125 protein-coding genes and 1 pseudogene (1 of these 126 running past the window's edge) are annotated in these 115343 nt (G+C 31.4%); 88 read left to right on the top strand and 38 right to left on the bottom strand.

Annotated features, from left to right (window positions below; all coding sequences use genetic code 11):
- Window positions 1-274: the 3' end of a glutamate dehydrogenase gene (locus tag Q0997_RS03390; RefSeq protein ID WP_299884490.1), read on the top strand. It extends 524 nt beyond the left edge of the window; the window shows 274 of its 798 coding nt (coding positions 525-798); its start codon lies off the left edge, out of view; it ends in the stop codon at window positions 272-274.
- Between the two features lie 27 nt (window positions 275-301).
- Here Q0997_RS03390 and Q0997_RS03385 read toward each other — a convergent pair whose 3' ends face one another.
- On the bottom strand, window positions 302-1468 hold the full coding sequence (locus Q0997_RS03385; protein ID WP_299885507.1) for a cystathionine gamma-synthase: 1167 nt from the start codon (window positions 1466-1468) through the stop codon (window positions 302-304).
- Window positions 1469-1647: 179 nt separating this feature from the next.
- On the opposite strand from Q0997_RS03385, the gene Q0997_RS03380 reads away from it, so the two are divergent.
- Window positions 1648-2334 carry a DUF4163 domain-containing protein gene (locus Q0997_RS03380; RefSeq protein ID WP_299884487.1) on the top strand — a complete coding sequence of 229 codons (687 nt, stop codon included), beginning with the start codon at window positions 1648-1650 and terminating at the stop codon, window positions 2332-2334.
- Here Q0997_RS03380 and Q0997_RS03375 read toward each other — a convergent pair.
- Window positions 2323-2787, bottom strand: a complete 465-nt coding sequence (locus tag Q0997_RS03375) for a DinB family protein (RefSeq protein ID WP_299884484.1) — start codon at window positions 2785-2787, stop codon at window positions 2323-2325. The two genes, Q0997_RS03380 and Q0997_RS03375, sit on opposite strands and share 12 nt — an antisense overlap.
- Before the next feature lie 105 nt (window positions 2788-2892).
- On the opposite strand from Q0997_RS03375, the gene Q0997_RS03370 reads away from it, so the two are divergent.
- Window positions 2893-3252, top strand: a complete 360-nt coding sequence (locus Q0997_RS03370; RefSeq protein ID WP_299884481.1) for an arsenate reductase family protein — start codon at window positions 2893-2895, stop codon at window positions 3250-3252.
- Window positions 3242-4144 carry a DMT family transporter gene (locus tag Q0997_RS03365; RefSeq protein WP_299884478.1) on the top strand — a complete coding sequence of 301 codons (903 nt, stop codon included), beginning with the start codon at window positions 3242-3244 and terminating at the stop codon, window positions 4142-4144. Before Q0997_RS03370 ends, Q0997_RS03365 begins: the two co-directional genes overlap by 11 nt.
- Here Q0997_RS03365 and Q0997_RS03360 read toward each other — a convergent pair.
- Complete coding sequence (locus tag Q0997_RS03360) at window positions 4141-4644, bottom strand: thioesterase family protein (protein ID WP_299884475.1); 504 nt, start codon at window positions 4642-4644, stop codon at window positions 4141-4143. The two genes, Q0997_RS03365 and Q0997_RS03360, sit on opposite strands and share 4 nt — an antisense overlap.
- A gap of 60 nt (window positions 4645-4704) precedes the next feature.
- Between Q0997_RS03360 and Q0997_RS03355 the strand changes: the two genes are divergently transcribed.
- The 4 genes from Q0997_RS03355 to Q0997_RS20480 all read left to right on the top strand — a co-directional run bounded on the left by Q0997_RS03355 (window position 4705) and on the right by Q0997_RS20480 (window position 7905).
- Window positions 4705-5565 (top strand): YicC/YloC family endoribonuclease, encoded by an 861-nt coding sequence (locus Q0997_RS03355; RefSeq protein WP_299884472.1) that lies wholly within the window; start codon window positions 4705-4707, stop codon window positions 5563-5565.
- A 74-nt stretch (window positions 5566-5639) separates the two neighbouring features.
- Complete coding sequence (gene gmk / locus Q0997_RS03350; protein ID WP_299884469.1) at window positions 5640-6227, top strand: guanylate kinase; 588 nt, start codon at window positions 5640-5642, stop codon at window positions 6225-6227.
- A 12-nt stretch (window positions 6228-6239) separates the two neighbouring features.
- Entirely contained in the window at window positions 6240-6818 is a 579-nt protein-coding gene (nadD, locus tag Q0997_RS03345; RefSeq protein WP_299884466.1) for a nicotinate (nicotinamide) nucleotide adenylyltransferase, read from the top strand.
- A gap of 868 nt (window positions 6819-7686) precedes the next feature.
- Entirely contained in the window at window positions 7687-7905 is a 219-nt protein-coding gene (locus tag Q0997_RS20480; protein ID WP_367180192.1) for a PLDc N-terminal domain-containing protein, read from the top strand.
- Window positions 7906-7999: 94 nt separating this feature from the next.
- Here Q0997_RS20480 and lysM read toward each other — a convergent pair whose 3' ends face one another.
- Together lysM and Q0997_RS03335 are read right to left on the bottom strand one after the other, a co-directional pair.
- Window positions 8000-8485: a peptidoglycan-binding protein LysM gene (gene lysM / locus Q0997_RS03340; protein WP_299884463.1), complete on the bottom strand. Its 486-nt coding sequence runs from the start codon at window positions 8483-8485 to the stop codon at window positions 8000-8002.
- A 183-nt stretch (window positions 8486-8668) separates the two neighbouring features.
- Window positions 8669-9616 (bottom strand): nicotinic acid mononucleotide adenyltransferase, encoded by a 948-nt coding sequence (locus Q0997_RS03335; RefSeq protein WP_299884461.1) that lies wholly within the window; start codon window positions 9614-9616, stop codon window positions 8669-8671.
- A 131-nt stretch (window positions 9617-9747) separates the two neighbouring features.
- Between Q0997_RS03335 and Q0997_RS03330 the strand changes: the two genes are divergently transcribed.
- Window positions 9748-10749, top strand: coding sequence for an NAD(P)H-dependent glycerol-3-phosphate dehydrogenase (locus Q0997_RS03330; RefSeq protein WP_299884458.1), 1002 nt, complete (start codon window positions 9748-9750; stop codon window positions 10747-10749).
- Between the two features lie 362 nt (window positions 10750-11111).
- On the opposite strand, the gene Q0997_RS03325 is transcribed toward Q0997_RS03330, so the two are convergent.
- Window positions 11112-11507 carry a hypothetical protein gene (locus Q0997_RS03325; RefSeq protein WP_299884455.1) on the bottom strand — a complete coding sequence of 132 codons (396 nt, stop codon included), beginning with the start codon at window positions 11505-11507 and terminating at the stop codon, window positions 11112-11114.
- Between the two features lie 135 nt (window positions 11508-11642).
- Here Q0997_RS03325 and Q0997_RS03320 point away from each other — a divergent pair, with 135 nt between their 5' ends.
- Together Q0997_RS03320 and Q0997_RS03315 are read left to right on the top strand one after the other, a co-directional pair.
- Window positions 11643-12425: a hypothetical protein gene (locus Q0997_RS03320; RefSeq protein WP_299884452.1), complete on the top strand. Its 783-nt coding sequence runs from the start codon at window positions 11643-11645 to the stop codon at window positions 12423-12425.
- Between the two features lie 21 nt (window positions 12426-12446).
- Window positions 12447-13580, top strand: a complete 1134-nt coding sequence (locus Q0997_RS03315; RefSeq protein WP_299884449.1) for a hypothetical protein — start codon at window positions 12447-12449, stop codon at window positions 13578-13580.
- 70 nt (window positions 13581-13650) lie between these two features.
- Here Q0997_RS03315 and pheS read toward each other — a convergent pair whose 3' ends face one another.
- Together pheS and Q0997_RS03305 are read right to left on the bottom strand one after the other, a co-directional pair.
- Window positions 13651-14670, bottom strand: a complete 1020-nt coding sequence (gene pheS, locus Q0997_RS03310; RefSeq protein WP_299884446.1) for a phenylalanine--tRNA ligase subunit alpha — start codon at window positions 14668-14670, stop codon at window positions 13651-13653.
- A 101-nt stretch (window positions 14671-14771) separates the two neighbouring features.
- Window positions 14772-15128 (bottom strand): hypothetical protein, encoded by a 357-nt coding sequence (locus tag Q0997_RS03305; protein ID WP_299884443.1) that lies wholly within the window; start codon window positions 15126-15128, stop codon window positions 14772-14774.
- A 176-nt stretch (window positions 15129-15304) separates the two neighbouring features.
- Here Q0997_RS03305 and Q0997_RS03300 point away from each other — a divergent pair, with 176 nt between their 5' ends.
- Window positions 15305-15823, top strand: a complete 519-nt coding sequence (locus tag Q0997_RS03300; protein WP_299884440.1) for a CvpA family protein — start codon at window positions 15305-15307, stop codon at window positions 15821-15823.
- Between the two features lie 236 nt (window positions 15824-16059).
- On the opposite strand, the gene Q0997_RS03295 is transcribed toward Q0997_RS03300, so the two are convergent.
- Genes Q0997_RS03295 through Q0997_RS03270 form a run of 6 tightly spaced genes read right to left on the bottom strand, consistent with a single transcriptional unit; the run spans window position 16060 to window position 22321 of the window.
- Window positions 16060-16572 carry a hypothetical protein gene (locus Q0997_RS03295; protein ID WP_299884437.1) on the bottom strand — a complete coding sequence of 171 codons (513 nt, stop codon included), beginning with the start codon at window positions 16570-16572 and terminating at the stop codon, window positions 16060-16062.
- The gene (locus Q0997_RS03290; protein ID WP_299884434.1) at window positions 16565-17773 is read right to left on the bottom strand and encodes a hypothetical protein; all 1209 of its coding nucleotides are present in this window, start codon (window positions 17771-17773) and stop codon (window positions 16565-16567) included. The genes Q0997_RS03295 and Q0997_RS03290 overlap by 8 nt, the downstream gene beginning before the upstream one ends.
- Window positions 17773-19983, bottom strand: a complete 2211-nt coding sequence (locus Q0997_RS03285; RefSeq protein WP_299884431.1) for a general secretion pathway protein GspD — start codon at window positions 19981-19983, stop codon at window positions 17773-17775. Before Q0997_RS03285 ends, Q0997_RS03290 begins: the two co-directional genes overlap by 1 nt.
- Window positions 19984-20021: 38 nt before the next feature.
- Window positions 20022-21434 carry a GspE/PulE family protein gene (locus Q0997_RS03280; RefSeq protein ID WP_299885504.1) on the bottom strand — a complete coding sequence of 471 codons (1413 nt, stop codon included), beginning with the start codon at window positions 21432-21434 and terminating at the stop codon, window positions 20022-20024.
- Window positions 21431-21916, bottom strand: a complete 486-nt coding sequence (locus Q0997_RS03275; RefSeq protein WP_299884429.1) for a hypothetical protein — start codon at window positions 21914-21916, stop codon at window positions 21431-21433. The genes Q0997_RS03280 and Q0997_RS03275 overlap by 4 nt, the downstream gene beginning before the upstream one ends.
- Window positions 21917-22321 carry a type IV pilin protein gene (locus Q0997_RS03270; protein ID WP_299884427.1) on the bottom strand — a complete coding sequence of 135 codons (405 nt, stop codon included), beginning with the start codon at window positions 22319-22321 and terminating at the stop codon, window positions 21917-21919.
- A 207-nt stretch (window positions 22322-22528) separates the two neighbouring features.
- On the opposite strand from Q0997_RS03270, the gene Q0997_RS03265 reads away from it, so the two are divergent.
- From Q0997_RS03265 to Q0997_RS03220, 10 genes are all read left to right on the top strand, one after another.
- A complete protein-coding gene (locus Q0997_RS03265; protein ID WP_299884424.1) occupies window positions 22529-23254 on the top strand; it encodes a hypothetical protein in 726 nt (241 codons plus the stop codon).
- A 2-nt stretch (window positions 23255-23256) separates the two neighbouring features.
- Window positions 23257-23919: a hypothetical protein gene (locus Q0997_RS03260; RefSeq protein WP_299884422.1), complete on the top strand. Its 663-nt coding sequence runs from the start codon at window positions 23257-23259 to the stop codon at window positions 23917-23919.
- Window positions 23909-24367, top strand: a complete 459-nt coding sequence (locus Q0997_RS03255; RefSeq protein ID WP_299884419.1) for a hypothetical protein — start codon at window positions 23909-23911, stop codon at window positions 24365-24367. Before Q0997_RS03260 ends, Q0997_RS03255 begins: the two co-directional genes overlap by 11 nt.
- Window positions 24367-25644 (top strand): hypothetical protein, encoded by a 1278-nt coding sequence (locus Q0997_RS03250; RefSeq protein WP_299884417.1) that lies wholly within the window; start codon window positions 24367-24369, stop codon window positions 25642-25644. The genes Q0997_RS03255 and Q0997_RS03250 overlap by 1 nt, the downstream gene beginning before the upstream one ends.
- Window positions 25645-25667: 23 nt before the next feature.
- Entirely contained in the window at window positions 25668-25970 is a 303-nt protein-coding gene (locus Q0997_RS03245; protein WP_299884414.1) for a hypothetical protein, read from the top strand.
- Window positions 25954-26418, top strand: coding sequence for a type II secretion system protein J (locus Q0997_RS03240; RefSeq protein ID WP_299884412.1), 465 nt, complete (start codon window positions 25954-25956; stop codon window positions 26416-26418). The genes Q0997_RS03245 and Q0997_RS03240 overlap by 17 nt, the downstream gene beginning before the upstream one ends.
- Window positions 26418-27551, top strand: a complete 1134-nt coding sequence (locus Q0997_RS03235) for a type II secretion system F family protein (RefSeq protein ID WP_299884409.1) — start codon at window positions 26418-26420, stop codon at window positions 27549-27551. The genes Q0997_RS03240 and Q0997_RS03235 overlap by 1 nt, the downstream gene beginning before the upstream one ends.
- A 512-nt stretch (window positions 27552-28063) precedes the next feature.
- A complete protein-coding gene (locus Q0997_RS03230) occupies window positions 28064-31558 on the top strand; it encodes a hypothetical protein (protein WP_299884406.1) in 3495 nt (1164 codons plus the stop codon).
- A 9-nt stretch (window positions 31559-31567) separates the two neighbouring features.
- Window positions 31568-36136 carry a DUF6443 domain-containing protein gene (locus tag Q0997_RS03225; protein WP_299884403.1) on the top strand — a complete coding sequence of 1523 codons (4569 nt, stop codon included), beginning with the start codon at window positions 31568-31570 and terminating at the stop codon, window positions 36134-36136.
- Window positions 36137-36138: 2 nt separating this feature from the next.
- Window positions 36139-36876 carry a hypothetical protein gene (locus Q0997_RS03220; RefSeq protein WP_299884400.1) on the top strand — a complete coding sequence of 246 codons (738 nt, stop codon included), beginning with the start codon at window positions 36139-36141 and terminating at the stop codon, window positions 36874-36876.
- A 907-nt stretch (window positions 36877-37783) separates the two neighbouring features.
- On the opposite strand, the gene Q0997_RS03215 is transcribed toward Q0997_RS03220, so the two are convergent.
- The 6 genes from Q0997_RS03215 to Q0997_RS03190 form a co-directional block, all read right to left on the bottom strand.
- The gene (locus tag Q0997_RS03215) at window positions 37784-38011 is read right to left on the bottom strand and encodes a hypothetical protein (RefSeq protein WP_299884398.1); all 228 of its coding nucleotides are present in this window, start codon (window positions 38009-38011) and stop codon (window positions 37784-37786) included.
- 196 nt (window positions 38012-38207) lie between these two features.
- A complete protein-coding gene (locus Q0997_RS03210) occupies window positions 38208-38555 on the bottom strand; it encodes a hypothetical protein (protein ID WP_299884396.1) in 348 nt (115 codons plus the stop codon).
- Between the two features lie 18 nt (window positions 38556-38573).
- Window positions 38574-38774 (bottom strand): hypothetical protein, encoded by a 201-nt coding sequence (locus Q0997_RS03205; RefSeq protein WP_299884395.1) that lies wholly within the window; start codon window positions 38772-38774, stop codon window positions 38574-38576.
- A gap of 19 nt (window positions 38775-38793) precedes the next feature.
- Window positions 38794-39393 carry a hypothetical protein gene (locus Q0997_RS03200; RefSeq protein WP_299884393.1) on the bottom strand — a complete coding sequence of 200 codons (600 nt, stop codon included), beginning with the start codon at window positions 39391-39393 and terminating at the stop codon, window positions 38794-38796.
- Between the two features lie 48 nt (window positions 39394-39441).
- Window positions 39442-40269, bottom strand: coding sequence for a DNA adenine methylase (locus Q0997_RS03195; protein WP_299884391.1), 828 nt, complete (start codon window positions 40267-40269; stop codon window positions 39442-39444).
- A 13-nt stretch (window positions 40270-40282) separates the two neighbouring features.
- Window positions 40283-40729 carry a RadC family protein gene (locus Q0997_RS03190; protein ID WP_299884389.1) on the bottom strand — a complete coding sequence of 149 codons (447 nt, stop codon included), beginning with the start codon at window positions 40727-40729 and terminating at the stop codon, window positions 40283-40285.
- A 136-nt stretch (window positions 40730-40865) separates the two neighbouring features.
- Here Q0997_RS03190 and Q0997_RS03185 point away from each other — a divergent pair, with 136 nt between their 5' ends.
- The 6 genes from Q0997_RS03185 (at window position 40866) to Q0997_RS03160 (ending at window position 45660) form a co-directional block, all read left to right on the top strand.
- Complete coding sequence (locus Q0997_RS03185; protein WP_299884387.1) at window positions 40866-42104, top strand: hypothetical protein; 1239 nt, start codon at window positions 40866-40868, stop codon at window positions 42102-42104.
- A 101-nt stretch (window positions 42105-42205) separates the two neighbouring features.
- Window positions 42206-42472 (top strand): hypothetical protein, encoded by a 267-nt coding sequence (locus tag Q0997_RS03180; protein WP_299884386.1) that lies wholly within the window; start codon window positions 42206-42208, stop codon window positions 42470-42472.
- Entirely contained in the window at window positions 42420-43988 is a 1569-nt protein-coding gene (locus tag Q0997_RS03175) for a recombinase family protein (RefSeq protein WP_299884383.1), read from the top strand. Before Q0997_RS03180 ends, Q0997_RS03175 begins: the two co-directional genes overlap by 53 nt.
- Window positions 43989-44156: 168 nt before the next feature.
- On the top strand, window positions 44157-44678 hold the full coding sequence (locus tag Q0997_RS03170; protein ID WP_299884381.1) for a hypothetical protein: 522 nt from the start codon (window positions 44157-44159) through the stop codon (window positions 44676-44678).
- A 147-nt stretch (window positions 44679-44825) separates the two neighbouring features.
- Window positions 44826-45176: a hypothetical protein gene (locus Q0997_RS03165; protein ID WP_299884379.1), complete on the top strand. Its 351-nt coding sequence runs from the start codon at window positions 44826-44828 to the stop codon at window positions 45174-45176.
- Window positions 45169-45660, top strand: coding sequence for a hypothetical protein (locus Q0997_RS03160; RefSeq protein WP_299884377.1), 492 nt, complete (start codon window positions 45169-45171; stop codon window positions 45658-45660). Before Q0997_RS03165 ends, Q0997_RS03160 begins: the two co-directional genes overlap by 8 nt.
- A 13-nt stretch (window positions 45661-45673) precedes the next feature.
- Here the strand turns inward: Q0997_RS03160 and Q0997_RS03155 are convergent, their stop codons facing one another.
- Both Q0997_RS03155 and Q0997_RS03150 read right to left on the bottom strand, forming a co-directional pair.
- Window positions 45674-47074 (bottom strand): hypothetical protein, encoded by a 1401-nt coding sequence (locus tag Q0997_RS03155; RefSeq protein WP_299884375.1) that lies wholly within the window; start codon window positions 47072-47074, stop codon window positions 45674-45676.
- Window positions 47075-47081: 7 nt separating this feature from the next.
- The gene (locus Q0997_RS03150) at window positions 47082-48371 is read right to left on the bottom strand and encodes a hypothetical protein (protein WP_299884373.1); all 1290 of its coding nucleotides are present in this window, start codon (window positions 48369-48371) and stop codon (window positions 47082-47084) included.
- A gap of 90 nt (window positions 48372-48461) precedes the next feature.
- Between Q0997_RS03150 and Q0997_RS03145 the strand changes: the two genes are divergently transcribed.
- Window positions 48462-48755 carry a hypothetical protein gene (locus Q0997_RS03145; RefSeq protein WP_299884371.1) on the top strand — a complete coding sequence of 98 codons (294 nt, stop codon included), beginning with the start codon at window positions 48462-48464 and terminating at the stop codon, window positions 48753-48755.
- Window positions 48756-48817: 62 nt separating this feature from the next.
- On the opposite strand, the gene Q0997_RS03140 is transcribed toward Q0997_RS03145, so the two are convergent.
- Window positions 48818-49972 carry a sigma 54-interacting transcriptional regulator gene (locus tag Q0997_RS03140; protein WP_299884369.1) on the bottom strand — a complete coding sequence of 385 codons (1155 nt, stop codon included), beginning with the start codon at window positions 49970-49972 and terminating at the stop codon, window positions 48818-48820.
- A gap of 752 nt (window positions 49973-50724) precedes the next feature.
- On the opposite strand from Q0997_RS03140, the gene Q0997_RS03135 reads away from it, so the two are divergent.
- From Q0997_RS03135 to Q0997_RS03060, 16 genes are all read left to right on the top strand, one after another.
- Window positions 50725-52665, top strand: coding sequence for a tetratricopeptide repeat-containing sensor histidine kinase (locus tag Q0997_RS03135; protein WP_299884367.1), 1941 nt, complete (start codon window positions 50725-50727; stop codon window positions 52663-52665).
- The gene (locus Q0997_RS03130) at window positions 52656-53327 is read left to right on the top strand and encodes a response regulator (RefSeq protein WP_299884365.1); all 672 of its coding nucleotides are present in this window, start codon (window positions 52656-52658) and stop codon (window positions 53325-53327) included. The genes Q0997_RS03135 and Q0997_RS03130 overlap by 10 nt, the downstream gene beginning before the upstream one ends.
- A 155-nt stretch (window positions 53328-53482) precedes the next feature.
- A complete protein-coding gene (locus tag Q0997_RS03125) occupies window positions 53483-54574 on the top strand; it encodes a hypothetical protein (RefSeq protein WP_299884364.1) in 1092 nt (363 codons plus the stop codon).
- Between the two features lie 4 nt (window positions 54575-54578).
- Window positions 54579-55298 (top strand): hypothetical protein, encoded by a 720-nt coding sequence (locus Q0997_RS03120; RefSeq protein WP_299884362.1) that lies wholly within the window; start codon window positions 54579-54581, stop codon window positions 55296-55298.
- 187 nt (window positions 55299-55485) lie between these two features.
- Window positions 55486-56937 carry a type IV secretory system conjugative DNA transfer family protein gene (locus tag Q0997_RS03115; RefSeq protein ID WP_299884360.1) on the top strand — a complete coding sequence of 484 codons (1452 nt, stop codon included), beginning with the start codon at window positions 55486-55488 and terminating at the stop codon, window positions 56935-56937.
- On the top strand, window positions 56924-57361 hold the full coding sequence (locus Q0997_RS03110; protein WP_299884358.1) for a hypothetical protein: 438 nt from the start codon (window positions 56924-56926) through the stop codon (window positions 57359-57361). The genes Q0997_RS03115 and Q0997_RS03110 overlap by 14 nt, the downstream gene beginning before the upstream one ends.
- A complete protein-coding gene (locus tag Q0997_RS03105) occupies window positions 57358-57882 on the top strand; it encodes a relaxase/mobilization nuclease domain-containing protein (protein ID WP_299884357.1) in 525 nt (174 codons plus the stop codon). The genes Q0997_RS03110 and Q0997_RS03105 overlap by 4 nt, the downstream gene beginning before the upstream one ends.
- Window positions 57883-57896: 14 nt before the next feature.
- The gene (locus Q0997_RS03100; RefSeq protein WP_299884355.1) at window positions 57897-58223 is read left to right on the top strand and encodes a hypothetical protein; all 327 of its coding nucleotides are present in this window, start codon (window positions 57897-57899) and stop codon (window positions 58221-58223) included.
- Between the two features lie 87 nt (window positions 58224-58310).
- Entirely contained in the window at window positions 58311-59399 is a 1089-nt protein-coding gene (locus tag Q0997_RS03095; protein ID WP_299884353.1) for a DUF695 domain-containing protein, read from the top strand.
- A 23-nt stretch (window positions 59400-59422) separates the two neighbouring features.
- Window positions 59423-59887: a hypothetical protein gene (locus Q0997_RS03090; protein WP_299884351.1), complete on the top strand. Its 465-nt coding sequence runs from the start codon at window positions 59423-59425 to the stop codon at window positions 59885-59887.
- Between the two features lie 250 nt (window positions 59888-60137).
- Window positions 60138-60839, top strand: coding sequence for a suppressor of fused domain protein (locus Q0997_RS03085; protein ID WP_299884349.1), 702 nt, complete (start codon window positions 60138-60140; stop codon window positions 60837-60839).
- A 127-nt stretch (window positions 60840-60966) separates the two neighbouring features.
- Window positions 60967-61338, top strand: a complete 372-nt coding sequence (locus Q0997_RS03080; protein WP_299884347.1) for a hypothetical protein — start codon at window positions 60967-60969, stop codon at window positions 61336-61338.
- Window positions 61339-61414: 76 nt separating this feature from the next.
- Window positions 61415-62155 (top strand): DUF4262 domain-containing protein, encoded by a 741-nt coding sequence (locus Q0997_RS03075; protein WP_299884345.1) that lies wholly within the window; start codon window positions 61415-61417, stop codon window positions 62153-62155.
- A gap of 5 nt (window positions 62156-62160) precedes the next feature.
- The gene (locus tag Q0997_RS03070) at window positions 62161-62616 is read left to right on the top strand and encodes a DUF2750 domain-containing protein (RefSeq protein ID WP_299884343.1); all 456 of its coding nucleotides are present in this window, start codon (window positions 62161-62163) and stop codon (window positions 62614-62616) included.
- 38 nt (window positions 62617-62654) lie between these two features.
- Window positions 62655-63161 carry a hypothetical protein gene (locus Q0997_RS03065; RefSeq protein ID WP_299884341.1) on the top strand — a complete coding sequence of 169 codons (507 nt, stop codon included), beginning with the start codon at window positions 62655-62657 and terminating at the stop codon, window positions 63159-63161.
- Window positions 63162-63206: 45 nt separating this feature from the next.
- Complete coding sequence (locus Q0997_RS03060) at window positions 63207-63752, top strand: YcxB family protein (RefSeq protein ID WP_299884339.1); 546 nt, start codon at window positions 63207-63209, stop codon at window positions 63750-63752.
- A 108-nt stretch (window positions 63753-63860) separates the two neighbouring features.
- Here Q0997_RS03060 and Q0997_RS03055 read toward each other — a convergent pair whose 3' ends face one another.
- Window positions 63861-64385, bottom strand: a complete 525-nt coding sequence (locus Q0997_RS03055) for a hypothetical protein (RefSeq protein WP_299884337.1) — start codon at window positions 64383-64385, stop codon at window positions 63861-63863.
- 121 nt (window positions 64386-64506) lie between these two features.
- On the opposite strand from Q0997_RS03055, the gene Q0997_RS03050 reads away from it, so the two are divergent.
- Both Q0997_RS03050 and Q0997_RS03045 read left to right on the top strand, forming a co-directional pair.
- Window positions 64507-64743 (top strand): helix-turn-helix transcriptional regulator, encoded by a 237-nt coding sequence (locus Q0997_RS03050; RefSeq protein ID WP_299884335.1) that lies wholly within the window; start codon window positions 64507-64509, stop codon window positions 64741-64743.
- 6 nt (window positions 64744-64749) lie between these two features.
- Window positions 64750-65637: a hypothetical protein gene (locus tag Q0997_RS03045; RefSeq protein WP_299884334.1), complete on the top strand. Its 888-nt coding sequence runs from the start codon at window positions 64750-64752 to the stop codon at window positions 65635-65637.
- Here Q0997_RS03045 and Q0997_RS03040 read toward each other — a convergent pair.
- Both Q0997_RS03040 and Q0997_RS03035 read right to left on the bottom strand, forming a co-directional pair.
- Window positions 65634-66122: a hypothetical protein gene (locus tag Q0997_RS03040; protein WP_299884332.1), complete on the bottom strand. Its 489-nt coding sequence runs from the start codon at window positions 66120-66122 to the stop codon at window positions 65634-65636. The two genes, Q0997_RS03045 and Q0997_RS03040, sit on opposite strands and share 4 nt — an antisense overlap.
- Window positions 66123-66126: 4 nt before the next feature.
- Window positions 66127-66516, bottom strand: a complete 390-nt coding sequence (locus tag Q0997_RS03035; protein ID WP_299884330.1) for a helix-turn-helix transcriptional regulator — start codon at window positions 66514-66516, stop codon at window positions 66127-66129.
- Window positions 66517-66657: 141 nt separating this feature from the next.
- On the opposite strand from Q0997_RS03035, the gene Q0997_RS03030 reads away from it, so the two are divergent.
- The 18 genes and pseudogenes from Q0997_RS03030 to Q0997_RS02945 all read left to right on the top strand — a co-directional run bounded on the left by Q0997_RS03030 (window position 66658) and on the right by Q0997_RS02945 (window position 84413).
- On the top strand, window positions 66658-68187 hold the full coding sequence (locus Q0997_RS03030; protein WP_299884328.1) for a hypothetical protein: 1530 nt from the start codon (window positions 66658-66660) through the stop codon (window positions 68185-68187).
- Between the two features lie 141 nt (window positions 68188-68328).
- Complete coding sequence (locus Q0997_RS03025; protein WP_299884326.1) at window positions 68329-69267, top strand: tyrosine-type recombinase/integrase; 939 nt, start codon at window positions 68329-68331, stop codon at window positions 69265-69267.
- A complete protein-coding gene (locus tag Q0997_RS03020) occupies window positions 69254-70159 on the top strand; it encodes a tyrosine-type recombinase/integrase (protein ID WP_299884325.1) in 906 nt (301 codons plus the stop codon). Before Q0997_RS03025 ends, Q0997_RS03020 begins: the two co-directional genes overlap by 14 nt.
- Window positions 70160-70257: 98 nt before the next feature.
- The gene (locus tag Q0997_RS03015; RefSeq protein WP_299884323.1) at window positions 70258-70782 is read left to right on the top strand and encodes a hypothetical protein; all 525 of its coding nucleotides are present in this window, start codon (window positions 70258-70260) and stop codon (window positions 70780-70782) included.
- Window positions 70783-70815: 33 nt separating this feature from the next.
- Complete coding sequence (locus tag Q0997_RS03010) at window positions 70816-72621, top strand: ATP-binding protein (protein ID WP_299884321.1); 1806 nt, start codon at window positions 70816-70818, stop codon at window positions 72619-72621.
- Entirely contained in the window at window positions 72618-73250 is a 633-nt protein-coding gene (locus Q0997_RS03005) for a response regulator transcription factor (protein WP_299884319.1), read from the top strand. The genes Q0997_RS03010 and Q0997_RS03005 overlap by 4 nt, the downstream gene beginning before the upstream one ends.
- Window positions 73251-73344: 94 nt before the next feature.
- Window positions 73345-74424, top strand: coding sequence for a serine protease (locus tag Q0997_RS03000; protein WP_299884317.1), 1080 nt, complete (start codon window positions 73345-73347; stop codon window positions 74422-74424).
- 10 nt (window positions 74425-74434) lie between these two features.
- Window positions 74435-75322, top strand: a complete 888-nt coding sequence (locus Q0997_RS02995) for a hypothetical protein (protein ID WP_299884315.1) — start codon at window positions 74435-74437, stop codon at window positions 75320-75322.
- Window positions 75323-75422: 100 nt separating this feature from the next.
- A complete protein-coding gene (locus Q0997_RS02990) occupies window positions 75423-76385 on the top strand; it encodes a nucleotidyltransferase (protein WP_299884313.1) in 963 nt (320 codons plus the stop codon).
- Window positions 76385-78052: a ThiF family adenylyltransferase gene (locus Q0997_RS02985; RefSeq protein ID WP_299884311.1), complete on the top strand. Its 1668-nt coding sequence runs from the start codon at window positions 76385-76387 to the stop codon at window positions 78050-78052. Before Q0997_RS02990 ends, Q0997_RS02985 begins: the two co-directional genes overlap by 1 nt.
- Complete coding sequence (locus Q0997_RS02980; protein WP_299884309.1) at window positions 78049-78525, top strand: Mov34/MPN/PAD-1 family protein; 477 nt, start codon at window positions 78049-78051, stop codon at window positions 78523-78525. The genes Q0997_RS02985 and Q0997_RS02980 overlap by 4 nt, the downstream gene beginning before the upstream one ends.
- Window positions 78525-79595 (top strand): hypothetical protein, encoded by a 1071-nt coding sequence (locus Q0997_RS02975; RefSeq protein WP_299884307.1) that lies wholly within the window; start codon window positions 78525-78527, stop codon window positions 79593-79595. The genes Q0997_RS02980 and Q0997_RS02975 overlap by 1 nt, the downstream gene beginning before the upstream one ends.
- 58 nt (window positions 79596-79653) lie before the next feature.
- Entirely contained in the window at window positions 79654-80028 is a 375-nt protein-coding gene (locus tag Q0997_RS02970; RefSeq protein ID WP_299884305.1) for a hypothetical protein, read from the top strand.
- A 137-nt stretch (window positions 80029-80165) separates the two neighbouring features.
- Window positions 80166-81056, top strand: a pseudogene (locus tag Q0997_RS02965) (RHS repeat domain-containing protein); the annotation flags it as partial.
- Window positions 81057-81086: 30 nt separating this feature from the next.
- Window positions 81087-81908 carry a hypothetical protein gene (locus tag Q0997_RS02960; protein ID WP_299884303.1) on the top strand — a complete coding sequence of 274 codons (822 nt, stop codon included), beginning with the start codon at window positions 81087-81089 and terminating at the stop codon, window positions 81906-81908.
- Window positions 81909-82098: 190 nt separating this feature from the next.
- Window positions 82099-83064 carry an RHS repeat-associated core domain-containing protein gene (locus tag Q0997_RS02955; RefSeq protein WP_299884301.1) on the top strand — a complete coding sequence of 322 codons (966 nt, stop codon included), beginning with the start codon at window positions 82099-82101 and terminating at the stop codon, window positions 83062-83064.
- Window positions 83065-83067: 3 nt separating this feature from the next.
- Window positions 83068-83790 (top strand): hypothetical protein, encoded by a 723-nt coding sequence (locus tag Q0997_RS02950; protein ID WP_299884300.1) that lies wholly within the window; start codon window positions 83068-83070, stop codon window positions 83788-83790.
- Entirely contained in the window at window positions 83775-84413 is a 639-nt protein-coding gene (locus Q0997_RS02945; protein ID WP_299884298.1) for a hypothetical protein, read from the top strand. The genes Q0997_RS02950 and Q0997_RS02945 overlap by 16 nt, the downstream gene beginning before the upstream one ends.
- 62 nt (window positions 84414-84475) lie before the next feature.
- Here the strand turns inward: Q0997_RS02945 and Q0997_RS02940 are convergent, their stop codons facing one another.
- The 6 genes from Q0997_RS02940 to Q0997_RS02915 all read right to left on the bottom strand — a co-directional run bounded on the left by Q0997_RS02940 (window position 84476) and on the right by Q0997_RS02915 (window position 88382).
- Window positions 84476-84886 carry a hypothetical protein gene (locus tag Q0997_RS02940; protein ID WP_299884296.1) on the bottom strand — a complete coding sequence of 137 codons (411 nt, stop codon included), beginning with the start codon at window positions 84884-84886 and terminating at the stop codon, window positions 84476-84478.
- Window positions 84867-85421, bottom strand: a complete 555-nt coding sequence (locus Q0997_RS02935; RefSeq protein ID WP_299884294.1) for a hypothetical protein — start codon at window positions 85419-85421, stop codon at window positions 84867-84869. The genes Q0997_RS02940 and Q0997_RS02935 overlap by 20 nt, the downstream gene beginning before the upstream one ends.
- 21 nt (window positions 85422-85442) lie before the next feature.
- Window positions 85443-85991 (bottom strand): hypothetical protein, encoded by a 549-nt coding sequence (locus Q0997_RS02930; RefSeq protein WP_299884292.1) that lies wholly within the window; start codon window positions 85989-85991, stop codon window positions 85443-85445.
- A gap of 37 nt (window positions 85992-86028) precedes the next feature.
- On the bottom strand, window positions 86029-86250 hold the full coding sequence (locus tag Q0997_RS02925) for a hypothetical protein (protein WP_299884290.1): 222 nt from the start codon (window positions 86248-86250) through the stop codon (window positions 86029-86031).
- 76 nt (window positions 86251-86326) lie between these two features.
- The gene (locus Q0997_RS02920) at window positions 86327-87136 is read right to left on the bottom strand and encodes a DNA adenine methylase (protein WP_299884288.1); all 810 of its coding nucleotides are present in this window, start codon (window positions 87134-87136) and stop codon (window positions 86327-86329) included.
- A 73-nt stretch (window positions 87137-87209) separates the two neighbouring features.
- Window positions 87210-88382, bottom strand: a complete 1173-nt coding sequence (locus tag Q0997_RS02915; protein ID WP_299884286.1) for a type IV secretion system DNA-binding domain-containing protein — start codon at window positions 88380-88382, stop codon at window positions 87210-87212.
- A 430-nt stretch (window positions 88383-88812) separates the two neighbouring features.
- Between Q0997_RS02915 and Q0997_RS02910 the strand changes: the two genes are divergently transcribed.
- The 5 genes from Q0997_RS02910 to Q0997_RS02890 all read left to right on the top strand — a co-directional run bounded on the left by Q0997_RS02910 (window position 88813) and on the right by Q0997_RS02890 (window position 91664).
- A complete protein-coding gene (locus Q0997_RS02910; RefSeq protein WP_299884284.1) occupies window positions 88813-89724 on the top strand; it encodes a tyrosine-type recombinase/integrase in 912 nt (303 codons plus the stop codon).
- 299 nt (window positions 89725-90023) lie between these two features.
- Window positions 90024-90233, top strand: a complete 210-nt coding sequence (locus tag Q0997_RS02905; protein ID WP_299884282.1) for a hypothetical protein — start codon at window positions 90024-90026, stop codon at window positions 90231-90233.
- Entirely contained in the window at window positions 90223-90735 is a 513-nt protein-coding gene (locus tag Q0997_RS02900; protein ID WP_299884280.1) for a hypothetical protein, read from the top strand. Before Q0997_RS02905 ends, Q0997_RS02900 begins: the two co-directional genes overlap by 11 nt.
- Before the next feature lie 101 nt (window positions 90736-90836).
- Complete coding sequence (locus Q0997_RS02895) at window positions 90837-91067, top strand: sigma factor-like helix-turn-helix DNA-binding protein (RefSeq protein ID WP_299884278.1); 231 nt, start codon at window positions 90837-90839, stop codon at window positions 91065-91067.
- A 111-nt stretch (window positions 91068-91178) separates the two neighbouring features.
- The gene (locus Q0997_RS02890) at window positions 91179-91664 is read left to right on the top strand and encodes a JAB domain-containing protein (protein WP_299884277.1); all 486 of its coding nucleotides are present in this window, start codon (window positions 91179-91181) and stop codon (window positions 91662-91664) included.
- A 31-nt stretch (window positions 91665-91695) separates the two neighbouring features.
- On the opposite strand, the gene Q0997_RS02885 is transcribed toward Q0997_RS02890, so the two are convergent.
- The 3 genes from Q0997_RS02885 to Q0997_RS02875 all read right to left on the bottom strand — a co-directional run bounded on the left by Q0997_RS02885 (window position 91696) and on the right by Q0997_RS02875 (window position 94853).
- Entirely contained in the window at window positions 91696-91932 is a 237-nt protein-coding gene (locus tag Q0997_RS02885) for a hypothetical protein (RefSeq protein ID WP_299884275.1), read from the bottom strand.
- 10 nt (window positions 91933-91942) lie between these two features.
- Window positions 91943-93817: a hypothetical protein gene (locus tag Q0997_RS02880; RefSeq protein WP_299884273.1), complete on the bottom strand. Its 1875-nt coding sequence runs from the start codon at window positions 93815-93817 to the stop codon at window positions 91943-91945.
- A 100-nt stretch (window positions 93818-93917) separates the two neighbouring features.
- Window positions 93918-94853 carry a hypothetical protein gene (locus Q0997_RS02875; protein ID WP_299884271.1) on the bottom strand — a complete coding sequence of 312 codons (936 nt, stop codon included), beginning with the start codon at window positions 94851-94853 and terminating at the stop codon, window positions 93918-93920.
- An 89-nt stretch (window positions 94854-94942) separates the two neighbouring features.
- Here Q0997_RS02875 and Q0997_RS02870 point away from each other — a divergent pair, with 89 nt between their 5' ends.
- Complete coding sequence (locus tag Q0997_RS02870; protein WP_299884269.1) at window positions 94943-95212, top strand: hypothetical protein; 270 nt, start codon at window positions 94943-94945, stop codon at window positions 95210-95212.
- Between the two features lie 53 nt (window positions 95213-95265).
- Here the strand turns inward: Q0997_RS02870 and Q0997_RS02865 are convergent, their stop codons facing one another.
- Entirely contained in the window at window positions 95266-96726 is a 1461-nt protein-coding gene (locus tag Q0997_RS02865; RefSeq protein ID WP_299884267.1) for a sigma 54-interacting transcriptional regulator, read from the bottom strand.
- Between the two features lie 134 nt (window positions 96727-96860).
- Here Q0997_RS02865 and Q0997_RS02860 point away from each other — a divergent pair, with 134 nt between their 5' ends.
- The 6 genes from Q0997_RS02860 to Q0997_RS02835 all read left to right on the top strand — a co-directional run bounded on the left by Q0997_RS02860 (window position 96861) and on the right by Q0997_RS02835 (window position 101608).
- The gene (locus Q0997_RS02860) at window positions 96861-97964 is read left to right on the top strand and encodes a hypothetical protein (RefSeq protein ID WP_299884266.1); all 1104 of its coding nucleotides are present in this window, start codon (window positions 96861-96863) and stop codon (window positions 97962-97964) included.
- Between the two features lie 2 nt (window positions 97965-97966).
- The gene (locus Q0997_RS02855; protein WP_299884263.1) at window positions 97967-98677 is read left to right on the top strand and encodes a hypothetical protein; all 711 of its coding nucleotides are present in this window, start codon (window positions 97967-97969) and stop codon (window positions 98675-98677) included.
- A gap of 138 nt (window positions 98678-98815) precedes the next feature.
- Window positions 98816-100279, top strand: a complete 1464-nt coding sequence (locus Q0997_RS02850) for a type IV secretory system conjugative DNA transfer family protein (RefSeq protein WP_299884262.1) — start codon at window positions 98816-98818, stop codon at window positions 100277-100279.
- A complete protein-coding gene (locus Q0997_RS02845; RefSeq protein ID WP_299884260.1) occupies window positions 100266-100697 on the top strand; it encodes a hypothetical protein in 432 nt (143 codons plus the stop codon). Before Q0997_RS02850 ends, Q0997_RS02845 begins: the two co-directional genes overlap by 14 nt.
- Window positions 100698-100700: 3 nt before the next feature.
- On the top strand, window positions 100701-101282 hold the full coding sequence (locus Q0997_RS02840) for a relaxase/mobilization nuclease domain-containing protein (RefSeq protein WP_299884258.1): 582 nt from the start codon (window positions 100701-100703) through the stop codon (window positions 101280-101282).
- A gap of 5 nt (window positions 101283-101287) precedes the next feature.
- Entirely contained in the window at window positions 101288-101608 is a 321-nt protein-coding gene (locus tag Q0997_RS02835; RefSeq protein ID WP_299884256.1) for a hypothetical protein, read from the top strand.
- Window positions 101609-101873: 265 nt separating this feature from the next.
- Here Q0997_RS02835 and Q0997_RS02830 read toward each other — a convergent pair whose 3' ends face one another.
- Window positions 101874-102389, bottom strand: a complete 516-nt coding sequence (locus tag Q0997_RS02830; RefSeq protein ID WP_299884254.1) for a hypothetical protein — start codon at window positions 102387-102389, stop codon at window positions 101874-101876.
- 126 nt (window positions 102390-102515) lie between these two features.
- Here Q0997_RS02830 and Q0997_RS02825 point away from each other — a divergent pair, with 126 nt between their 5' ends.
- Window positions 102516-102764 carry a helix-turn-helix transcriptional regulator gene (locus Q0997_RS02825; protein WP_299884252.1) on the top strand — a complete coding sequence of 83 codons (249 nt, stop codon included), beginning with the start codon at window positions 102516-102518 and terminating at the stop codon, window positions 102762-102764.
- 2 nt (window positions 102765-102766) lie between these two features.
- On the top strand, window positions 102767-104569 hold the full coding sequence (locus Q0997_RS02820; RefSeq protein WP_299884250.1) for a DUF262 domain-containing protein: 1803 nt from the start codon (window positions 102767-102769) through the stop codon (window positions 104567-104569).
- Here Q0997_RS02820 and Q0997_RS02815 read toward each other — a convergent pair.
- Window positions 104562-104957, bottom strand: coding sequence for a helix-turn-helix transcriptional regulator (locus Q0997_RS02815; protein ID WP_299884248.1), 396 nt, complete (start codon window positions 104955-104957; stop codon window positions 104562-104564). The genes Q0997_RS02820 and Q0997_RS02815 overlap by 8 nt on opposite strands.
- Before the next feature lie 146 nt (window positions 104958-105103).
- Here Q0997_RS02815 and Q0997_RS02810 point away from each other — a divergent pair, with 146 nt between their 5' ends.
- From Q0997_RS02810 to Q0997_RS02770, 9 genes are all read left to right on the top strand, one after another.
- Entirely contained in the window at window positions 105104-106630 is a 1527-nt protein-coding gene (locus Q0997_RS02810; protein ID WP_299884246.1) for a hypothetical protein, read from the top strand.
- Window positions 106631-106761: 131 nt separating this feature from the next.
- On the top strand, window positions 106762-107694 hold the full coding sequence (locus Q0997_RS02805) for a tyrosine-type recombinase/integrase (protein WP_299884244.1): 933 nt from the start codon (window positions 106762-106764) through the stop codon (window positions 107692-107694).
- Complete coding sequence (locus Q0997_RS02800) at window positions 107691-108587, top strand: phage integrase N-terminal SAM-like domain-containing protein (protein WP_299884242.1); 897 nt, start codon at window positions 107691-107693, stop codon at window positions 108585-108587. The genes Q0997_RS02805 and Q0997_RS02800 overlap by 4 nt, the downstream gene beginning before the upstream one ends.
- A gap of 379 nt (window positions 108588-108966) precedes the next feature.
- On the top strand, window positions 108967-110049 hold the full coding sequence (locus Q0997_RS02795) for a DNA cytosine methyltransferase (RefSeq protein ID WP_299884240.1): 1083 nt from the start codon (window positions 108967-108969) through the stop codon (window positions 110047-110049).
- Entirely contained in the window at window positions 110036-112183 is a 2148-nt protein-coding gene (locus tag Q0997_RS02790) for a sensor histidine kinase (RefSeq protein WP_299884238.1), read from the top strand. The genes Q0997_RS02795 and Q0997_RS02790 overlap by 14 nt, the downstream gene beginning before the upstream one ends.
- A gap of 67 nt (window positions 112184-112250) precedes the next feature.
- Entirely contained in the window at window positions 112251-112814 is a 564-nt protein-coding gene (locus Q0997_RS02785; protein ID WP_299884236.1) for a hypothetical protein, read from the top strand.
- Window positions 112807-113433 (top strand): hypothetical protein, encoded by a 627-nt coding sequence (locus Q0997_RS02780; RefSeq protein ID WP_299884234.1) that lies wholly within the window; start codon window positions 112807-112809, stop codon window positions 113431-113433. The genes Q0997_RS02785 and Q0997_RS02780 overlap by 8 nt, the downstream gene beginning before the upstream one ends.
- 8 nt (window positions 113434-113441) lie before the next feature.
- Window positions 113442-114557, top strand: a complete 1116-nt coding sequence (locus tag Q0997_RS02775; RefSeq protein ID WP_299884232.1) for an RHS repeat-associated core domain-containing protein — start codon at window positions 113442-113444, stop codon at window positions 114555-114557.
- Window positions 114558-114562: 5 nt separating this feature from the next.
- Complete coding sequence (locus Q0997_RS02770) at window positions 114563-115201, top strand: hypothetical protein (protein ID WP_299884231.1); 639 nt, start codon at window positions 114563-114565, stop codon at window positions 115199-115201.
- Window positions 115202-115343 lie beyond the last annotated feature (142 nt).

Here is a 115343-nt window from a genome sequence, read left to right as displayed (position 1 = left end):
TGGAGATAGCACAAATTTAAATAATTTTTATGCGCCATGGTCTGCAGGTAATCTACCAGAACCCATAGATGTTAATTCTGGTACAACTTGGTCTATTGTTAGTAGTATTGGTGTAAGGTATAAAATATCTCCAGTAGCAGATTTGATGTTAGATCTTCGTGGTCAATATTATTTTAGTGATTGGATAGATGGTTTAAATCATAAATTAGAAAGTAATAAACATAACGACTGGTTAGTATGGCTAAACTTTGGCTATATATACTACTTAGACTAGATTAAAAAGGTATCTAAAACTTTTGGTTTACCCTAAAGCTTGTTTTAAATCATTTATTAAATCTTCTATATCTTCTATACCAACACTTAATCTAATTAAAGAATCTACAACTCCTGTTTTCTCTCGTTCCTTTTTTGGTATACTTGCATGTGTCATACTTGCTGGATGCCCAGAAAGCGACTCAACACCACCAAGGGATTCAGCTAATGTAAAAAGCTTCATTCTCTCTACCACTTTTATTGCTTCTTCATAATTATTTCCTTTAGTAGTGAAAGAAATCATGCCTCCAAAATCTTTCATTTGCGATTTGGCAATATCATGATTTGGGTGGGCTTCAAAACCAGGCCAGTACACATTTTCTACTTTTGGGTGAGAAGCTAAGTATTTGGCTACCGCTTTTCCATTTTCACAATGACGCTGCATTCTTACATGTAATGTCTTTATTCCTCGAAGCGCTAAAAAAGAATCTTGTGGTCCACAAACTGCTCCACTTGCATTTTGAATAAAATACAACCTATCTGCTAAGTCTTTATCTTTTACAATTAAAGCTCCCATAACCAAATCGCTATGTCCTCCAATGTATTTAGTTGCAGAATGCATAACAATGTCTGCTCCTAAATCTAATGGCTGTTGTAAATATGGCGTTGCAAATGTATTATCTACTGCCAATATAATATCATGCTTTTTTGCAATTGTAGCTGTCTTTTTAATATCAATAATATTCATCATTGGGTTAGTTGGTGTTTCTACCCAAATTAATTTTGTATTATCATTTATATAACTTTCAACATTAGTAGCATTTTGCATACCTATAAAATGAAATTTAATACCAAAACCTTCAAAAATTCTAGTAAATAATCTATAAGTTCCACCATAAAGGTCACTAGTTGATATAACTTCATCTCCAGACTTTAAAAGTTTCATAATTGCATCGATAGCAGCTAAACCAGAACCAAAAGCTAAACCATAATTACCATTTTCTATGCTTGCAAATGCATTTTCTAAAGCTTGTCGAGTAGGATTATGTGTTCTAGAATATTCGAATCCTTTATGTCCACCGGGCGTACTTTGCGCATAAGTAGATGTCTGATATATAGGAGGCATAACTGCTCCATAAGCTAGATCATGCTTTTGCTTACCATGTATTGTTTTTGTATTAAATTTCATGTGTGTGTGTTTATAATTTACTACTATTAATAGTACTCATTATTAATTATAATTTAAACAAAATCTATTCCTCAATAATTTCTTATTTTGATTACAACAAAAATATCTTTTAATTCGTTGTATTCAAATTGTATTAATACCTTTAGCTTATGTTTAATAGCCCTACTTTCAAATTGTTTAAAATTTCTTGTTTTACTATTATTAGTATGCTCTGCTTTTCATGTAAAGATGAAGTTACTCTTAATTTTTCTGAAACAAGTATAATAAGTGAAGATGAAACAATAATAGAAATTAATATTCCTAAAGCTGAAGGTAAAACTGATGCTGCAAAACAAATTAATACAACGCTTACTAATTTTGTAAATACAGCCTTAAATGTAGATGCAATTAATGGAAATAAAATTAGCACAAGAGAAAGTATCACTAATTTTAAAAAATCTTATAGTAATTTCAAAAAACAAATTGGTAAAACATTATACACAGAGATACCAGCATGGGAAGTACTTATTGACGGTGAAGTTATATTTAAAAGTAAAACGATAACCTCAATTGCAATGAATTCAAGTATTAATACTGGTGGTGCTCATAGTAATTTAGTTTTCAAATTTTTTAATTTTGATATCCAAACTGGTAAACAACTGAAAACAAGCGATCTAATTAATGACGTCCCAGCATTTACAGCATTAGCAAAAAAATATTATAATAAGGAACTACTATCTGCCAATGAAGATCGTATTGCCGCTTTTAAAACGGATACTTTTAAATTACCAAAACATCTTGGGTTTAGTGATGATGGTGTCATTGTTTTTTATGATACTTTCAATACTGCAAGCAATAATATAATAGAATTTACTATTCCATATGTTAAAGCAAACGAATTTCTAAACTTTTAAAGCTCGTAATAAAGCTAAAATATAACCTGCGTGTAAACCTTCGTGAAATAATGCAAATTGTATTGCTTGTGAAACATTTGTAAGCGTATTACCTGTGGTTGATAAGGTATATTCTGAAAATGAACTAAAAGTTTTAGACCCAAAATCTGCTTTAGTATGTTCAATTGTAGAAAATGCTAATACCTTAAGCTCATCAACATCTTCTTGTGTTGCTTCACCATCTGGAACCGTTCCTTTTTTATATTTTTCTATTAACTCATCACTAACATTCGGTTTTAACCCTGATAGTTTATATACTAAAATCTGCTCTGTAACAATACTATGTCCAATGTTCCAGATAATATTATTATTAAATCCATTAGGTATCGCATTCAATTGGGCAAGAGATAACTCCTCTAAATAGGCTTTAAAAAAACCTCTCGTTTTAGCAAATACATCAAAAGTAAAATCCATAATCTAAAATTTTGATAAATATAGCAGAATCTATTCGAAATAAATTTACTTTGTATTTTAAAAAATTAAGTTTTTCAATCTCATTGAGAAACAAATCAAAATGCTATGGATAATAAAGTTTATTACTTAAAGTCATGCAGCACATGCATTAGAATTTTAAAAGATATTGAATGGCCTTCAGACTATATGCTTCAAAACATTAAAACAGAACCTATTACTGAAGCGCAAATAGACGCAATGAAAGATCTTGCTGGTAGTTATGAGTCTCTTTTTAGTAAAAGAGCGACATTATACAAACAAAGAGATTTAAAAAACAAAACGCTTACAGAAAACGATTATAGAAGCCTCATTTTAGAACATTATACTTTTTTAAGTCGCCCAGTTTTTATTTTAAATAATAACATCTTTATAGGTAATTCTAAAAATAATGTTGAAGCTGTAAAAATAGCTTTACATGAAAACTAGATATTGGGCTTTAATTGCTGCCTTTGCAGTACAACTTCTCTATGGTTTAAATTACACTTTTGTTAAAGATGTTTTAGCAGGTGGTTATATGCAATCTAATGCTTTTGTTCTTGTTAGAGTTGGAGGTGCTACTGCTTTATTTTGGTTATTTAGTTTTTTAGGACCTAAAGAAAAAATTGATAAAAAAGATTATTTTACTTTCTTTTTAGGCGCTGTATTTGGTGTTGCAATAAACATGTTACTATTTATTAAAGGTTTAGAATTTACAACTCCAATTCATGCTTCTGTAATAGTTACTATTACTCCTATTATCGTATTAATACTATCTGCTATTTATTTAAAAGAAAAGGTGACATCTTTAAAAATTCTTGGTGTTCTTCTCGCTTTTGCAGGAGCCATTGTGCTTACTATTTATGGTAAATCGCTTAGAGCTGCAGACAATGTTTTTTTAGGAAACGCTCTCATTTTAGTAAACGCTATTTCTTATAGTATTTATATTATAATAATTAAAAAATTAACCGAAAAATATCACCCTTTTACCTTTATAAGGTGGTTATTTTTATTTGGTTTAATTTTAGTTGCTCCTTTTGGTTATAACGAATTAGTGTCTACTAATTTAAATAACTTTACACCCTATATTTATTTCGCAGTCGCTTTTGTTGTTGTTGGAGCTACTTTTGGAACTTATATTCTAAACCCATTAGCCTTAAGACATTTAAAAGCATCTACAGTAACTATATTTATATATATACAACCTATAATCGCAGGTATTTTTGCTATTATAATGGGAAGTGATGGTATAACACCAGTAAAAATAATTGCTTCAACGCTAATTTTTATAGGTGTGTACTTAGTGACAAAAAAACCTAAAGTAGCAATTAAAGAAAACTAAAGGTTTATGTTTTTGGGTATGCGCCCATTCGCTCTAGTATCTTCTTTAGTAAGAGTTTTATAGTTTTCAGATTTTGGAAATTGATCTGCGATATCTAATAAAACCTTTGGCAAACTAGTCATTTTCCTAGCAGACAAGTCTATCCAAGCTCCAAGCATTTCACAAAAAGCTATATTTTCACCTTTATGATTATAAAAATTATGATCAAATTTAAAAAACGTACCATCATCACTTAAACCCGAAACTTCTAAAGACACTGTAATTGGTTGCCCCATAAAAGCTTCTTTAAAATAGTGCATATGTTCATAAAAAACTACTGGTCCAATATTATGAATTGCTAATTCTTTCATAGTAAAACCTTGTTCTATTAAAAACCCCATTCGCGTATGGCTCATAAAATTAGTATAGGCAGAATTAGCCAAATGTCTATTCGCATCTACATCACTCCAACGAATTTCGAACTGTTTTTTATACATTTTCCTTGTTTTTTTAGAATGCAAATTTAGTGTTTTCTATGGATTCTCTTTTGCTTACCTTTGTGCAACTTTATAATTTTTTTTATGATACATTCAATGACAGGTTATGGTAAATCTGTATTACAGTTACCAACAAAAAAAATCACAATTGAGCTTAAATCACTAAACAGTAAAAACTTAGATTTGAATGCTAGGATGCCATCTATATATAGAGAGAAAGAACTCTATTTACGAAAATTAATGGCTAAAGAATTGAATAGAGGCAAAGTAGATTTTTCAATTTATGTAGAAACTACAGCTGAAGATACCTCAACAAAGATTAATACTCCTGTTGTTAAACAATACATAGAGCAACTTAAAAATGTTATTAATACTGGTGAGGAAACAGAATACTTAAAAATGGCTGTTCGTTTTCCTGATGCTTTAAATACTGAACGAGAAGAGATTGATGAAAGTGAATGGAAACAAATTGAAGCTGAAATAAAACAAGCTATAAAACTAATTAATAATTATCGCTTAGATGAAGGGAAAGTTTTAGAACAAGATTTTAAAAAACGTGTAGCGACCATAAATGAATTATTAGAAAAAGTAATTATAATGGACCCAGAGCGTGTTGAAGGTGTTCGGGAACGTTTAAAGAAAGGTGTAGAAGAACTTCGTGAAAAATATGACGAGAATCGTTTTGAACAAGAATTAGTCTATTATATTGAGAAATTTGATATCACTGAAGAAAAAGTACGTCTAAAAAACCATTTAGAGTATTTTATTAGCGCTCTTGATTCTAAAGACTCTAACGGAAAAAAATTAGGCTTCATTGGTCAAGAAATGGGACGTGAAATAAATACTATTGGTTCTAAAAGTAATTATGCTCCTATGCAGCAATTAGTGGTTCAAATGAAAGATGAGCTAGAAAAAATTAAAGAACAATTATTAAATGTTTTATAGACTAATAATTAGCATTTAATAATATCTGGTCTAATACGCTTGAGACCTTTTTTATAACCTAAAGAATTATCGAATTGAATAAAGACATTACAAAAAAAGGAAAACTTATAGTATTCTCTGCGCCATCTGGTTCAGGAAAAACGACCTTAGTACGTCATCTTTTAAAACAAGAAGAATTAAATTTAGCCTTTTCTATTTCGGCAACATCTAGAGAAAAACGTGGACAAGAAGTACATGCTAAAGATTACTATTTTTTATCATTAAAAGATTTCAAACAGCATATTAAGGATGATGATTTTTTAGAATGGGAAGAAGTTTATAGAGATAATTTCTATGGCACATTAAAAGCAGAAGTAGAACGCTTATGGGCACTTGGAAAAAATGTTATTTTCGATATAGATGTCTCTGGCGGATTACGTATAAAACGAAAATTCCCTGAACAAACACTTGCTGTTTTTGTAAAACCTCCAGATTTAAACGAATTAATAAGAAGATTAAAAGATAGAGGAGAAGAAAGTGAGGATAAAATTAGCATGAGAGTAGCTAAAGCTCCTGCCGAATTAGCAACAGCTCCGCTTTTTGATGTTATTATTGAAAATGATAATTTAGAAAAAGCTTTAAAAGAAGCAGAAACTATTGTTGGTGGTTTTTTAAACGAATAAGTATTAAGCATAATGAATATTGGTCTTTATTTTGGTTCTTTTAACCCAATACATGTTGGGCATTTAATTATCGCCAATCAACTGGTTGAAAACAGCGACCTAGACCAAATCTGGTTTGTTGTAACACCTCATAATCCTTTTAAGAAAAAAAGTACTTTACTTGACAACTTTCAACGTTTAGAAATGGTCTATCGTGCCACTAAAGATTATACTAAGTTAAAAGAAAGTGATATTGAATTTAACTTACCACAACCTAATTATACAATTAATACATTAACCTATCTCCAAGAAAAACATCCAGACTATCAATTCTCTTTAATTATGGGAGAAGACAATCTAAAAAGTTTTCATAAGTGGAAGAATTATGAACTCATATTAGACAACCATAATATATATGTATACCCACGAATTTCTAAAGGCTCAATAGACACTCGATTTACTGATCACAATAAAATTCATAAGATAGAAGCTCCTATTATGGAAATTTCATCGACATTAATACGTAATGCGATTAAAAAAGGTAAAAATGTAAAGCCTTTATTACCTGAACATGTCTGGGACTATTTAGATGAAATGAATTTTTACAAATAGAAATAAGTTTTTTTATTTCGTTTTTGGTTCTGAAACGACTTTTTTTAGAACTAAAAAACCTTCTTCTCCTTCATTTACGGTTTTTACCGTAACATAAAACACTAAAAAACGGTACTTTTCGACGAACTGCACAAAAATGACAAAAATACTTTTGCCAGACATCCAACATTACTATAGCTTTGATATTATCCAGTAGATAATTGTAGGTTTTATTTACAGGGTTAGGTTAATAGCGGAAAAAAAGCCAACTCTCTCAAGTTGGCTTTTTTTATTATAAAAAATCTAATTTATCTACTATAATACATTAAACTCCTTTTATCATTAATATGAGATAATATGGAATGATTATTTATCTAAAATCACTAAAACTCTCATTTTTAACAAAGCGTTCCAACACCATTCATAGTTATTTACGGTTTTTCCCGTAACGTTAAATGTTAAAAAATACTACTTTTCGATAAACTACACGAAAATGGTAAAAATACTTTTGTGAGATAACTAGCATTACTATAGCTTTGGTAGTATCCAGTAGATAATTGTAGGTTTTATTTACGGGGTTAGGTTAATAGCGGAAAAAAAGCCAACTCTCTCAAGTTGGCTTTTTTTATTATAATAACATCACTTTATACTTCTAAAACTTAACCTGAAATAGTTTTAATATCACCCATTTAAATGTGGTAAGTATTTATCTAAAACGTTAGAAAACCTTATTTTTTCAAATTAACCAAACTTCTTTTTTATAATTTACGGTTTTTCCCGTAACCGAAAATGTTAAAAAATAGCACTTTTCGATGAACTACACGAAAACAGCAAAAATACTTTTGTAGGCAACAATTCATTATTATAGCTTTGATAAAAAACAGATGTAATGAACTCGGTAAGCCCTACAAATCTTTTTCTTATATCGCTAATACTTTTTGGATATATTTCTTTAAGTATTTGGTTAGTTAATAAGAATGAGATTAAAAATAAGAATAAGTTATTATGGACACTTTTAATTATTTGTGTTCCTTTTTTGGGTTCAACTATATATTTTGTAAAGAATTTAATGAGTGGAGACACACAACAAGTTCTCTACAGCAAATAAATTAAATTATTTTATATCCCTTGAATTATTTTAGTTAAACCAAAAACGCCAACCTCAAAAGGTTGGCGTTTTTCTTATGTATCTCTTTTATTAGTTAATCTAATGCTGGAATACGTAAAACTTGTCCAGGATAAATTTTATCTGGGTGTTCTAACATAGGCTTATTTGCTTCAAAAATCTCAGGATACTTCATCGCATTTCCATAAAACTTCTTAGCAATCTTACCTAAAGTATCTCCGCTAACTACAGTGTGAAATTGTGCTACAGGCTCAACATGCTCTACAGTCATTTGGTCATCTACAGTAGCGATTCCATCACTATTACCAACAACTAATATTACTTTTTCTCTAGTCGCTTGGTTATAAGCCATACCAGAAATTGTAGCTGCATCATCATCGATAAGTACATTTAAACCTTCTACTTGTAAGTCTAAATCTCTTATTGTTTCTTCTAGTTTTCTAGCAGCTAATGCTTCCATTTTAAGTTCTGCAGCAGCAGCTTCAGCAGCTTCTTCTGCATCTGTTTTTCCAATACCGAAAACTTTAGCTCCCGCGTTTTTAATAAATGAAAATAATCCCATAATTTGTTTTTTGTTTTAAGTGTTATTAATTACTATTTGTAAAGTTGAAGAAATTCTTCTTCAATTCCAATTAATATAAACAATTAATATGCCATAAATAAGTAAAAACAACTTTAAAATAAAGTAAAACCGATTAAAGAAAATTCTTTAATCGGTTTTAAAATTAACTAACTACATTTTATTCTATCCGCGTGTGTTTTCACGGTTATTTTCTTTCTTAGGTGTGCGTTGTTTACGTTTCTTTTGACCCGACGTTTTTGTTTTATCTACAGTTGTTCCTTCTTTTAAGTATTGAATATAACCTCTTCCTCTAAATTCATATACTGTTCCAGAATCTGCATGAAATAACTCTACAGTTTCATCATTAATAACACTCAATTCAAAAAATTCATTATCAAAAAAGTCATAATCTAAAGTCAATGTTTTTAAATACATATCTCCACTAACATTTCCTACACCATAGTCTCCTGTAAAATCCCATATTAAATTATCTGGATTAGTACCAGCTAAATCTTGAGAACTTCTAAATGTACTGTCATTCCCACCAGATAAAAACTGCAAAAAGTTTTCGTTATCAAATTCATTTAATGCACCAAAGTCACTAGTATAAGTTTTCTCCCACGCTTCATATTCTTGCATGAAATAATGAATGTTATCATAAAACACAAAATCGTAATCAAAGTTTGAACGTTGGTAACCATTAAGGAAATATGATGTATCATTAAATGGGTTATATAATTCTATAGTATTATTGTCTATTTGATATACGTCGAAACTTTCATAACCATCAATATCATGATCTACATCTAAAATCATATTATTTGTATTATAATAACCAACCGGAATTCCGTATCCATTACCTTGGCTACCAATACCAACTAAGTTGTTATTAGCATATAAAGTCCCATTTCTAAATGATACGGTAAAAGCAATTTGCAAAAATGGTGTTTCTCCTGTGCCCAAAGTTTCGTTAATATCTACATACCATAACTCGTAAGAGTTAAGTAGTTGATTTAAAGTTATTCCTGGTGTTGGACCATTATTGTAATCGTCAACAACTACTTCTGTAACACAAGAAGTAAATAATGTTGCTATTAAAGCAAATCCTGTAAGTAATTTTAATGTCTTCATAATCTGTCGTTTTAAGGATTGATATTATCATCATTTCAAAAGGCATGCCAAAATACTCAAAAGACTTATTATCAGCGTTTTAATAAGTATCATTAATTGTGTACTTTTGAATATAGAATTGAAAATGATTTATGAATAAAGAATTGAAATACGCAGTATTTGGATCTGGTAGTTGGGCTACAGCTATTGTAAAAATGTTATGTGAAAATCAAGAAAAAGTAGGTTGGTATATGCGAAGTATTTATACTAAAGAACACCTATTAAAAGAAAAACATAACCCAAGCTACTTAAGTTCTGTTGAGTTTCACTTAGAGCAATTAAAAATAACTAATGATATTAATGAAATGGCAGCATATGCAGATGTGCTTATTTTTGTTATTCCTTCTGCATTTATTCATGGAGAGTTAGAAAAGCTTAAAGTTAATATCACTAATAAAACCATTGTATCTGCTGTTAAAGGTATTATTCCTGAAACCGGGTTACTTCTAGGAGAACATTTTCATGACCATTATAATATTCCTTTCGAGAACATTGGTGTTATTGCTGGACCTTGTCACGCTGAAGAAGTTGCACTAGAACGTTTATCATACCTAACCATCTCTTGTGCAAATTCTAGTAAAGCTCAAGCCATAGCAGACGCTTTATCTAGCAGATATATTAAAACAAAAATTAGTGATGACGTCATTGGAACGGAATACGCAGTAATGCTTAAAAACATATATGCTATAGCTGCAGGAATTGCACATGGTTTAGGTTATGGTGACAATTTTCAAAGTGTTTTAATGAGTAATGCTATTAGAGAAATGAAACGTTTTATTAAAAAGATGCATAAAATGAAACGTAATATTAACAACTCTGCATACCTAGGTGATTTATTAGTTACTGGCTATTCTGTTTTTTCAAGAAATCGCATGTTTGGAAACATGATTGGTAAAGGCTACACAGTAAAAAGTGCCCAAATGGAAATGAGTATGGTCGCAGAAGGTTATTATGCTACAAAAAGTGCTTATTTACTTAATGAAACAAATAAAAAGAAAACACAATTGCCTATTATAAAAGCTGTTTACGCCATTTTGTATGAAGGCAAAGACGCAAAAAAAGTGTTTAAAAAACTAACAGATAAGTTGGATTAGCCTATTCCTCTACAAAAAGGAATCCAATTATTGTAACCACGATTTTTATGGCGTTACCACAAGGGTCGGGCTTTCACTACTCGCTCTCTGCGAGGAGCTCAAACAAACCGTTTAATCCCTAACGCAATAACCAGCTGTTTCAATATTTACACAAAATAATTACTGGCTATTAAGAGATTCCTGCCTTCGCAAAAATTGGTTATACCAGTTCTTAAATGAATTTACTGAAAAGGAAAACGATGGATTTTGAAATTATGCAAGAAAGAAAAATTAAACATAGCCTTAGTTACGTTTCTTTTTTATTTTGATGTAGAATTTCAAAAGGCGCGTTTTAATACGGTAAATTCATTTGGGAAATGGTATTATTTCACCAAAACACCTCTTGCTTCCATTAAAGGAATAGCCTGCAAGGCTTTTAAGTTAATAGTGTTTTTTCTAAAAGTATAGGTTTTATCAAACATTTGGTTGCCTTCAAAAAAGGTCACTTTAAATTGATTGTTTAATGCAAATAAATCCTCTTGCATTAATTCTATTTTAGCATAACTCTTCTTAGGCAAAAGATCTAGTTTTTTTCTAAAAATAGATGTCATTTTTTCTTCAGAATAACCACTAGTTACTATGAGTACCATTTCTAAATCTACTGCTTTTTCATTAATAATATAAGCGTTCCAATCGTGCGTTTTATAAATCTCGTTATACTCGTTTACAACAGCGATATAAATACCTTCTACTTCAGGAATTACAATGTCTTTTTTCATTGAAAATTTTTATTTTTCATTTCCATGAAAATGGAAATCTTTGCAAAAATAAGAAGAACTTTAGTTAAATTCAATGAATGATAATGTAACATTACGTATACTTTTATTACATATATTAGCATAAACAAATAACCAATGATATACCGTAAACCAATACTAGCACTTTCTTTTTTGTTTTTAACTGTGTTATCTTGCATAGATAATGGCTCTAAAACACATGCCATTGCTCAAGAAGAAGAAATTCCAGATTGTAAAATAATGATTATTCTAGGAGACGATAGAAGTGGCTCTTCTCAAAGTATTCAAAAATTAAATAAAGAAGATTATAAAGCTGTAATAGATATTATAAACGAAAACGGAAATGGTTATTTTGCTTCAACTATTTTAGGTAATCCTGCGCCAAATTCTAAAGAGATTTTTAGACTAAAAGTAAGTGCATTAAAACCTTATGAAAACATCTTAACTTCAGATAATCCTACGCTTACCGAACAAGCAAAACAAAAAAAACATAACGAAAAGATAAAAGCTAAAAACGCTAAGATTAAAAAGAAAAACGAATCTCGTTTAAATACTTTTTTGTCTAAAACATTAGAAACATCAATTTTAGGTTATAAACCTTATAAAAATAATGACATTACAAATATAGATTTAGCTTTTGAGCATATTAATAAATTACTAAAAGAACCAAACATTGAAGATTACGATAAAATTATTGTTGCCTTATTTACAGATGGAGTAAACGAACCAAAGCGTAATGGTAAGATTGAAAAAATATCTAATATGTTGGAACTTACAGACAATGCAGAATTGTATTTGGTAGGCTGGAAAGACACTTCTGTATTTTCGGGAATTGAGATTAATCAATTTGAAGGTAAAGAAGGCTTTTTTAGCTACCTTGAAGACTTTGAATGCTTTTAATAAAAAGAACAAACCAACCACATGATAATAAACTGGAACAAACCATCAACCGATAAATCTGAAAATTTATACTCTATTTCTGATGAAGTAGCTGCAAGAGCGAATTCGGCATCAAAACGAGCAAGAGATACTTTCGAAATTTTAAAACCAGACGAAGAAAAACTAAGTCAATGGGATAAAATAATGTCTAATGCTTATGTAGTACCATTTACAATAGCCTTCGTCGTTATTTGTATTTTAGAATACTATTTTAGTCGTGAAATTTACCGAGATATTTTACCTCAAGCACCATGGGTAATTGGTATAGGTATTATTTTTATTTCTATTGTTATTGCAGAACTTTTAGTTGGCATGCTAAGTTCTCACACAAGAAACAAACGTTTTTTTGAAGAGCAAAAAATCTCATCTAATGCTTCTCGTCCAGAATCCGACATTCGCGCAGGTGTTTTTAAACATGCTAGAGGTCAATTTGTTTTTGGAGTAATATTATTTATTGCTATTGGTGCTGCTATTTTTTACTTCTCTAAAGAAAGAGTTGATAGAGAAATTGCTGCTGGTATTCGTGAGTCACTTTTTGGAATTCAAGATATTTTACCTGTTTTATTTTATGTTTTAGAAGTCTTAGCAGGTTTATTTGTTTTCTATTTGTTTAAGCGTTCTGTACTAGCTTTAAAAAATCGCTCCAATAGAAAAGCCTATAGTAAAGAAGTAGAAGTCGCAAGAGCGCATACTAGCGAATCATGTAAATATTTTGATAATGCAGAAAAAGAAGGTTACAATACATTTTTAGATGATGTAAGTAATAATATTCATTTAGGCTTTTATAGAAATAAACACCAAAATACAAATCAGCAACATTTAAATTATGTTAATGAGCCAGAAAAAGAGTTACAACATTTTAAAGCCAAATTTATAACCGTAAATGGGCAAGCTGCACAAGTTACGGTTGATGCATTGACTGAGTATAAATTTAAAGAAAGTAAAACTAGTGATGCTAGTGGTGTTATAGAACTAAGTTTAAATTCGTATCCTGAAGACCAAATAAAGCAATTTAGAATCACCTATTTTAATGCTGATAATGAAAAAGTAATTGAAGATATTTCTGGAAATTACTCTTTAAATAATGAAACACCTTATGAGATTATTTTAAAATAATTTTTAATCTTAATACATAAAAAAAGCCCAATTGAAATTTTAATTGGGCTTTTAATTTATATGATTTTTTTTATAAAGCAGATTTAAATTGCTCTAAGAAACGTACATCGTTTTCACTTAATAATCTAATATCTCCTATTTGGTGCAATAACATTGCAATACGATCTATACCCATACCAAATGCAAAACCCGAATATTCTTTAGAATCTATACCACAGTTTTCTAAAACATTAGGATCTACCATACCACAACCCATAATTTCTAACCAACCGGTTCCTTTTGTGATTTTGTAGTCTACTTCTGTTTCTAATCCCCAATACACATCTACCTCAGCACTTGGTTCTGTAAATGGGAAATATGATGGACGTAATCTAATTTTAGACTTGCCAAATAACTCGGTAGTGAAATATTGTAAGGTTTGTTTTAAATCTGCAAAACTTACATCTTTATCAATATACAATCCTTCAACTTGATGAAAGAAACAATGTGATCTAGCAGAAATAGCTTCGTTTCTATACACACGCCCAGGAGAAATAGTACGAATTGGTGGTTTATTATTTTCCATATAACGTACTTGTACAGAACTGGTGTGCGTACGTAATAATATATCTGGATCTGTTTGAATAAAAAACGTATCCTGCATATCTCTAGCTGGATGGTATTCTGGTAAATTTAATGCTGTAAAATTATGCCAATCGTCTTCAACTTCAGGACCTTCACTTACGTTAAATCCTATTTGAGAAAAAATATCTATAATTTGATTTTTTACTAAAGAAATAGGATGTCTTGCTCCAATAGAAACTGGTTCTCCTGGTTTAGACAAATCACCATAAGCACTAACATCTACAGTATTGTTCTCTAACTCCTCTTTTAAAGTATTTACTTTTTCTTGAGCCGTATTTTTGAGTTGATTTATTACTTGACCAAATTCCTTTTTTTGATCGCTAGCTACATTTTTAAACTCAGCAAAATATTCTTTAACGATTCCTTTTTGACCTAAAAGCTTTATTCTAAAGGCTTCAACCTCTTCCTTAGATTGTGCTTTAAAAGCTTCTGCTTCTGCTATAAGTTCTTTTATCTTGTCTATCATAATCTGTAAATGATTGGCAAATTTATAAATTTTATCGGGATTTGCCTTAGCTAAGCAAGCATTTATTGGTGTTCAATTATATTAAAATATAGAGAAAAAGATTAATCTATATATTCTGTTTCAACAAAGTAATTAACTATTGCTTCTTTCATTAAAACACTCTGCTCTCCTGCTTTTAAGTTTGGTAATTGTTCTTTTACGGTATAGTGTGGCCAACCATCTTCGTCTACAAAATCGAATTCGTAGTAACCATAAGGTGTTAATAATTTACAAATGGCAATATGCATTAAATCTAGCTTATGGTCTTTTTTAAATTTTCGATCTAATTGTCCTAACTCCTGTACACCTATAAGGTAAATTATAGCGTCTAAGTCTAATGTATCTCCATCTGCAAATTGTTTAGATAATTTATCTACCACTAATTCCCAGCGTTGTTTTAATGCTTCGTCTCTTGACATATTATTTGTAACTGTTAATAAAGAGAATCTTATTTAATGTATAACAATTTTAATATGATTCCGTTATAAAAACAAAACCAATTAAACCAAAAATATAAATAGACTCTTTCTCCTAAAAGGACCATTATTTGGTTTCGCAGGCAAAGTTAATTTATATTTGTCTAAAATCTAATATTATGGCTGTTATTGATATTGTTTTAGGTGCTTTACTTCTTTTTGGTCTTGTTCGTGGTTTCATGAAAGGCCTTTTTGTTGAAGTAGCATCTCTTGTTGCTATGATTGCTGGTGTTTACGGCGCCATTCATTTTAGTTATTTTGTTGCCGAGTTTTTACAAAGTAGAACAGAATGGGCAGAAAAGACTATTAATGTCACTGCATTTGCTATAACCTTTGTAATTATTATTATTGTTGTTGCTTTAGCAGGAAAAGCATTAACTAAATTGGCAGATTTTGCATCTCTAGGTATTTTAAATAAATTATTAGGCGGTATTTTTGGAGCCCTTAAAATAGGTTTAATTCTAAGTGTATTATTAATTGTTTTTAACAAAATGAATAATACTATCACTTTTGTAAACGATGAACATATTGAAGACTCATTACTTTACGAACCTGTAAAATCTATTGCGCCTTTAATTTTCCCGAGTATTATTAAGGCAGCAGATGAAGATATTTCTACTGAGGAAACTACTTCTTAATATATAAAATTGATTGGTTTTTATTTACTGTTAGATTGAGTGATTTTTGATAAAAATTGTATCGAGAAGATCTTTTTCATTTATGACTATAATTACTAATACTCATATTTTACGCATTAATAAACTCTGCTACTATAGCTCTTCCTTCTTATAATACTATCGAATCAAAAGTATTAACTCTAAAAGAGTTAATTTCCTCACAAACTCTTTCTTTAACATCCAGTCATTCCAATATACTACCCAAAACTCCTCATTAGAACACTAGCCTGTAAATAATTCTTACCAGTTCTATAATTCTTTTTTCGTTCAAAATGAAGATTGGTTATTTCACCAAATTTAGTGCCTTGTTCTAATTTATATATAAGCTGTAAAATATCATTGTAGTTGCCTTGTAAGGTAAATAGATATGTATTATAAGTTAAATTATCTTTTTGAATTACATGTGGTTCCAAAAAGCTTATTAGTTGAATGCTATTAGTATTTGCAAATGTATTAATACTTTTAAGTAGACTGTTTTGAATCGAACTACCATTAATTTGATACTTAACAAGTAACGAATCGTAATACTTCTCTTTTTGTTTTAAAATTGATAATTGTTTAGGTGCATTTTTAAAAAGCAACTCTTGTTTCTTAAGACTATTAAACTCTTTTCGTAATGCTATAGTATTAGAAATAGCATATTGGTATCCTAAAATTAAAACAAATAAAAAACCTATTAATAATGCTATGTTTTTGTTTTTGCTAGTCATTATTAATATTGATTTTTAAACTAAAAGTTGATTTGGACCTTGTAAGATCACTATAGTCTATAATTTCTACATTTTTAACCCAGTCATTCGTTTCTATATCATTAATCCATTTAGAAAACACCTCACTAGAATTAGAGTCTCCAGATACTAATATAACATTGCTATTCAATTCAATATCTTTTTCAGCTTTGATTCTTTTTAATAAAGGCTGATAGTTTAGCTGTGATAAAAGAATGGAATTAGGTAAACTTTGTACAATAGCATTTGCGTAAAAAGAGCTTTTAGAGCTACTGCTTTTAAGCATATTATCTACCATTTCTTGAGTTTTATTTACAGACTTACTTAGGTCTAAAATCTTTTTCTTAGTTGTTAGGTTTATTTGTGAAGTTTGTTGTAGCTCATTTACTTTATTATAATAATGATTAAAAAACAAGAAATTTATAAACAGTAAACCTAAAATGAGAAGACCAGCATATTTTAAAAATTGATTAAAAAAGCGTTTGTTATTATATTCTCTTAATAAATTCTTCTTTTGTGTTTCAAAGTTGGTATTAGAATTATTCGATTTTAAAACAGATTGTAATGCTCCAGAAAAGGACAAAATCGTATGATTAGATATAGATAATCCATTAATATCATATGTTCGATTCTCTAAATCATTAATCTTTTTTATATCTACTAACTCCTCTTTTTCAATAGAAACATAGGCATTAGATGTTGCTATTTTTTCTTCAGAATTAATAAACCTTGTAACACTAGAAATGAGAGAATTTCCTAAACTAAAATTAATTACAGACACCCCTAATTGAGAATATTGCTCTATCAAATTATCAACATATTCCTTTCTGCAAATAGATATAAAACGATTACTTTTTTGTTTAACAAGCTCATAATAAAAATCATCTAAATTAATATTTGGAAATGCTTGATAGACTACTTTTAAATCATTATTTATATTGCCAATAACTCTTTTAGTAATAACATTATCATTATTTATGACTAATGTAATATGTTGCTTTTTGGGAAGTGAATTGAAAGCATCATCAATAGAAGAAACCTCAGAAGTATGCTCAATATCAACCTGGTTTTTTGCTTTTTTTAGAAGCGAGGTAATAATTACTCCCTTACCATTTTTTATAGTATGTTCTATACCACAAAAACGGTTTCCAAATAACAAATATGATTTTATTTTATTAAGCATTAATAAACTACTGTTGGTTTTATTAATACTGACAACTTTGATTTCTTAGCTGTTCTTGTACGCCTACTAAACAAATATTTTATTATTGGAATCCTTGCTAAAAAGGGTACTCCTGATCCAGAATCATTTTTTGCATTTTCCTCTAACCCTCCAAGAATAGCAATATCTTGATCTTGCATACGAATAATAGATGTAAATGTCCTAGAATTAATATCTGGCGGCGCATCTGCATCAATTCTATTCCCAAAACTTGATTGTATAACATTTATGTCTAATAAAACATGTCCATCTCCTGTAACCGATGGTTTTATGGTTAAACCTAATTCTGCTTCTATAGGAACGTAATTTACAATTTCATTTGTTAAAGGGTTATCTGCTCCAATAATACTTCTTTCGGTAACCGTATAATAAGATGTTTGTCCATTAGAAAATGTTGCTCTGTGACCATTTAAAGTTGCTAATTTAGGCGTTGATAAAATTTTAAAATTACCATTAGATTCCATTAACTTTATTTTAGAAAAAAAGTTTGGAACAACCTTGCCTAAATTAAAACCAGCAAAATCACCAAAGCCTCCAATAATTTTATTTATTGTTTTTGCGCCTAAGGTAATATCTGTTTCAGGATATATTCCTCCTTGGGTTGTTACTGGTTCATTTCCTATTCCCCATTCAATTCCAGTATCTGTAGTTGTGTTTCTGCTCACTTCAATAATCATGACTTCAATAAGTACTACAGGAACTGGCTTATCTATTTGATTAATAAATGCTTTAAAGCGTTCTATTTTTGTGCTTGGACCAGTAACGTAAAAGCTATTAAGTTCATAATCTGTATTAAAGTCTAAACCTTCTTTTACTTCTTCCGGAACAATAGTTAATAAGTCTTTAGATTCTGCACTTCTTGGACTTTGTGTTCCTCTTTGAGTATTATTATTTCTATTTGTTTGTTGAGAGTTGTTACCAAAATTATTACTTCTTGCTTGGTTATTAAAACCTATGCTATTTCCATAATTTCCGGTTCTGTAATTATTACTAAAATTATTCCTAGAAGAAGTTCCGCCTGCAGGATCTGATAATAGTTCTACAGAACGATATTGCAAGTATACAATTTCAACCTTGCGAACACTTAACTGTTTCTCTGTACCAAAGAAGTACACATTACCTTCCTTTTTAAAGGTAAAAACAGCATCGTCCGTTTTACTACTTACACTTTGTTGGTTATTTGGGTTTTGTCCAGACCTTGGTTGTTGCGAGTTTTGACTATTAATAGGCGTTGTTGAAGACGACGAATTCGCTTCAAAAATCTTGACTAATAAATCATCAAAACTTATGTTTTTTGTTTTAAAAGAAGCTGTTCCTGCATTATCTAAAGGAGATGCTGTAAAAACATCTATATCTAATTCATTTCCTATATCGTTAATAATATTTCCTATAGGTTCGTTTACAATATTAACTTCTAATAGTTTCTTTTCTTTATCTATAACTTTAAAAAAGAAATTAGATCTACGTCTTTTTACTGGTCTTTGAGCTGTTTGGTTTGAATTAGAACCATTAGCATTACTTACAACTGCATTATTTTCAAACACATAAAACCCTTCTTTTGTCTTTTCTACATATAAATTATTAGCAAGTGCTAAGTTTTCCATTGCCGTATCAAATGGCACTTGTTGTATATAAGCTGTTATTGCTTTATTCTCAAGACCTGGAGTGAACACAAGATTCTTTCCAGAATTATCCATTATTTTTTTAAAAACATCATACAGTTTGTCTCCTTTTGCATCTATAGAGATCGACTTATTTGCTGGAATATATGTAATAGGAATAATGCGTTCTTCTATTTCTTTCTGTGGCTCTTGGTATTTTTTTACTGCTAATATATTACCAGTAAAATCTATTGTTAGACTATGTTCTTTACATAAAAAGACTAATAAATTTGTGACTGTAACATCTGGAAAACTAGGTGAAATTATAATATTGTTTAAGTCGTTAGAAGAATTGATGTTTAACTTATGTACCTCTGCAACAGCCTTTAAAAAAGTAGACAACTGGATGTCTTTAACGGTTATTTCTGTTTTTAAATTTTCGGTTAAACCATTATTTGTAACAGACAAAGCTGTTAATTGATTTTTTATAGTTTCTATACGTTGTTCTTCTTTCTGGGCAAAAGAAAAACTAAAGTAGAATAGTAATATTATGTAGATTATTTTTTTCATCTCTATGCTAGCCGTTAACGAGTAACTTTTTAATTAGTTTAATCAGATAATAAAGCATAAACCTCTTCAACCGAAGTTATCCCTTTTTCTATTAATTCTATTGCATTACTTTTAAGTGTAGCAATATTATGTTCTTTAATATAACTATCTATTTCTAAATCGTTATGTTTTATATTCTCTATTAGCGTTTTTGTAATAGGTATAATTTCATAAATCGCTTTTCTATCTTTATACCCTGTATAATAGCAAGCATTGCAACCAACTGCTCTATAATGCGTTTTTAAACTGTTTGGGATTTCAAAATTAGAAGGAAATATAGCATCCGTAATAACGCTTTCTTCTTTACAAGTATTGCATAGTTTTCTAACCAATCTTTGTGCAACACTAACATTTAAAGTACTCGCTATTAAAAAAGCTGGAATTCCCATATCAATTAATCTTGAAATAGTAGCCCATGCAGAGTTTGTATGTATTGTTGACAAAACTAGATGTCCCGTCAAGGCTGCGCGAATAGCCATGTTAGCCGTCTTAGCATCTCTAATCTCACCAACCATTATTACATCTGGATCTTGACGTAAAAAGGTACGCAATGTACTGGCAAAATCTAATCCAATATTTTCTTTTAATTGTACTTGATTAATACCCTCAAGTGTGTATTCAATTGGATCTTCTATTGTAAGAATATTGGTTTGGTTATCATTTAATAGCTTAAGCGTTGCGTAAAGCGTTGTTGTTTTTCCAGATCCTGTTGGTCCTGATATTAAGATAATACCATTAGGTTTTTTAATTGTCTCTTTATAAACTCTAAGCTCTGAATTAGAGAAACCTAAATCTTCTAAATTAATATGATTAGCATCTTTACTTAAAATACGCAAAACCATTTTTTCACCATGTAGTGTTGGCAATGAGGATACACGAATATCAAATTCATCAGTATTTGTTTTTACTGTAATTCGACCATCTTGAGGCAAACGCTTTTCAGAAATATCTAAACCTGCTTTTATTTTAAGTTTATTTATAATAACAGGATACTCATCTAAAGGAATTAAAAATTGTTCTTTTAATTTACCATCTAACCTAAAACGGACTCTACATTTTAACTCGTAAGATTCAAAATGGATGTCACTACTACCAATATTTTTTGCAGAATACAATAACTTCTCTAAAAAATCACTACTATAATGAAAATCTTCTGTTTTATTAGAATTTTGTTGTCTAAAATTTGTTGCTAAATACTGTCTAATATTTTCTGAAGATTCAGATAATAATTCGATCTTTTGTCCTAAAACAATTTCTAACTCTTGTTTAAGCGCTTTTGAAACATTATCAGATTTAAAAATAACATATTCATTGTTAGCTTCAAATGGTACAATATTATAGTGATAGGCTTGTTCACTACTAATAGTTTGTAATAAAGACGTTTCTATGTTAAAGTCGTTTTTCAAATTTATATAGTATAGACTGTATTAATAAAACCTAACCAATGTGTAGTGTATATACATGCAAAAAACAAACTCATATATCCAGCCAAAGGCACTGTTTTGTATGTTGATTTTTTCTTTAAAAACAAATGAAGTATCAAAGAGAAAATAAGTGCAAAAACAAATAGAATAATAAAAGAAATACTTGAAAAAGAAAAAGCTATTGCAAAAAAGAAAAGTACATCTCCTAATCCAAACGTATTTTTAAAATCTGTTTTTAATTTAAACTTAGAATACATAGATACTATAATTAATAAAAAAACAACAAATAAAATATTTGTAGTTATAGTATATAACACAATTTCAGGCATTTGTTTTTTTACAAGTAATAGACCACAACAAAACCCTATAATAGGGAATAAAAACCAATAAACTTTACGTTCTTTAATATCTTGAAAAAACACGAATAAGAATGTTGCAAGTAAAAGCCATTTTACAATTATTAAAATCATTTAATCTTTTACAATTTGTTTAGGCACACCATTTTCATCAATTTCCCAAATATTAAATATCCCGTCTCCATCAAAATCTGTAATAGCAGTAGCTTTAGCCTTAAAAGTACTATTGGTAGCACTTAGAATTTCATAAGTATAATTTGCAGTTCCATTATTATTAACTGTTTTTGGTGCTTCAAAATCAATATCATTAAAATCAATAGCATATTTAGAATACATATAATAGTATGTGGTTTGCGAGTTATGTAAATGCTTTAATTGCGTTTGAGCTTCGACACTTTTTGTTTTAGCTATTAATGGCATTAACTTAGGATAAGCAATTAATAATAAAATACCAATAATAACTAATACAATTAATATTTCCTGAAGGTTATAGGCAGGTATTTTTTTATTTAATATCATGTGCAAAAGTAATTTGGAAGTAAATATAAATATTATTAGCAGTAATCATTATATATTGTCTTTAAAGTGCTTTTTTTATTGTCTATATTCATAAATTTAGACTAATGCACACCATACTAATTCTTTATTAAACTAGTTATTAATTATATTTACGACCTAAGTATAAAACATAACTAGCAGTTTTATATAGTTACAAAAATAAATTTAATGCTAAAAAACATAATTAGTCTTTGCGTACTTATACTTTTAGTAAGTTGCAAAACCGTATCAATAGATAACCAAATGCAATCAACAACTACTCAACAAATTATATTGGGTACTATTGGTATAGACAAAGAATTGCTTTTAAACAAAAGCTATACAAATACAGCTATTCCAGAATATAAAGAACCTGTTAAAGTATCGGTTTCTGTAAAGTCTTTTAATAAAAAAACATTTAAAGCGTTTAGTAATGCTAATACAGCTAATTTAATTACTGTAAATTATGTAGATTCTTTAGAGATTAAACCTAAGTTTGTTAGTTTATATATTCAAGATAAAATTACAGTCTTAAAAGCACTTAATAGTAAAACTAATAAAACGGTAAAAAGTTATTTAACCACAAAAAACGAAGCAAGTATTATTAGCTATTTGTCTATGGCATTAAACCAACAAGCGATTACTAATATTTCACAGGCAGATGAATGCTTTTTAGAAAAAGATGGCATTAAATCTTATACTTTACAATTATATAAAAATGGTGAAAAGACAAATATCATAAGATTTAATGACGGTGTTGTCTTTGCATACAAAACATTAAATTGTTGCTGGAAACAAAATGAAAAACAACAATTAGAGATTGTAGATTTGATAGATCCAATAAATAGATGTCCAAATAAAACAAGTATGAGAGCTTCTCGTGCAAAAAAAGAGATTAACTATTTTAAATTATAAAAATGAAGCCTATTTTTAAATCACTTTTAATCATACTGGTAGTTATATCTTGTGATGATATTGTAGAAGTAGAAGATATATCTAATAGTATAGTAACCATTTTAGCACCTACTGATGATGTTACATTAACTGCAGCAGATATTACTTTTTCTTGGCAAGCTGTAAGTGAAGCTGAAACTTATACCATACAAATTGCAACGCCTAATTTTGAGAATGCTACACAAATAATTTTAGATTCTACAATTATAACAACTAGCTTCACAAAACTATTAGTATCTGGAGATTACGAGTGGCGCATAAAAGCAGAAAACTCAGGGTATTCAACAGCTTACACTGCGCAAAATTTATCTATTTCACCTGCAGATGTTGTAAATATATCTAATGCTACTGTTTCTTTATTAGCACCAGCAGATGCTGTTATATTTAATACATCAGATACAATTAATTTTTCATGGGACTCTACTTTAGGCGCAGATAATTATACTATACAAATTGCAACACCTAATTTTGCTAATGCTACGCAAATTGTAGAGAATCAAACAGTAACAGCTACTAATTTTAGTATTTCGAATTTAATTGCTAATAGTTATGAATGGCGAGTAAAAGCTATAAATACAAATTACCAAACTAATTATACAGCTCAAGTATTTACTGTTGAGGAATAAAACAAAAACATACATACTTTTAGCAACAGTTATTTGCTTATGGAGCTTTATTGGTTTCAAAATAGTAAATACGATTAATCCAGAAACGCAAGAAGTAAGCGAACAAGAATTTACAGTAACGTTTAATCCTAGTAAAAAAGAAAAAAGAGATACATTTTCAATTGAAAAGACTAATAAAGATCCTTTTTTAGGCACATTAATCCCAACTAAAAGCGCCAAAAGAAATACTGCAAAAAATACTAAAAAAATAGAACCTGAAGTGATGCCAAATATTACCTATGGTGGTTTAGTAAAACAGTCTACACAGCAGGTCTTTATTGTAAATATAGACAATAATCAACACCTACTAAAAAAGGGACAAACAGTTCAAAATGTTAAGCTTATAAAAGGAAATACTAAAGAAATTGTAGTCTCTGTAAATAATAAAAGACTAACAATTCCTTTATAATGTTATTTTTTAAATTTAAAGCTGGAGCATTACAACTTACACTGTTTATAGTTGTTATTATTGCTTTATTATTGGCTGGATTTATACTTTTTACTCATATACACAATCGTTTTAAAGTACAAACAAGTTTTGTTATTGAAACTATTACAAATGCAAATAAAGGCATTGATTATTTTTTATTAAACAACATTAAAACTAATGACACTACTGCAGTTAAATTAAATGAAGAAGATTATAAAACGTTAAAATTAGTTCACTCTTCTTGGGGTGTTTTTGAGAAAGTGGTGTCAATCTCAAAAATTAAAACGAATAGCTTAAAAAAAGTAGCTTTAATTGGTGCTATTCAACCAGAGCTATATAGAACAGCATTATACATTCAAGATAACAACAAACCATTAGTATTAGTAGGAAACACTAAAATTGAAGGTCTAGCGTATTTACCAGAGCGAGGCGTTAAATCTGGAACTATTTCTGGCCAATCATATTATGGCACTCAACTTATTTATGGGCCAACAAAAATAGCGTCTAATTTACCATCATTAAATACTGAAATAGAGAAACAATGCGCTGCATTTAAAAATCTGATAAAAACAATTAATCCAAAACAACTTATAGCTATAGATCCAGGTAAAAGTTACACTAATTCCTTTTTAGAACCTTTACAAATGGTATATAGCAACTCTGCAATTAGATTAAATAACAATCGCTTTATAGGACATATTATTATCCAATCTAAAACCAAAATTATAGTAGATAATACTGCTATTTTAAAAGATGTAATTTTAATCGCTCCAGATATTGAAATACAAAGCAATGTAAATGGTAATTTTCAAGCTATAGCAACAAAAAATATCATTATTGGAAAAAATTCTAATTTAAAATATCCATCTAGCCTAGTTTTAATAGAAGAAGAAACTATTAATGTGGTAAACAAAGGCACAAACAAAAACGTTAATCATATTAAAATAGACGCTAATTCAAAAGTAAAAGGCATAGTGCTTTTTAAAGGTGAAACACAAAAAAGCAATTACAAAGCTAATATTGAAATAGAAAAAGGAGCTATAATCTATGGTGAAGTTTATTGTAATGAAAATACAGAATTAGAGGGTAAGATTTATGGTAGTATATTTACTAATAATTTTGTAGCCAATCAATTTGGTTCTATATACCAAAATCATATTTATAACGGGACTATTATAGTCGACAATCTACAACAAGAATATGTTGGTTTGCTGTTTAAGAATTCAAAAAAAGGAATCGTTAAATGGTTATACTAAAAAAAATAAAAGCCTCTACTCTAATGGAAACATTAGTTGCTACTGTACTTATTATTATTGTATTTATGTTAGCGAGTATGATATTAAATAACATCCTCTCTAATATAATTAAAACAAATACAAGAGCAATAGAAGCCCAATTAAATGAATTACAATATTTACAAAGAAATGACAAGTTGCAATTACCGCATAACGAATCTTTTAAACATTGGGGCATTTCTGCTGATCATTTTATAGAAAATAATAAAACCATTATAGAATTTGAAGCTATAAATACAGAAACAAATAAAACCATAACGAAACAGTATTTTGAAACAAGACCATAAAATAACAGCATTTACTTTAAGCGAAATGTTGATTGTACTTATCTTAACAGCTGTTGTTGTTGGATTGGCCTTTTCTGTATTGTCTTTAGTACAAAGACATATGACTAGTATTCAAAATAACTTTCAACAAGCGACAGCGTTAAATAAGTTAGAAACGTCTCTATGGATTGATTTTAATCGTTACAATACAATTAAATATAATGACATCGAGAATCAAATGGTATTTTCTTCAGAAATAGATTCTATACACTATACGTTTACAAAAGAGTATATTGTAAAAACATTAGATACATTTAGAATTCCCTTAGATAATAAAACGGTGTTTTTTAATGGTGATGTAATACAAAATGGTACTATTGATGCGTTTAAATTAGAAACATCAAAAGCGTTTCAAAATCAAAAATTATTTATTTATAAAGACAATGCTGCATCGGCATATATGAAATAATGGCATTTCAATTAGATAACATATCAAAACCAAAAACGGTAACAACTAAAAAAAGTGATACTACATCTTTTCTACAAAAAGAAATTACGCTTTTTGGCAATTCATTTTCTAATAAAATTAAAGAGGATTTATATTCAGAATTAAGTGTATTACTCAAAGCAGGTATAACACTTAAAGATGCTTTAGAGTTAATAGAAAGCTCTCATAAAAAACAACAACATAAAGACGTATTAAAAAACATATCTGAGAGCATTGTTTCTGGACAAACACTATCGCAAAGTGTAGCAGAACAAAAAGAATTTACAGATTACGAGTATTATTCTTTAAAAATAGGAGAAGAAACAGGAACCTTAGATCAAGTAGTACAACAACTAAGTGGATTTTATGCTCGTAAAAATGAACAGCGACGTAATATTGTTAGCGCCTTAACTTATCCTACAATTATACTATCTACTGCCATTCTTGTTTTGGTTTTTATGCTAACTTATGTAGTACCAATGTTTCAAGATATTTTTGAGCAACAAAAAGTAGAATTACCTGCTATTACTAAATTAATTGTTGCAGCATCAGAGTTTATTAAAAGCTATGGTTGGCTTATATTAGTAATTGTATTACTATTATTCTCTTCAAGAGCTATTTTTAATAAAAAACTATGGTTTAAGAAGATAAAAGATGAGTTTGCTATAAAATTACCCTTTATAGGCGATTTTGTAAAAACCGTGTATTTATCACAATTCACACAAGCGGTAAGTTTATTAACAGCATCCAAAGTACCTGTGGTTAACAGTATCCAATTGGTAAAACAAATGATAGACTTCTATCCTTTAAAAGATGCGTTAAACAAAGTTGAAGAGAGTATTTTAAAAGGAAATACTCTTAGCGATAGTTTAAAACAACATAAGCTGTTTGATGATAAAATGGTAGCTATGGTAAAAGTCGCTGAAGAAACTAATCAAAATGAATTTATTTTCGAACGATTAAACACGCAATACAATACACAAGTACAACAACGCTCTAAACTATTATCAACCCTGATGGAACCTTTTATTATTTTATTTGTAGGGGTTTTAGTAGGAGTTATTTTAATTGCAATGTATCTACCTATGTTTAAATTGAGTAGTGTTATGGGGTAGAAATTAATTTAGGTGTTGTAACGCTTACAAGGCTCTATCAGTAGTTATTAAAGTTTATTTTATATGTCTAAATTCATGAATCTAGACATATACTTCTTGTTTTTAAGTATTAAAAAGCCTTATGTTTGCCTTGTAAATAAATATTGTTTTTTATTTCAAGATATATATTGAAAATTGGTAACATTTTACAATAAATGCCACTAATAGATAATGATTTGTTTTAAACGAGTATTTAAGTTTTATATCCTAGATTGTAGATGTATTAAAAACTAATGTTCAATATTTATCTAAAATATATGATTCACTCATATATTAGTAGTGTTTACTCATTATGAGTTGTTAAATATAATTAAAGTGCCCATTTTTGAAATCAATACAGTTGTAAGAAAATAATTATTATTTTTTTTCGTTAACCTATTATACTCTGGTCTAGTTTAAGACTATGCTATTACTAATTTAAATTTCTATTCTACATGAAACACCGTTTTCTATTACTCTTTTTGTGCTTTACAATGAGTCTATTTGCACAAGATTTACCAACAGTTATCCCTCCGTCACCATCGGTGTCAAACCTTATGCATTTTGAAGAAGTTCCTGTGAGTCACTATACTGGTCAGCCAGAAATTTCTTTACCTTTATATACTAAGAAAGCAAGTGCTAATTTTAGTTTACCCGTTAATCTAATGTACAATACAATGGGTGTTAGAGTAGACGAGCGTTCTGGTTGGACTGGAACAGGTTGGTCTATCTCTGGAGAAGCTGTTATTTCAAGAACAGTAAGAGATATTGCTGATGAATTAGATCAAGTAAGTAATACTACAACAAGTACAAATAAAGTTGTGGGCGTATACCATAATGGCTATTATGACTTAAGCTGGTCTGCAACTGGTGATTACACAGAAGATGTCGCTAATTGTAATATTCAAGACTTTTTATGGAACGCCAGTGGTAAAGGTAGTGGTTCGTTTGATGGTGATTTTGATAATGAACCAGATTTATACCAACTAAGCTTATATGGCGCTACTGCAAGATTTGTTATCGTTAAAGAAGGCACAAGTTTGGTTGTAAAAATGATGGAGAATGATAGTAATTTACAAATTACTCTAAATCATAATGCTAATTATGAAATAAGTAACTTTACTGTTTTAGATACTAAAGGCATACAGTACATTTTCAATACCGCAGATACCGAGACTAGTAACTCATCAAGCTATAGTGTTAGTATAAAACAAAACGGAGATCCTGCCAATATTTCTATACCAAGCGACATGCAATATATCTCTGCATGGAAAATTAGTGAGGTTAATACTGTTAATGGTAATAATTTAGCAACTTACACTTACCAAAACATTACTGAAACATTTAAAACACCAATCTCTGAAAGTAATGTCGAGATTAAAAGTATGAGTTTTGCAAATTCAAGTGGTGTTATTGCAACTTGGGGAAATGTTGTTGGAGAACCTCATGAACAAGCGCTAAGTTGGGCTATTTATAATAACTCTATTTTAAAACCTAAGTATACAAAATCGGAAACGACCTTAACCATACAAACAAAAAAGGTTAGTTCTATAGATTTCCATGACCAATCGCGTATCGAGTTTATAACAAACAATACTTTAAATCATCCAGAATTTGATACTTCAACCGCTAAGGTTTTAGAAAAAGTTATCATAAAAAAACCAAACGGGAGTGTTTTTAAAACATTTAAATTAGCACACTCTGTGACACCTAATAATCGTTTGTTTCTAGATACAGTTGAAGAAATCTTTTCTACAAATAATAGTTATAGTTATCATTTAGCCTATACTAATAAAGACGAGTTACCAGAATTTGGCAATCCAAATAAAGATATTTGGGGCTATTATAAAGCGGCAGAAAGCCCAGGGTTGCCTGCTAATTGCAAACTAAAATTTAGTGCCGATAAAGACAAGGTTACTACTGGTGTTCTTGAGAAAATAACTTACCCAACTTCTGGTATTAAAAATTTTATTTTTGAATCTAATAGATTCTCACAAATAGGCGCTAGAGCATTTACTGAAGATGAATTTGCACAATATAACCCAGATAATTATACCTGTACCACTGCATGGGGAGACTTTAATAATAGTAATATCCAAAATGATGGATACTCTTCTTATGTCGTTCCTTTTACTAACCTGAGAACTCAAGAAGTTTCTGTAAGAACAGTAAGTTCAAGTGGTACACAAGCGGATAAAGATAATACCAGTATTAAAATAGTAAAAACAAATGATCCCCTTAATGTAGATCAAGTTATTGCTCAAGTAAAACTTGATGATGTAGAATTATTTACTCTGCCAGCAGGAAGTTATGAAATAAGATTATTTTCTTTATCTACCCCTAATAGCAATAACCCTGTTGTTAATGTTAATGCAACGGTGAATTATAAACTGTTTCAAGATCCATTAAAGCACTATCTATATGGTGGTGGTTTAAGAATAAAAGAAGTCTTTTTTAATGAAAACAGTGATTTAACGGCAAAAACAAAAACAATCTTTAGTTATGATGTTTTAGGAGGTAAAGGTGTTCCGCTTCCAGTAGACACACCATCATCTGGTGTAATAGATGGCTTATATTCAAATATTAAAGAATATACTCGATCTCAAAAACACACAGTAGCACTGTTTAATTTTGGTAGTGCTGGTAATAATACGGCTACAGCAGCAATGCCTCTTGATATCGATTATAAAATAGTAGAAAAACTAAGTAGTATTCAAGCCGCTTTTACTAAAGGTAATTATGTAGGCTACGCAAAAGTAAGTGTAAGACATATTAAAGGCGATACTAAAGGGAGTACACTCTATCATTTTACAACGCCTGTAGATTACCCAACCTATGGTGAACATTATTCTTATCCGTTTTTACCACTACCAGACAAATCTCATTTGCAAGGCGTTTTAACGAAACAAGAAGTATTTAATGCTACAGACCAAATACTTAAAGAAGTAACTTATGCGTATCATGATCCAATAGAATTAAGCGTCGCTAAATCATTATTTGTCTATGATGAAGAATGTTACTACTCTCAATTTTACAGCACTTTAGACCACTACATAGCTTCAGAACCTACTCCAGGAAGAGCCTTTATGGGGAATTCTGCACCCTATTTACATGGTAATTGTATTAATGGTAGTTCTACATGTGAAGCCCCCGTTTACTATAAGTTTTATGATGTTTTATTCTCTAAATATTTATTAAAAGATACAATTACTAAAGACTATTTTTATACAGATACGCAAGCTACAACTGGTGAAGAAGTGGCAACAAAGCAAACGCTTTTTTATAACCCAGTATATTATCAAGTAAGTGAAGATCGTACTTATTTAGATATAAATGATGAGAGTAAGTATTACAAAACAAAATACCACTATCCTTCACCAAGTACTTTTCCTGTTGGATATAACGATGAAAATGGTAAAGTATCAAGATTACAAGATTTAAATAAAATTAATGACGTTATAGCCACAGAAACCTTTAAAGATGGTGTTAAACTTACACAAACCAATACCATTTACGATGAGCAAGACACTAATTTAGTGTTACCAAGTAAAGTTCAAGTTGCAAAAGGGTCTAAAACTCCAGAAACAAGATTAGAATATACTAGATATGATACTTATGGAAACATATTAGAAGTCAAAAAAACTTCTGGAGCATCTATAAGTTATATTTGGGGCTACAATAGCATGTATCCAGTTGCCAAAATAGAAAATGCAACCTATACCGCTATTGAAACACTGCCAAGTTTTGGAACAGGCTTTACTATTACTGAGGCTTTAACGCTTACTCAAGAAGCAGACTTAAGAAGTCTTCCAAATGCTCAAGTCACTACGTTTAAATACGATCCATTTGTAGGTGTTATTAGTACTACAGATCCTAAAGACTACACCATGACTTACGAGTACGATGCCTTTAATCGTCTAAAATATGTCAAGGATAAAGACGACAATATCTTGAGTAAGAATGAATACAAATACGTTAACCAAAACTAAGAGACAAACATGAAAAAAATACTAATAATAGTAGCAGCGGTATTTGTGTCTAGCATAGCTTTGGCACAAACCACAACAAAAAATTATGTAAAGAGTACTAGCTATCAAAAACCAGTACAAACAGAGACTGAGATAAACGCTTTGCCTAATATAGATAAATTAGAAAACATTACCTATTACGATGGTTTAGGTAGACCAGAGCAAAGTATAGCTTTGCGTCAAGGTGGTAACATGTCTCTTGCTAATGCACAAAACGAACTTACTTACGACTGGGAAGCAGGTAATTATACTTCTTCCTTTTTTACTCGTACTGGTTCTAATTCAGAAAATAAAATCATTACTGGTACTACCCCATTTGGAGATACAGATTTGTTATGGGAATGCCATAATCAAGATGATAATACAGTAAGTACATTAAAACCTGATGGTGGTTGGAATACAAATTTTTTTACAATAGATAAAACTTTAGGCTATCGTTATACCATCTGGGTAAAACGTACGAGTAGCCTAACCGATGGAGCCGCATACCATGGTACTTCTTATGTAAGTAATCTAAATGGCGTGGAGCAATCTAATCCTTATTTTTGGGCTGGTAACTTACCACAACTAGATACATGGTATTTATTGGTTGGAATTATACACCCTTATAATTACACTGGAAATGATACTGGAGCATCTGGGGTTTACGATATACAAGGCAATAAAGTACTAGATGGAACAGAATTTAAATGGAATGCTAATGCAACTGTTTCAAGGTTTAGAAACTATTTGTATGCAACAGAAGACATAAATGTTAAACAATATTTCTATAAACCGTTATTACAACGCTTAGATGGTGGTGAATTAACCTTAGCGCAAGTTAATACTAACACAATTCCTACAGATATTGTTACTCCTGTAGTTTACGATCAGTATGGACGTCAAACAAAAGAGTATTTACCACATGCTGCTGTTACTTTTGGTGAGTTTACTCCCAATGATTTAATTATTCCTGATTTAGAAAATTACTATACAGAGACTTATCCGGAAGATTTAAATACAAGTGCACCAAATCCATTTAGTGAAAAAGGCTTTGATGCCTCTCCGCTTAATAGAGTTTTAGAACAAGGTGCTCCTGGTACCGATTGGAAAGTAGCGCATGACTCAGATAGTGATCATACTATTAAGTTCGATTACCAAACCAATATAGCTAACGAAGTGCCGTATTATACTGTTATTTTTCCTACTGGACAAACCAATGCACCACAACTCTATTACAATAGTTTTTATAATGCTAATGAGCTTTATAAAACTATTACAAAAGATGAGAACTGGACTACTGGTACAGACCATACTACCGAGGAGTTTAAAAATAAGCAAGGTCAAGTGATCTTAAAACGCACATATAATAATACAACACCACATGACACGCAATATGTCTATGATGATTTTGGTAACTTAACCTATGTACTCTCTCCAGAAGGTAGTGACAAAGTATTGTATGATAATGCTTATCAAGATGCTAATACGACTATTCCTGCTTCTAGTTTTATTCCTAGACAGCAAAATGGGCAACCTGTAGTTACAGGTACAGGAAGTGCTGTATTGGGTGTAAGTGCCTCGTCACGAAACTTAACAGTTAATATTAGTTTGAGTTTTAATATCGCTACGCCATTAAGAACAGGACCTATTGGCCAATTATACCATTCTATACCAGATGTTATTGTGGGAACCATTGCAGCTGGTAGTAGTAGCTATTTAGTATCTATAGAAAATGGGCATTTATATCTGTCTGGCTCTGGAGAGCTCACTAATTTTAATGGTAATTTTACTATACCATTACCTGCACAATCTGTAGCAGATGATAAGCTAGAGGCGTTATGTTATCAGTACCATTACGATGATAGAAACCGTTTAATCGAGAAAAAAATCCCTGGTAAAGGTTGGGAATATATTGTCTACGATAGTTTAGATAGACCAGTATTAACCCAAGATGCGAATCAACGTATAAACAATGAGTGGTTATTTACTAAGTATGATGCCTTAGGTCGTGTGGTCTATACAGGAAAGCATACTAATACTACAACACGTATAGACTTGCAATCTGCTATAGAAGCACAAAGTATTCTTAACGAGACTAGAACAGCCAGTTTAAATACTATTGGAGATTTTAGACTGTACTATAGTAATAAAGTACTACCTAAAACAAACATAGAAGTTTATACTGTAAACTATTATGATGATTACCCACAAGATATCGTTGATGTATTCCCTAACATAGGTGTTTTTACATTAGCAGGACAAAATGTAACCATTTCAACAGCTACCAAATCATTAGCTACAGGTAGTAAAGTACGTGTATTAGGAACTAGTGATTTAATTATTAGTGCAACGTATTATGATGACAAAGCAAGACCTGTATATGTCGCTAGTGAAAATGAGTATTTAAACACGGTAGATACAGTAAAAAGCGTCTTAGACTTTGTTGGTAAAGTATTAGAAACAGAGAGTACACATACTAAAAATAATGTATCTATAACTACTAACGATGTGTTTACTTACGATCATGCTAATCGTTTGCTTACCCAAGCACAAACTATAAATAATGGTACGCCAGAACTTATAGTTAATAATAGTTATGATACTTTAGGGCAATTAATAAACAAAAAAGTAGGTGGTAATGTTGCAGCTTTACCAGAAACCTCTAATGGACTACAAAGTGTAGATTATAAATACAATATTAGAGGTTGGTTAAAACAAATTAACGATGTGGATAATATGGGGAGCGATTTGTTTAGCTTTAAACTTAATTATAACACCACAAGAGTGCAAAGTAGTACACCATTATACAATGGTAATATTAGTGAAACATTATGGAGAACAGATAATGTGTCTAAAGATTTAAAAGGCTATAGTTATAATTACGATGCTTTAAATAGAATTGAAGGTGCAAAAGCTGTAGATCAAATCTTTGGATCGTATTTTCTATCTACTAACGAGTATCTTGTAAGCTCTATAAGTTATGATAAGAATGGAAACCTATTACGTTTAGACCGTAAAGGAGATTTTAATACACATGGTATTAACCCTATGGATAAGTTATTTTACTCATACGATGCAGGGAATAAACTACTAGCTGTGGCAGATTATTCTGGTTCTGCAAATAAAAGTGAAGGCTTTAACGATGGTAATACCACTGGTAACGATTACACTTACGACGCTAATGGTAATATGGTAAAAGATCTTAATAAAGGGATTGGTAATGCCAACGAAAATGGTATTATTTACAACCATTTAAACCTACCTGTTAAAGTTACTTTTAACAACGATCCCAATAAAAATATTGAGTATATTTACGATGCTACTGGTGTTAAACAAGCTAAAGTAGTAACCAATGGAAGTTCATTGACAACAACTAAGTATGCTGGTAACTTTATTTATGAAGAGACTAGCGCTGGTGAAACTTTAAAATTCTTTTCACACCCTGAAGGCTATATACAACCTGATAATGGTAGTTTTGATTATGTCTATCAATTTAAAGACCATTTAGGGAATATACGATTATCCTACTCGGATAGCGATGGTAATGGCGATATTGATGCTGCTACAGAGATTATTGAAGAGAATAACTACTATCCCTTTGGCTTAAAACATAAAGGGTATAATGACGTGGTTTCGGCGAATACAAACTCGGTAGCTAGCAAGTTTAAATTTGGTGGCAAAGAACTTAATGATGAGTTAGGCTATAATGCTTATGATTTTGATGCAAGACATTATGACCCATCATTAGGAAGATGGCTACAACTAGATGCTCTTGCAGAAGCAGCTGGGCAAATACATAACTCACCTTATAATTATGCAGTAAATAACCCTATTGTGTTTGATGACCCAGATGGGAATTGCCCTCCTGGTGTTGATTGTACGGGAATATTAACTTATGCTAAATATAAGGTTAAAGAGTTTTTTGGAGGTTTATTTAGTGATGCAGAAACTTTAGCAGCATCTGGAGGAACAGATAGTGCAGCTGCATCTAGACTTCAAGAAAAGTCAGGGACATTGAATACGCTTTCTGGGGGCATGGATGCTACTGTTGATTTTGGTAAAGAAGCTGTAGAAATGTTACCTTATGGAGAAGGATTAGTTGCTGTTGCAGAAGGAGAAGTCACTGGAGATATGGAAGGGGCTCTCAGTAATTATGCAAGCGAACAAGTGGATGATGCACCATATGCTGCTGTGGCAGCAGTTATTCCGGGGGCTAATAAAAAGGTTGTTAAAAAAGCTTTAAAAAATATTAATGGTAATTCTAAAGCGAGTAAAAAAGCACAACATGTATATGGACTGGTAGATGATAATACAAATAATATAGAAAAAGTAGGTATAAGTGGTGGAAAAATATCTAAAGCAGGCAATTCGTATCGAGCAACACGTCAAGTAAACTCACTTAATAAAGATGGTGGAAATTATTCTTCTCGAATCTTAGAAAGAATACCTAGTGGAAATGGGGCAAGACAAAAAGCATTAGATGCAGAAAAAAGATTAACTAATTCCAATAAAAAAACATTAAACCCATTAATACATAAAAGACCAAAAGCAAACTAATTATGAATTTAAATTATATATCATTGGGATTAGATTATAACACTTACATTAGTGTTGATAACGACCTACGCTATGACTTTCAACAGCATATAGATTTTATTAATGACTTTTTTTCTAAAGAAATTAGAAAAAAGAAATTTAAAACAGATGGAACATTTAATATGATTAATATTGCTTTATCTGAATTTGAATTAAAACCATCATCTATTGTGCCTTCTAAAGTATTACAAGTTCATTTAGATTTTGATAAAAAAGTATATGAAAAAGCAAAAGAAACTGAAGATTACAACTACTATTTAGAATTACTAGAGAAAGGTTTTAAAAAAGCGAACAAGATTAAGTCTATTCCATTAGATGAATTATTAAATTTAATTGAAAGGTTCAAAAAAAGTAACTACAAAAACAAGTGGATTCACAAGAAAAAACGTTTTAAGAAAGATGACTTAGAAGTAATATTGACTTGTGAATTAACTACTAATTATTTTCAGTTGTGGCTTACTGTAAATAGAATAACGACAAATGAGCTATTAATAAATGAAGTTGTTATTAGAACAGAAACAGGAATATCAATACATGAAGGTATGTTTAAAGATATCATAATAGAAAATGATATTATAATAACAGATAAAAGTGACAGTCCAAGAATAATAATTAGTAAAAAAGCTATACTTGATAAAGAATTAATATTTGAAATAAATGGTGACTCTGAAATAAAAGAAATATTATCTTATGAATTGTGATGGTAGTGTTGGTAAGGTAGTAAAAAAGGTCATGGATTAAATTTTGAATTTAAAATACTGAAAACCAATAATTAAAGTAAAACTTAATTATTGGTTTTTCTATAAGAAACGAAGGGAATGCAATCTACACAGTTATTTTAAAATAATGTGTCCCATAAATGGGATTGTACTGAAATAGAGGTGGTTACTGAGCTTGCCGAAGTATAGTTACAAAACGTTCATTGAAATTTTGAAATTGAGTTAAAAACTAAACTTCATTTTTGGTTTTGAGTTTTACTTTTGTTAAATCTTTGGTTTTACAGACATACTTTACAGATATTTCTCTTGTTAAGTTGTTTTCTTAAGGCTTTTTGCTCTGCAATCTACATAGCTATTTTAAAATAATGTGTTCCTTAAATGGGATTGTATTGAAAATAAGCTAGTTGAAAATTGTGAGTTAAAAAATAAAACAAATTAAAAAGTAATGTTAACTTTGGTAATGTAGTAAACTGGTGCTTTTGAAAAAAAGCAAAATTTAGATACTGATTATCATTAACTTAAATAAACAATGAGCCTCTTAATTGAGGCTCATTGTAGTTCTTTTAAATAGTGAAAGTTTATTAGAACCTATTAGATAAGGGGTTTATATTCCTACGTGTAGTAAATTGGTGCTTAATTATATTTACGGTTATGGATTTATTTGGAAGCATAAAAAAGACTACTAAACTAATAGTAGCCTTGAAAAATTTTAGAATACGTTAAATTTAAACTAACTAAATAAAAACTAAACCACTTGTAAAAATGATAACGTATTTACCAGCAATATATATCAAGAAATAATATTGATATAACTAATTAGATAAAAAGTCTATTTATACGATTAATAAAAAACACTTCGCAAAAGCAAAGTGTTTAAATTATTCAATTGTTATTTAAGCCAAATCTTTTCTGCCTTATCAAATCCAATCCAATGATGACTTTCATCAAAACCACGAGCAGCTAATTCATAGCGAATAAACTTTTCAAGTGGTACTTGATATTTAAGGATAAATCTTAATATTTCACCATCTTGCGTTGAAATCATGCCACGAATAGCTTCCCAATGTTCAAGCGATTCAGAATCACTAGCTATAGCTTTAATCTCAGAATACGTCATCTTACGATAATGTTTTCTGATACGTCGTATCTCATTAAGTCCCCAACTTGACGGGTCGAAATCTTGATTATGAATTGAAAAATCAAGTTTATTTGTCAGAACAAGTTTAAAGGTTTCTAAATCATTACGATGTTTGAAGTTGAGCCAAATAAGTTGGTCGATTGCCTTATTCTTATTTATTTTAGAAAAATAGCGATTACTTTTTTGCTCCATCTTTTGTATCATTTTTAGGAGTTATCTTTTGTGGTAGCTCTTTTTTAGGAGCTTCTTTTACGATTTCCTTACTCCACTTTTCAGTGACATAAGAGATAATAAAAAGATCATTATCAATGAGGTTTAATAGCTCTCTGTTTTCTAATTCTAAGAGATTATGCTGCTTTGGAATAGTGCCATTAAAACGTTTTTTAAGCATGTCGATAAGTTCTTTTCTTGTGAAATAAAACACAAGATTTTTACTCATCATCGTATCGGTTTGTTTTCCCAGTGCTAGGTTACGCATTACCATAGCAAAGTGTTTCAATAAATTGTTTCTGTGTGTATCCATTGTTTTAGTTATTAATAATTATGTTATTTTTTTGCTTTTCCACAGCATCATTATTTTTAATGAATGCCATTTATTTAGACCTTGTTCATAGCGACGGTTGCACGCTTCGATAGCTTCCTGTTTTGTTAGAAAGACATCAGATTCAGGTTTTACTGTGTATTTTTTAGATTCAGGAACCGTCTTTTTAAACAAAGCATAAGTTTTATAATGTTGTTGCATCTTATTCGTTTTTAAATAATTAGTGTAATAGCCAAAGAGAATGAATGGTTAAGTCTTCAGCTTTAAATTGTCCTTCCGCTTCAATATTTTTAATCTCAGCTTCGGCTTCTTGTTTTGTATCAAAAAAGTAAGAGGGTTTAGTAGTCACTGCATACACATCTTCCGATAAGACATCAGCAGTAAAAATGCCGTAGACTTTTTTTGTAGTGCCAGTTCGAACTAAGAGTGCACGGTAATTAGCAACATCATAACTATCCCATTTTGTTACTGGTTTAGATGCTAAATAATGAATTTCATTGTTGGTTCTTGAAAAGAAATGAGTCACTTCTTTTTGCTCAAAAGTGGGATAATTGATAATGGATTTTTCTAATCGATTAATGAGATACAGTAGTATTCCAATATCACTACCAATAATATCAAGAAGTTCGATATCAGATTTAAACTCTAAATGTGCTTTCGTCCAAGTGGTTTGAAAAAGCCAAAGGACAACATTAATAAGCTCTTCACGAGGGAAGTACTTAATGATATGTTCATTAATTCCTTTCTTGTCTTCGGCGTTAAATTGCTCTGCCAATACTTCCAAGTATACGAGTAGTCGTCTTTTTTCTCTCAGTTTCATAATATTAAATTTTAAAAAGGTTTGAGTTAATTTTAAATGTGTAATTGTTTAGTTAAGACCATTTATAAATGTTTGTCCGTCTTTAATTGAAATAGGGTAATTAGCCGTCAGCACTTCTACTTTTCTAGCTCGTGGTTGTCCTTCTATTGCTTTTTGAGCAGAGAGTGGTTTTTCAAATTGGATAGTATACCAACCGTTTTCTTCTATATATTTTGATAAAATTTTAGAAGGATATGAGGATAGCAAAAATTGTCCTTTGACCTTAGAAAGCGTATCAAGTAACTTTTGATAGTCACTTTTAGAATAACCATCATAGTGACCTTGATTAGAATCTATATATGGTGGGTCTACATAATGAAAAGCATCTTCCATATCACGACTAGAAATGACTTTACAAGCATCCGTATTTTCAACTTGCACATTTTCTAATCGTTTATAAATAGAGGTATCAAAAGCCAGTTTTTTATTCTGAAAAGCTTTAACTCGTTTTCCATATTTGTCATAGCCCCAAGAGCCAATCTGACAAGAAAATCCCATGTTGGTTCCGATATAAAACGCCAAAGCTTGTTGTAGTTTATTAAACAAGTGAGGCATCCTATAAATAGCAACCGCAACAGAATAGCTTGCTCTTGAAAAAAGAGTCGCTTCAATTTTAGTTTTTAGCGCCTGAAAATCTGTGATGCAGACTTCGTAAAAATTAATGGCAAGGTTATTTGTATCATTAATAATTTCAGCTTCCGATGGTGTTTTAGCAAAAAAGACAGCACCACCGCCAAAGAAACTTTCCGTATATATTCTATGTTTGGGGATTAAAGGTAGTATGGCTTTAAGCATATTAAGCTTGCCACCATAATAAGTAATTGGGGTTTTGGGCATACAGTAATAGAAACTACATCCAGTTGTTATCGACAAAAGAGATGTAACTTTCTGAGGTAATAATTAAATGGTCGAGTAATTCAATATCTAAAAGATTAAGTGTTTGTTTTAGCTTTTGGGTTAGTTGTCGGTCAGCTTGTGATGGTTCGAGCGTTCCGCTGGGATGATTGTGAGCAATAATAATTCGCATGGCATTACTCAGCAATGCTAACTGACAAATTTCTTTAACATTCACGCTTACGCCATTAGAAGAACCTACTCCTATTTCACTGATGTTAATGACTTGACTGGCATTGGTAAGTAAGATTACCCAAAAGAATTCCTTATGGTCGATACGCTTGGTATCAATAAAATCTCTCAGAATGCTTTCCGTATCAGTTGATGATTTGATTTTCTTTTCAGTATCAAAAAGTGGTCGTTTGTAATGGATTTGCACTTCGTGGCATGTTTGGTTTTTCATTTTTATTCATTTAAAGGTTCTGATTTAAAACCAGTATGAACTACTAAAAAATTAAGTGGCAGAGCGAGGATTATGTAATATAAATCACATTTTACTCGCTCTTTTGGATTGTCGTTAAGTAGGAGAAAATACTAATATGCATTACTCTGAAAACAATCCCATCTGCTATTTTGCGGAAACTAATTTTAGAAATAAACGTAATCAATTTGGTATCTATCTTGAGGATCGCTTGTATCATTTTTACATTCTTGGAAAAACAGGAACTGGAAAAACAACACTTCTACAAACAAAAGTGCTGCAAGATATTATAGAAGGACATGGTATTTGCTTACTTGATGTTCACGGTGATTTAGTGTCCAAAGTACAAAACCTTATACCAGAGCATCGCATAGATGATGTGGTGTATTTAGATGCTACTAATCCTAATATGCTACTTGGATATAATCCTTTGCGAAAAGTATCCTATGAAAAACGATCACTTGTAACGTCTAATATTTTAGAAATCTTTCAGCATTTATGGGGCAATCAGAGTTGGGGAATGAAGCTTTCTCATATTTTAAGAAATGTGCTATTAACACTTTTAGACCAAAAACAGGCTACATTCTCGGATATTTTGCGGTTGCTTCAAGATACAGATTATAGAAATAAATGTCTTCCCAATATCATTAATCCTGATGTTCGGAATTTTTGGGAGAAAGAATTTAAAAACTATTCTCCAAAATCAGATTTGATTCCAATTTATAATAAGCTGGGTGGTATATTATCTTATCCTTCTGTAAAACGTATTTTAGTTAGTAACAAAGAGCAAATATCACTTAGGCAAATTATGGACGAGGGTAAAATTCTGCTTGTTAATTTCTCTAAAGGTGCACTAGGTACAGATGCCTCCTATATTCTTGGTTCATTACTATTAACATCACTAGCTTCAGCGGCGTTTTCTCGTATTGATACACCATTGCATCAGCGTAGACCTTTTTTCTGTTATTTGGATGAATTTCAAAATTATACGACTGCTTCCCTTATTGATATGCTCTCTGAACTTCGAAAGTTTAAATTGGGTCTGGTTATGGCACATCAATACATTTCACAATTAGACCCTAAAATTAGAGATGCAGTACTTGGTAATGTTGGTTCAATAGTCTGTTTTCGCTTAGGTCAAGCTGATGCTAGATTTATGACAAAAGAGTTTTATCCTACATTCGAAGCCATAGATTTTGTAAACCTAGCTAATTATGAAATCTATTTAAAACTTATGATTTCGGGTAGTCCTTCTAAAGCTTTTTCTGCATCGACCATTACTACATCTCAAATCGCAAGGTTATTTTCGCTGTTACATAATTCTCGCTCTGCCATAAATTATTTCAAAACATCATAATTAACAAGTAAAATTAAAAAACACTATCAAAATCATAGTGTTTTTTTAGCGCCATAACTAATTATTTAATCGCCACTTTAATCCAATATGTTATAATGACTATGCAACACAAAAATACATTTGATGACTCTAAAGAATTTGAAAACAGTGAGGGACAACAAAGGTTTTTGTGTTGCAACGAAACATCATTTAGTTGTCCCTCACTGCATTTAAGTTTTAAACAGGCGAAACAACGACTTATTAATCGAGGTATGAGTGAAGCCGATTTTAAAGGTCTTATGGGATTTTTAAGAGGTCTTGCCAGACAATTACTTGATGAAGAACATCGTAAAATTAATAACCGTAGTACCACCAATGGATATGACTAAAGAAACGTCCATTGCTCTAATCTACGCCCGTGTATCCACAAAAAAACAAGACCCTAAAAGTCAACTAATACGCTGTGAAGAGTATTGCAAACAAAAAGGGTATCGTATTGAAAAATCTTTTGAAGATAAATTTACTGGAGGTGGAAACTTTCTAGAGCGTCCTGCAATGCGCGAACTTTTGGAATATGCTAAAAAAAATATGCATAAAGAATTCATTGTTGTATTTGACGATTTAAAACGTTTTGCACGTGATACTAAATTTCATATTGAACTTAGAACAACATTTACAGCTAATGGTCTAACTCCCGAATGTTTAAATTACAATTTCGATGACAGTCCTGAAGGTCGGTTTATGGAAACGATGTTTGCGGCACAAAATGAATTAGAACGGCATCAAAACCGCAGACAAGTTATTCAGAAACAACGCGCAAGACTTATCGCAGGCTACAATGCTTTTGTTGCTCCAAAAGGGTATAAAAAAATACGCAAAGACCCTGTACATGGCACCATTGATATTCCTAATGCCTATGCGCCTATTATGAAAAAAGCCCTAAAGCAATTTGCTTACGGAGAATTACAAAGCAGAAAGGATGTTGCCATTTTTCTAAAATCAAAAGGAGTTTTTGCACAGCAGGAACCTCATAAATACTTAGACACTGTAAAGAAATTTTTAACCAATGTGTTTTATGCTGGTTATATTGAATATAAACCTTGGGATGTCGAGAGAAGAAAGGGACATCATAAGGCATTAATCACCCTTAAAGAATATAATTTAATACAAAATAGACTTAAAAAAACGAATCATATAAAACCTATCCGTAAAGATATTAATCCTGAGTATCCGTTAAGAGGTCTTGTTAATTGCTATTATTGCAAAGAAAAATTAACAGCTTGTAAATCTAGAGGTAGATGGGGAGGACTCTATCATAAATACTATTGCAGAAATAAAAATTGTTCACTTAGAACAAAACAAGGACTTAAATCTGTCAGTAGAGATGATTTACATAAACAATTTGAAGAGCTATTAAATACATTTCTCCCAAATCTAGAGATACATCAAGTAACACATGAGGTCGTTGATGAAATGTTGGCCTCTGAAAAGGCTAGTAAAATGGAGTTGTTTGAAGATAAAAAAGTAGAACTTAAAGCACTACAAGAAGAAATGAATACACTGATTTCACTAATTACAAGTTCAAAAACTTCTGAAATATTACGCAAGCAATATGAAAAGAAAGCTAATGAATTAGCAGAAAAAATAGAAAAAAACCAGATCATTTTAGATACTGCAAAGCAAGAGTCAAAAAACTGTCGAACCCCACTCATTAAGATGTTCGAATTGCTAAAAAACCCTTATCAAATATGGTTAAAAAGCGATGTTACTCAAAAACAAAAGCTATTTTATTACCTATTTGAAGCGCCTTTAGAGTACGAGCCAGAAGTAGGCTTTCGAACCCCTAAAAAGGCTTTATCTGTAAGGCTATTTGAAGAATTTAGTACTATTAGTACGAGTATGTGAAGATAGCAGGCAAAACATCGAACCCAATACAGAACCACATATGAATATGAAAGCACCAAGATTAGAGCAATATTAGAGAAAAGACCAATTTAAATCGGTCTTTTTATAATGTTTTTTACATTTTTCTTGCCCTACCTATATTTACTGTTATTTAGCTATGATCTATAGATGAGCTATTATAAAAACACAACCCAAACGCCTAATATTATATTTACTAGCTTACTCAAATCTCTAAAAGATACAGAGCTACGAGTCTTATTATTTATAATACATAGAACCATAGGACAAGTGCATCCAACAAATGCTAATAAACGAATGAAGCGGGCATGGATATCTCAAAAACTATTTATTGTCGCTTGTAATAAATCAGGAAGAGCCATTTCTAATGCTATTGATTCACTTGTTACAAAAGGTTATATCGAAGTCACTACCATAGATTATACGCTACTTGATACCAAGGTAAAAAGACGAGGAGCTTCTCGTCTGTATTTTTCAAGCCGTTTACGGCTTGTAGCAAACCCTAAAAAAGCTAGTGAACTTACTTGCCATAATCCAGTGAATAAAGGTCACACTATTAAACTAAACAATACAACTAAATCTTGTTACAATACATCACAAGGTGTTCAAAAAATAAGTGATACAGAACGTTATAGACAGATTCAGAAAAGCTTAGAACACCGAAATCAATGACACTAAAATACACAGTTTATCCACCAAATATTAGGGTAACCCCGAAAAAAATATGTAGTATTTACATATTTCTAGCCCTACCACCTTCTTATTAAAAGATTGTAATATGTGAAAAGGCAATGTTTAACCCATTGCCTTTAACACTTTATGAATAAACAACCCTACCAATACCTCAGTAAATCACGCAAGGCGCATCATTTGAATCTGAACGATCTTGCATTTATATTAGACATAGATCAAGGCAATTTATCCCGCTTTGAAGCTGGAAAATTATCTAACTCCAAAGCCCTTTTAGGATATCACACACTTTTTAATTTATCAATACAATCCTCTTTTGAGCAAGTGCTTCAAACAGATGTCAAAACACTTATCGATAAGTGTTTTCAGCTTATTGAGCAGATTGAAAACACCTCTAAAACTCTAAAAAATAGCTTGCGAATAGAAGGGCTTAATACGCTTATTACTCGACTTATGGAGTTAGAGAAATCCTATGAATAAATCAAAGGTAACAGTATTAGCACTTTATCCTAACCGTTATGGTGTTGGTTATGCTCTTTTTGATGCTCCAGACCATCTTATAGAATATGGTATTGGTTATGTACAACCAGTAAATAATAAGAAAACCATTAAAAAAGTACGTGATTATATCGAGTATTATAAACCAGATATCATCATTACTCGAGATGTAAATGATATAGCAAAAAAGACCAGTAAACGTATAGAAACACTCATTGATTGTATTTGCAATGAAGCGAAATTACAAAACCTAGAGATTCATAGTTTTACTCGTACTCAAATTAAAGAGGTCTTTAGTGCTTTTAAAGCACATTCTAAATATCAAATAGCACTTAAACTTATTGAATGGTTTGGAGAGCTTAAAAAATATCAGTTTCCTATTCGCAAACGGTGGATGCGAGAGAATCATAATACTGGTATTTTTGATGCAACTAGCTTAGCAATGACGTATTATTATCTAAAGTAGCTTCATACTAGCTTTAGTTAGATGTTTTTTGTTTTTTAACCACTTTCACACGAAGATTCAATACTACTTTTTCAGTCATACTTTTAGATCGTTTTGAGCTGCAAGGAATTTTAATGTAATATTTAGATTTACTAAATAATTCTTTTATTGAAATAGAATCATAGGGATATATCTCTCCATCATCTACATAGGTAATACCACTACTAGTATAAGTTAGAGTTTCATCAGGTTTTAAGCCCATAATTCGAACAGTGTCGAAAATTCTATGAGGCCTTAAGTAATAAGAGCTTGCTCCAATTCTCAAATCAGTATCATAAGACCTATTATAATCTAAATGAATAGCAAGAGAATCTGGCTTAGCCTTTCCTAGCCATTTAAATTCCATAAATAAATTAAATGTTTTTTCATTTGTAGAAATACTATCTAGGTCAATTCTTTTCCTAAGACATTCTGGCGTTAGCTGACTGCACGAATTATATGAGACAGCTAAAAAACCCATGCCATTATTATTGGGGTCAGGGTCTAAAAATATTGTTGATTGCTCGTTTTCACTATTTGGGAAAAAGATTTCAGTTTTAAAAATTAGAGTAAAAAGACCATATATCACTGGCAGTAGTCCAATAAAAAATAGTAGATACCTATATACTTTTATTCGTTTTCTTAGCACATATTTATGTGTATTATGTATCCCTATAAAACTAATTATAGTCATCAAAAACAGATAGGACACCCCAAAAGTTTCAATATCTAATATATAAAAGACCTCTTCAAAAAAATAAATATCATATTGATATAATATATAGTTCTCTATTAATACACATAACCCAATAAATAGTGGAAATAAAATGACACTATATAATAGTAATGTAGCATACTTATCAATCCATCTTTTTTTATTTTTCTTTACATTCCAAAAAGAAGTTATCAATTCATCTTTTGATTTTTGAAACTCAATATCATTCTCAGCAATGATATGAACCGCTACTAAATAGGATGTATTTTGATGTTCCTCATTTAAAAACCATTCTAAGATATTATTAAGAATTTCGTGAATAGAAAGAAAAGAAAGCTCTGGTTTTGAGTTTAACTTTTCTGGTGATTTTTCATCAAAACCTCTTGATAATATTAATTCTATAGCTGGTTTTAGTTTTAATGGTATGTATTCAAAATCACATAAAAAATCTAATTTCCCATAGGGATGTAATTTATACGGTAACTTATTAGCATTCGTTTTTGTTATAGCACCTTGTTTAGAATTAATAGCAAGCATATCCGCTTTTCTATCCGCTTTATTAAAAACATATCGAATGATTTTTTTTGCAATATCATTAGCTGAGGCTCTTCTTTTATCAGGCGGGTATTCATTATTAACAACCAAAAGATATGCTGCTTCTATGTCTTGAAATAATTCCATAATACAATTATAGTTTGGTTATTTTAAAGGTAGCTCTAATAACTCCTGAGCTGCAATAGCCGTTTTGATATGTATCTATTGATTGGGGAATGTAAGTGCCAATATCCATCTCACCCCAAAGCCCTTTTAGCTCTTTAAAGTAATTTTTGCCTAATATTTTATTATACCCATACCCTTTACAATCAGGCTTATATGGACTTGTGATATCTCCTTCCATAAACTGAACATGGTAAGGTTCTTTTATATCAATATAAACTGAGTCTAACAGATCAAAACTGGCGTCACTAGATTTTAATTTGCTTTCGAATAAGATATGATCATACTCTCGATGAATTTTAAGCGACGCTTTGGCAAATTTTAGCTCTGCAGCTCCAACATTTCTGTAAGCATGATATATATCAATCTGCTCAGATTCATTCTTTTTAAGATATCCTAAATTTATTTCCTTTTGCAGCAATGTATCCAGCACGTAGGTTAAAGCTAAAGAGCCCTCTATATCTTCAAATGAATGCTGTTCAAAGCTTCCATAGGTTATTTCTTGATCTAATTTTGCATGTAAATAAATACCGATCCATAATAGGTTGATTACTAAAAATGTATAGTGAAGCAGGTTTCTACTCCGCTTTAATTGTCGGTTAAAAACAAGCTTTCTAGTATTGTATATCCCTATTATACAGAGTGCTACTCCGTAAGAACTCCCTAAAAGACTTAGAAATATTACTAATATATTAGAGAGTGTTGTCTTGTATTTTGTAAACCAAGATGCGTTATGCCTTATATTCCAAAACGTTTCTATTCGATTAATGATACGCTTATGGAATTGATAATCATGCGCTGCTATAACTTGCATAGGTATTAAATAATCTTTCGATTCTTCAAATCGATCCAATAGACTCTCTAGTATTTGATTTACAAAAGCTTTTATAACATGTAGTAACCGCTTTTCTCCATATTTAAATCGTGTATGCGCCTCTGAATGGAGTCCAGCTTCATTATTAATAAATAAGTATTCCGAACGTAAACCCTCATCAATAAAGCCTTTATCACATAAAAAAAGTACCTTTCCTCTAAATGAATTTTTGTATATAGGCTTCTTTGTCTTTTCATGTCTATCGTTTCGTGAATTAACACCATCATAAAAATTTACAATCTCTTTCTTTCCAAAATAGATGTCCTCAACAATCGTTGACACTATATTTCTTGCAAATAGTTTTCTATTCTCTACAGTTTTAGAATCATCAAATAGATTTAAATAATCTCTTTTAATAGCACTAAATGGGTTTTTTAAAACAATCATATTCAGTAGTTTATATGTTCATGCATTATTTTGCTTGACAAAATTCTCAGGTATGCTACTCTATTTATAGAACCTTAAAAAATAATAATTATGTATTTACAAATACCTTTTTTAGAAACAATCAACAATCGCTTAGCAACTTATCTTATACTTGAATTAAAGGACGCTTCTTTTCTTAGAGCTATAGAATCACAGTTAGATCTGTTAAAAATCGTACATAGAGAATTTCCCTCTTTAGATGATCAGAAATATCTAATGTCTATAACCATCTATAAAGATGAATTCACTGATGATAGCGCTCAAGTTTTTGCTGATATTATTTCTAAATACGCTAGAAAAATAGCCATTGAATTTGAGCCAGATCCTCGTTATAAGGATATGTAATAATTCGTTTCTATTGACAACAAAACATCTATCTGACTCACAAATAATGTGAGTCAGTTTTTTTAACTAGAATTCCATCCAAAGGATTTCATTCTATTACTCATTGTTCCTGCCGAGATACCCAAAGCTTTTCTGGTTTTTTCTTGATTACCAGAAAACATATCTAAAACTTTACGAATATGATGCTTCTCTAAATCATCTAATCTGAGTGAGGCAATTGTACCTTTAGGGTGACGAATTCTATAAGGGATATCCTCAAGTTCTATGCTTTTATGACAATAGATATAGCATCTAGTGATTAAATACTCAACTTCTCTAAAATTTCCAGAAAAAGGATAAGCTAGTAGACTGGCTTTAGCGGCTTTTGATAGTATTAATGGTTTTTCACGCTCAAAAAGAAGTTGCTTCTTATTTAGAAAAAAATCAAAAACAGCTATACGCTCTTCTTCCTTTAAGGCACAAAATGGAATCGTATTAATATTTGCGACCATCAAACGATAAAAAAGATCAGCTCTAAAACTACCATTATTTACCATTTCCCAAAGGTTTTTGTGGGTTGCCACAATCACTCGAACATCTATTTTTACTGTTTTAAATGTACCCAGTGGTGCTACCATTCTCTCCTGTAATACCCTAAGAAGTGTTAGTTGCATCTTAGATGAAATATCTCCTATCTCATCTAAAAAAATAGTTCCGCCATCTGCTTCTCTAAAGGCACCTATACTAGAGGTCAAGGCTCCTGTAAAAGCTCCTTTTTGATGTCCAAAAAGCCGTCCTTCTAATAAGTTATCTCCTAAAGCTGCACAATTAATAGCTATAAAACGATGGCTACTTCTTTTCGATTTTTTGTGAATGTATTTAGCTATAAGCTCTTTACCAGTGCCTGTTTGTCCTAAAATAACAGTAGTTACATTATTTGTCAGTGCGATTTTATCAGCCTGCTGATATAGTTTTGTCATTGAAGCTGTGATAATAGTATTGGTATTAGATTTGGTTTTAACTTCATTATGTTCAATGACTTCAAGACCACTAGTGATTCCTGAGACTTCTACAGATACAGGGATTTTAATAGGCGCATTACTTTTACGAAACTTAGGCGGTCTGATTTGAAATAATTGCACATTTTTAAACTGCATCGCTAATAGATACCATGCCGTTTGCATAGCAGCAGTACCAGAAGAGATAAAAATATCTACCTGATCATTACGATACTCCATTAGTATTGGAACAAGAGCATCCTTAATTGTTTTTATGTTAATGATATCAGAGATATCCATATATAATGGAATCGTATTTCTATTGTAGGTCTTTATAAGATAGGTATATAACCGTTCAAAGCGCAGGTCTCGATCACTCTGACTTGCAGCACATAACAATAGGTGCGTATCATAGTGAAATATAGCTTTACTTTTATATAATGCGCTATGAGTACCAGATGGGTTTACCTGATTTTTACGCTCTCCCTCTAGAATGAAATCATGCGTGTAGGCAATCCAAGATATCAGTATTTTATTTCTCATATAAAAACTATTTAAAACCTTCTATTGTCAAAAATAAATGGCCTAGAAAACATAGCACTGAGGTTTACCTCAGTTACAAGACTTCCATATACTATAATATTGTAGTGTAATTAGGATTCGGGAAGGAATGTAATTGTGAAACTTTTATTTTCTAATTATGAGATTTTTAGTCTCGAAGTTTATGCTTCTCGTTTTAGTAACTTATTTTGTTACTGCCTGCAATCCAGATGATAGCTTATCATCTGAACAACCCGCAAAAGAAATAGTCACTTATGACTGCTGCGGGGAACAAGGTCAGCTTCCATCTGAACCAGATGATGAAGATGAGGATGACTAGTTGCAGTATCCTGATAACGACAATCCTGCTTTTATTAGCAGGATTGTTTTTATATCATAGTTCCATTTTATTGTTATATATTTTAAGTGTGCTTAACAAAAAAATCATAATAGTGCTCTCAATATTATTTATAAGCTATGCTTGTAGAGAGTCTGAGCATTATAATGATTCGAATTCATTTCCTTTCGCAAAGGATTCAATTACCACACTGCTAAAACGTTACAAAAACAAAAAGGATACCTCACGTCTTAGCTATTTGAAACAGGCACAGCAATTAGCTAAAACCTCACATTCAGATTCGCTTTGGTTTGTCATAACCCATAAACTCTCGAACTACCATTATAGCAAGCAAAATTATCATGATTTTAAAGATGAAAGTCAGTATTTATATAATAAAGCCAAAGCTTTAAAGGATAGCAACTACATTGGTTTAGGGCATTATAAATTAGGAAGTTATTATTTAAAAAGCTTTGTCTATGATAGTGCATATTATCATTTTAATGAAGCCCAATTAATTTATAAAAAAACAGAGGATAGTCTAGATATAGCTGCTAATCTGCTTAATATGGCTATCATTCAAACACAAATCAGTGATTATTATGGTAGTGAGAAAACCGCAATGGAAGCATTACATTTTTTAACACCTAAGACTAAAAAAGGGAAACGTTATCTTTTATCTCTATATAATAACTTAGGAATTATCTCTAATGAACTAGGGCAATATAGTGATGCGTCGTATTGGTATGATAAAGCACTCATTTTAAGCACAAATGACAAACAAGCACGTACTCTTGAGAATAATATAGGAATTGTCTATCGTAATCAGGGTGATTATCAGAAGGCAACTCAGCAATTTCAAAAAGTCATTGCTCCTGAAACATTAAAAACGGCTCCCTTAATCTATGCTATGGCATTAGATAATTTAGGTTACACTCAATTTCTAAATAAAAAACTACAGGCTGCTGATAAATTATATGGCGCATATGCGCTAAGAACAAAAGGCAAAAGTATTAGAGGTCAAGTGGTCAGTGAATTGCACATCGCAGACTATTATTTAAAAAGAGGTATTAAGGACAGCGCTAATCTATATTTAACAAAAGCTTATAGAAATGCCAAAACCATAAACGATGTAAAAAATACACTCAAGGCTCTTGATCTTTTATATCAGCTTTCTAATAATTCTCATTTTCTTAAAAAACGTATCAAAATAAAAGACAGTCTCATTTTAGCAGAACGAACTCTAAAGCATGAACTGGTTAAAATCAAATACCGAACGAATCTACAGAAAACACAAAATGCTAAATTAACTCTAGAGAATCAAAGTCATAAAAATCAAAAACTATTATTTGCAGCCACTAGTCTTCTACTACTTGTAACTTTTGGATTAACCTTTCTTTATTTTAAACAACGGCAAAAAACAGAAAAACAACTCAGTATTATAGAAAAACTTAAAGCACGTGCAGATGAACAAGATCAATTAGCACTTTACTTACACGATGATATAGCCAGTGACATCGTTGTTGGATTACAAAAAGCAGAAAAACTACAATCAGAGGCATTTGATAATAAATGGAACATAGTCCTTACTTTATTCAAAGACGCTTATGGCAAAATGCGAACACGCTCTCAAGAACTTAGTTTGCAGCATTTTTCTGTTATTCCTTTTTCAAAAAAACTCAAAGCCCTATTTATTAAAATGGGTTTAGCAATGGAGACTGAGCTTAATTATGCAGGATTAGATGATATTTTATGGCAAGACATTCCTGCCCACATCCAAGTAAATATTTATAGTATTATTCGCGAGGCCATAATTAACATTCAAAAACATGCCGAGGCTTCAGAAGTACTTTTGGTATTCAGGCAAAATGCAAACAGCCTTATTATCAAAATACAAGATAACGGGATTGGTTTTACAGATCATACAAACAATAAAGGGATTGGACTGCTTAATATAAAAAAACGGATTATTGATATGAATGGAACTCTAGAAATTGATCATTCTGATTCCAAAGGAACACTCCTAATAGTAAAATTACCAAAGCTATGGAAGTAAAAAGAAAAATCAACACATTAATAGTAGAAGACCATGACCTTGCTAGCCATAGTATTGTTGAAACGCTAACAGCATATCATAACTATGAGTTTGTTATTAAACAAGCTAGTGAAACTGATAAGGCGGCAAAGCTAATTCGCAGTCATCATTTTGATTTAATATTACTGGATTTGATTCTAAAGAAAACCAATACCAATGCTGAATTTTTCTCTGGAGATGATTTATTACGCTACATTAGAAAAATAGAATTACCAACTAAGGTTATTGTTTTATCTAAAGTTGATAGCATTGAAATGCTGGATTATGTTATCAATGTTTTAGGAGCTGATGGCTATATTTTAAAAAGTGACATCAGTCTTAACGAACTATTACCAGCAATAGACATTGTAATTAATAATGGTAGTTATATTAGCGCTTCTATAGCTAAGCAATTTCAATATTATGAAACAACACTTGATTTAGACTATAGAGATAAGGTGATTTTAAACGGCCTTAGTAATGGAGGGAATCACCATGATATTGTATTACAATTAGAAACTAAAGGCATACAAATCACTAAATCTGCTGTTGAAAAACGCATCCGCAAATTAAAAGAACGTTTTGAGGCTAAAACCACCGCTCAATTAATGGTCAAAGCAATCAAAATGGGCATTATTTCTTGACAAGCTCAATATAAAAAAGACCACAAAAGGCTTCATTTTTTGTGGTTTGATTTCAATATATGAAACCTTAGATTTCATAAACCACTCATTTTCAGTGATTTTGTTTTGGTCAAATATTGGCTAATACATAAGAGAATTTTAAAAAATTAACTCTTATGAAAACAAAACACAAAGAATTACAACCTGTAAATTTCTATCATCCAAAGGCTGATGCCTTGTTTGATAAAGAGCTTCCAATACTAAGCAAAGCCGTAGAATCCTTTGCCGTAGATATGGCGAATCAAGGCCGTCCCAACAAACAAGATTCGCCGATGCTGTTCGTTCCAAAGATTAAAGGACTATTCGAAGCCTTTTTAGAACAAGTACTTAAAATCATCGGGGCGCTTGCTGTAATTAATGATAATGGCTCGCATATCAAACAGACCTACGCTAAGGAAGAAGAGCAATTGGTAAAGCACAAAGCTGAACTGATTGAAGATAAGCGTGTACTAGTTAAAGAGATTAAACATTTGCCACAGAATTTAACCCATCGTATTACCAAATGGCGAAAATGGCAGCTAATTCTTCTGGGATTATGTGGTGCTGAAACGCTTATTAATTGGAAAATCCTACTGATTCTAACGCCCAATGCCATTTCCGCATTAGGCGCATCTGTAGGTATAGCCGTGAGTCTATTTCTCATTTCACATTCTATGAAAGACATTGTCTTTTATTTCGATAGTAAAATGAAACAATGGCTAGCTGGACTCTCTGTCACCGCACTGGTGGTTTTCTTGCTTTATGGCTTTGCTACACTTCGAAAAGTGTTCCTATCCGATTTTGATGATGGCACATCTCAGGACATCTCTCCTTGGATATTTGTAGCGGTAAATTTTGTCATGTGGTTAGCAGGCACACTGATTGCACTTATCTACAAGCCACTTCGTAAAACGGTTAATGATTTTAAACGCTACAAAATCGTCAAAGACCAAATTCGAAAAGCAGAACAACAGCTCTCTGAAATCAATGACCGTTTAGATGCAATTCCTATGGAATGCAGCCAAAAACTCATCGATTTAAAAAACTTACGCTATATGGGGGAGCATTATGCCAACCTTATTAGTTCCCATTATCGCTCTTCGGTCGCTCAGTTCAAGGCTGAAAATCTTTTAAGACGAAAGGATGGCATCAGCCCAGATTCCTTTTTAGAAAAGCCAGAGCCTCTTAGTAATTATTTCAAAACCAATCAAAACACCTCTAAACACTAATATTATGAAACGATATATTCTATTTTTTACGCTTATAGTATCTATTTGCTTACTAGCATGCGAAGACTACTCGCCAAAAGACCATAACCTTTCTGTCATTATTGACAGAAGCGAAGCCCATAGTTACGCGCCAATTTCTGATGATATTACAACCTATCTAGGAGATACTAACGCTACTGATGCGATAAGCATATCGCTGAGTTACATCTCAGATACCCGATATGCTTCAAAATATAGTTTTAACCTTGATAAGGCTGAGACTGGGTGGCTCTCTAATGAAGATAAACGTCGTAAATCAAGACGCCTATTTTTTAAACAGTTTGGGGATTCTCTGCGTTATTACAACACTCAGCAAAAACCTTTGCTACGCTCGGCTATTTTTAGCGTGGTACTGGGAGCGATTGAAGAAGCTTCTAAAAAGAATAGCCCTTACGATATTCTATTATTTTCAGATTTAAAAGAGCATAGTGCGCTATTTTCTGTATATGATGTTCGCTTTAAACGTAAGTTATTACAGGATATTGATGCCACAACAGAAGCACTACGTTCTCATATTCAGTTACCTAAAAACCTCTCAGGGGTTACACTTCACATTATCTACAAACCCAGTATCGAAGAATCTCCTGTCTTTACAGCTATGGTAACACTCTATAAAGCGATGATTGAATCCAGAGGAGGAAAAGTCATTGTAGGACGTCATATTAAAATTGGACGTAATGGATGATTCACTACTAGTAAGGTTTCTAAGAGGCGTTTTTCAACTCCTCTGGAAACTCTTTTTAAATGCCTTGTATATCATAGGAAGATTACTTGAGAGCATTCTATCAGCGCTCAATAATGTATTACAAAACTATATCTAAATCCATAATGGACAGCACATGATGTGCTTTTAACTTATAAAATCTTAAAAAATGAAAAATACATACTCACTGTTTGAAAATGCTTTTGAACTATTAGTTGATGGCTTAGAAGATTTAGTCGCCTATTTAGACCCTAATAAACATCGGCTTAAAGGTCAGTATATGCGAGCTAGCAAAATTCTATCTCGCAGGAATAAGGGCTTTAACTTAAACGGTAAATCTATTTCGCCCAAACTCTCCATGCAAGGTGTACTTGTTAATGGAGAAACAGGATCATTCAAGACCGCTGGTGTTGTTCTTAGAAGTGTACTCACAGTAAATGGTAGTCAAATATTGCATGACCCCTCTAAAGAACTATTTGAAAAAACCAGTGGCGCATTAGCAGAAAAAGATTATCGCATTTTGCAGCTAGATTTTTCTTCACCTAAAACGTCGCTTCGATTTAATCCGATGCTTAGAGCTAATACCAAGAGTCAAATCACACAACTAGCAACCAATTTAGTGACCATTGGCTCTGAAGATAATGCGGATTCTTTTTGGAATACTAAAGCTATTGAAGTGTTGTATGTACTTATTTCGATTTTAAAGACTCAAGATAAGCAGTTTCATACCCTTACAAATGTTGCACATTTATTGGATATTATGCAATCTGTTAAACATAAAATTTTGATAGACCATTTGTTTTCAAAGTACGCTGATGAAGAGTTATTTGTAAAATACACCTCTATTACTTCACAATCCGATAACACATTTTCCAGTATTGTATCGACTGCTCAGGCTTCGATACAAATTTTTGCATTGGATGAGAATATTGCTGAGATTACTTCTTCAGATACTATCGGCGATTTTGATAGTATTAGAAATGAACTTACTGCTTTGTATTTACATAGCAGTACCGCAAAAATGAGATACTATTCTAAAATCACAAGTATTTTCCTATCACAATATTTCGAATCTTTTTTTGAAGAATTACCGACAAAACAAATGTACGATGTGTATTTTCATTTAGATGAAACACCAATTTTATCTATTGGCTCTTTGGATATTATAGCATCTAACATTCGTAAGTATCGAGGAGCCATTATGTGTGTTTGCCAAAATGCACAGGCACAGCTTACTGCAAAATATGGTAAACGAGCCGATGCCATTATTTCAAACTTACGAACCAAAGTATATCTCTCGGCAGATTTAAATACCGCTACGGCACTCGAATGCACTTTGGGACGTTATGAATTTGAAGACAAAAAGGACAAAGACAGATTGAAATCTCGTGCTGTTTTAACAGCCGATGAGATTATGTCACTTCCTACAAATAGAGCTTTAATATTAGTATCAGGAATGCGTACCATTTTTGCTCGTGTTAAGCCTTATTTTAAAGTTAGAGCTTTACGAGAGCTCTCAGAATTACCTCCGTATGAAGCTAACCATATAGGTTCTACAGCTATTAAATTATTACCACTAGAAGAATTATTTCCAAACGTGATAGCCGATGAGACCAATTAATTTTACATCCATACATGATTATTTAGATATGCTTTTTGATGGAATAACGCCTTCTGAGGACACCATTATAAATGCAAAAAAGGAGTATTGGCGCGCCTATAACACAGATTTGAAGCGGAGAAAACGAAAAGCTTTTCCAATATTTCAAATCTCATTTTCCAAACAGAATGTAACCGTACTTAAATCTAAACTTGAAAAAGGACAGAGTATTTCAAAGTACATACATGGTTTGGTTGTTGCGCATTTATATAATCACACCGATTTAGTGCCAAGAGTTAATACAGCCCTAATTGAACAGCAACTGTTTTTAATCAGTGAATATTTACGTGAACTTTTGGATTACGAGCATATTGATACTGATAAAATTGAGCAGTTAGAAAGTCATATAGGGACATTAGAAACCGTAATCCAGGAGTCCTTATGATAATCAAGTCCAAAAGCTATAAGCATAACAAAAGCTTTAAAACAGTAGTTGATTATGTCTTACGTGAAGCTGAACAGGACGATAGTTTTGTGCTGACTCGTTTTATCAAAGGAAAGAATCTATCCAATAATGAGATTTCCAAACAGTTTTATGCTAATGAGCAGCACCGAATAAATCCAAGAAAAAACAATGTAAAACTCTATATGGAAATCCTGTCTTTCCATTCGGATGATGCCAAAGACCTAACCAATGATAAGCTCAAAAAAATAGCACGAGAATATTTAAAACTACGCTCGCCTTTATCAGTAGCACTAGTTACTGCTCATAAAAAAGAAAAAGACCATGTCCATCTTCATATACTGCTTTCTGGAGTGGAATATAAAACAGGGAAGTCGATTCGTATTTCTCGTGATGATTTTAAAAACAAGGTTAAGCTTCCTATGGAACAGTTTCAAGAAAAACATTTTCCAGAACTCTCGAAATCTGCCATTAATCACAATCCTTCAAAAAAAAAATTTTAACTAAAGATGCTGAATTGCAAATGCATCTTCGTGGTGCAGTATCTAATAAACAAGAGCTTATTTCTACATTAGAAAAAGTGTATTCCAAAGCAACTTCTGAAGCTGATTTTTATAAACGATTAAAGTCGGAGAGAATCGAACTCTACACTCGAAATAATAAAATCGTTGGTGTAAAACTAAAGCGTAAATTTCGTTTTAAAACACTTGGCTACGATCAAAATATATTACGCGAACTAGATAAAAATATCACTCAAAACAAGCGATTAAATATGCTTAAAAGCATACGAGAGCATCAACAGCAGAATAAAGACAAGTCTAAAGGACGTGAAAGAACAAGGTGAAAGATTTATTAAAACATTATTGTTTTGACTTCCTTTTTTTCTAAATTAGTTTTTCATCACAACTACAAATATTAGAATAATAAATCAATGGGGTTATTTAATATGATATTTAACAAAAAACCAATACAAACGTATTCTGATTTTTGGCAATGGTTTCAATTAAATGAAAAGAAATTTTATAAATCTTTAAAACACGAAGGAGATATTAATAAAGTATTCTTTGATAAATTGGCACCTAAACTCAATGAATTGAAAGATGGCTATTGGTTTTTGGCTGGCATGTTTGATGATGATACTGCTGAACTTATAATAACAGCAGATGGAATGATTAAAAATATTGTGTTTGTTGAAGAATTAGTTGATGCAGCTCCCGAAATGAAGAATTGGAAAATTACTGCACTTAAACAACCTACACTGGATAATAGTTATAGTATTGAATTAGATGGTTATAGCTTTGATGAAACCACTATGATGTTTTATCCCAATGAAATTACTAATTGTCCCGATGAAATTGATATTACGATTGCGCATAAGGATTTAGATGATGAAAATAGAACTTCTATTATTAGTGGTGTTTATTTAGCATTAGAAAATTCATTAGGAGAATTAAATTTTGCCACATCAATTGATAGCCTTAATGTTATTAGTTATGAAGAAGCTCAAAGTGAGCTTATTCATATTGAAAAATTGAAATCATATCTTACATGGCGTGAAAAAGAATTTATAGAAAAGTATAAGGGCTTAATACATAATACTGAAGATGATAATTATTCTGGAATGAAATTCAAATTAAAAAACGGAAGAGAAATAATAGCTTCAGTAAATTCAGATTTATTAAAATGGGATAAAAAAGGGTCTCATCCATGGATAGTTGTTTTGAGGTTTAAATATAATGGAGAAGAAAATGAAGGAATGCCTAATACAGAAATATATAAGTTTCTAGATCATATAGAAGATGAAATTATGCTTCAACTAAAAGATTCAGAAGGTTACCTGAATATTGGAAGACAAACAGGAGATAACCTAAGAGAACTTTTTATTGCTTGTTCTGAATTTAGAAAGCCTTCAAAGGAACTGTATAAAATTCAAAATAAGTACTCTAATAAAATCGATTTTAATTTTGAGATTTTTAAGGATAAGTATTGGCAAACTTTTGATAAATTCTCTGCTAATTAACTATTTCTATTAATAGTTTCGATATGAATAAAATTGAAAAAATAACGAATCAATCTGGTAGAACTTATATTGAAGACAATACTCTAATACTTGAATATATTGATGGCGACTATAAAAAAATACCAATTTCTTCAATCAAGATAGTTGCTGAATATACTACAGAAAATGGACCTGTGTTGGATGATTGGTTTATGGTTTTTTATCATGGAAAAAATGAATATTCTGAAATCTCCATGTATGCTGAAAATATTAAAGAAATGATTAGCATTCTTTCTAGTAAATTGGATACAGAACTAGATAGTAATTTAGTGAGCTGTACTCATTTTGAATCTCATATCCTATGGCCTATAAAGTTAAAAGGGGAGAAATTATGGGTTATTAAAAATGCTAAGTCTAAAACTTTTTTTGAGAAATTTAAAAACCTGTTTGGATTAAAAAAGAAAGAACTTGTACTGACTAAAAAAGTACAAGTTCTTTTGGGATTCTAAGGTCTCCTTAGCAGGATGCATTATGAAAAAGAGCTTGTGATTGTCATAATGCAATCCTGCAAAATCCAAGTATGGATTTTTGAGATTTGTCGAAAAAGCCTAAAGCGACTTTCGTTAAATCGAATTAAAAATGTCCTCAAATGCTTAAATGGTAAAAGCAGATGAGGCCATTTTTTATAAAGGACATAAAAGATTTACTAAATTAGCTAACTAATATATAGGTATATAATCGATAGGTATAAGTAAAAAAATGACTGAATACAAAAAACCTTTTTCGGAAAGAAAACATTACCATGAACACTCTGAATGGATTAATGAACATTTGGACAAGTTTTTCGATAAAAATTTAATAACTGTTTTTCACGAAATCCCAACATTAGATTTACATCTTGATATTTATTTCATTAAACCAGAGAATGCACAATTCAATATTCTTCTGACCTCTGGAATGAGTACTCTAAAAATGAATGTGTCGGAACAAGCGGAAAACCCACCTGAATTAGAATTTGCCGAATTAATGATGCTAATTCCAAAAGACATTGAATTTGAACAAGTTTACTCTGGCGTAAACAAAAATGACTGGATTATTTCAATCTTAAAACAAACAACTAAATTCCCCCACTTTTACAATACTTGGATTGGAATTGGACATACAATTCAAGCGGAAGAGGATATGACACCATACAGTAATGAAACTAAATTTGTTGGGGCTTTAGTTCTTCCGTCTGTTACATTTGACAAAGATTTTACGGAAATCAAAAAAGATGGTCGAAAAATAAATATTTACAATGTCTTTCCACTTTATAAAAATGAGCTGGAATACAAAATAGAAAATGGATATAACAAGCTTTTAGATTTATTAATTAAAGCAAATGGAAAAGAGGTTTTGAATTTGGAAAGAAAAAATCTAATTCCAAAGAAATCATTTTGGAATAAAATAATTAGAAATTAAAATATAAAAAACTGTACCTAAGATATAGGAAACACTTTTAAAAATAATATTGATAGGGGTTTTCCTTACGAATCGGATTGAATATTTACCTATTACTATTGATGGACAAGACTAAAATTTTAAAAATTTGGACGAAAGAGCATTTAAAACTTTAATTGAATATTTAGAAAGAATACCTAGCATACAAAGGCCAATTTCATACGGAGACAGTGACGGAATTTGGTGGCTAAAATTTTCGTTAGATATCGAAAATAAACTTGCTTGGAATGTAGTTCAAGAATTAGGGTTTGTAATAAACTATATTTCAATCGATGAAAGATTGCCTACTGTATTCTATCCTGTTTCACCTCCTCCATACATGAATGGCGGACCCTACGATTTTTTATCTTGGGTAATAGAAACAAAAGATAGAGAATTCAAGCCTGGAACATTAATGAAATGGTTGGAAGGAAGACTACCAAACCCTGTTGATGATTTAGAGCAATGGAATGAAGAATAATGCCCTACAATAGTCTATCCTTTTTGCTATCTTAATCTCTAAACAACGAAATCATATATTATCTTCAAATTAAGCAATGAGTGAACATTACGAACATGATAAACAAATAACTGCCAATATCCTTAAAGATATTGAAGAACACAAGGTGCATATCGCTTTTGTAGAGAGTGACGGATATTCCCCAAGGTTTGGGTATTCAATTGGGCTATATAAAGAATTCAAACATCCTGAATTGATAATAATAGGACTTGACTCTGAATCAACAGGAGCAATAATAAATAATGTAAAAGACGAAATTGAAAGAGGAAATAGATTCATAGAAGGAGTTGATTATCTTGATTTCCTAGTCGAACTTCCTGTTCAGTTTGTTGAAATAAAGAAAGAACATTATCCTGACTATTTAGGCTATGCAGGATGGTACAATGACAATTCAATAAATTTTCCAACACTTCAAATAGTCTGGCCTGATAGAGAAGGTAAATTTCCTTGGGAACTTGGATTCAATGAAAATTTCAAATTTAAACAGCCACTACTAGATAGAAATACAAAGTTTAAATTTCTTGAAGAAAGGAATCTAGGTGTATATACAACTTCTGAAGTTCTGGAAGGGAAACCAATAAAGTATGTCTATCATAATGAAGATGGAGATTGGCAATTTCATTCAGAACAGAATCCAGATTTGACCAAAGCTAAACTTGTCTGCTTAGAAGAAGTCGTCAAGAAAGACTTAACTCTCAATGAGATTTACTATCTGAATTATGGAGAATCGGCAGAACGGATAGACGTTGGAGAAAAATGGAAAATATTTGAAAAATAAAAAAGATGTTTCAAGACCATATAACAGTCAAAAACCGACATAAAACATTCTTAAGAACTGTATGCGAAACTGAAATAGTTTACGCTTTAAAAAACAAAAAAGGATATGCTACATCAAGTTCTGTACATTATGATGATGAAGATGGAGAACCAATTAAAATAATATGCTTTTGGGCTGAAAAGGTTAGAGCAAAATCTTGTATTAAAAAAGGTTGGAAAAAATATCAAATAGCAGAAATACCATTATCTGAATTTATTGAAAACTGGTGTATTGGAATAGAAAATGACGGGTTATTAATCGGTACTCAATTTGATCAAAATATGTTTGGATACGAAGCTGAACCTCTAGAATTAATTCTTGAATTGTTAACTAAACTAAAATCACTTGGAAAGACCATGGAATTTAGAAAGTATAATGGAATTGAGGACTTGGAAATTCAAGTAAAAGATGTGATTGAGTGAAAGGAAATTAGAGAAATGGAATTTTTAAAATTAGTAAAATGACAAAGTACTATAAAAGAAAATGGAATGAAACAAGAGGAGATGAACATGATTCTTGGGGAACTTCTATTTGGTACCTAGAAGTTGGAAAAGACAAATATCCATCTCGTCAAATTGAATTGTATGAAAATGGTAACCGATTAAAATATCATTCGCAGAAAATTTTTGACGACTATGGAGCTCTTGGCGACCAAACTATAGATATAGACGAGTTTGGGGAGTTTGAAATTGGTAAAGATGAATTTGAACTAGAATGGAGCAAGTCAAATCCTAAAAAAGAGCACCAAGAGATACTAGATTTAATTTCTGACTATTTAGCAAATCATTATGATCAGAGATTCGGGCAAGCTCTTTTCAATTTAGGAGTTAATGAATTCGTAAATAGATTGCAACCTGAAAAAGAAAATTATAAAATTAGAGATATACATAATGATCAAGATAATGTTATAATTGAACGGATTAAATCGCAGCTAAAGTGGTTTGAAGAACAGAAAAAAAGAAGATAACTCGATATGGAAGATATGTCAAAATAATTTAAATATAATATTCTAATGAATTTAAAATATAGCTTAAACCAAGATGATTATTTACAACATCAACTATATGATGCATCTATATCTAAGAGTGCAAAAAAGGAAAGATTAAAAAGCTGGTTACTTGTCGTTTTTGGTTTTGTTTTAATGACTTTTTATGTTTATTCAAATGGTAAAAAGTTCACATTCTATATTTCTTGTACTATTACTCTTCTCTCATTAATATTTTATCCTTTTTATTTGAAAAAGCATTATAAGAAACATTACTTAAAGTTTGTCATTGATAACTATAAAAATAGATTTGGAATAGAATCTAATCTTGCTTTTAAAGAATCGTTTTTAGAAACTATTAATACAACTGGTGAATCAAAAATTAATTACTCATCTTTAGAAAAAATCATAGAGATTTCAAGTCACTTTTTCTTAAAAATTAAAACTGGCGGTGCACTAATTATTCCAAAATCAGGAGTTGATAATATCGAAAAAACCAGAATGGAATTAAAATCACTCTCAAAAAAAATAAAAATCGATTATTCTTCACATTTAGATTGGAAATGGAAATAACCTCAAAAATATAGAGGCAGTTTCTTCTGAATTTCTTGACGTACTTTAAGAAAAATTGTCTCAAATGATCTGAGCACTTCTGAGACAATTTGTTCAAAGGTACTTACATTACTTCTTAATCTTCCAACCAGTATCATAAAGTATAAATTCTAATTCGTATTCTCCAGTAGAACTTTTACAATTACCATAAGACCTATTCTGTACTTTCTTAAAAGGAGTATAAACTACATCATAGGAAAATCGAACGACTGCTGTTTTCTCTTCTTGGTTAATAGAAATACCTACAATATCTTTAACGATTAGCTCGGTTAACTTATACTGCTTACTTTTTTTGCTTTTATACTTTAGGCCTTCTTCTGTAGGTTGCCATGAAAGAATATATCCCGTAGATTTGCCATGAATAAAAGTTTCTCTTTTAGAAATGGTTACAAGTTTCTTTGATTCTAATTCATAAAAAGCATCCACATAATTCTTATTGGATTTCCAATCATTCATTTTATTAAAAACGAAGCTGTAACAATCGCCTTTATAATCTTGTTTCAAAATTGCTAGTGCTTCAGACTCGGATAAGGTCGTTTTGGAAGTGCAGGAAAAGATGATGCCTACTACTATTAGAAGAAGAGTTTTTTTCATTATGTATGTTTTAGTTAATAATATATGAAGACAAACATAAGAAATTTTGTTTTAAAAACACCTTATTAGATACTACTTATAAGTAGTTGTTAAAAAGTAGGAACTCTTGTCTATTTGTGATATGGCAACACATGATAAATACTCCGATAAGAAACTCAAAGCTTTAGGGCAGCGTTTAAAAGAACTTCGCATTGCTAAAGGATACAAAAACTACGAGCAGTTTGCTTATGATAATAGGATTCCAAGAGCACAGTATGGACGTTATGAAAATGGGCAAGATTTACGTTTCAGTAGTTTGTGTAAGGTATTAAAAGCCTTAGATATTTCTTTTGAAGAATTCTTTAGAGGTTTTAATTAAGAAAATATGAAGCTTAACTGGACAAAAATTAGAATATACTTCGTAACTCTTCTTGCTATTACTACCGCATTATTAGCATTTTATGTTTACATATCGGACAATGGAAAATTAGATGAAATTATTAATATTTTAAGATCTGATGATACCAAGGAAAATAACCCTAAGGTTGAACAAGCTGATAGTGAATCACAAAAAAAACAAGTTATAAATAAAATAGATTCTTCCTCAAAAAAAGAGAAGAAAGAAGAACCTGAAGAGATTGTAGTTTACAAAACATTGGAGCAAGATAGTGGTTCAAAAGATGATAATAATGTTACCAATACTGATGAATCTAACTTAAAGGTTTTACACGAGGAAACGAAAAACTCATTAGGCGCTGAAAAAAAATATGATGGTTCTCATGTAGTAGCTTTAGATAATAATCAAAAAAAGCCTAATTCCAATAAAGATAATGACTCTCATGTGATTAAATTGGGGAATCACAATAATTACGGGACCACTACAGGGTCAAAATATGTGCCAATTCCAAATACTGTAAGCAAATATCAAGATTCTCTTAATAGTATTGGTGTAGAATTTACCCTGAGGGAAATGGGGATTGAAGATTTTTATACAACAAATTTAAAATCAAAGAATGAAACAGGAGAATTCGGAAGTATTAAGTTTGTTGCCTATGGTAAAGATTTCTTTCCAGCGACATTAAAAAACTTGAAAACTAAGAGAATCAAAAGATTCGATATAGATTTTCGAAAGGGAGATTCTCCAACATCTATTACATATTTTGGAATCAAAGAAGGAAGGTATCTTTTATCCTATCAAAAATACCCTATGGAATTCACAAAAAAAAGAATTCGAATCAAATCAAATGATGTTCTAGTTTTTAAATTAGATTAATTTTCTTTCTCTGAAAAACTTGAAAAACTAACAAGAAAAATTATTAAACTTAAAAAAGCAGTTATAAATATTGGTGCTTGTATAATTTTATTGGTGAAGTATGAATCTTCTATGTAGAATGGAAATAATGAAGGGTTATTCATTATTTTGAATAGATAAAAAGAAGTAACTATTAGTAGTAGAAATAATGTGAAAGACTGTTTTCTTTTAATTTTTACAGCCTCATCATCATTGTAAAAAGAAGAACTGAAAATTTTAACTGTATTTAAAACCCACCATATGCCTTTTGTAATAGCTAGAAAATAAATAAAAGCAAAAAACGGTTTCAATTTTATTAAATCAAATTCAATTTTTAAATCAAAAATTGACTCTTCATAGATATATAAACTATAGTTTTCAAAAAACAATAGAATAACAAACATTTGGGAAAGTAAAATGCTGTTCTCAATAAAAGGAAACAAGCTCTTAGGTATAAGTGATTTCATAAATTTATTTTTTCCTAATTTTTTCCAACTCTGCCAATCTAGATTTCATTTTAACTTCCTGTATTTTCTCTACACGATCTTTTTCAATCATAGAATCCAACATGATATTTACTACATTCTTGTTATACTCTGATAAGTCATTTACCATTTCTAATTTTTGAGCAACTGAGCGGTCTTTAATTTCTGAGCTTTGAAATAACTCCACTACTGGTATATCAAGTGCTGTAGCAATTTTTACAATAGTAGAGAGTCCAGGCGTTGAACCGCCACGCTCTAATCTTGAATACGTTGGCACGAGCATATCCGCTTTTTCTGATACATCCTTTTGGCTCATGCCTTTCTCCTTGCGAATACGTTTAATGTTCTCCAGTAATAGTGCTTGTGTTGCTTCCATAGTATCTATTATTTAACATCAAAATTAGGTCAAATATATTTAAACAGCAAATAACACAAGTTTTATTTATTTATATAATCATATTTATTTATATTTGAATGATATTTTTGTGTTATTTGATGTTTAAAAGCTCTTTAAAAAATGAATCTATTTAATACCTCAAACCCTAATCATTTTATTTTTAAAACTGATGTTTTAGAATGCCATATTCTTGGTGGTTTATCCGTTTTTGGATTAGACCGCATGCGAATTACCTTAAAGGTTAATCGTACAGAAGATGAGCTCCACGCACTACGCCATAATATTGATTTGTATAATTCTAATGCGGTTGAAAAGCTAGTTCGTAAACTTGCAGAGTTTTTAGAAATCGGAACGTCGGTGATAAGGAGAACATTGCAAGAACTCATTAATCATCTTGAAAAATATAGAATTGAGCTATTAGATAAAGAGGAAGACGAGGAAGTAGAAGAATATTTGCTTTCAAAAAAAGAACGTCGCTCGGCAATGGATTTTTTAAAGTCTGAAAATTTACTGGAGAAAACGAATAAGCTGATTGGAGCAAGTGGTGTCATTGGAGAAGTCGATAATCGACTTTTGATGTACTTAATATTTACCAGTAGAAAAACTGACAATCCTTTGCATTGTATTTCTTTTGGTTCTAGTGGTGCCGGAAAAACACACTTACAATCTAAAGTAGCAGAACTGATACCTGAAGAGGACAAAGTTGAAATTACCGTGTTATCGGCTAATGCCTTTTATTATTTCAAACGTCATGAACTTAAAAATAAATTAGTCCTCATTGAAGATTTAGATGGTGCGGAAGATGTACTCTATCCGCTTCGAGAATTACAAACCAAAAAGCGTATTACTAAATCTGTAGTGCAAAAGGGAATTGGCGGACAAAGCAAAACTAAGAACCTTGTAGTTGAGGGGCCAGTGTCGGTTGCTGGATGTACCACACAGGAAAAACTTTATGAGGATAATTCTAACCGTTCTTTTCTACTCTATATAGATGAGAGTGAAGCACAAGATGAGCGTATTATGAGTTACCAGCGTAAAGCGTCTGCTGGTAAGATTAATGTACTAGATCAAATCTATGCACAGAACCTATTGCAAAACGTACAACGCTTATTAAAGCCCATTCGAATTATTAATCCCTATGCGGAACATTTAGTCCTTCCTAAATCGGTATTTAAACCTCGGCGAAGTAATTCACATTACTTGCAATTTATTGAAGCCATAACATTCTACTATCAGTGGCAGAGACAGAAAAAATATGATACGCAAACTGGGGAAGCATATATAGAAACCACATTAGAAGATATTAGACAAGCCAATGCACTTATCAAATCCATACTGCTTCGTAAATCCGATAGCCTAAACGGTGCAACAAGAAACTACCTCGAGGGACTTAAAGTCCATTTGGCAGAAAAGGGTGATACGCTGTTTTCTAATGGGGAAATTCGGAAACAACTTAGGATTGCAGAAAGTACGCTACGTAGATACCATCACCTGTTATTACAAGAAGGCTATATCAAGAAACGTGCAGACATTAAATCAGAGTCCTTTAGCTATGAACTAATAGATGCAGACGAATACAAAAATTTAGAAGACATGATTAATAAAGCATTAGATGATTGTTTAAAAATAGTATTAAAAAAAGCAAGTTAAATTATTACATCTGAGTGAAATAAAATGCCTGTGTGGGCTCCACACCGCCATAGGTTCGCCACTGGCATAATGGCGAGGCTAAGTGTTTGAAAATCAAAAGTATCAATGATACTCGCCACAAAAGCTAAAAACGTAAAAGGGATGAAGAAATTAAAGCTACAAAACGAGTCATTTATTACCATTCTAAAGTCATACAAAGACTGGTTAGATATACTTGGTTATGCTTCTACTACCGTTTACAATCTACCTCATCATTTAAAAGAGTTCTTTTACTATTTAGAAAAGAAGGGGCATACAGGCATTGAACGCATCACTACTCAAATTGTAAAAGAGTATTATGAGGATTTATCTAATCGTGCTAATAGCAGACGTGGTGGCGGATTATCAAAAGCCTTTTTAAACAAACATCAACAAGCCTTAAAGAAGTTCTTGGATTATCTAAAAGAACATAATGCCAATATTAAATTTGGCGTGCATTTAAAAGGCGAAAAAATCAATCATCAAAATCAGAAAGTGATTTTAACGCAATACGAAATCAAAGCATTATTTGAAGCTTGCACTCTATCTCACATGAGTGAACATTTTAGAATGCGTGATAAAGCCATATTGGTTTTACTCTATAGCTGCGGACTTCGCCGAAATGAAGCCGTTCATTTTGATACTTCAGATATCTTATTTGAAAAACAGCGTATCTATGTGCGCCGTGGTAAGAATTACAAGGAACGATTTATTCCAATAAACAAATACAATCTGCAAATCTTAGAAGATTACTTATATGAAGCTCGACCAGAGTTTATAAAGCGTTACCAAACCGATGCACTACTGCTTTCAAGTTTTGGAAAACGTATTAATGATAAAACGATGGCAGACCGATTAACCGTTATTATTGATGCAACAGAAAATGAAACGATTATAGAAAAGAATATTACACTACATACGCTTCGTCATAGTATTGCTACGCACCTACTTCAAAACAAAGTACCAATGAAATCTATTAGTACTTTTCTAGGGCATTCGTCTTTAGAGAGTACGCAAATCTATACGCACATAGTTAAAGACATTGAACATGGAACAGTTTGAAAATTATTTATTTACTCAAGGGTATTCTAAAACAACAGTAGTATCCTACTTGCGTTCTGCTAGCTTATTCTCTAACTGGTGCCATGCTAAAGATTATGATTTAGAAACGATTGATTACAAATTGTGTTTGGAGTATGTAAAGAAAATACAGCAACCACGAAAAGGGAAGTCACTATCTAAAAGTACTATCAAGCACCAAGTTGGCGCATTGAAAATACTATTCCATTTTCTTATTGATGATAATAGAAGAAGTACGAATCCAATGGAGAGTATTAATATTCGTGGCGTTAAACGTACGCTTAATCATAATCTTTTAGATCAAAATGAACTTGAGGATTTATATTACAGCTATAAAACTGAAAACATTGAATTGCCTAATTGTCCATCGGTAGCTATGCGTAATAAAGTGATTACAGGATTTATGGTCTATCAAGGCTTAAATACTACAGCACTCAAAACATTAAAACTGGAACATATTGATATCGATAACGGAAAAATTTATGTGCCATCAACTCGTAAGACCAATGCTCGAACATTAGAGCTTAAATCGTTGCAAATCGTGCCACTGCTTCACTATCTTGAGAAGGACAGGGAATTACTGCAAGATGCAATTCAAAGCCATACAGAGGCTTTATTTCCACTAAATTCAGATCGGTTTGATATTATTTCTAGATACTTATTTAAAAACCTTAAACGTATTAACCATAACGTAAAAGATATGAAGCAGATTAGAGCTTCTGTGATAACTAATTGGCTTAGTCACCATAACATTCGTGAGGTTCAGTATATGGCAGGGCATCGTTATATTTCTTCTACAGAAAGGTATGTTCAGGATGATTTGGAAAGTTTGCAGGAGATTATCGAGACAATGCATCCGATTAATAGTATCTAAATTTACCTTTACCAGGGTATGTTTTCAACTTCTATGATCATTTAATTTTGAATTAGATTAAAAACAATTTTTTATTAATAATTTAAACTCAAAGAAAAATGAAATCTTTAGAAACTTCAGCACACAAACAATTATTTTACACTAGGGGAAGTTATTCAATCGAAAAAAATAAGATTGATATAGCAACAGAAATACCTCAAATCACCTTAACAAATTCAGGAAAGGATTACCGTCTAGAATTAAAACAATGTTATGATATCTCTAGTGAAAGTATTCCTTGCTTCCTTGCTATTTATAGTCATGGGCATCCTACAGACAGAAAAAAATTAGCGTTTGAAAACTTAGATTGGAATAGGGACACTTTGGAACTAGATTCAATTTTCAAAGTAGCTAGTTTCACAAATGAAAAAATCCTTGTTATAACATTACATGATGAAGATTTTGAAGATTCTAATATTGAAATCTATCGTTTTTTTGTAAAACATCATGTTACGTTCAATTCTAATTCTAAAGAATATGAATGCGATATGGAACTGCTTCAAAAATTCGTTGCTGGAATACCTGCAAACATAATTGAAGAGGAGCCTAGAACAGTCGGTGGTGGTGTATTACATCCCGCTTAAAATATTGTAAATTGCTACATTAAAATTTCATTTATGAAACACATACTGTTATTATGTTGTTTGTTATTGTCTAATAAGGCATTTACACAAATAAATAAATTAGATTCCTTATTGGTGAGCAAAAATTATACTGTTTTTGAACATGAACTTCAAGATGTTAATATCTCCAATAAGGATAGCAGTTTATATTGGTATTATAAAGGGAAATTATTTCTTGAAAAACGAGATTTGGCAAAAGCATTTATTAATCTTAAAAAAATAGATAGTTCACAACTTCTAGAGAAATATAAAGCATGGTACTATTATGTGCTTGCAGATACTTATAGATACAATAACCAAGAAGAAAAAGCATATGCACTTAAAATAGAAGCCCAAAAGCTATTCAATATAGATGGGAACAAAAAAATGGCAAATATCATTAATAATGATTTGCATTATACATTAGTTTCTCAGGACTTTTTGCAATACGATGGGGAATCTTATCTAAAATCATTTTTTGAAAATGCGACTAAAAATAATGACAAGGAACAATTATTAACTGCTCATTTGGGGTTGAGTTTTTTGGAAATTTCCCAATCTAATATTGAAAAAACTCGTTTCCATCTTCAAGAAGCAACAAGATACGCTAATACTATAAAAACTCCACAGGCAATGTTTAAGGTGCATAACTATAAGGCAGTTATAAATCAAAGTTATATAAATGACTTTAAACAGTCTAAGGTGCATACAGATAGCATGCAATATTATGCAAAAATTATAGACTCACCTGATTATATGGATTCATCTTTACGCACAAGTGCCTATACCTATACTCTTAAAGAGGAATATGAAAAAGCTATCGAAATACTTTTGAAAGCAGAAATTTTGCCTATCAAAGAGAATGTTCACAATAGAAAACAAGGACTCTACAGGTATTTATCCCTCAATTATGAAAGTTTAGAAAAAAAAGACTCTGCTTTTTTTTACTATAAAAAGATGGTAGCTCACAGAGATAGTGTAAATATAGCGAAGCAAAATAATATACTAACCTTGTTAGAAACTAACCAATTATCTGAAAAAAATTTAACCTTGAAGGCAGAGGGGATAAAAGATAAAAATCGCCTAGTCTTATTAGCAGTTATCTTATTAGCAGTTATAGTAATTGGTACAATACTCATATTGTATTATCGTAGTAAAAAACAACTTGCGGAAAGAGAAAAAGAATTAGAAGCAATTGATGCACGCAATGAAGAAAAAGATCGTCAACGTCAGCGTATCGCAGGTGAATTACATGATAATTTAGGAGGATTGATCATAGCTATTCAACAAAGTTTTGATAATCTAAAAGCACATAAAGATTATTTTCAACAAGAAGAAGAAAACTTAATATCCAAAACAAGAAAATTATTGAACGAAGCCTATCAAAAAGTAAGAAACATGGCTCATCTGGAAGATTCCGCATCTCGAAATTCTGGCTATTGGGTTGATATTATTAAGGATTTTGCAGCTATCATTAATGAGAGTAATCAATTATCTTTAGAGGTACACAGTCATGGAACATCTAATATTGTTAATATATCCATCGAAAATGATCTACGGCGTATGACTACGGAATTGATTACCAATGCTTTAAAGCACTCAAAAGCATCAGAGGTCTCTGTAGATATTACCGGTGATAAAAGCTCAATAATAATTATTGTAGAGGATAATGGGGTTGGATTGGACATGGCTCAATTAAAAAAACAAAAAGGGCTAGGATTATACAGTATAGATAAAAAAGTAGAAGAATTAAATGGAAAATTATCTATTGATTCTAACTCCAATAAAGGAAGTACGTTTATAATAGAAATACCGTTATGATTAACTTAGTAATTGCTGAAGACCATAATAGTCTTATAGATGGTATTGATGTCTTTTTTAAATTTGAAGAAGACATTAATATTATTGGTAAAGTAAATGACGGACAAGCTCTACTAGAATTCTTAGAGAAGAGAAATAGACATGTAAATGTTGTAATTATTGATATTAGAATGCCAAACGTAGATGGAATTGAAGCCACTAAGCAAATCACGGCGAAATATTCGCATATAAAAGTTATTGCATTTACAATGTTTAGGCAAAGCGATATCGTTAAAAAAATGATTGCTGCTGGTGCAAAGGGCTATCTGCTGAAAAATGCTCGCTTACCTATACTTTTAGAAGCCGTCAGAGCAGTACATAATGGTGAAATTTACTATGATTCAGAATTACCATTAAAGAATGATAGTTCAACAACAGAAATAAAAAAAGAAAAACTTCTTACTAAAACACAAGACCAAATTTTGGATTTGATAGGTAAACGATTAAGTAGCCAAGAGATAGCTGATAAGTTATTTATCAGCAAACATACAGTATTAACACACCGAAAAAACATTACAAAAAAATTAAACCTCAAAGGTCGTGATGCATTGCTAAGTTATGCTCTCAATAGGGATTATAACTTTGAATAAGTTTTAATTTCTAGACTTAATTAAATATACCTTTATCACGGTATTGTCTTTTTTATGATTCCTTGCGTACTTGCTTCTAAATAAAACAAGTATAATGGATACAAATGAAGCCAGTTCGGAAAACAAAAAACCTAGGTTGTCACCCAAGGATGTATTAGCCAATTTAAAAGCCTACTACAACGATAAAAAAATCATTAATGGGATAGAGTGTCATGTTGATTTTACCAACGATGACACTTTTTTTAAAAGCTTGAAAACCTTCCTTAACGATTTTGAAGACACACATGTTATTGATATGTTGTTTCAATCTTCAATTAAAGGGATTATTGAAGAGCTAGATTTGCACAAACGTGCTGAACAAAGCATTATAAAAACCATTGATCGTCCAGTTTTTCTTATTAATAATGACACACTAGATATTGCTACTGCAACACCTTGGGAAAAGCAAATTAGTAATAATAAAGATGTAATTTCCAAAGTTATTCCATCTGTAGGACGAATAGAAATTAAAGGTGATGACAGAAGAGACTGGATTGGTACAGGTTGGTTACTTAAAAACACAAATATTGTAGTGACTAACAAACATGTTGTTGATAATTATGTTACTAAGAATAAAGAAGGCCTATATCAAATAGGTAGAGATTGGATGGGTGATACTTATGGTCTACGAATTGATTTTAAAAAAGAGCATACCACTGATTTAGAACTTGAATTTGATGTTAAAGAAGTCATTTATATATCAAATGGGCGAGAATTGGATATCGCCCTATTATGCATTGATGAGAAAAATCACAATGGAGATATATTGCCTGAAGGTTTAGAACTCTCTTATGAGATACCAAAATTTAAAGAAAAGATTTTCGTAGTTGGATATCCCGCATGTGACGATCAAATAAAAAAAGGGAATCACTTTAATGGTCTTAGAGATGTAAAGCAATTTGCCCCTGGAAAGTTTTCTAAAACACCAATTCATGAACATATTTATTTTCATGATTGTACCACTTGGGGAGGTAATTCTGGCTCGCCTTTAATTGATTTTGAAACAGGCAAGGTCTTAGGAGTACATTTTGCAGGAGATCTAGAAAGTACTAGAGGATTCCGAACCAATTATGCCGTAAGTGGATTGGCACTTAAAGATATTTTGGAAGAACTAGACACTTTTTATAATCATTAAACACTTTATAATGAAAAAGACACTTTTTATAATTAGCCTATCAGTATTATTAATTGCTCAACAAAAAAATAAAGATATTCAAGAAGCATCAATAGCAAAAAAAAACTACGAACCTCAGTTAGAACAAAAACTTGGTGAAAAAGTAAATTCCTTACATGAGGATATTTTAAACAACAAGGAACAAACCCTCGAAAATAAAAATAATATTAGTAATCTTTTCATTACCAAACTTGGCACACAAGGTTTGCTTATTAGTCTTTTTTTTAGTGTTTTAGGCTTTTTTGGCTTAGGATATTATTTAAAACAGTACCTAAAAAAGAAAATAAATAAGAACGTAATTTCTTTGGAAAGAGAATGTGATATATCGATTAAAAAAGTAGAAAAAATTAAAGACGATACTATTCTTCGCATTCAAAATACCGAAAAGTTGAATAAAGATTTAAGGACAAAATCTCAAATACTGCTGATTAGTGAAACATCAACACCTGTAAATGATACAATAGAGCACATTTTTGAAAAAGAATCAGCTAAAGTAGCTTTTAATTGTGTTCATATCCGTATCAAAGAATTGAGTTTTAAACAAGTAAAAACTGTGTTAGCAAATAAAGGGAATTTGTTACCTAGTGACTTCAATATGATGGTTTTGGATAATTGCGATGCAGAAAATCGATATTGGGAGGGAGAGCATTATACTAGAAATATATTAAACTTTACTGCTGAGTTTTTGACTCGGAAGGTAGGAGTATTATATTTTTCAAATGACCAGAGATTTCCATCTCGTGACATAGCATTTAGAAATGTTCCTAACAGATATCTATTAGATTATGTAAACTCACATGCACATCTCTATGCCAATACTATGAACGTCTTAAAACTTCAAAATCTTTATAAGGAATAAAGAGTACCCCCTCACCTTTTCAAATATACCCTTACCAAGGTATTGGAACACCCTTAAAATGTAGCGTTCTTGTTAACATTAAAACAAAACATTTAAAACTATGAATATAACTAAAAGTGAACACTTAGAGAACGTTTTACAAACTCACCGCATGACTCATATTGAGGATTTGTTAAAAAAGTATCGTGAGAAAAGACAAGATATTAAAGAAGCCATTGAAGCTGAATATTCCAGTGATATATATAATCCATTAAACTCAGGATCGTATGCAAAGCATACAGCTATTAATAGTAAGTTCGATTTGGATGTAATGATTCCTTTTAAACGTGATGCATTTATGACATTGGAAGAAATGTTTAATGATATTTTTGACTTCCTACAAGAAAAGTACGGTAGTGTAGCAGAAGTAATCAAACAAAAAGTATCTATTGGCATAGAATTTTACGCAGATGATAATGGAGATATTATTAGTATTGACATAGTTCCAGGACGAGAACTAAATACAGGTCAATATGAAGATGACCATAAGTTGAATTTGTATGTAAATTCTAATTATGGTGAATTAGAAGCGCAAAGCTATATCCAAACCAATATTCATGCTCAAATAGACCATATAAAAAGTAAGGATAATGAACGAAAAATTATTCGATTATTTAAAGTATGGAAAACAACCAATAATGAAAATTACAAGTCATTTTTATTGGAATTAATTACTATAAAGGCATTTGATAAAGAGAACATTAAAGGGAACCTTTGGGAAAAGTTAAAAGCAGTAATGGAATATATTAGAGACCATATTACCAAAGACAATTTTACTCTAAAAGACCCAGGTAATGGTGGAAATGATATTGCTGACACCCTTGAAGACTACGAAAAGCGTAATCTATCTAACAAAATGAAAAACATGTTAGAAAGAATTGAAGATAACGAGGATAACTTGAAACATTACTTTCCTACTAATCCAGATTTTGAGGATGAAGACAAAAATGGAAATGGCTATGGAAAAAAGTCTGGTGCAGCGAGTTTATTTTCTAGACCACCAAAAAATGAACGTTTTGGATAATGAGAGTCTCAAGAAAAAATATCATTACAAAATGTATTGAAGGCCTTTCATTTGTAAATCTAGTTTCCTCATTTGAACAAGTGGATATTTTTTTAAAAGGAAAAATAGAAATAGCTTTTGATGGGCTGGACACTCCTCTGTTATTTACAGTTGAGATACTACCACAATATCCTTTTAAATCCTATAATGAAGAAACCATTAAATTCATTAACCAAGATTTATTAGCCTATAAGCATGTAATGGGAAATGGCACAATTTGTATTCATACGTCACATAGTATTCATCTTAAAGAGAAGTTAAATATTGATTTTAATTCTCTAAAAAACTGGATTGTAAAATACTATATCAACAAAGAAGAAGATAACCATTATGAGCATCTTATTGTTCCTCAACACTGCTTTAAAAACAATAAATATACATTCACATTTACCAATGTTGATTATGAATTTAAAAAGCATGACTATGGTTTTGTAAATCTGAAATTTCTAAATAATGGGGTTTTAGGAGATATGAGTGTAACTAATTTTTTAACAGATAGTTTTGTAAATTCTTCTGGAAAAGAATTAGCTTCTTGTAAATGGAGTCTTTTTTATAAAAGTAATCCACAAAAGTATCACGGCATATATATTTTTGTTGAATCACCACCAGCTTTTCATGATAGATTTGTACTTCTTAATTGGGAAAACTTTGTCGATGTTTTTAAACTAGATTTTTTAAAATTTCTTCATCATTGCGAAAAAGATTATATAAATAAAAAACTTAAAGGACAAGTTATACCATTATACATAGGTTATAACATTCCAAATTCAGAAATTCACTGGCAAGTAGCATTATTAGAAGTTGGTAAATTTCCAATTGAAGGGGTAAAAGAACATAAAAAATGGATAACTGAGCTTACCCATGGACAAATAACATGGGCTATATCTCACAATGTATCTTATTCCTATTTTTTTGGGCGTGGAGCTTTTTCTGAAAATATCACAAAGAAGAAGATCTTAATTATTGGTATTGGTGCTATAGGTAGTATTGTAGCGCGTACACTTGTAAAAAGTGGCAGTCTCAAAATAGATTTATGTGATTATGATATCAAAGAACCAGAAAATGTCTGTCGTGCTGAATTTCAATTCGCTAATGGCTTAACCGATAAGGTGGATGAATTAAAGAGTCTTTTATCACTAACATCGCCTTTCGTTGAGGTTAGAAGTGTTAACCAGATATATTTTGAATCAATATCAAAGGCTTTGTTTAATGATCCAAATGCTCGAAAAGAATTAGAAGAATTCATAAATTCTTATGATACCATTTTTGATTGTACTACCGATAACGATCTTATGCATGTCATAAATCAATTGAAGTTATCCTGCGATGTCATTAATTTATCTATTACTAATAAAGCACAGGAATTAGTTTGTGCATTTTATCCTAATATCTATGGTTTCGTGACACATCAATTTGAAAAAGTATTAAAACAAGATACAGAAGACATGTATAACCCTACAGGCTGTTGGAGTCCCACATTTAAAGCATCTTATAATGATATCAATCTGTTGGTGCAATATGCTTTAAAACATATCAATTTGTTATATCAAAAGGATTTACCGAAAAACAATTTTGTTATTGAAACTGGTTCAGAGATAGCATTTAAACTAAAGCTCAAGGAATTTTGAAATATACAAATACATATAAAAAAGTAGAACTTATAATTTCTGAAGATTTATTAAAAAGACTATCCAGTTATGGCATTGAACAATTCTCAAATGAATTTGGGGGTTTTTTGATGGGCTATTACAGTAACAATTTTAAGACACTTACCATTACCGATACGGTTTTGCCAAAAGTGTACCAAGGTACACCTTATTTATTTCAACGAAGTATCAAAGGTATAGGTGGTACTTTTGAAGTCTATTATAAAAAACAGCCAAATCAGTATTATATTGGTGAATGGCATACACATCCCAATGGATCAACAGCCTACAGCCATACAGACAAACAAGCTATGGTCAATATAACTCAGTGCGCTACCGTAAACATTACAAATCCAATACTTTTAATAATAAGTATTAATGCATCAGAAATAAATGGTTTTCAATTTTATTTATATGATAATAATGAACTTTTTCCGTTCGTAGAAAGCACCTAATGAAAGAAAAAAAAGACAATTTTATTGAAACTGGAGCCGTAGTTGGTGGCATATTAGGTTTAATAGTAAATATGGCTTACCAAGCTAAAAAGAAAGAAGAAAATCCGGAAAGAAAATTCGATTTCCAATCACTCATATTAACAGGAACACTAGGTGTAATAATTGGGGTAGTAAGTGTTGGTGTTACTAAATTTTTGCTTTCTGTATTTATAAGTAGAGAAGAAATATTAAATGAAAGTGACGAAATTAATTATTTGGCATCTGTATTAGAAACCTATGAGCCAGATGAGATAGATCGACAAGTGCTTATCAAAGGTAAAAGAATAAAAGCGGCAATCAATAAAAGATTTGGATTTGATTTACTAGGAAAAGCAACATATCAGGGTTCTAAAGCAATTGGAACGGCTTTAAGTGGGTTATCCGATCTTGATATATTAATTAAGTTTAAGAAAACGAGCTTCTGCCAAGCAAAAGACATGTATTATGAATTATACAATTTTTTTAAATACAATTTTAATGATTCTGATTTAGTGGGTATTCGTCAGCAAAAAGTTTCTATAGGCTTGATATTTAATATAAATGGTTGTGAAGAAGTCATTGATTTAGTTCCTTCACTAAGAACGGATTTTGTGAGAGGTAAAAATGAATATCATCTTTTTAAAAATCCAAAATTCTCTAAAGGTTCAACAAAAATAAAAATGAATCCTCATAAACAAAGAGAACTTGGGAGTTTTGAGGAAAAAAAAATTGAAGTAATTAAGTTGATAAAAATTCTGAAAGACAAAGAGAAATTGCCTCTAAAATCAATTCTTATTACTGAACTTACAAAAATGGCTTTTGAACAAATAAAAAAACATAAAAAAACCAATAAAACTCTATTAAAAGTTTTGGAATATATTAGAAATAATATTCAAACGATTCAGGTTAAATCTCCAGATAATTCAAGAATATCATTAACGGATTCTCTTTCTCTTAGAGAGAAAAAAGAAATCAAGATTGTTTTAGATGAGGTTTTATTTAACCTGAAAAGCAATAAAAACTATCTGCTAGATTATTTTCCTGAAAAATAAAGACTTTGGAAGAACTCAATCAATTAGAAAACTAATATTAATCAGAAATTATAATAAAATGATTAGAAGAATATTAATTGTGCTGCTGATTATAATTTTGGTTGGTTGCGATTTAAAAAGAAATTACAGAGACAATGGTAATGTTGCATTTGTTTATCGGGAAAAATTATTTGAAATAGAAGGAAAATACTTGTCCGAGTATCCCAAAGATCAATATTATATTTTATTTGATTCTATTCCAATAAAAAAAAGTGATGTTACGAAAATAGTTGTTGAATTTTCAAGTGAAATAGATGACGAAATATTTATCCAAGAGGAAGAGTACTATGAAGAGGAAGATTATTATGATGAATATTACTTTTTTATTGAAGGGAAAGAAAGTATAAAAATCACAGATAAATTTATAAGAGATAATCCAAAATTTTTTAAATAAAAATTAGGTCAATAAAACACAAAGAATTATTTTTATTTTAGAATAAATGTTCATTGAAATAACCTCCATTTGAAGTTGAGGTATTGATTAAAAAAATGTAAAAGCGCTCAAAAAAGACGGGTAGTTATTATCCATTTGGCGGGTTACATAAGGGGTATAATAACGTGGTTTCTTCAACAAACACAGCACTTCAGTACAAATTTAACGGCAAACAATATGAAGAAGAGTTGGATTTAAACACATACGATTACGGAGCGAGAAATTACGACCCTTGGTCAGTTCGTTGGTCTACTATCGATCCTTTAGCTGAAGATATGCGAAGATGGAGCCCTTATAATTTTGCATTTAATAATCCTTTACGATTTGTAGATCCTGATGGTATGGCACCCGAAGATTGGGTAAGTAAAGATGGAGGGAAAACTTATTATTGGGATTCAAATATTACATCTGAGGAACAAGCAAATAAAGCTGGAGTAAAGTATGGAGGAAAGACAACTAGTGAGGTAATTAAAAAAGAGGATAGTCCATGGATTTGGAATCAGTTTGAAAATACACCTGGTTTTAATTTTAAAAGCTATTATGAATCTCCAGTCAAAGAAGCATATAGTAAAGTTGTATCTCGTTATAATTCAGCTATAAAAGAAAGGAAAGAGAAATTAGATGTTTTAAGGGAAAATAAAGATACAGCAGGGTATGATAGTCTTAATGAAAATCCAATTGAATTTGAACCTGTTGATTTAAGTTTTGCTTCACAATTTCCGCTAGAATCTCAATTTACCTCTTTTAGAATGGATATAGAGCATAATGGTGAATCATACAATATATTGGTTAGAGTTCAGAGAATAGATAAAAAAGAAAGATTTGCAGATAGCTTTAGTAAAAATAAAGTACCCACTCAAGGAAACAGTTCTGTCCTTAAAGCAAGTAAAGGAAATTACTATCAACATCGATTAGGAGATGGTGCTGCTATAAGGTTAATTTTTGGCCCTAAAAATCAAAAAGCTTGGCGTGAAATAGGTAGTAATTAAAAATAAACTATAAATTAATTTTAACAATTTATGAAATATATTAGAACTTTTTTATTTGTCCTTATTATTACTATTATATGTAGTTATGTTTTATTTAAATACTACAATTTTAAAAAATATGTTAATGTGTATAATAATCAGTCATCAGTTTTGACTGAAAGAATGGAACATTATTCAATTAATAAACTAGAGAATTTACCAAACAATAAAAAGGACTTTAGTAAAATGCTTCAATGGTTGAATAATGAAGAGGGCATTCAAAATATTTTAGAATATGGAATAAACTTCAGATATGATAATCTAGATCAATCTCTTTCAATCTATTCTTTTGGGATTGACAAAATAGACGATAATTTAAAAAAACCTTCATATTCAACATCAACAGATAAATATTCAATATTTTCAGCAAATGATGCTATAAATGATTGGAGTTTTTGGGATATTTTTGATGTTAAGAAAAAAGATGTTTTATTATTTAAAATAGTTATAGACGAAGATTATCTATGTAGAAACTTTATTAATAGTGATTTATATTCAGGAAAAGATCTTTCAATTCCATATTCAACATCATATGTTTTTTTTCGAGGTAATCAAAAGGTGTCTGGAAAACTAGAAAAAGAATTAAAAGAAAAAATTAGACCTTATAAACATTTTGAATATCTAAATGACAGCTCAAAAATATCATTCATAAGATTTAAAGATGGTGATTTTTTTCCTGCTTGTTCAGATAATATTGATTCAAATACTTTTGATATAAAAATAAAAGATATTTTAATCGATAACAAAATTGATTATGCGATTATTCCCATATTAACTAATGGTACAGATGTCGATGGTAATGAGTCAGAATAGTTGATAGAGTAATTTTAAATATAAAATATTGTAAAACAATAGTTAGTAAAAAACACTAACTATTGTTTTTTAGATAAATATAAGGGATAGTAATTCCAAATTTAAAATTCTTAATAATAGTAAACGTTCTTTAAAAATACTGTAACAAAAGCAACATATAGGTTGTTAAAATTGTTAAAAGGTCAAAAAAATGACCTTAGGCGATTATCCATTTGGACTTGAACACAAGGGTTACAATAACGTAATTAACGGAACGCATCATCCGTATGGGTACAATGGGAAAGAGGAAAATGAAGAACTTGGATTAAATTGGCATGACTTCGGTGCTAGAAATTATGATGCAAGTTTAGGGCGTTGGATGAATGTTGATCCATTAGCTGAACAGATGAGGAGACATTCTCCATACAATTACGCATTTAATAACCCATTACGTTTTATAGATCCTGACGGAATGGCTCCTGAAGATATAGTTTATTACAACTCTAGTGGAGAAGAAGTTAATCGAATAAAATCAGAAACAATTCATAAGGTTTATGTTCAGACTAGTAACTCATCTGTTGGTGATGTAGATGGTGCTAATGGAAATGGATACACGGAAGCTCCTTTACCAAATGTTATTCAAAAGAAAGGGAACTCTGATACGACTGGGGCTAAGTATCAGGAGCATGACTATAAGATTGCAGCAGAAACTTTTATTTTTAATAAAAGTAAAAATGAAGGATCATTAGATTTAAAAACAGATGGTAATTCAAGTATTCCAAAGGATGCTATATCAGAAATACCCGATTTAGATCCAACCGCTGTAAAAGCAGTTGCTATGCAAGAATCAACTTTAGGGCAAGGAAGTAATAATCCTCCAACTGATATTATGCAATCGAATGTAACTGGAGATTGGGGAAGTGGGTTTAAAGCTAATTATGGGCTGACGAAAGGAACTGAACCAAGCACAGGTCAATCAATTACAGCAGGAATTAGAGTTTTAGCCACTAAAGGATTCAAGGGAGGTGTTACTTATGATAAAAGTACAGGAGCTAAAACTTTTACTTTCCAAGGTTGGAACAGTGCAATAAAAAGCTACAATGGTGGTGGAACAGCAGGGTATCAAGGTAGCGTTTTAAAAATGATTAGTGATTCAAAACCTCGAACAAGTAATTAAAAAATGATGAAAAGATTTAAAATAATTTTCCTTGTATTTATAGCTTTAAGTTGTAATTCAAAACCTGACAAGACCAATCAAATCACATCTGAGTCAATAGTAGATAAAAATGATGAAATCGAAGGTATATCTAAGTCTTGTATTACAACTAAACCTGTTAAGAATGCAAGTGATTTATACAAGCCTCAAAATATAGAAGACACATTTTTGTCAGACTTAGATTTTAATAATTTACTTGCTGACTTAAATAGCTCCAAGGTTGTAATTGATTCAACTGTTATTTACACAACACATAAAGATTCTCAGAGAGAAATTATAATTACCAAAAAATGTCTTAAAGACACTACATCTTTAGGCCGTGTTTTAATGGAAGAATATTTTGTGTCAGATTTTATCTATGATGAGATTAAAATGATTAAAACTGAAAAAAAGAAAATACTTAATTTTGGAGATGCGTTAGTTTATGAATTTAAAATTATTGGAGGTTCAGAGTATAACCCACATAATGTAATATTGATTCTTAAAGATAATGGATCGAATTATTCTGGAATATCGCTCTGCTCTGATGGTATAAGATGGAAAAAAAATGAGGAAGAAGAATATATTCCTTTGTTTGTTGAGCGTGTTCGTATACATAAACAATATGAAATCCCTATGTTATATATAAAAAACAAGTTCGTTCCTCTGGGTCATCATAAAATTCCTGAATTGTGGAAAGAGGACTAATTAATAGTAAGATTTTGTTTTTAGTGGGAACAGTATTTATATATTCATTATTTTCTTGTAAAGAGAATAGTGAATATACAACAAACACATCTAAAAAAATACTTAATACTAAACCTAAAAATCATTATGGCACTATTTTTACTAGAAACGATACCCTTATAAGTTTCCAAAAAACAGAAGGTGCATATGGTGTTTTTAAATGGGGAGTAAAAGGTGTATTCGAGAATATTAGTAAAGACACTTTGGCTTATGATAAAACTAAAATAAATAAGATTCGTAAAATAGGTGATAATTTTGTTTTTAGAGATGGATGCGGTTCAACTTGTGATTTTGTCTTAATTTCAAAGTTTACGAAAGGAGATAGTGGAACTATTTTAATGTACCCTCTTTTGGAAGATTTTGATAAAAATATTATTGTATATAAAGGAGATAAAGAAAATGTTTTGGTTTCAATTTATAATCTTCAAACTGGAACTGTAAAAGAAGTTATTGAAGACTTTGATAAAACTATTCGACCCCCAAAAAATATTGTTGAAAATATAAGTATAAATGAAAAGGGAAATCTTGTTCTTGAATGGCTTGGTAAGAATTCAGAAAAAACTAAAAAAGAAATAATCTTATAAAACTGATAGAGAATTAATTATTAAAACGCTCACTTAAAAAAGTGAGCGTTTTGCTTATTCAATTATTTCAACCAAATTTCTTCAGCTTTATCAAAACCAACCCATTTAAAATTTTCATCATAACCACGACACGCAAGTTCGTAACGGATAAATCTTTTAAGTGGGATTTTGGTATTTAATATAAAACGTAATGTCTCTCCATGGGCTAAAGAAAACATACCAGCGATTTCTTCAAAATGAGGTAATGGGTCAGCATCCATTCGTATTTGTTGAATGTGGTTATAATCCATTTTTTTATAATCAACTGGCAAGTTCTCAAACTCACTTTTACTAAAAGAAGGATGGTCAGTTTGAAAAACCATATAATCGCCTTTGCTACTTAGGACTACTCCATAGTTGTCATCAAAACGATGATTGTGGTTTTGCCAAATAGCTAAATCAATAGCTTTCTGTTTATTTGGAAACCGTGTCATCTTTCTTTTTATTTTGAGATGTTTTACTCGGTTCGGTTTTAACAGCTACTTTATCGTCTTTTGGAAGAACACGTCCGTTTAAAGAAATGATATCTTGCTTTGACGATTTTGGGTCACTACCTTTTTTACGCAATAACTTTTGAGTATTAAAAAGCGAACGGCATTTGATATTAAACTCGGAATATTTAACAGCTTCATCTTTATTCTTTAAAGAGTTCACATAACCATCATATAATTCTTGGTTAGTCAGCTGATTATTTTTAGCTTTTAGAATCAAATCAAAAGCCGTAGAAGCTATTGTATTTAAACCTTTTTGCGTTTCGGAAAAGCTAAATCCTAAAGCTTCAATCTTAGCGTGTTGTTTTTCATCAGCATATTTAAGCAATACCGAAATATCCTTTTGCTGTTCTTTCAGACGATTCACAATCGTTTGTTTTTCATCTTTTGCAGTTTCAATTTTTGCCTCTACAGTTTGTAAAAGGTCTTGGTCTGTTTTGATGTTTTCAATTAAAACATCGACAATAGTTGCATTCATAAGTATTAAATTTAAAAGTGATTATTCAATTTTCCAGAGTGATAATATTTGTAAGGAATCCCATTTATTGAGACCTTGCTCATAACATCGCCCTAGTTCTTCTTCCGCTTCTTCTCTAGTATCAAAAAAGAAGGATGGTTGTGTGCTTACTACATATTTATCTTCTTCTTTAACATCAGAAGTATAGATGGCAAATACACGTCGGGTCTTTCCGTGTTTGTATAAAATGGAGTAATAATTACTGACGTCATAATCATCCCACTCTTCTACAGGTTTATCTCTCAAATAATGAATTGTAATGGGCATACGTTCAAAGAAATCATCAACTTCAGTTTGCGTTAATTTTGGGACAAGACTAATGTTGCTTTTCCATTGTTCTATGACAAAGGCAAGTACATTAGCATCATCATTTAGTAGCTGCAATAACTCGGCATTTGTTTTTTCTGTAAGCATACTTTTATCGTAATTTGTATGAAGCCACAGTACCATTTCTATAAGTTCGGTTCTTGAGAATAAATTCAAGAATTCAGAACTAATTTGATGGTTTTCGTGACTTTCCAGGTTTACCATAAGAGCTTCTAAAAAATAGAGAACCCGTTTACGTTCTTTAATTGTCATGAGTTTCGTCTTTAGGTTCGCAGTGATTTTCAATAGTGGCTAACAAGTAATTATAATCTCCACTTTTAGCTTCAGTTAGTACGGTGTCAATTTCATCTTGACTCCAACCTTCTTTTCGGGCTTGTTTTCTAAACACACCCATAATCATAAATGCATTTCCGTTTACACCAATCAAATTCAGATTGACCGTTTTTTCAATGACTCGTTTCATATATTTAATTGTATTAAGTGCCAATGGCACAGATTAGTATTACACCGAATCGGTGCGAATTAGAATTCATTTTTTATTATTTAATCTCGCTTAGCGAGAAGTTTGCAGTTAAGACTTCTGTCTTGCGACCTCTAGGTTTTGACCCCACCGCTTTTCTTGCAGAGAGAGGTTTGTCAAAAGTTTTAGTATGCCAACCAAACTGCTTCGTGTATTTCTCTAAAGCATCATTTGGATATGAAGACAAAAGGAACTTGGCTTTTAATTTTGATAGAACTACTAATAGGTCTTCAAAATCTTGTTGGCTGAATCCTGAATAGTGACCTTGATTAGAATTTGGATATGGTGGGTCTAGATAGAAAAACACATCTTCGCCATCACGATTTTGAATAACTTTAAGTGCATCCAAATGTTCGATTTGGACATCTTCTAAACGCTTGGCAATTGATTCATTAAACAGTAGTTTTTTGTTTCTAAAGGCTTTGACTCGTTTTGAATATTTGTCATAACCCCAAGAACCAATTTGGCAAGAGAATCCCATATTAGTTCCTATATAGAATGCCCATGCTTGTTGAATTTTATCAAACAGATGTGGCATTCTATATATAGCAAGTGCTACATTATAAGTGGCTCTTGAGAATAAGGTTTGCTCAATTTTTTCTTTGAGTTTTTCAAAATCTTTGGACTTAACTACAGCATAGAAATTAATGACCATTGCATTTAGGTCATTTATGACTTCAGCATCAGATTTGTCTTTAGCAAATAGAATGGCACCACCACCAAAATAAGGCTCTACATACACCTTATGTTTTGGAATTAGTGGAACTATCTCTGATACTAAATTGATTTTTCCGCCGTAATACGTAACAGGCGTTTTTAATTTAGGCATGTACAGATTAGATAATTAAAAGGAATAATAAATCGGTATTGTTCTAATTTGACTTGTCGGCCGAAACTCTCGGCTAAAGAATTGTGTCTGCACTAAAGGGCACAGAGGGTTTTCCATCAATCATTAATTTTAGATAGATGGAATAATTGGCAAGGGAAGTGAAGTCAGAAGCTTTGAAGACAGGATAGAATTCTTTCTCCATTAAACGAGCATCTGTAATCCCTAATCTAAAGGCTATTATTGTACCAACGTTTCCAAGTACACTGGCTCTAACTTCTGAATCTAGTTGATGTAAAAACTGGTTAGCTAAAATCAGCCCCACCTTAAATTTACGCACTTGTGCGAGTAATTCTGCAATAAGTTCAGCACCAGAAATGGTTTGAAACTCATCTATATATAAATAATAAGGTGTGCGCTGATGCTCCATAATATCAATTCGAGAAAAACAAGCAGATGCAAGGGAAGTGAGCAGTAAGCCACCAAGTATATTGGCAACATCCACTCCCACTTGTCCCTTTGCTACATTGATAATTAATATTTGCCCGTTATCAATAATAGACCGAAGCGATATTTGATTTGTGTTTTCAACTAAAACCTTACGAATAATTGTATGGCTTAAAAATCCACCAAGCTTATTCATAATAGGTAACAAATCGTTGGGTTTGTATTTAGGGAATTCATCAGACCAAAACTTTTTAATGTCTTCATTTTGGATATGAATTTGACAGTTATCCCGATATGATTTCTCTCGTAGTATTTTTAGGACGTCCGAAAGCTGTGCTTTGGGCTGATCCAATAGTGTTAGCAAAATCATTCTAAGAATGTGTTCCATTTTCATTCCCCAAGCGGACTTCCAATGACGTTGGAAAATTTCTAAAATGTTTGAAGTTACTAATGACCGTTTTGCAGGGGATACTTTTCGAAGCGGATTGTATCCAATATCAAGTTCAGGATTAGTGACATCAAAATAGATATGAGGTCTATCAGGAAAGCGGTCATTGACCACCTTTATTATCTCTCGTGAAGCATCCCCATGAACATCAATAAAGGCAAATCCTCTTCGAGCCTCAATATCCTGTATCATTAATGTTTTTAAAAGGGAAGTCTTACCACTTCCACTCTTACCAAAGGCATATAAATGGAACATTCTGTCTGCTTGTTTGATGCCGAACAAACGTCCATCACTACGAAAATTGGTGCGAGCAAAATAGCTGACCTCATGTAATGAGTTATGATGCCAATGCATAAAAAGGGACATGATAAAAGAATAAAATATGTAATTGTTTAATGGCAATTATTGCCTGCCGAAAGAACTACTTGCTTTTTTTTAAATCTGTGGTACTGTTTGGAGATTCCTTTAGAAGGACTTTTTTACGTTCATCTTATTACCATTATACCATGTATGAACTAGGGAAGACAGCTTAAGCTACATGACTGGGGACGCCTTGTCATTTTTCACATTATGAAATATACTATTACCAGTAACTTAAATACAAAGAAACCTCGTTGGGCGAAAGCCTCGTCTATTTAATTTTTTAAATGGATTAAAGGAAACAGCGCGTGTTTATTTATTCATCTGAACTATTTACAGTATGGTATTCATTTTTTGGCTACCGTCCTAAGGTTGGGATGTATAAACGACCCGCTAGATTTCCTTTTGGCGGGTCTTTTATGATATGACTATCAAGGAATCAATACAGACTTATTTAGAATGGAAACAGACACATACAAGTGCAGCATATAACTGCTACAGAATTAGATTAGAACAGTTTGCAGATTTTGTAGCTCCAAAGCGGCTACTTTCAGAAATTAATGGCGATGACATTATTGCTTTTCATCGCAGTTTAGAAGACAAATACAGCTTAAATACTATTGCATATTCAGCTAGAGTGCTGAAAAACTTCTTCTGGTTTTGGCATGGACGAGGGCAAACACAGTTTAACCCAAAGGAAATTATCCCAATACGTTTTGTAAGCGCAGATAAAGATATGGTGAGCGCTGAAGACTTAAGTGATATGAGTGATTTGTTAGGCACAGATAATTTAGCAGAATTACAGAAAAAACTAGTAATCCATATCTTATGGGATACAGGAATGAGACTCAGCGAACTTTTGGATTTAAAAATCTCGGACATTAATGAACAAGGGGAAGACGGACTACGAACCGCCAAAGTAAGGACTCGAAAGAGTATGCGTTATAACCTCGTTATTTGGGGAGAAACCACCAATGACCTTATCAATCGATATTTAGGTATTCGAATTTGCATTGACGCAGAGTCTGACAACCTATTAATTAATCCAAAGACTGAAAAGCCATTTACACCAAGGAGCATTCAACGTTGGATTACAGAATTATCTGATATGGCAATGCTAGATAAGACAATTACTCCACATAGTTTTAGACACGGAAAAGCCAATTTCATTTTAGACCAAGGGGGAAGCGTTCGTGATGTGAGTGCGATTTTACGTCACGTGAAGCCTGAATCGAGCTTCCAATATATGCAGTTATCACAAAAGCGATACAAAGATGTGGCTAGACGTTACTTAAATACATTCTCCATGAGTGCAAATAATTTTCAAACCGCATAAAAACAATCCAATACTGGGTTGTTTTTTGTTTTGTTTAAGTATATAATTACAGGCAGTACTTTCAGCTATGAATATGATAATGTAGTGATACTCTTTTTACAAAGTATAATACTTTGTATTTAAGTTACTATTAAGTCGAATTAAATGGTCAGACCATTAATTATCTCTAGGGCATATAGCCCTTTAAAAAATAGATTATTAATGTCGTAAAATACCGTTTATGCGACATCGAGTATTTCAACATTATCCTATTGGGCTATGGCTCTAAGGGTGGAAGTACGTAAAAACTTAATTTTAGTATGACTAAATTTTATAATGTTGTTACTCGTAAAACTATTAGTGGCACTGCCACAGATAAGAAAATCTACCACAAGGTAGGTGCTGTTAAAGTAACAGAAAATGGTGGTTGGTTCTTGCAGCTATATCATCAGCCAAACACAGACTTTATGATTTTCCCAAACCATAATGAATCTTTACCCGTGATTAATTTTTCATCTGATGAAGCTTAATCATACGACACCAGTTCCTAATGTGTTTTTTGATAAACAGATTGGAATGCTAAGTGGTTCAGCTGTGCGTGTGTATTTAAAAATTATCAGGAATCTTTTAGGGTGGCGTGATGCCAATGGAAATGTAAAACAGCGGGATTGGATTTCGCATTCGCAGTTTGAAAAAACGGGGCTATCCAACCGAAGTGTTACTAATGGAATACAAGAGCTATTGGAACAAAAGCTCATTAGTGTTTCCGATTATTTGGGCAATGATTTAACAGACCCTGTAAGACGAAAACGAGCCAAACGTGTCTTTTATGCACTACCCGTTCAAAACTCGGAAAAAACTACGTTTTACAACGAAAAAACAAAAGAAAAACCACCGCAAGTATTACTTACTACAAAAGAAATTTCTATACCAACGTACACCGCAAAAGAAAAAATGCCTGACCATATCCGATTGATGCAAATAAGAGACGAACAACAACGTAAACAATTAGAAAGAGATAGTTGGGTGTAACAAGGGAAAAGCTAACGCTTTTCTCCCAATAGTTGGGTCCATAATGGACATTAAAGTATTTTATAAGTGTCTACATAGACATTAATGTTATAATAATAAATATGAAAAAAATCGGTCAATTTGATATCCAAAAAGATGTATTCATAAGAAACGAAAAAGCTTATAAATCCATATTAAACGAACGTTCCTTTGAGATGTTACGCCTTAGAACATTAGAAGATATGACTTATATATCTATTGCTAAGTTATATGGTGTAAGTACATCACGTATAAGACAGATATGTGCTAGGTCTGTAGATAAGATTGAGAAGGCTAGATATGAAATAAGGTAAATTATCATCTGTGTAGATTTTGAATTTGATGTGTGTGTAAGGGCGATTTTAGGTGTTGACTTTTTTTGGTATTATGCTATGATAATGAGGAATTTAAAATATTAGTTCCTTATGACAACACAATTAAAACCTATAGAAATAACATGTAGAAATGGTGTATACCAATTCGCATCTGAAAACCCTCTTCAAGAACAGACTTCTTTTAAGAAACTTGAGGAGTTACCATACTTTCTTAATGATAGTAATTCAAGAGAAGAATTTGTAAGAGAAAGTAAAAAGGTGAAAAAAGAGTTTTTCACAATTATCTATTATAATAAAGATAATGAGATGATTGGATTTTCAGATTACAAACGTCCATTTACTATTGAAAGTGACGTTTCTACAGTAGTACGAAATGCCCTTATGGTAGATGCAAAAGGTGTGGTACTTGCTATTACAAGACCTAGCGTTAATTTTCGCCCAAAGAAAATGACCCAAAATCATTATCAGGAAGCTGTAAAATTAAACGAAGCTTTATCTACTGTTGGTATTTCAATGTTATCCTATGCTGGATATGACTACTTTAGTGTAGATTACATAACAGACAAATCAATTTAAAAAAAGCCCGATTACGGGCTTTTCATTTTATTTAATAGCATTTATAGTTACCAGCTAATGTCTTATACTGAGTATCAGCTAATGACATGTCATTCTTTGCAGCATAATTTGTATTTAATTGCTCAATAATTTCATTAGCCTTTTTATTTACTATATGTAAGACTACAGGGATTTTTATAATTCTTCCATCATCATTATTATGTGTCTCGTGTTGTGCAAAACCCATTGTTGTAAGTGAAAGAATGAGTACTAATGTTGTTATTTTCATGATCTATTTTTTAATCTTGAAAAGTGTTTAGTAAATAAAAATAGTTGTTTTTCAATTGTTTGTATGTATCGCAATCACCATTTAAACAATTTCCTTCTTTATCAAAAATTATAGTTTTGTTATCAAAAGTATAGGCTTCTATATTGGAATTGGAAGAAGAATAATCAATATTCTCAAATATTGGTGGGATTATATATAACCCATCAAAATTTGAAACTCCAAAGCCAGATGATTCAGAAGTATATATAGATTTGTCTTTTGATATTATTATTGAGCTAGTGAAAATGATTCTTTCGCTATCACTATCTATACCAATTATTGAATCACATAAAATATCTATGTAACGATTTTCTGAAAAGTTATAGATAGTATGTCGTTTTTGCTTTTGCACGCTTAACGAGTTTTTATGAAGATTAATAACATGTGTTGATGTATCATCATTTTTAATTTTGTAATTATCTTGAGTGATTTTTTTATTTGGAATATTAAGATATGGCTTAAATGATTTTTTTGAAGAATAAGATTCTTCGTCATACGAAACACCTGTGAGTAAAATTTTTGATTCAGAATTGGAGTAATCTTTTAAATAGAAAAAGAGATGGTTTTTTCTATTGACCCTATATTCAGATTCTTTTACAGGTAATGATAAACAATTTAGATTTCTACTCTTTTTGAGGTCTTCAATAATTGTATAATAATACAACGTGTCGTAAGAATTAAATACACTAAAGATAAGGACGTACTTTTTTGCATTTGCAATAGCAATTAAATCTTCTACTCTTGCTATTTCCTGTTTGAATTTATTTCCTTTAAGCTTGAACTTAAACTTTTTTAAATTTATTTTTTTATCAAAAATTTTAGTTCCATTGGTATCAACAAATGATTTTTCAATTTCTTTAAAAATTTGTTTTTCACCTTGATATTCAGCATGTATAGATTCTATAGTAGTTCCTTTTAAGATACTAGAGCTTCCCTTAATCTGTTCTAATGTATTGTAACAATCACTCAATTTTCCACCTGTTTGATTTATAAGTACACTACAATCTGCAACACCATTTAGTATGCCTTTCATTAAGAATCGACTTTCGTTAATTGGTAAAATATCAAAAGCTTTATATTGACTAGAGAAATCAGGATTCAATTCAAAGCCTGTTGAACTTTTTGCGAAAGAAAATAATTCATTACTTTTTTTATCTATTACATATATTCTCTCTCTATCTTCAACAACAGCTCGTCCAAACTTAAATGGTCTTACCTTTTCATATCTAAATGGAATGTCTTTATAGGAATCATCCGTACTTAAAAATCCATATTTATTAGATTTTTTAACAATCACGAACCCTTCGATTTCATTACCGACAAATAAATAGTTTGGGTCATTTTTTATTTTTTCAATATCAAAAAGATAATCTTTGTTTCCTTGCTCGTCTGTTTCGATAATAACTTGGTCTCCATAATCATTATTTAAACAGGATGCTGTTTGGATATTCTGTTTGTATTGTTTCAGGAGCTCAATTCCTTGAGGTTTCTTTGGATTATCATTGGGGAGTTTTTCCAAAACTTTTGCAAAACGAACAAGTGTACTGTCCCATTTGCTTATTCTTTGATTAAGGTCATCTAATTTCCGCAGGGTGCTATCAAGTTTTATGTTCATCAACTTTTGAAACTCCTTGCTGATAGCAGTCTCACTTTTTTCGGGAGAATAAAAAACTTCTGAGTCTTTCCCCTTGAGATAAACAACTCCTGTATTAATAATGACCTTTTGATTACCACTTATATTGATGCCTTCTTTTACATTTTGAACATTATAGACCTTGTCCACTTTTTCGGAAAAACTTAATTGAAAATCTAAAGGGACAGCACAGTATTCTGCTTTTTCATTCAATATTTTTTTGATTTCTATATTGCTTGTCTTCTTGGAATCCGATTGGCAGAACGATATGCTGACATTTGTAAAACAAAGTATTACAAACAGGAAAAATCTATTATTCTTTTTTATCAAGATCATCGAGGTTGTTTATATTTTGATGGTTTTCTACCTTACCGACATTGCCCTTAAATTCATTTTTAAATCCAAAGTTCTTTTCTTCTTTACTTTCTGTGACTAAAACAACTCTTTCAAGCGAATCAATTGTTGAGTTCTTTCTTCTGATGAGTTCTTCAGAATGTTGTTTTGAATTCGTAAGTGATTTAATTTGAGTTTCTTTTAAATTTATATTGTTTTGAGCCATAAATATATAAATGATTCCAAAAAGAAGGAATGCTCCTAATATATAAGATAATATGGTTAATAGTTCACTCTTTTTTTTGACTTTATTTTTTGACTCGATGAGTGCTACTTTTTCAGACTCAGATTTTGATAATAAATCTTTTTCTGATGTTAATTTTTGAATTAACTCCTGTTCGGTTTTAGTTCGAAGATTTAATTGTTGTTCTAGTTCTTGTTTTTCTTGAACCAGTTTTTGATTGTCTTCTTCTAAAGTTCTGATTTCTTTTGTTTTTTCAGCATCAAGAAAACTGGTGTCAAATTTATAATCCTCGAAAAAATGCTTTATTATTGGTTTTATACAAATAATTAGAGCTTCTACATATGATTCTTCTCCTGCATTGTCTGTTCTGTCATTGGGATGACTACCCATGTTACCTTCATCATTTAAAAATTTAAGTGCAGGTCTAAATTTTTCATCTAATATATTTCCATTTAAAAGAGTCTCATATTTTTTCTTCATTGTATTAAGGTCTCCAAATCTTAGATGGTGATCGGTAGCTTCCTTCTTATAATACTTTTTTAAAAGTTGAATTAAAATTGCTTCTAAAATCTGTCGTAAATCTTGTTTCTTATTAGCTATTATTTTCTTCTTGAATAGTTCAGCATATAAGTTTCTAGCCTTATGATGATATGTCGTGTAATTTTCAGTCATATATTTTTTGTTAAAAATAGTTAAATTTTAACACTTGACAAGATTATAGTTTTTCTGATATAATGTAATGGAAATCAAAATATTATATTATGAAATTTATTCAAAACTTCGATTTACCAATCGAAACAACCGTCTTATTTATTTGCCCCAATTCGGAAGAAAATAGCCTAGAAGATTTAGAGAACAAACTCAAAGAACTTGGTATTAACTTCAGAGAGAGTGATGATTCAAATATTGATGGAGCACCCGAAATTGATTTAAGTAAAAATAAGGAGTTGCCACAAAGAAAGTGGAATCAACTTATGAATTATCTTAAAAAAAATCAATTTCGAATTGTAATTGAATCTAAATTTAATTGAACTAATGATTCAAAACAATTTAATACTTAAAACATTCACCTTTATGAATGTTTTTATTTTACATATTTCCTTACCGTCGCTCTATCAATTCCTAATAAAGAAGCAGCTCTATTTTTATTCCCTCCACAACGCTCAGTCACTTGTTGAACGTGTTTTTTAATAACCGCATCCAATCGTAAAACAGATGCTTTATTATCACGAATCATCTGCTTTGGTATATCTTTTAATGTAATCTTTCCTTTACAAAAGGTATAGAAAACTTCTACCATATTAGACACTTCTTTAAGGTTTCCTAAAAAAGGATACTGCAAAATAAAATCCCAAGCCTCTTTTGATATATGTTCGATATAATCTACTTCTAATTTAGTATAAGTAGTTTCCATAAAATAACCTACCCATTGTTTCCGTTCTTTTTTACTCATTGTGTAAAAAGAAGGCAACTGCAATTCGGCAATCGCCAATCGGTAGTGTAATTCTTTATGAAATACACCTTGATCTCTTAGGACATACAGATCTTCTGTTGTTATAGCAATTATGCGAACATCCATATCAATATCCCTGTTAGAACCTATGCGTTGAAATGCTTTTTTGCCCAATACACTGGTAAGACGTATCTGCAATCGAAGGGGTAATTTTTCAATATCTTCCATAACAACAGTACCGCCTTTAGCACGTTCAAATAAGCCCGTAGTAAGTTGTGTGGCGTTTGAAAATGCACCTTTTGCATAACCAAACAGTTTGGTCTCTAATACTTCTTCCCGAAAAGCACCACAGTTGATTTTTAGAATAGATTTGTTCTTTCGGTTGGATTCACGATGAATGTAATTAGATAAAAAGACTTTTCCAGTACCCGATGCTCCTTGAATTAAAACTGTAGTTTTATCATTTCCTGCAAGTTGAATCGCTTTAGTATATATATCAGTTAATGAAGCTGTAACAAAAGGTTTTTGGATTTTATTGTTATCTCTAGCACCATAGTTATCCCGTGCATTGGTAACTCCAGCATAGCTAGAAACATCAAACTTTATATATTCTTTCGGTGGTGTTCTACCATCTTTAATGAACCGAGCTTCTCGTCTTCTGAAAAATTGAATCGTATCTCGCTGAAATAATTCACACCCCATTAAATACCAAGCTGTCTGCATAGATGGTGTACCTGAGCTTACAAATACTTGTACATCCATATCTTTCAATAATACCTTAACAAGACTATCAATTTTATTCTTTATCGTTCCGATAGAAAGAATATCATCAATACTCATATACCTTACAATCACTTGTTTTTTAAAATCATTACGGAGTTTACCTGCCAATCTTTTACATTTTAATTCCGCTTCAAGGTTTTCGTTTTCGTTATACTGGCTCAGCAAATAATGAATATCAAAATCCTTCCCAAAATCACGATAGAGTGAATAATGTGGGCCGTTCTCATTAATGGAAAAGTCCGACGAGTCTCTATTCTTTCTAAGAAAATCGTGTCCTGTGGCTACCCATGATACTAATATTTTACTCATATTTCTGTGTAAAAATTAAGCACAAGATAAAAAAATCATCACTTTTTGAAATGTAAATACTTATAAAATAAGCGAAAAAAGATTTTTAGCAAAAGAGGTTATCCTATAAATGTAACATTTTAAAACTAAAAATCATGAAACAAAAAGTGAAGAACAACGTATCGGAAAATAACAGTATAACTGTGTTCAGATACAAAATGGCTGATTTAGAGCAGCAGCTCTTAAAACAACACGAAACAATTAAAAAGGACGTCGCCATTCCTTTAGGTAAAGACTTAGGGAATATGAAACCCAGTAAGCCCGAAGCGAACTGTGAAAAAGACGTCTACAGCGGTGTCATTAATGGAGCGTACTCCAAGATGATGATGACGGCAAAGAAGGAGTTACAATCGGAGATTGAATCCCACCACATTGTAGCGGATAAAGCGGAAGCGGACAGGAAATTACAAGAGTTGGAAACAGAACTTGAAAAGACCGAAACGGATTACCGTTTGAAAAAGCGAGAGCTTGAGAAGTGTGACAACACCTTAAAGAAGAAGGCTGCACGCTATAAGTGGACACGACTTATTTTAATGTTTTTAGTATTGGTAGATACTTTGATATCAGGTACGGCACTACAGGCTATGGGGTATCCGCTTATCACATCTTACATTATCGGACTAGCCATCGGTATTGGGATATTCTACATTGCAGAGCATCTCCACGAGATTATCGACAAGGGAAAAACCTTGTGGCAGAAACGCCTCATAGCAGTTACAGTTTTTGTAGTGTTATTTGGAATCTTCTACGTGTTAGGCATCTTTAGAACAACCACTTTTAGAGGTAATGATGTATTTGGTGGTGGCGCAGGACCGCTTTACTTCGCTTGTCTCAACCTATTCTTTACCGCAGTAGCAACGCTAGTGGTCACATTTGCTGGACTTAGCCGAGCGGAAAAGAAGATATGGGATAAGTACCGAATTGCTGAAGATGAAGCAAAACAGCTTAAAAAAGAAGTTGATGAGTTAAAATTGAAGATTGCTGAAGTTCGTAAACAACAGAAGGAATCGGAGCTCGCACGTACGCAAATACAAATTTATGCGCACGATATGCAAGAGCTCATCCAGCGATTATACGAGGAGTCACAGAAGACATTTTATAGTACCAATTGTATCCATCGCTCTGATGGTAAGGTGCCGAAGTTCTTCGAAGATGACATTCCAATGCTTCCATCATTCTATAAAGGTTTAAGTATATAGTTATGAGAAGTTGGATATACATATTGGTGATTGGGCTGACGATGTCAGCCTGCACCAACTCAGAGCAAACAGGAATCACTATTTCTGTTTTAGAAGACGTGACAGAAACCGACTTTGTCGCAAAGCCAGATATTGAGGCTATACAGTCACGGTTTAACCTAGAAGCTAATTCATGGCAATCCGCAACATTTCGTTATGGTGCTATTAGCAGTCTAGTTCACAACAAACGTTCAGAATTCTCTCTTGGTGGTGGTACTGCTCTAATGGGAAATCAACTAGAACGTGATGCTGAAATCAAGCAGTTCTACACTAAAATGGACGCTACGTTATCACAGCCAAAAGACAGTACAGTTCATCAATACTCTTCTATTTGGAAGCCATTAGTAGAAGAACTAAAGCATCTACAGAAGGACACCATTAGTCAAACGACGCTATGCGTCTATTCGGATTTGCAGGAGAATAATGGCGATTGGTTCTCGGTACATCGATATAAAGATTTGATGCTACTGGAAAAGTCTTCCGAAAAGGTGAAAGCATTGTTTTTACAGCAGGCATCTGGCGTGATTAAAGGCAGTTCTAATATCAAAGTTGTTGTGGTGTATCAGCCACGGACAATAAAGCAGGACAAAGCTTTCGCAATGATGCGAAAACTATATACGGCTGTATTTGGAGAGTTAGGTATTCCTGTCGCATTTATCTCTAATCTAGATTAAATCGAATAATATGAAAACGATACTAACACTATTACAATTCATCTTCAAAATTGTTTTGATCTGCGTGTATATGGTGACACGTGGATTGGAACTCTTTTTAGAAGCATTCAATAACGCATTTAAACAATTATTAGGAAAATGAATATACAGGATTTTGGCATACTAGCTATGGAAAGAACGGGAGAGTTTTTAGACGGCATTTTAGATAAAATCGCTGGTAAAGACCACCGCCTCAAGGCGGGTTTTACATCAGCATCAAAACTGATTTCTGGAAGATATAAAGGCTTTTCCGTTACAGGGAAAAAGCATTTATCAGTACAGCAGTCACGTAACAATATGGTGATTGTTTCGCCTAGTGGTGGCGGCAAAACAACGACCATTATTTATCCAACTATTTTCAATATTGGAAATGATAAAAATGGTGGTTCTATGCTCATTAACGATCCTTCAGGGGAGTTAAGCAAAACACGTAATTTCTTATTACATCGTGGTTATAAAGTGGAAGAAATCAACTTTGGAGACAAAACCAATTCGTTGTATTACAATCCGCTTCATAGGATTCAGACCAATGCGGATGTAAACAAAGTAGCGAGTATGTTAGTACGAGCTACTAGCAAAGATTCGGATTTCTGGACACTTAAAGCAACCGAGCTTATCGGACTTTGCATTCATCACTTACGTGCTACAGAGCCACGTATTCATCAGAACCTAGCTAATGTCTATAGAATACTAGAAACATTAGCTGGAGAACCTGAGGTGATTGATAGTTATTTTGCAGCGACTACGCCTAAACATTTATGGCGTAAGTTTTTGTCGCTGATGGGTAATTCTGAAAATACTCGTGCGAGTATCATTAGTTCAGCACAAGCATCTTTAGCCTTTTTAGGCGAAGACGAAACGCTATGTGATTTAACTTCTGTTGATACATTCAATTTCGAACAATTACGCAAAGAAAAGGTAGCTGTGTTCTTGCGCTGTCCATTGTCAGACATGCAGTATTACAGCACTATTTTAAGCATCTTTTGGGAGCAATATTTCTCACACGTATTTAGAAGCTTACCGAGTAAAAACGATAATGATGTGTTTGTAATTTTGGAAGAGCTATCAAGCTTACATCTACCCAACCTTGCAAACGTAATATCAAATTCTCGTAAGTTCTCTATGCCAATTATGGGTGTGATTCAATCCGAAAATCAGTTGTACAACAACTACGGCGTTCACAACGGTAAGACGATTTTAAACAATGCCAATGTGAAAGTGTACTTCACTGGACTTTCAGATGAGAGTCGTGCTATCTCAGACACACTAGGTGTTTATGAATATCAAGATGAAAATGGTAGTAAGCGTATTCGAACACTTATGACTCCAGACGAAGTGCGCACGATGTCTAAAGACGAAATCATTATCGTACCAAGTGGGATGCAGCCGCTAAAGTGCAAAACTATTCCATTCTACAAGCAATCTAAATTGGTTAAGTATATGGAATTACAAGCACCAGAGAATGCAGAAATTTTGAATGCTGAATATACAGCACAGTACATCGATTTTGAGAAATACAGAGATGATAAGAATCAAAGACCACAAGACAATGAAGTACAGTAATATTTATGAGTATATGGATATGGTATTTGAAGCAAATACCAATCCAACCAAAGCAGAAATTATCGAAGCCAAAAAACAATACTATAAGCTTTGGCACAGAGAATACAACCGCAAACGTAGAAAAACTCGTAAAGAGTTTAGGCTTGGTTTTGATGTTAAAACGCTTGGACGCATCAAACAAGAAAAGGGAACACGAACGGTCTCGAAATACCTATACGATGCTGTATTCAACGCATTAGACGGTGGCTCTAAATCAGATTTTGACAATGAACAATTAGTTGTCATCCATCAAAAACTGATGCAATTGATTGCACTTACAGAAGAAGTGCTCGAGCGCAATGGGGAATCTACAGAGGTAGAAGAAACACTTGAGCGTATTGAATCACTAGAACTAGAATTTTCAAAATTGATAACATAAGCTGTGATTATCAAAAGTAAGTCCATAAAAAGTAAAGCCAATCTATCTAATGTCCTACGGTATATTCTTGTAGGACACGATCTGACAGATTCAGGTTTTGTATTAAGCAGAGCCATTCGTGGCGATAGAAAGTATCACAAGGAACTAGAGCAATCTAAAGGAAATTCAATGCTTGAAACAGCCGTTTTGGAGGCTCGTATCGACAATATGCTAACTCAGTTCGAAACTAATAACGATAAGCGGTTAATTCCGCATAAAAACGGCAACAGGGCGTATCACGAAATCATTAGTTTCCATACAAACGATTCTAAAAATCTGTCCAGGGAGGCTATGCTCGATGTGGCTAGAACCTACGCTAAAGAGCGTAGTCCAAATTCACTGGTAGTAGCTTCTATGCATAGAAATAGAGAACATCTACATATTCATGTAATTGTATCTGCCGTAGAACTTGGCGGAAAAGTAAAACGCTTGTCTAAGAATCAGTTCCGTGAGCTGAAGCAAACTATGGAACGCTACCAAGAAAAGTACCTAAAGCTTGAGCATAGCAGAGTCAATCATTCAAAAAAAAAGAACCATCGCTTCTAAAAGATGTGGAATACCAACTCCAATTAAGAACAGGAAAGCTATCCGAAAAACAGCAACTGCAATTAGACCTTGCAGAAATCTACAGTAAGGCTTCATCATCAAAAAATTTCATACAACTCTTAAAAGAAAAAGGGCATGAACTCTACAAACGTGGAAGCCAATTAGGTATTAAAAAAAGTAGAAAATACCGTATTAAAACACTCGGTTATCCGATGGAAAAACTACAATTACTTGACCAAAATATTGAAAGAAACAAACGACTATCTCAAGTGCGAAATTTGAGAAATAGACGCTCCAAAGGTAGAGGATTTGATCGTGAGCGTTAACTAATCGTAGATTAAAATACAAGCAAAAAAAAGCTAACAAGATTCAATTCTGTTAGCTTTTTTTGGTTTAGGGGTTCTAGGGTTTCCCTAGCAAGAATGCACCTTTTGGTTATGTGTCTTCAGACCTTAAGCCATAAGGTGCAATCTTGCCACGATGTCGCTAAAAGGGAACACTAGTTGTTACCGACTTACGTCATCGTGCCAGCAGATGTTCCAAAAAGCCAAATGGTAAGGCGACTTTGGATATCTGCTCGCGATATGTCTTTTACTGTATCTTCCAACCTGTATCAAATTTCTTAAAGACAACTTCTCCTTCTTGTATTTCCATATTACAATCTTTCTTATTAGTCTTATTAAAATACGAGCTTGACTTTCTAATTTGGAACAATGGAAGGTTTTCATATTTATAACTAAATCGAACTGTAGCTGTTCCATCTTCGTTATGGGCTATGGCAACAATATCTTGCACACTACTTGTGGCTACTCGATATGTTTTTCCGTTTACCCTATAACTTTTTGCTTTCTCGGTGGGAAAGTATTCAACACCATATCCATATTGTTTAACTCTCAAATAACCTTGTTTTTCAAGATCTTTGACCATCTTAACAATAGAATTATAGTTCCTGTCATTTTTGTAATAGGCATCGCTTAGCCTTTGTGTACAGTCCTTTTTAAATTCCTGCTTAATAATCGTCAAAGCTTCTTCTTTGCTGATTTTTGACTCAGAACAAGCCGTTAGTGTTAATGCTGTTAGAAAGCACAGTACAAGTAGTTTTTTCATAAATAGTTGAATTTTAAATGTTAAAAAGCAAACATAAGAAAATATGTTTATAAATGAGGTAATTTATTTGTGGTAACGTGAAGTAGCATAAAAAACCACCTTTGTTTGGTAGAAAATCAGACAATTATGGCAAAACAAAAAAAGAAAGAAGAAAAGAAATACGATTCAAGAATAATGAGAGTTGCCGATAAATTAGAACGTATGCGAATTGAAAAAGGATTTACTTCTTATGAGAATTTCGCTATAGAATATGGTATTTCAAGAATGCAGTATTGGCGTATGGAGAAGGGTACTAATTTTACTTTTGAAAGCCTGCTAAAAATACTAGATGCTCATAAGATTAGTTTGGGAGAATTCTTTAAGGATATTGAATAGGCATGAGTTATAAATCCACTACTATATATCAAGTAATACAGGATATAGAGAATTCCAAAATGTTTTTACCTGCAATACAAAGAAAATTTGTTTGGGGAAAATATCAAATAGAACAACTTTTTGACTCTTTAATAAAAGACTATCCCATTGGGACATTTCTCTTTTGGCACTTGCCTAGAGTTAAGGCTAATGAATATGTGTTTTATCATTTTTTGAAAAAATATGATATACGAAACCCTTATAATTCTAAAGTTGAATCATCTTTTTTAAAAGATGAAATAATTGGGGTTTTAGATGGTCAACAAAGATTGAGTTCCATCTATTTGGCTTTACAAGGAACTTATACAGATAAGAAGAAATATTTAGCTTGGGATAACCCTAGGTCTTATTTTAATTCAACACTACATTTAAATCTATTTACTTTACCGTATGTACAAAAGCAACACGAATCTCTTGGTTTTGAAACTACAGTTATAGATGAAGATAGAGATTTCCAATTTCTGTTTTTAGATATTGATAAAAAACATAAACAATCATCAAATGAGTTTTGGTTTAATGTTAAGGATATAATGCTTATGGGTGAAAACAATGAAGTTGATGCATATTATGAAGCTATAAAAAAAGAAATTGAAAATGATGAAATAAGAGAAATTTTTGAATCGAAAAAAACATTCATAAAAAAGGCATTAAACAAGCTTCATGAAAAAATTTATAAAGACGAAATAATAAATTATTTTAAAGAAGGAAGAACACAATTAGATGATATATTAAAGATTTTTGTGAGGGTAAATAGCGGAGGTACTGTTTTGTCAAAAACAGATTTATTATTCTCAACTATTGTTGCAACGTGGGAAGATGGAAGAGATAAAATAGAGAAGTTTTTAAGCGAATTAAACTCTAAAGGTGAAGGGTTTAATTTTAATAATGATTTTTTAATGAGGTGCTGTTTGGTTCTTTCCGATTTACCTGTACTTTTTAGGGTAAACTCTTTCAAATCTGAGAATGTACAATTGATAAAGAACAATTGGAACTCTATAAAAGAGGCTCTTAATAAAACTGTTGATTTATTGGTGAGTTTTGGATTTAATGGCGGTTTACTAGCTTCTCAAAACTCAATTATAATTATTGCTTACTATCTTATAAAAGGAGGCAAAGAGAATAGTTCTGACGTTGAAAATATCAAGAAGTATCTATTACATTCCTTATTGAAAAATGTTTATGGAGGTCAAGGAGATCAGGTTATTACTAGCTTTAGAAGTGCTTTAAGGGAAAAGAATATAGATGGTAGTTATAAGTTGAAAAATATAAACTTCTCATTTGATTTATTGTCTGGTCAAAAACTAACCGCTAATAAGTCTTTAAAGATTAACAAAGATGATATTGAAGAGTTTCTAGGTTATAGAAAGGGACAAAGTTCGTTTTTTGTGTTGTCACTTTTATATCCTAATTTGAGATACGGAGAGGTGAAGTTTCAACAAGATCATATTCATCCTGAATCTCGGTTCACAGATGCAAAATTAAGAGCAGAAAGTATTTCAGAATCAAAATGGGTTTCTTGGCAATCAATGAAGGATAGTCTTCCAAATCTACAACTGTTAGAATCTAAAAAAAATAATTCTAAAAACGATGAACACTTTTTAAGTTGGCTAGATAATTCAAAAGATATTCTTGATAGAGATAAATTCTGTATTGATAATTATATTCCAGTAGATACAAGTTTAGAGTTTGCAAACTTTGAAAAATTCTATAAGAAGAGAAGAAAATTATTAAAAAAGCAATTGAAGTTAGTATTAAATATTAACTAGATTTTTTTCTTGCTTTATCCAATTCAGCAAGACGGTTCTTCTTTTTAACTTCTTGTAGCTTCTCAAGTTTGTCCTTCTCGATAATGGTATCAGTCATCACTTCAAATACATTACGGTTGTATTCTGAAAGTTTATCCACCATCTCTAATTTCTGAGCAATGGACTTATCTGTAATCTCTCTAGACTGAAATAACTCTACTACGGAAACTTCAAGTGCTTCAGCTATCTTTTCGATACTCGCCAAATTAGGCACTACTTCCATATTTTCAATTCGGCTGTAGGTGCTGGCTAAAAGCCCTGTACGAGTTTCAATATCTTTTTGATAAATCTTCTTTTCCTTACGAATTGCCTTCAAGTTTGCCGAAAGTATTTGCTGTGTAACACTCATTAGTTCTAATTATTTAACTTCAAAATTAGTTGAATTAATTGTAAACAGCAAAAAACACATAAAATAATTATATTATTTGTGTTTAAAAGCATATATTTGAATATAAATTTGTGCTTGAATCTATGTAAAGCGTAAAATTACAAAATATGAGTCAATTAAATACTTCAAATATCAACCATTACATCTTCCAAACCGAGGTGCTGGAGTTCCACATTTTAGGTGGGCTGAACATTCACGGTTTAGATCGTATGCGAGTTACTTTGAAGGTTAATAGAATTGAAGATGCATTTCATGCACTCCGCCATAATATTGATTTGTATAATTCTAACGGAGTTGAAAAGCTAGTTCGAAAGCTAGCTGAATACTTGGAAGTTGGTACATCGGTAATCAGACGCTCTTTGCAGCAGCTGATTAATTTATTAGAACAGCATCGCTTGGAATTATTAGCCAAAGAAAACGAAGAAGAAGTTTTTGAATATCTGCTAACCAAAAAGGAACGCAGACAAGCAATAGACATTTTACGTTCAGAAAAGCTGATGGAAAAGACCAATAAGTTAATTGGTGCAAGTGGTGTGATTGGGGAAGAAACAAATCGACTATTGATGTATTTGATATTCACTTCTAGGAAAACTGCATCTCCATTACAATGTATCTCTTACGGAAAGTCTGGCTCGGGAAAAACTCATCTTCAATCAAAAGTTTCAGAGCTTATCCCTGAAGAAGATAAAATAGAAATGACCGTTTTATCTGCTAATGCTTTCTACTACTTCAAAAGAAACGAGCTTAAAAACAAACTAGTGCTTATTGAAGATATGGATGGTGCAGAAGAAGTATTGTATCCGTTACGAGAATTACAAACCAAGAAACGTATTACTAAATCTGTAGTTCAGAAAGGTATTGGTGGGGAAGGCAAAACGAAAAGCTTAACCGTTGAGGGTCCAGTATCGGTAGCAGGGTGTACTACACAAGAATCTGTGTATGAAGATAACAGCAACCGTTCCTTCCTACTCTATATAGATGAAAGTGAAGAACAAGACGAACGCATCATGGCATATCAGCGGAGAGCCTCCGCAGGTAAGGTAAATGTTCAAGAGGAACTGGATGCAAAGAAAATATTGCAAAATGTACAACGCTTATTAGCACCTGTTTCGATTCGTAATCCGTATGCCGAGCATTTGATACTACCCAAATCAGTATTCAAACCACGACGTACCAATGCTCATTATTTGCAATTTATAGAAGCGGTAACCTTCTACCATCAGCACCAACGTGAATCACAGTTTGATATTCATACAGGCGAAGAGTACATCGAATCTACATTAGAAGATATTAAAGTAGCGAATGATTTGATTAAAGAAATTCTGCTTCGTAAGTCAGATCCTTTAAATGGTGCAACACGAAACTATCTAGAACGCCTCAAGGCGTATTTGGCAAACAAACAGGATACGCTTTTTTTTAATCAAGAAATCAGGAAGGAACTGCGTATCAAAGAATCCACACTACGCAGATACCACCAACTGCTATTACAAGAAGGTTATATCAAGAAGCGCAACGATATCAAAGGCGAATCCTTTAGTTATGAGATTGTGGATGTGGAGGAATTTAAACACCTAGAGGATACGATTGACAAGTCATTGAATGTATGTTTAGAAAAGCTACAAACAGCAGAATAAATGTTTGCCACACCGTGCTACGGTGCGCCAGCTTCGCCACTGGTTCGCCACTGGTAAAATGGCGAACCTAACTATTTGAAAATCAAATAATGGCGATGGGTTCGCCACGAAAAGTCAAAAATATAAAAGGTATGAAAAAATTAGTCCTTAAAAATCAAGCATTTATCGAGTTACTAGCTTCGTATAAGAACTGGTTGGATGTGCTTGGCTACGCTGAATCTACCGTTTATAATCTTCCGAATCATCTTCGGGAGTTTTTTCATTTCTTGGAGTGCCGCGGGCACACCGATATCACAAAAATAACAACTAAGTTAATTCAAGACTATTACAAAGAACTGGCAGGACGAACAAACCAAAGGCGTGATGGTGGATTATCAAAAGCATTTTTAAACAAGCATCAACAAGCACTTAAAAAATTTCTTACCTACTTAAAAGAACACAATGCCAATATCAAATTTGGTGTTCACTTACGTGGAGAGAAAATAGAATACCATACTACAGATAAGATCATCTTAACTCAAGACGAAATGAAGCTACTTTTTGAAGCCTGTGCAGTATCTCACATGAGCGAACATTTTCAGATGCGTGATCGTGCCATTTTAGTGTTGGCTTACAGTTGCGGTCTACGTCGTAATGAAATAGTACATATCAATACAGAAGATATTTTGTTTGAGAAACAACGTATTTATGTGCGTAAAGGGAAGAATTATAAGGAACGCTTTGTGCCAATCAACAAATACAATCTTCAACTACTCGAAGAGTATCTATATGAAGGAAGACCGGAGTTTTTAGGTAACTACCAAACGGATGCATTGTTATTATCACAATTCGGAAAACGCATCAACGATATGTCTATTGCTAATCGTTTAAAGGCAATTATAGAAGCTACAGAAGACGAAACGATACAGGGTAAACATATTACTTTACATACACTACGCCATAGCATAGCAACACATTTGTTACAGAATAATGTGCCGATGAAATCTATCAGTCAATTCCTCGGCCACTCTTCGATGGAGTCGACCCAGATTTATACTCATCTCGTTAAATCAATGAACCAATGAAACACTACGACCAATACTTAAGAGAACAGGATTATGCCAAGACGACAATTAATAGTTATTTAATTGCCAAGTCTCGATTTATCGAGTGGTGCGATTCTAAAGGTTATGAAGCTGAAACTATTGATTACAAATCTTGTCTCGAATATGCAAAAAAGTTACAGCGAACTCGTAATGGAAAAATGCCTTCTAAAAGTACAGTAAGACATCAAATCGGTGCATTAAAGATTTACTTTAATTATTTGGTTGATGAAAATTATCGAGGTGATAACCCTATGGAGAGTATGAATATACGTGGTGTTAAACGCACGCTCAATCATAATCTTTTAGAGTTTGAGGAACTAGAAGATTTGTTCTATTCCTACCCAACACGAAATATCGAATTACCAAGCAGTCCTCACGTTGCTATGCGTGATAAAGTGATAACTGGAATGATGGTGTATCAAGGCTTAAACGCTACTGCACTTAAGACATTAAAAGTGGAACATATCAACTTGGAACGTGGGAAAATCTATGTGCCATCTACTCGAAAAACCAATTCCCGTGAACTGGAAATTAAATCGCCACAAATCCTTTCTTTGGCGGAATATATAAATGTTAGCAGGGAAGCTATACAAAACTCAATTGGATGCCACAGCGAGGCTTTTATTCCGCAAAATAGCGATAGGTTTGCTGTTACTTACTGGCTTTTCAAAAAACTACGCAGAATTAACCATAATGTAAAAGATACCAAGCAGATTCGTGCGTCTGTAATTACGTATTGGTTGCAGTACCACAACATACGAGAAGTGCAGTATATGGCTGGACATCGTTATATTTCTTCAACAGAACGTTATGTTCAAGATGACCTTGAAAGTCTACAGGAGGTTATTGATACTTTGCATCCTATTTCTTAAAGTTATTAACAGCTCTGTAAGTGTTGATTTTATTGGTGTTTTAAAACAATTGAATCATGACCACGAAAAGCATCATTGTTAATAACTGAAATTCTAAAAAAGGGTAAAATAAGATATATTTGTCTTGCTGAAGAGATAGTCTAAAGTTTTCTGATTTACTTAGTATGTAAGCTTACAGCATAACTTTAGATTATCTCGAATAAGAATCCACTTTAGTTGTATTAAAGTGGGTTTTTCTTTTAGCAAAAATAAACAAAAAGTGTCGGTTATTCTACCTGGATTTAGTTAACTTAAATAACAAAAAAATAATCCGCTATAATTTCTATCTTTGTATATTAGCTTAGTTGCTTTATTAAAATAATAAAAACGAAGAAATACAGTGAATGTAAATGATTTTTCAGTAGTAGATTTATTCTGTGGAATTGGAGGTCTAACTCATGGATTCATTAAAGAAAAATTCAAAGTCGACGCAGGAATTGATTTTGATGAAACTTGTAAATATGCTTTTGAAAAAAATAATAAATCTAAATTTTTTCACGAAGACATTACTACATTAACTAGTGAGGAATTAGTATCTAAATATACTGAAGGTAAAAGAAAGATACTAGTTGGGTGTGCACCTTGCCAGCCTTTTTCTATTTATAATCAAAAAGGAGGAAAGAATACAAAAGACAAATTAAAGTTAAAAAACGAAAAATGGAAACTTCTATATTCTTTCGCTAATTTAATTGATGAGGTTGAGCCAGAAATTATTTCAATGGAAAACGTTCCTCTTTTATTAACTTTTGATAAAGGAAAGGTTTTTAAAGATTTTGTAAAAAGATTAAAAGACAAGAATTATTTTGTTACTTATCATATAGTTAATGCACAGGACTATGGTGTACCACAAAGAAGAAAAAGATTGATTTTGTTTGGGTCAAAGCATGGAGAGGTAAAGTTAATAGAGAAAACTATCAAAAAAGATAATTATGTAACAGTAAAAGATGCTATTGGACACCTTCCTCCAGTAGAGGATGGTATTGCGCACCCGAAAGATAGTATTCATGTTGCTAGAAAACTAACGCCATTAAATAAAAAAAGAATTCAAGCAAGTAAACAAGGTGGTACTTGGCAAGATTGGGATGAAAGTTTATGGTTAGAGTGCCATAAAAAAGATAGTGGTAAGAATTTTAAAAGTGTATACGGAAGAATGAAATGGGATGATGTTGCTCCAACAATGACTACCTACTGTATTGGATTAAGTAATGGTCGTTTTGGTCATCCAGAACAAGATAGAGCAATAACATTGAGAGAGGCAGCACTCATACAAAGTTTTCCAAACAATTATAAGTTTGTAGACCCCAAAAAAGAAGTATCTAATAATGTAATTGCTAGACAAATTGGTAATGCTGTACCTGTTGGATTGGGAGTTGTTGTAGCAAAAAGTATAAAGAACCATATAAAAGAACTTGAATCAAACTAACAACATAGATGACCAATCATTACAGTGGAGAGTTGATGTAAATGCATTTAGACTGCTAGGACGTGAATTAATTACTGATAGAGTAACTGCAATATTTGAATTAGTTAAAAATTGTTATGACGCAAACGCTGAAGAAGTAACAGTAACATTTAACAATGTATCTACAATATCTGAAAAAAGTGAAATAATAATTAGCGATAATGGTACTGGAATGTCATTTGCTGATATTAGAGATAAATGGATGGTTGTTGGAACAAATAGTAAAAGAGTAAAATTATATTCTGATGCACCCTATAATCGGAAGTTTGTAGGAGAAAAAGGTGTTGGAAGATTTGCTGTTGATAAACTTGGGGCAAGAGTCAAAATAAAAACTAAAGAAAAAAAAGATAAAAATTGGCTTTGCGTTAATATCAATTGGGATGAATATGAAAACTTATCCAACAATGCTGTAGAAGGTCAATTATCTTTATTTACTGAAGTTAAAAATAAATATAGCTATGAGCCTGCGGAAGTAGATAAAAAAGGAACAAAAATTATTATCTCAAAAATATTTGATAAATGGTCAGTAAATGATATAGAAAGACTTTATAAAGAATTGTCAAAATTAATATCTCCCTTTTATCCTGTAAATCCACCATTTGAAATCAAGATAGATTCTAATGAATTTATTTCTTACCAAAATAAACCTGTTAAACCTGATGCGGTAAAATACTATTCTCATTATGCAGAAATAAAATATGATTCAGATAAGGGTATGCAAGAAACCTTAGCTTTTGATTCAAAAAAAGGAGACTTATACAAAATGCATATTGATAAACAAAATTTTGGACCTGTCAAAATGCGAATCTATTATTTTGATGAAGGAGCAAAAAGGAAATACCGAAATGCATATAAAAATGACGATACAAGAATTGATGGGATAAAAATATATAGAGATGGTGTTATAACTACACCCTTTGCGGAATACGAAGATCATGTAGAAAAAAAGAGAGATATTCTTGGAATAGATAAGAGTAGATATAGCGGTGCTTTTGACCATGTCGGTATTAGAGAAGTTATAGGTGTTTTGGATATTACAAAAAAAGATAACCCTCAAATTATTGATGCAACAAATAGGCAAGATTTTATTGATACCAAAGAGTATAAAACCTTAAAAGAATTTATCCTTCAGCAATTGGATGCATTTAAAGAGCAAAAAAAATATTCAAGAGTTGCTAAAAGAAGTGTTGTTGAAAACAAATTAATTGATGCTGGTTCAGATGTAAAAACCTTTGAGAAAGAATTATCAAAAATTGAAAAAGAATTAAGTAAGACTAACCCAGATGCAAAAAAAAATATAGCTAAATTAAAAGAACAAGCTAAAGGGTTACACAGGGTAATCAGTAAAGGGATTTCTGAGCAAAAAAAATATCAAAAAGAAGTAGAAAGAAAAGAAAAGATTCTTTACAGCATAGTTTCAATGCAAGAATTTGCATCACTTATTACTCATGCAGTTAGAACTTCTATCGCAAAAGTAAAGCATCTAGGCGAGTTTTTTAAGTTGAATTACCCTAATCCAAAGTTTGATAAATTCTTTAAAGAGTATGCTGTTATGATTTATAACGAAATGGATACACTTTTATCTGTTACCGATTTTATGTTGAGTTTTGCTAATGTTGATGAAAGTTCATTCGAAGAATTTAATGTTTCAACATTAATTAGTGATTTATTAAAAAAACAATATAGTTCCGTTTTTAGAAAAGAAGGTATCGAGTTAGAACTTGGTCTTAAAGATGATTTTGTAATTGAAACTAATAAAAAAGCTTTTCAAGATATTTTTCAAAACCTAGTTTCTAACTCTGTCAAAGCTTTAACAAATACTAAAAACAAAAAAATAAAGTGTACAGGCTATTTAAATACTAACAATTTTGTGATTTATTTTTCTGATAATGGTTATGGTCTTGATATGAATGATAAGGATTGGATATTTGGACTTTACAATACCCGTACTGCTGAACAGGGTGGTGCTGGAGTTGGACTGTACGTTGTAGAAAAACAAATTAAAGCATTAAATGGGGATATTGAAGTTGTTGAGAATGAATTCAAGCCAACTGGTGCTACTTTCAAAATAACCATCCCTTTCAATAATAAATAAAATGAATGAAATAACACCATCCAAAATAGTAGTCATACATGATGATATAAGTGAAATTTCACCGATTATGGTTGAGATGAAGGTTAAATATGGAGAAGATAATGTAATACTATTTCAGCATTCCCAAGAAGGGTTAGATTATGTTTTAAATAATCTTGGTCAAAAAATGGTAGTACTTCTTGATAGGAATTTTCATGATGGAAAAGAGATAGATGGAATTGAAGTATTTGAAAAAATAAGAGAGAAGACATCTTTAGTATATGTTATATTAATTACTGTTAGTAAAATTTCAGAAATTGATGGTGAAGTACTTAAAAAGCTTATAAATAAAGACCTATTCAAATTAGAAAGTTTTACTTCTGATTATTCTAAAATTTTAAAATTGATTGATGAAGCTATTTTAGTTTTAGGTGTTAGAGTTGATGCAGTAATAGAAGATTGGATAATGAGACATCCAAATGAAAAACGAGACCAAGTTATTCTTAAAACTAAAGAAGGGCGCTCATATACTATGAATGAAATTTTGGAAAGTATTAGGATGCAAACTGAAATTGGAGTAACATTTGAGAAGAATTTATTAAAATTGGCAATTGAATTATTTAGCCGACAAAAATTAAAACTGGATGATTAGTACTATTGTTGGCTATGATGATAATGACTATGAATTAGGAGAATACTTTGAGGAAAGTTTTAATAATATAAAAAAGTCATTAATTAATAATAATGGGGTGAATTTAATTCCAATTCAAGGTCTTGATTGCACTGAAGAAAAATTAGAAGAAACAATAGATTCTTTTAATGGAAACAATTTTGTTGTAATTGGTCTCATGCATGGCAATGATGAACAAATCGGAACTGAAAATGAAGTTTTCGTTGATGCAGATAACATTGACCATTTAGATGGCTCTCTTTTTTATACTCCAGCATGTAGTACCGCAATTATATTAGGTAAGTCTTTAGAAGATGTTGCAGAAACATTTGTGGGATGTAATGAAATTACACTATCTACTTACGAAAAGTATAATGATATATATATTGATTGTGAAAATTATTGTATCAAAGAATTTCTAAATTCAGAACTAAATATTGAAACATGTTTTAATAACATGATTAATTATTTTGATGAACAAATAGAATTATTGAGTGAAGAAAATGATGAAATATTAGTCGCTATGGAATTGATAAATAATAGAGATGCTTTTAGATTATTAGGGAATAGAGAATTAACTAAAACTGATTTAGTGAATTAAATTAATAATTGGGCTGCCTAAAACTACATATTGAACCACTACCTAGTTTACGAGTAATACACTCAAAAAAAGGTCAAAAGGTCTCAAAAAACAGGGGTAGTTACTATCCCTTTGGCTTGAAACATAAAGGGTATAATAACGTGGTAAACGGCACCGACCATCCGTATGGCTTTGGTGGTAAAGAAGAACAAAATGAATTAGGACTTGGTTGGGTAGATATTACTGCTCGTAATTATGACCCTGCTATAGGACGTTGGATGAATCTTGATCCACTTGCAGAACAAATGAGGCGTCATAGTCCTTATAATTATGCTTTTAATAGTCCCGTTTATTTTATTGACCCAGACGGGATGGCACCTCAAGCTAATGAATGGCCTCCTAAGGGATGGTGGTATAATGAAACTGGCGGAAGTAAAGTAATCACTTTAGGACTTCATAATATTAAAGCACCTGTGCTTGATCGTGTAAAGTTCTCTGGTTTTAGTAAAGGAAATGAAATTATTGCTAATACATTAATAGCAGGTTATAATTCAGTAGCTTCAACTTGGAATGGAGCAATGAATGGGGAAACTTTAGGAGATATGACTTCAGATGGTATTGCCGAGATGGGTAATATGACAAGAAGAGTAGAAAGTGGAGAAGCGACAGTACAAGACGTTGAAAATATTTTAGCCATGACAGCAACTGCTGCTGTCTTATATAAAGTTACTACCCCACGAACTAATAAAAAAAGTAGTGTTTCAACAACAGATCAAATAATTTCAGAAGCAAAAAGAGTACATCCCGACGTAAATACAACAACCTTAGAACCTGGGCCTAATGCAGGATCATCAATACCTGCCAGAAGTACTAGTCAACGATTTAATGCTACAGAAAGAGCTACCATAAATGAAATTGGAGGGACAGAAGGATGTCATACTTGTGGCTCTACTAATTCTGGAAGAGCTTCAGGTAATTTCACACCAGATCATCAACCAGTAAGTTCTTTGGTTCCAGTTGGAACTTCGCAAAGATTATACCCTCATTGTGCAGGGTGCTCTTCTTCTCAAGGAGGAACAACATCTGGATTGTTACGAAAAGGTTATAATGCTAATAATATAATTCCGTTATTTGATAATCAATAAAAAAAATGATGATAGAATATTCAATAATAGAACTAAAAGATTCTTTTGTAACTCTGGGATTAAATGATACAACAGGTAAAGAGTTTTTAATAAATAAAGGAAATTATTCTAATGATGATATTAAACAAGTTATCGATTATATTCTTGCCTATATAAAATCAAGTGATATAAAGATAAATAATAAAGAAACTATTAGTTGTGGTTCATGGCTGATACAATTTATTTATGATAATACATACATTAAATTATATGAATTAAAAGATGTAAATAGTAATACAGGTGAAAACATTTTTGAATTTGATTTATCGATTACTATTGATTTATATAAGAGACAATTTGAACTTTGTAAATTAGAAAGTGTAGAACCTTTAATCCCTAGAATAAATCAGAAAATTGCAATATCTAATAATATTTATGAAGGGGCAGAAGTAAACGGCGTCAGGTATGAAGCCCCTGAGCATATGTCTGGATGGTATTTAACATCTAATGACTATAATGGAGATATTAATACTTTATCGGTAGACTATTTGTTTTATATAATAAAAGCTAGACCAGAATTAATTAAATTTCTAGCATTACCAGTAGGCTTTAGATTTTATATTGACTCTAAATCTTCAGAAATTTGGAAAGATGAAGATATATAGGGTAGTGTTCCAAATTAGGACATGCCAAAAATAAAGAAGTTAAATAATTAAAAAACAGTAGCTAGTAGAAATATTAATTGCTGTTTTTTACTTTTTACTACATTTGAAACTATGAACACTATCAAACAAATATATCTAGCAG

The sequence above is a fragment of the uncultured Lacinutrix sp. genome (assembly GCF_947500325.1).
Classification (GTDB): Bacteria; Bacteroidota; Bacteroidia; order Flavobacteriales; family Flavobacteriaceae; genus Lacinutrix.
Note: the sequence above shows the minus strand (reverse complement) of the source record. Positions and strands in the feature narration are given on the sequence as shown.

What these genes read in the sequence shown, in the direction of transcription:
- Q0997_RS03380 (WP_299884487.1), top strand. Translation starts at nt 1,648, where the DNA reads ATGCTCTGCTTTTCATGTAAAGATGAAGTTACTCTTAATTTTTCTGAA.
- Q0997_RS03375 (WP_299884484.1), bottom strand. Translation starts at nt 2,787, where the DNA reads ATGGATTTTACTTTTGATGTATTTGCTAAAACGAGAGGTTTTTTTAAA.
- Q0997_RS03370 (WP_299884481.1), top strand. Translation starts at nt 2,893, where the DNA reads ATGGATAATAAAGTTTATTACTTAAAGTCATGCAGCACATGCATTAGA.
- Q0997_RS03365 (WP_299884478.1), top strand. Translation starts at nt 3,242, where the DNA reads ATGAAAACTAGATATTGGGCTTTAATTGCTGCCTTTGCAGTACAACTT.
- Q0997_RS03355 (WP_299884472.1), top strand. Translation starts at nt 4,705, where the DNA reads ATGATACATTCAATGACAGGTTATGGTAAATCTGTATTACAGTTACCA.
- nadD (WP_299884466.1), top strand. Translation starts at nt 6,240, where the DNA reads ATGAATATTGGTCTTTATTTTGGTTCTTTTAACCCAATACATGTTGGG.
- Q0997_RS20480 (WP_367180192.1), top strand. Translation starts at nt 7,687, where the DNA reads ATGAACTCGGTAAGCCCTACAAATCTTTTTCTTATATCGCTAATACTT.
- lysM (WP_299884463.1), bottom strand. Translation starts at nt 8,485, where the DNA reads ATGGGATTATTTTCATTTATTAAAAACGCGGGAGCTAAAGTTTTCGGT.
- Q0997_RS03335 (WP_299884461.1), bottom strand. Translation starts at nt 9,616, where the DNA reads ATGAAGACATTAAAATTACTTACAGGATTTGCTTTAATAGCAACATTA.
- Q0997_RS03330 (WP_299884458.1), top strand. Translation starts at nt 9,748, where the DNA reads ATGAATAAAGAATTGAAATACGCAGTATTTGGATCTGGTAGTTGGGCT.
- Q0997_RS03325 (WP_299884455.1), bottom strand. Translation starts at nt 11,507, where the DNA reads ATGAAAAAAGACATTGTAATTCCTGAAGTAGAAGGTATTTATATCGCT.
- Q0997_RS03320 (WP_299884452.1), top strand. Translation starts at nt 11,643, where the DNA reads ATGATATACCGTAAACCAATACTAGCACTTTCTTTTTTGTTTTTAACT.
- Q0997_RS03315 (WP_299884449.1), top strand. Translation starts at nt 12,447, where the DNA reads ATGATAATAAACTGGAACAAACCATCAACCGATAAATCTGAAAATTTA.
- pheS (WP_299884446.1), bottom strand. Translation starts at nt 14,670, where the DNA reads ATGATAGACAAGATAAAAGAACTTATAGCAGAAGCAGAAGCTTTTAAA.
- Q0997_RS03305 (WP_299884443.1), bottom strand. Translation starts at nt 15,128, where the DNA reads ATGTCAAGAGACGAAGCATTAAAACAACGCTGGGAATTAGTGGTAGAT.
- Q0997_RS03300 (WP_299884440.1), top strand. Translation starts at nt 15,305, where the DNA reads ATGGCTGTTATTGATATTGTTTTAGGTGCTTTACTTCTTTTTGGTCTT.
- Q0997_RS03295 (WP_299884437.1), bottom strand. Translation starts at nt 16,572, where the DNA reads ATGACTAGCAAAAACAAAAACATAGCATTATTAATAGGTTTTTTATTT.
- Q0997_RS03290 (WP_299884434.1), bottom strand. Translation starts at nt 17,773, where the DNA reads ATGCTTAATAAAATAAAATCATATTTGTTATTTGGAAACCGTTTTTGT.
- Q0997_RS03285 (WP_299884431.1), bottom strand. Translation starts at nt 19,983, where the DNA reads ATGAAAAAAATAATCTACATAATATTACTATTCTACTTTAGTTTTTCT.
- Q0997_RS03275 (WP_299884429.1), bottom strand. Translation starts at nt 21,916, where the DNA reads ATGATTTTAATAATTGTAAAATGGCTTTTACTTGCAACATTCTTATTC.
- Q0997_RS03270 (WP_299884427.1), bottom strand. Translation starts at nt 22,321, where the DNA reads ATGATATTAAATAAAAAAATACCTGCCTATAACCTTCAGGAAATATTA.
- Q0997_RS03265 (WP_299884424.1), top strand. Translation starts at nt 22,529, where the DNA reads ATGCTAAAAAACATAATTAGTCTTTGCGTACTTATACTTTTAGTAAGT.
- Q0997_RS03260 (WP_299884422.1), top strand. Translation starts at nt 23,257, where the DNA reads ATGAAGCCTATTTTTAAATCACTTTTAATCATACTGGTAGTTATATCT.
- Q0997_RS03250 (WP_299884417.1), top strand. Translation starts at nt 24,367, where the DNA reads ATGTTATTTTTTAAATTTAAAGCTGGAGCATTACAACTTACACTGTTT.
- Q0997_RS03245 (WP_299884414.1), top strand. Translation starts at nt 25,668, where the DNA reads ATGGAAACATTAGTTGCTACTGTACTTATTATTATTGTATTTATGTTA.
- Q0997_RS03235 (WP_299884409.1), top strand. Translation starts at nt 26,418, where the DNA reads ATGGCATTTCAATTAGATAACATATCAAAACCAAAAACGGTAACAACT.
- Q0997_RS03230 (WP_299884406.1), top strand. Translation starts at nt 28,064, where the DNA reads ATGAGTCTATTTGCACAAGATTTACCAACAGTTATCCCTCCGTCACCA.
- Q0997_RS03225 (WP_299884403.1), top strand. Translation starts at nt 31,568, where the DNA reads ATGAAAAAAATACTAATAATAGTAGCAGCGGTATTTGTGTCTAGCATA.
- Q0997_RS03220 (WP_299884400.1), top strand. Translation starts at nt 36,139, where the DNA reads ATGAATTTAAATTATATATCATTGGGATTAGATTATAACACTTACATT.
- Q0997_RS03215 (WP_299884398.1), bottom strand. Translation starts at nt 38,011, where the DNA reads ATGACGTATTCTGAGATTAAAGCTATAGCTAGTGATTCTGAATCGCTT.
- Q0997_RS03210 (WP_299884396.1), bottom strand. Translation starts at nt 38,555, where the DNA reads ATGGATACACACAGAAACAATTTATTGAAACACTTTGCTATGGTAATG.
- Q0997_RS03205 (WP_299884395.1), bottom strand. Translation starts at nt 38,774, where the DNA reads ATGCAACAACATTATAAAACTTATGCTTTGTTTAAAAAGACGGTTCCT.
- Q0997_RS03200 (WP_299884393.1), bottom strand. Translation starts at nt 39,393, where the DNA reads ATGAAACTGAGAGAAAAAAGACGACTACTCGTATACTTGGAAGTATTG.
- Q0997_RS03195 (WP_299884391.1), bottom strand. Translation starts at nt 40,269, where the DNA reads ATGCCCAAAACCCCAATTACTTATTATGGTGGCAAGCTTAATATGCTT.
- Q0997_RS03190 (WP_299884389.1), bottom strand. Translation starts at nt 40,729, where the DNA reads ATGAAAAACCAAACATGCCACGAAGTGCAAATCCATTACAAACGACCA.
- Q0997_RS03185 (WP_299884387.1), top strand. Translation starts at nt 40,866, where the DNA reads ATGCATTACTCTGAAAACAATCCCATCTGCTATTTTGCGGAAACTAAT.
- Q0997_RS03180 (WP_299884386.1), top strand. Translation starts at nt 42,206, where the DNA reads ATGCAACACAAAAATACATTTGATGACTCTAAAGAATTTGAAAACAGT.
- Q0997_RS03175 (WP_299884383.1), top strand. Translation starts at nt 42,420, where the DNA reads ATGAAGAACATCGTAAAATTAATAACCGTAGTACCACCAATGGATATG.
- Q0997_RS03170 (WP_299884381.1), top strand. Translation starts at nt 44,157, where the DNA reads ATGAGCTATTATAAAAACACAACCCAAACGCCTAATATTATATTTACT.
- Q0997_RS03165 (WP_299884379.1), top strand. Translation starts at nt 44,826, where the DNA reads ATGAATAAACAACCCTACCAATACCTCAGTAAATCACGCAAGGCGCAT.
- Q0997_RS03160 (WP_299884377.1), top strand. Translation starts at nt 45,169, where the DNA reads ATGAATAAATCAAAGGTAACAGTATTAGCACTTTATCCTAACCGTTAT.
- Q0997_RS03155 (WP_299884375.1), bottom strand. Translation starts at nt 47,074, where the DNA reads ATGGAATTATTTCAAGACATAGAAGCAGCATATCTTTTGGTTGTTAAT.
- Q0997_RS03150 (WP_299884373.1), bottom strand. Translation starts at nt 48,371, where the DNA reads ATGATTGTTTTAAAAAACCCATTTAGTGCTATTAAAAGAGATTATTTA.
- Q0997_RS03145 (WP_299884371.1), top strand. Translation starts at nt 48,462, where the DNA reads ATGTATTTACAAATACCTTTTTTAGAAACAATCAACAATCGCTTAGCA.
- Q0997_RS03140 (WP_299884369.1), bottom strand. Translation starts at nt 49,972, where the DNA reads ATGGAGTATCGTAATGATCAGGTAGATATTTTTATCTCTTCTGGTACT.
- Q0997_RS03130 (WP_299884365.1), top strand. Translation starts at nt 52,656, where the DNA reads ATGGAAGTAAAAAGAAAAATCAACACATTAATAGTAGAAGACCATGAC.
- Q0997_RS03125 (WP_299884364.1), top strand. Translation starts at nt 53,483, where the DNA reads ATGAAAACAAAACACAAAGAATTACAACCTGTAAATTTCTATCATCCA.
- Q0997_RS03120 (WP_299884362.1), top strand. Translation starts at nt 54,579, where the DNA reads ATGAAACGATATATTCTATTTTTTACGCTTATAGTATCTATTTGCTTA.
- Q0997_RS03115 (WP_299884360.1), top strand. Translation starts at nt 55,486, where the DNA reads ATGAAAAATACATACTCACTGTTTGAAAATGCTTTTGAACTATTAGTT.
- Q0997_RS03110 (WP_299884358.1), top strand. Translation starts at nt 56,924, where the DNA reads ATGAGACCAATTAATTTTACATCCATACATGATTATTTAGATATGCTT.
- Q0997_RS03105 (WP_299884357.1), top strand. Translation starts at nt 57,358, where the DNA reads ATGATAATCAAGTCCAAAAGCTATAAGCATAACAAAAGCTTTAAAACA.
- Q0997_RS03095 (WP_299884353.1), top strand. Translation starts at nt 58,311, where the DNA reads ATGGGGTTATTTAATATGATATTTAACAAAAAACCAATACAAACGTAT.
- Q0997_RS03090 (WP_299884351.1), top strand. Translation starts at nt 59,423, where the DNA reads ATGAATAAAATTGAAAAAATAACGAATCAATCTGGTAGAACTTATATT.
- Q0997_RS03085 (WP_299884349.1), top strand. Translation starts at nt 60,138, where the DNA reads ATGACTGAATACAAAAAACCTTTTTCGGAAAGAAAACATTACCATGAA.
- Q0997_RS03075 (WP_299884345.1), top strand. Translation starts at nt 61,415, where the DNA reads ATGAGTGAACATTACGAACATGATAAACAAATAACTGCCAATATCCTT.
- Q0997_RS03070 (WP_299884343.1), top strand. Translation starts at nt 62,161, where the DNA reads ATGTTTCAAGACCATATAACAGTCAAAAACCGACATAAAACATTCTTA.
- Q0997_RS03065 (WP_299884341.1), top strand. Translation starts at nt 62,655, where the DNA reads ATGACAAAGTACTATAAAAGAAAATGGAATGAAACAAGAGGAGATGAA.
- Q0997_RS03060 (WP_299884339.1), top strand. Translation starts at nt 63,207, where the DNA reads ATGAATTTAAAATATAGCTTAAACCAAGATGATTATTTACAACATCAA.
- Q0997_RS03055 (WP_299884337.1), bottom strand. Translation starts at nt 64,385, where the DNA reads ATGAAAAAAACTCTTCTTCTAATAGTAGTAGGCATCATCTTTTCCTGC.
- Q0997_RS03050 (WP_299884335.1), top strand. Translation starts at nt 64,507, where the DNA reads ATGGCAACACATGATAAATACTCCGATAAGAAACTCAAAGCTTTAGGG.
- Q0997_RS03045 (WP_299884334.1), top strand. Translation starts at nt 64,750, where the DNA reads ATGAAGCTTAACTGGACAAAAATTAGAATATACTTCGTAACTCTTCTT.
- Q0997_RS03040 (WP_299884332.1), bottom strand. Translation starts at nt 66,122, where the DNA reads ATGAAATCACTTATACCTAAGAGCTTGTTTCCTTTTATTGAGAACAGC.
- Q0997_RS03035 (WP_299884330.1), bottom strand. Translation starts at nt 66,516, where the DNA reads ATGGAAGCAACACAAGCACTATTACTGGAGAACATTAAACGTATTCGC.
- Q0997_RS03030 (WP_299884328.1), top strand. Translation starts at nt 66,658, where the DNA reads ATGAATCTATTTAATACCTCAAACCCTAATCATTTTATTTTTAAAACT.
- Q0997_RS03025 (WP_299884326.1), top strand. Translation starts at nt 68,329, where the DNA reads ATGAAGAAATTAAAGCTACAAAACGAGTCATTTATTACCATTCTAAAG.
- Q0997_RS03020 (WP_299884325.1), top strand. Translation starts at nt 69,254, where the DNA reads ATGGAACAGTTTGAAAATTATTTATTTACTCAAGGGTATTCTAAAACA.
- Q0997_RS03015 (WP_299884323.1), top strand. Translation starts at nt 70,258, where the DNA reads ATGAAATCTTTAGAAACTTCAGCACACAAACAATTATTTTACACTAGG.
- Q0997_RS03010 (WP_299884321.1), top strand. Translation starts at nt 70,816, where the DNA reads ATGAAACACATACTGTTATTATGTTGTTTGTTATTGTCTAATAAGGCA.
- Q0997_RS03005 (WP_299884319.1), top strand. Translation starts at nt 72,618, where the DNA reads ATGATTAACTTAGTAATTGCTGAAGACCATAATAGTCTTATAGATGGT.
- Q0997_RS03000 (WP_299884317.1), top strand. Translation starts at nt 73,345, where the DNA reads ATGGATACAAATGAAGCCAGTTCGGAAAACAAAAAACCTAGGTTGTCA.
- Q0997_RS02995 (WP_299884315.1), top strand. Translation starts at nt 74,435, where the DNA reads ATGAAAAAGACACTTTTTATAATTAGCCTATCAGTATTATTAATTGCT.
- Q0997_RS02990 (WP_299884313.1), top strand. Translation starts at nt 75,423, where the DNA reads ATGAATATAACTAAAAGTGAACACTTAGAGAACGTTTTACAAACTCAC.
- Q0997_RS02985 (WP_299884311.1), top strand. Translation starts at nt 76,385, where the DNA reads ATGAGAGTCTCAAGAAAAAATATCATTACAAAATGTATTGAAGGCCTT.
- Q0997_RS02975 (WP_299884307.1), top strand. Translation starts at nt 78,525, where the DNA reads ATGAAAGAAAAAAAAGACAATTTTATTGAAACTGGAGCCGTAGTTGGT.
- Q0997_RS02970 (WP_299884305.1), top strand. Translation starts at nt 79,654, where the DNA reads ATGATTAGAAGAATATTAATTGTGCTGCTGATTATAATTTTGGTTGGT.
- Q0997_RS02960 (WP_299884303.1), top strand. Translation starts at nt 81,087, where the DNA reads ATGAAATATATTAGAACTTTTTTATTTGTCCTTATTATTACTATTATA.
- Q0997_RS02955 (WP_299884301.1), top strand. Translation starts at nt 82,099, where the DNA reads ATGACCTTAGGCGATTATCCATTTGGACTTGAACACAAGGGTTACAAT.
- Q0997_RS02950 (WP_299884300.1), top strand. Translation starts at nt 83,068, where the DNA reads ATGATGAAAAGATTTAAAATAATTTTCCTTGTATTTATAGCTTTAAGT.
- Q0997_RS02940 (WP_299884296.1), bottom strand. Translation starts at nt 84,886, where the DNA reads ATGACACGGTTTCCAAATAAACAGAAAGCTATTGATTTAGCTATTTGG.
- Q0997_RS02935 (WP_299884294.1), bottom strand. Translation starts at nt 85,421, where the DNA reads ATGAATGCAACTATTGTCGATGTTTTAATTGAAAACATCAAAACAGAC.
- Q0997_RS02930 (WP_299884292.1), bottom strand. Translation starts at nt 85,991, where the DNA reads ATGGTAAACCTGGAAAGTCACGAAAACCATCAAATTAGTTCTGAATTC.
- Q0997_RS02925 (WP_299884290.1), bottom strand. Translation starts at nt 86,250, where the DNA reads ATGAAACGAGTCATTGAAAAAACGGTCAATCTGAATTTGATTGGTGTA.
- Q0997_RS02920 (WP_299884288.1), bottom strand. Translation starts at nt 87,136, where the DNA reads ATGCCTAAATTAAAAACGCCTGTTACGTATTACGGCGGAAAAATCAAT.
- Q0997_RS02915 (WP_299884286.1), bottom strand. Translation starts at nt 88,382, where the DNA reads ATGCATTGGCATCATAACTCATTACATGAGGTCAGCTATTTTGCTCGC.
- Q0997_RS02910 (WP_299884284.1), top strand. Translation starts at nt 88,813, where the DNA reads ATGACTATCAAGGAATCAATACAGACTTATTTAGAATGGAAACAGACA.
- Q0997_RS02905 (WP_299884282.1), top strand. Translation starts at nt 90,024, where the DNA reads ATGACTAAATTTTATAATGTTGTTACTCGTAAAACTATTAGTGGCACT.
- Q0997_RS02900 (WP_299884280.1), top strand. Translation starts at nt 90,223, where the DNA reads ATGAAGCTTAATCATACGACACCAGTTCCTAATGTGTTTTTTGATAAA.
- Q0997_RS02895 (WP_299884278.1), top strand. Translation starts at nt 90,837, where the DNA reads ATGAAAAAAATCGGTCAATTTGATATCCAAAAAGATGTATTCATAAGA.
- Q0997_RS02890 (WP_299884277.1), top strand. Translation starts at nt 91,179, where the DNA reads ATGACAACACAATTAAAACCTATAGAAATAACATGTAGAAATGGTGTA.
- Q0997_RS02885 (WP_299884275.1), bottom strand. Translation starts at nt 91,932, where the DNA reads ATGAAAATAACAACATTAGTACTCATTCTTTCACTTACAACAATGGGT.
- Q0997_RS02875 (WP_299884271.1), bottom strand. Translation starts at nt 94,853, where the DNA reads ATGACTGAAAATTACACGACATATCATCATAAGGCTAGAAACTTATAT.
- Q0997_RS02870 (WP_299884269.1), top strand. Translation starts at nt 94,943, where the DNA reads ATGAAATTTATTCAAAACTTCGATTTACCAATCGAAACAACCGTCTTA.
- Q0997_RS02865 (WP_299884267.1), bottom strand. Translation starts at nt 96,726, where the DNA reads ATGAGTAAAATATTAGTATCATGGGTAGCCACAGGACACGATTTTCTT.
- Q0997_RS02860 (WP_299884266.1), top strand. Translation starts at nt 96,861, where the DNA reads ATGAAACAAAAAGTGAAGAACAACGTATCGGAAAATAACAGTATAACT.
- Q0997_RS02855 (WP_299884263.1), top strand. Translation starts at nt 97,967, where the DNA reads ATGAGAAGTTGGATATACATATTGGTGATTGGGCTGACGATGTCAGCC.
- Q0997_RS02850 (WP_299884262.1), top strand. Translation starts at nt 98,816, where the DNA reads ATGAATATACAGGATTTTGGCATACTAGCTATGGAAAGAACGGGAGAG.
- Q0997_RS02845 (WP_299884260.1), top strand. Translation starts at nt 100,266, where the DNA reads ATGAAGTACAGTAATATTTATGAGTATATGGATATGGTATTTGAAGCA.
- Q0997_RS02830 (WP_299884254.1), bottom strand. Translation starts at nt 102,389, where the DNA reads ATGAAAAAACTACTTGTACTGTGCTTTCTAACAGCATTAACACTAACG.
- Q0997_RS02825 (WP_299884252.1), top strand. Translation starts at nt 102,516, where the DNA reads ATGGCAAAACAAAAAAAGAAAGAAGAAAAGAAATACGATTCAAGAATA.
- Q0997_RS02820 (WP_299884250.1), top strand. Translation starts at nt 102,767, where the DNA reads ATGAGTTATAAATCCACTACTATATATCAAGTAATACAGGATATAGAG.
- Q0997_RS02815 (WP_299884248.1), bottom strand. Translation starts at nt 104,957, where the DNA reads ATGAGTGTTACACAGCAAATACTTTCGGCAAACTTGAAGGCAATTCGT.
- Q0997_RS02810 (WP_299884246.1), top strand. Translation starts at nt 105,104, where the DNA reads ATGAGTCAATTAAATACTTCAAATATCAACCATTACATCTTCCAAACC.
- Q0997_RS02805 (WP_299884244.1), top strand. Translation starts at nt 106,762, where the DNA reads ATGAAAAAATTAGTCCTTAAAAATCAAGCATTTATCGAGTTACTAGCT.
- Q0997_RS02800 (WP_299884242.1), top strand. Translation starts at nt 107,691, where the DNA reads ATGAAACACTACGACCAATACTTAAGAGAACAGGATTATGCCAAGACG.
- Q0997_RS02785 (WP_299884236.1), top strand. Translation starts at nt 112,251, where the DNA reads ATGGTTGAGATGAAGGTTAAATATGGAGAAGATAATGTAATACTATTT.
- Q0997_RS02780 (WP_299884234.1), top strand. Translation starts at nt 112,807, where the DNA reads ATGATTAGTACTATTGTTGGCTATGATGATAATGACTATGAATTAGGA.
- Q0997_RS02770 (WP_299884231.1), top strand. Translation starts at nt 114,563, where the DNA reads ATGATGATAGAATATTCAATAATAGAACTAAAAGATTCTTTTGTAACT.